General features: G+C 30.9%; 117 protein-coding genes, 1 tRNA gene, 1 other RNA gene and 1 pseudogene (1 of these 120 running past the window's edge). 49 read left to right on the forward strand and 71 right to left on the reverse strand.

Annotation, left to right across the window (positions count from 1 at the left end; translation table 11 throughout):
* From WA340_RS09260 to WA340_RS09270, 3 genes are all read right to left on the reverse strand, one after another.
* Window positions 1-3691, reverse strand: a 3691-nt coding sequence (locus tag WA340_RS09260) for a LamG-like jellyroll fold domain-containing protein (RefSeq protein ID WP_336128653.1), incomplete at its 3' end; no start/stop codon positions are given.
* A gap of 81 nt (window positions 3692-3772) precedes the next feature.
* Window positions 3773-7168 (reverse strand): M14 family zinc carboxypeptidase, encoded by a 3396-nt coding sequence (locus WA340_RS09265; protein ID WP_336128654.1) that lies wholly within the window; start codon window positions 7166-7168, stop codon window positions 3773-3775.
* A 449-nt stretch (window positions 7169-7617) separates the two neighbouring features.
* Window positions 7618-7691, reverse strand: a tRNA-Met gene (locus tag WA340_RS09270).
* A 137-nt stretch (window positions 7692-7828) separates the two neighbouring features.
* On the opposite strand from WA340_RS09270, the gene WA340_RS09275 reads away from it, so the two are divergent.
* Together WA340_RS09275 and WA340_RS09280 are read left to right on the forward strand one after the other, a co-directional pair.
* The gene (locus WA340_RS09275) at window positions 7829-8215 is read left to right on the forward strand and encodes an START-like domain-containing protein (RefSeq protein WP_304145666.1); all 387 of its coding nucleotides are present in this window, start codon (window positions 7829-7831) and stop codon (window positions 8213-8215) included.
* Between the two features lie 52 nt (window positions 8216-8267).
* Window positions 8268-9110, forward strand: coding sequence for an aminotransferase class IV (locus WA340_RS09280; RefSeq protein ID WP_336128655.1), 843 nt, complete (start codon window positions 8268-8270; stop codon window positions 9108-9110).
* On the opposite strand, the gene WA340_RS09285 is transcribed toward WA340_RS09280, so the two are convergent.
* From WA340_RS09285 to WA340_RS09305, 5 genes are all read right to left on the reverse strand, one after another.
* On the reverse strand, window positions 9107-9667 hold the full coding sequence (locus WA340_RS09285; RefSeq protein WP_027878697.1) for a YqgE/AlgH family protein: 561 nt from the start codon (window positions 9665-9667) through the stop codon (window positions 9107-9109). The genes WA340_RS09280 and WA340_RS09285 overlap by 4 nt on opposite strands.
* A 122-nt stretch (window positions 9668-9789) precedes the next feature.
* Window positions 9790-10062, reverse strand: a complete 273-nt coding sequence (locus tag WA340_RS09290; RefSeq protein ID WP_027878698.1) for an HU family DNA-binding protein — start codon at window positions 10060-10062, stop codon at window positions 9790-9792.
* A gap of 195 nt (window positions 10063-10257) precedes the next feature.
* Window positions 10258-11205, reverse strand: coding sequence for a methionyl-tRNA formyltransferase (fmt, locus tag WA340_RS09295; RefSeq protein ID WP_336128657.1), 948 nt, complete (start codon window positions 11203-11205; stop codon window positions 10258-10260).
* 1 nt (window position 11206) lies between these two features.
* On the reverse strand, window positions 11207-13111 hold the full coding sequence (locus tag WA340_RS09300) for a RecQ family ATP-dependent DNA helicase (RefSeq protein WP_336128658.1): 1905 nt from the start codon (window positions 13109-13111) through the stop codon (window positions 11207-11209).
* The gene (locus tag WA340_RS09305) at window positions 13111-13653 is read right to left on the reverse strand and encodes an ATP-binding protein (protein ID WP_336128659.1); all 543 of its coding nucleotides are present in this window, start codon (window positions 13651-13653) and stop codon (window positions 13111-13113) included. Before WA340_RS09305 ends, WA340_RS09300 begins: the two co-directional genes overlap by 1 nt.
* 89 nt (window positions 13654-13742) lie before the next feature.
* Between WA340_RS09305 and WA340_RS09310 the strand changes: the two genes are divergently transcribed.
* The 3 genes from WA340_RS09310 (at window position 13743) to murA (ending at window position 16077) form a co-directional block, all read left to right on the forward strand.
* Window positions 13743-14036: a DUF493 family protein gene (locus WA340_RS09310; protein ID WP_336068898.1), complete on the forward strand. Its 294-nt coding sequence runs from the start codon at window positions 13743-13745 to the stop codon at window positions 14034-14036.
* Between the two features lie 74 nt (window positions 14037-14110).
* Entirely contained in the window at window positions 14111-14752 is a 642-nt protein-coding gene (locus WA340_RS09315) for a DUF4290 domain-containing protein (RefSeq protein ID WP_336128661.1), read from the forward strand.
* 8 nt (window positions 14753-14760) lie between these two features.
* Window positions 14761-16077 (forward strand): UDP-N-acetylglucosamine 1-carboxyvinyltransferase, encoded by a 1317-nt coding sequence (gene murA / locus WA340_RS09320; protein WP_336128663.1) that lies wholly within the window; start codon window positions 14761-14763, stop codon window positions 16075-16077.
* Window positions 16078-16147: 70 nt separating this feature from the next.
* Here the strand turns inward: murA and WA340_RS09325 are convergent, their stop codons facing one another.
* The 22 genes and pseudogenes from WA340_RS09325 to WA340_RS09430 form a co-directional block, all read right to left on the reverse strand.
* Complete coding sequence (locus WA340_RS09325) at window positions 16148-17452, reverse strand: cryptochrome/photolyase family protein (protein ID WP_336128665.1); 1305 nt, start codon at window positions 17450-17452, stop codon at window positions 16148-16150.
* Window positions 17453-17514: 62 nt separating this feature from the next.
* Window positions 17515-17976 (reverse strand): SRPBCC family protein, encoded by a 462-nt coding sequence (locus WA340_RS09330; RefSeq protein WP_336128667.1) that lies wholly within the window; start codon window positions 17974-17976, stop codon window positions 17515-17517.
* A gap of 31 nt (window positions 17977-18007) precedes the next feature.
* Complete coding sequence (locus WA340_RS09335; protein ID WP_106678275.1) at window positions 18008-18469, reverse strand: TspO/MBR family protein; 462 nt, start codon at window positions 18467-18469, stop codon at window positions 18008-18010.
* Window positions 18462-18632, reverse strand: a complete 171-nt coding sequence (locus WA340_RS09340) for a Lacal_2735 family protein (protein WP_036226876.1) — start codon at window positions 18630-18632, stop codon at window positions 18462-18464. Before WA340_RS09340 ends, WA340_RS09335 begins: the two co-directional genes overlap by 8 nt.
* A 5-nt stretch (window positions 18633-18637) precedes the next feature.
* Window positions 18638-19177: a glutathione peroxidase gene (locus WA340_RS09345; protein ID WP_336128671.1), complete on the reverse strand. Its 540-nt coding sequence runs from the start codon at window positions 19175-19177 to the stop codon at window positions 18638-18640.
* Between the two features lie 5 nt (window positions 19178-19182).
* Complete coding sequence (locus tag WA340_RS09350) at window positions 19183-19866, reverse strand: SDR family NAD(P)-dependent oxidoreductase (RefSeq protein ID WP_336128672.1); 684 nt, start codon at window positions 19864-19866, stop codon at window positions 19183-19185.
* Window positions 19867-19868: 2 nt separating this feature from the next.
* On the reverse strand, window positions 19869-20090 hold the full coding sequence (locus WA340_RS09355; RefSeq protein WP_027878710.1) for a hypothetical protein: 222 nt from the start codon (window positions 20088-20090) through the stop codon (window positions 19869-19871).
* 3 nt (window positions 20091-20093) lie between these two features.
* Window positions 20094-20789, reverse strand: a complete 696-nt coding sequence (folE, locus tag WA340_RS09360) for a GTP cyclohydrolase I FolE (RefSeq protein WP_336128674.1) — start codon at window positions 20787-20789, stop codon at window positions 20094-20096.
* Between the two features lie 58 nt (window positions 20790-20847).
* Window positions 20848-21126 (reverse strand): TIGR03643 family protein, encoded by a 279-nt coding sequence (locus tag WA340_RS09365; protein ID WP_106678269.1) that lies wholly within the window; start codon window positions 21124-21126, stop codon window positions 20848-20850.
* Window positions 21119-21553, reverse strand: coding sequence for a hypothetical protein (locus WA340_RS09370; RefSeq protein WP_336128676.1), 435 nt, complete (start codon window positions 21551-21553; stop codon window positions 21119-21121). The genes WA340_RS09365 and WA340_RS09370 overlap by 8 nt, the downstream gene beginning before the upstream one ends.
* A gap of 105 nt (window positions 21554-21658) precedes the next feature.
* On the reverse strand, window positions 21659-23143 hold the full coding sequence (locus WA340_RS09375) for a cryptochrome/deoxyribodipyrimidine photo-lyase family protein (RefSeq protein ID WP_336128677.1): 1485 nt from the start codon (window positions 23141-23143) through the stop codon (window positions 21659-21661).
* A complete protein-coding gene (locus tag WA340_RS09380) occupies window positions 23143-24675 on the reverse strand; it encodes a cryptochrome/photolyase family protein (RefSeq protein WP_336128678.1) in 1533 nt (510 codons plus the stop codon). The genes WA340_RS09375 and WA340_RS09380 overlap by 1 nt, the downstream gene beginning before the upstream one ends.
* A gap of 3 nt (window positions 24676-24678) precedes the next feature.
* Entirely contained in the window at window positions 24679-25989 is a 1311-nt protein-coding gene (locus WA340_RS09385) for a DASH family cryptochrome (RefSeq protein WP_336128679.1), read from the reverse strand.
* Complete coding sequence (locus WA340_RS09390) at window positions 25962-26099, reverse strand: DUF2256 domain-containing protein (protein WP_336129221.1); 138 nt, start codon at window positions 26097-26099, stop codon at window positions 25962-25964. Before WA340_RS09390 ends, WA340_RS09385 begins: the two co-directional genes overlap by 28 nt.
* Window positions 26100-26103: 4 nt before the next feature.
* Window positions 26104-27528, reverse strand: a complete 1425-nt coding sequence (locus WA340_RS09395) for an SDR family oxidoreductase (RefSeq protein WP_336128681.1) — start codon at window positions 27526-27528, stop codon at window positions 26104-26106.
* Window positions 27529-27562: 34 nt separating this feature from the next.
* Window positions 27563-28198 (reverse strand): flavin reductase family protein, encoded by a 636-nt coding sequence (locus tag WA340_RS09400; protein ID WP_336128683.1) that lies wholly within the window; start codon window positions 28196-28198, stop codon window positions 27563-27565.
* A complete protein-coding gene (locus WA340_RS09405) occupies window positions 28198-29511 on the reverse strand; it encodes an ABC1 kinase family protein (RefSeq protein WP_336128685.1) in 1314 nt (437 codons plus the stop codon). Before WA340_RS09405 ends, WA340_RS09400 begins: the two co-directional genes overlap by 1 nt.
* Window positions 29512-29522: 11 nt before the next feature.
* Window positions 29523-30182, reverse strand: a complete 660-nt coding sequence (locus tag WA340_RS09410) for a TetR family transcriptional regulator C-terminal domain-containing protein (protein WP_336128687.1) — start codon at window positions 30180-30182, stop codon at window positions 29523-29525.
* Between the two features lie 96 nt (window positions 30183-30278).
* The gene (arsB, locus tag WA340_RS09415) at window positions 30279-31325 is read right to left on the reverse strand and encodes an ACR3 family arsenite efflux transporter (protein WP_336128689.1); all 1047 of its coding nucleotides are present in this window, start codon (window positions 31323-31325) and stop codon (window positions 30279-30281) included.
* Window positions 31326-31330: 5 nt separating this feature from the next.
* A complete protein-coding gene (locus WA340_RS09420) occupies window positions 31331-31939 on the reverse strand; it encodes an arsenate-mycothiol transferase ArsC (protein WP_336128691.1) in 609 nt (202 codons plus the stop codon).
* A gap of 18 nt (window positions 31940-31957) precedes the next feature.
* A pseudogene (locus WA340_RS09425) lies at window positions 31958-32436 on the reverse strand (DUF6428 family protein).
* Window positions 32437-32448: 12 nt separating this feature from the next.
* Entirely contained in the window at window positions 32449-32778 is a 330-nt protein-coding gene (locus WA340_RS09430; protein WP_223076966.1) for an ArsR/SmtB family transcription factor, read from the reverse strand.
* Between the two features lie 144 nt (window positions 32779-32922).
* Here WA340_RS09430 and WA340_RS09435 point away from each other — a divergent pair, with 144 nt between their 5' ends.
* Window positions 32923-33771: a DUF2911 domain-containing protein gene (locus WA340_RS09435; RefSeq protein ID WP_336128693.1), complete on the forward strand. Its 849-nt coding sequence runs from the start codon at window positions 32923-32925 to the stop codon at window positions 33769-33771.
* A 91-nt stretch (window positions 33772-33862) separates the two neighbouring features.
* On the opposite strand, the gene WA340_RS09440 is transcribed toward WA340_RS09435, so the two are convergent.
* From WA340_RS09440 to WA340_RS09450, 3 genes are all read right to left on the reverse strand, one after another.
* On the reverse strand, window positions 33863-34489 hold the full coding sequence (locus tag WA340_RS09440) for a tRNA (guanine-N1)-methyltransferase (RefSeq protein ID WP_336128695.1): 627 nt from the start codon (window positions 34487-34489) through the stop codon (window positions 33863-33865).
* A gap of 129 nt (window positions 34490-34618) precedes the next feature.
* Window positions 34619-36067 carry a glyceraldehyde-3-phosphate dehydrogenase gene (locus WA340_RS09445; protein WP_336128697.1) on the reverse strand — a complete coding sequence of 483 codons (1449 nt, stop codon included), beginning with the start codon at window positions 36065-36067 and terminating at the stop codon, window positions 34619-34621.
* Window positions 36068-36249: 182 nt separating this feature from the next.
* Window positions 36250-37662, reverse strand: coding sequence for a trypsin-like peptidase domain-containing protein (locus WA340_RS09450; protein WP_336128698.1), 1413 nt, complete (start codon window positions 37660-37662; stop codon window positions 36250-36252).
* Between the two features lie 125 nt (window positions 37663-37787).
* Between WA340_RS09450 and dapF the strand changes: the two genes are divergently transcribed.
* From dapF to WA340_RS09475, 5 genes are all read left to right on the forward strand, one after another.
* Window positions 37788-38567 (forward strand): diaminopimelate epimerase, encoded by a 780-nt coding sequence (dapF, locus tag WA340_RS09455; protein WP_336128700.1) that lies wholly within the window; start codon window positions 37788-37790, stop codon window positions 38565-38567.
* Window positions 38561-39094 (forward strand): GNAT family N-acetyltransferase, encoded by a 534-nt coding sequence (locus WA340_RS09460; RefSeq protein WP_336128702.1) that lies wholly within the window; start codon window positions 38561-38563, stop codon window positions 39092-39094. The genes dapF and WA340_RS09460 overlap by 7 nt, the downstream gene beginning before the upstream one ends.
* Window positions 39084-40127 carry an endolytic transglycosylase MltG gene (gene mltG, locus WA340_RS09465; RefSeq protein WP_336128704.1) on the forward strand — a complete coding sequence of 348 codons (1044 nt, stop codon included), beginning with the start codon at window positions 39084-39086 and terminating at the stop codon, window positions 40125-40127. The genes WA340_RS09460 and mltG overlap by 11 nt, the downstream gene beginning before the upstream one ends.
* A gap of 26 nt (window positions 40128-40153) precedes the next feature.
* Window positions 40154-41032, forward strand: a complete 879-nt coding sequence (locus tag WA340_RS09470) for a DUF2279 domain-containing protein (RefSeq protein WP_336128706.1) — start codon at window positions 40154-40156, stop codon at window positions 41030-41032.
* A 106-nt stretch (window positions 41033-41138) separates the two neighbouring features.
* Window positions 41139-41789, forward strand: coding sequence for a peptidoglycan-binding protein LysM (locus WA340_RS09475; RefSeq protein WP_336128707.1), 651 nt, complete (start codon window positions 41139-41141; stop codon window positions 41787-41789).
* A gap of 5 nt (window positions 41790-41794) precedes the next feature.
* On the opposite strand, the gene WA340_RS09480 is transcribed toward WA340_RS09475, so the two are convergent.
* The 3 genes from WA340_RS09480 to dnaA are packed head-to-tail and all read right to left on the reverse strand — an operon-like array spanning window position 41795 to window position 44422.
* On the reverse strand, window positions 41795-42505 hold the full coding sequence (locus WA340_RS09480; RefSeq protein WP_336128708.1) for an SAM-dependent methyltransferase: 711 nt from the start codon (window positions 42503-42505) through the stop codon (window positions 41795-41797).
* A gap of 18 nt (window positions 42506-42523) precedes the next feature.
* Complete coding sequence (locus tag WA340_RS09485; RefSeq protein ID WP_336128709.1) at window positions 42524-42982, reverse strand: low molecular weight protein-tyrosine-phosphatase; 459 nt, start codon at window positions 42980-42982, stop codon at window positions 42524-42526.
* A 12-nt stretch (window positions 42983-42994) separates the two neighbouring features.
* On the reverse strand, window positions 42995-44422 hold the full coding sequence (gene dnaA, locus WA340_RS09490) for a chromosomal replication initiator protein DnaA (RefSeq protein WP_336128710.1): 1428 nt from the start codon (window positions 44420-44422) through the stop codon (window positions 42995-42997).
* Between the two features lie 186 nt (window positions 44423-44608).
* Here dnaA and WA340_RS09495 point away from each other — a divergent pair, with 186 nt between their 5' ends.
* Window positions 44609-45013 (forward strand): acyl-CoA thioesterase, encoded by a 405-nt coding sequence (locus tag WA340_RS09495; RefSeq protein WP_442920770.1) that lies wholly within the window; start codon window positions 44609-44611, stop codon window positions 45011-45013.
* Here WA340_RS09495 and WA340_RS09500 read toward each other — a convergent pair.
* Genes WA340_RS09500 through WA340_RS09520 form a run of 5 tightly spaced genes read right to left on the reverse strand, consistent with a single transcriptional unit; the run spans window position 45010 to window position 48552 of the window.
* Window positions 45010-45627, reverse strand: coding sequence for an IMPACT family protein (locus WA340_RS09500; protein WP_027878738.1), 618 nt, complete (start codon window positions 45625-45627; stop codon window positions 45010-45012). The genes WA340_RS09495 and WA340_RS09500 overlap by 4 nt on opposite strands.
* Window positions 45628-45630: 3 nt before the next feature.
* A complete protein-coding gene (locus WA340_RS09505) occupies window positions 45631-46494 on the reverse strand; it encodes an EamA family transporter (protein ID WP_336128714.1) in 864 nt (287 codons plus the stop codon).
* A complete protein-coding gene (locus WA340_RS09510) occupies window positions 46494-47105 on the reverse strand; it encodes an HAD-IA family hydrolase (RefSeq protein ID WP_336128716.1) in 612 nt (203 codons plus the stop codon). The genes WA340_RS09505 and WA340_RS09510 overlap by 1 nt, the downstream gene beginning before the upstream one ends.
* Entirely contained in the window at window positions 47106-48095 is a 990-nt protein-coding gene (gene ribD / locus WA340_RS09515) for a bifunctional diaminohydroxyphosphoribosylaminopyrimidine deaminase/5-amino-6-(5-phosphoribosylamino)uracil reductase RibD (RefSeq protein ID WP_336128718.1), read from the reverse strand. It lies immediately after the preceding gene.
* Window position 48096: 1 nt separating this feature from the next.
* Entirely contained in the window at window positions 48097-48552 is a 456-nt protein-coding gene (locus WA340_RS09520; protein ID WP_304144725.1) for a hypothetical protein, read from the reverse strand.
* Between the two features lie 65 nt (window positions 48553-48617).
* On the opposite strand from WA340_RS09520, the gene WA340_RS09525 reads away from it, so the two are divergent.
* The 4 genes from WA340_RS09525 (at window position 48618) to WA340_RS09540 (ending at window position 52987) form a co-directional block, all read left to right on the forward strand.
* Window positions 48618-49109 carry a GNAT family N-acetyltransferase gene (locus WA340_RS09525; RefSeq protein WP_336128720.1) on the forward strand — a complete coding sequence of 164 codons (492 nt, stop codon included), beginning with the start codon at window positions 48618-48620 and terminating at the stop codon, window positions 49107-49109.
* Between the two features lie 7 nt (window positions 49110-49116).
* Complete coding sequence (prmC, locus tag WA340_RS09530) at window positions 49117-50004, forward strand: peptide chain release factor N(5)-glutamine methyltransferase (RefSeq protein ID WP_336128722.1); 888 nt, start codon at window positions 49117-49119, stop codon at window positions 50002-50004.
* Between the two features lie 18 nt (window positions 50005-50022).
* The gene (ligA, locus tag WA340_RS09535) at window positions 50023-52017 is read left to right on the forward strand and encodes an NAD-dependent DNA ligase LigA (RefSeq protein ID WP_336128725.1); all 1995 of its coding nucleotides are present in this window, start codon (window positions 50023-50025) and stop codon (window positions 52015-52017) included.
* Between the two features lie 253 nt (window positions 52018-52270).
* On the forward strand, window positions 52271-52987 hold the full coding sequence (locus tag WA340_RS09540) for a hypothetical protein (protein WP_336128727.1): 717 nt from the start codon (window positions 52271-52273) through the stop codon (window positions 52985-52987).
* Here WA340_RS09540 and WA340_RS09545 read toward each other — a convergent pair.
* Both WA340_RS09545 and WA340_RS09550 read right to left on the reverse strand, forming a co-directional pair.
* On the reverse strand, window positions 52977-53894 hold the full coding sequence (locus WA340_RS09545; protein ID WP_336128729.1) for a bifunctional metallophosphatase/5'-nucleotidase: 918 nt from the start codon (window positions 53892-53894) through the stop codon (window positions 52977-52979). The genes WA340_RS09540 and WA340_RS09545 overlap by 11 nt on opposite strands.
* A 2-nt stretch (window positions 53895-53896) precedes the next feature.
* A complete protein-coding gene (locus WA340_RS09550) occupies window positions 53897-54652 on the reverse strand; it encodes a 5'-nucleotidase (protein WP_336128731.1) in 756 nt (251 codons plus the stop codon).
* A 71-nt stretch (window positions 54653-54723) separates the two neighbouring features.
* Between WA340_RS09550 and WA340_RS09555 the strand changes: the two genes are divergently transcribed.
* The 15 genes from WA340_RS09555 (at window position 54724) to WA340_RS09625 (ending at window position 69490) form a co-directional block, all read left to right on the forward strand.
* Window positions 54724-55239, forward strand: a complete 516-nt coding sequence (locus tag WA340_RS09555; protein ID WP_336128733.1) for a DUF6913 domain-containing protein — start codon at window positions 54724-54726, stop codon at window positions 55237-55239.
* 2 nt (window positions 55240-55241) lie between these two features.
* Window positions 55242-56129 carry a 4-hydroxy-tetrahydrodipicolinate synthase gene (gene dapA, locus WA340_RS09560; RefSeq protein WP_336128734.1) on the forward strand — a complete coding sequence of 296 codons (888 nt, stop codon included), beginning with the start codon at window positions 55242-55244 and terminating at the stop codon, window positions 56127-56129.
* A 108-nt stretch (window positions 56130-56237) separates the two neighbouring features.
* On the forward strand, window positions 56238-57038 hold the full coding sequence (locus tag WA340_RS09565) for an outer membrane protein assembly factor BamD (protein WP_336128735.1): 801 nt from the start codon (window positions 56238-56240) through the stop codon (window positions 57036-57038).
* 4 nt (window positions 57039-57042) lie between these two features.
* The gene (locus tag WA340_RS09570; protein WP_027878752.1) at window positions 57043-57369 is read left to right on the forward strand and encodes a DNA-directed RNA polymerase subunit omega; all 327 of its coding nucleotides are present in this window, start codon (window positions 57043-57045) and stop codon (window positions 57367-57369) included.
* 7 nt (window positions 57370-57376) lie between these two features.
* Window positions 57377-58588, forward strand: a complete 1212-nt coding sequence (coaBC, locus tag WA340_RS09575) for a bifunctional phosphopantothenoylcysteine decarboxylase/phosphopantothenate--cysteine ligase CoaBC (protein WP_336128737.1) — start codon at window positions 57377-57379, stop codon at window positions 58586-58588.
* A complete protein-coding gene (gene porD / locus WA340_RS09580) occupies window positions 58581-59471 on the forward strand; it encodes a type IX secretion system protein PorD (RefSeq protein WP_336128739.1) in 891 nt (296 codons plus the stop codon). The genes coaBC and porD overlap by 8 nt, the downstream gene beginning before the upstream one ends.
* Before the next feature lie 50 nt (window positions 59472-59521).
* A complete protein-coding gene (gene recN / locus WA340_RS09585; RefSeq protein WP_336128741.1) occupies window positions 59522-61174 on the forward strand; it encodes a DNA repair protein RecN in 1653 nt (550 codons plus the stop codon).
* A 4-nt stretch (window positions 61175-61178) separates the two neighbouring features.
* Window positions 61179-61439 (forward strand): hypothetical protein, encoded by a 261-nt coding sequence (locus WA340_RS09590; protein WP_304144668.1) that lies wholly within the window; start codon window positions 61179-61181, stop codon window positions 61437-61439.
* Between the two features lie 97 nt (window positions 61440-61536).
* Window positions 61537-62358: an enoyl-ACP reductase FabI gene (locus WA340_RS09595; protein WP_027878756.1), complete on the forward strand. Its 822-nt coding sequence runs from the start codon at window positions 61537-61539 to the stop codon at window positions 62356-62358.
* Window positions 62359-62561: 203 nt separating this feature from the next.
* The gene (locus WA340_RS09600; protein ID WP_336128744.1) at window positions 62562-64508 is read left to right on the forward strand and encodes a T9SS type A sorting domain-containing protein; all 1947 of its coding nucleotides are present in this window, start codon (window positions 62562-62564) and stop codon (window positions 64506-64508) included.
* 72 nt (window positions 64509-64580) lie between these two features.
* The gene (locus tag WA340_RS09605) at window positions 64581-65585 is read left to right on the forward strand and encodes a glycosyltransferase (protein WP_336128746.1); all 1005 of its coding nucleotides are present in this window, start codon (window positions 64581-64583) and stop codon (window positions 65583-65585) included.
* Entirely contained in the window at window positions 65586-66548 is a 963-nt protein-coding gene (locus WA340_RS09610; RefSeq protein WP_336128748.1) for a YbbR-like domain-containing protein, read from the forward strand. It abuts the gene before it with no gap.
* Window positions 66545-67141 carry a dephospho-CoA kinase gene (gene coaE, locus WA340_RS09615; RefSeq protein WP_336128749.1) on the forward strand — a complete coding sequence of 199 codons (597 nt, stop codon included), beginning with the start codon at window positions 66545-66547 and terminating at the stop codon, window positions 67139-67141. The genes WA340_RS09610 and coaE overlap by 4 nt, the downstream gene beginning before the upstream one ends.
* Before the next feature lie 70 nt (window positions 67142-67211).
* The gene (locus tag WA340_RS09620; protein WP_336128750.1) at window positions 67212-68777 is read left to right on the forward strand and encodes a sensor histidine kinase; all 1566 of its coding nucleotides are present in this window, start codon (window positions 67212-67214) and stop codon (window positions 68775-68777) included.
* Window positions 68778-68782: 5 nt separating this feature from the next.
* The gene (locus tag WA340_RS09625) at window positions 68783-69490 is read left to right on the forward strand and encodes a response regulator transcription factor (protein ID WP_027878762.1); all 708 of its coding nucleotides are present in this window, start codon (window positions 68783-68785) and stop codon (window positions 69488-69490) included.
* A 58-nt stretch (window positions 69491-69548) separates the two neighbouring features.
* Here the strand turns inward: WA340_RS09625 and miaA are convergent, their stop codons facing one another.
* The 7 genes from miaA to WA340_RS09660 all read right to left on the reverse strand — a co-directional run bounded on the left by miaA (window position 69549) and on the right by WA340_RS09660 (window position 76613).
* On the reverse strand, window positions 69549-70457 hold the full coding sequence (gene miaA, locus WA340_RS09630; RefSeq protein WP_442920771.1) for a tRNA (adenosine(37)-N6)-dimethylallyltransferase MiaA: 909 nt from the start codon (window positions 70455-70457) through the stop codon (window positions 69549-69551).
* A gap of 2 nt (window positions 70458-70459) precedes the next feature.
* Window positions 70460-71320 carry an ion transporter gene (locus WA340_RS09635; protein WP_336128751.1) on the reverse strand — a complete coding sequence of 287 codons (861 nt, stop codon included), beginning with the start codon at window positions 71318-71320 and terminating at the stop codon, window positions 70460-70462.
* Between the two features lie 22 nt (window positions 71321-71342).
* Window positions 71343-72704, reverse strand: a complete 1362-nt coding sequence (locus WA340_RS09640; RefSeq protein ID WP_336129224.1) for an exonuclease domain-containing protein — start codon at window positions 72702-72704, stop codon at window positions 71343-71345.
* 13 nt (window positions 72705-72717) lie between these two features.
* Window positions 72718-73389, reverse strand: a complete 672-nt coding sequence (locus WA340_RS09645; protein ID WP_336128752.1) for a YggS family pyridoxal phosphate-dependent enzyme — start codon at window positions 73387-73389, stop codon at window positions 72718-72720.
* Window positions 73390-73402: 13 nt separating this feature from the next.
* Entirely contained in the window at window positions 73403-74641 is a 1239-nt protein-coding gene (locus tag WA340_RS09650; protein WP_336128753.1) for a DUF1015 domain-containing protein, read from the reverse strand.
* Between the two features lie 68 nt (window positions 74642-74709).
* Window positions 74710-75597 (reverse strand): 3-hydroxybutyryl-CoA dehydrogenase, encoded by an 888-nt coding sequence (locus WA340_RS09655; RefSeq protein ID WP_106688939.1) that lies wholly within the window; start codon window positions 75595-75597, stop codon window positions 74710-74712.
* 56 nt (window positions 75598-75653) lie between these two features.
* Window positions 75654-76613, reverse strand: a complete 960-nt coding sequence (locus WA340_RS09660; protein ID WP_027878770.1) for a Gfo/Idh/MocA family protein — start codon at window positions 76611-76613, stop codon at window positions 75654-75656.
* Window positions 76614-76771: 158 nt separating this feature from the next.
* Here WA340_RS09660 and WA340_RS09665 point away from each other — a divergent pair, with 158 nt between their 5' ends.
* Window positions 76772-77413: a protein-L-isoaspartate(D-aspartate) O-methyltransferase gene (locus WA340_RS09665; protein WP_223076930.1), complete on the forward strand. Its 642-nt coding sequence runs from the start codon at window positions 76772-76774 to the stop codon at window positions 77411-77413.
* Window positions 77414-77543: 130 nt separating this feature from the next.
* Here WA340_RS09665 and WA340_RS09670 read toward each other — a convergent pair whose 3' ends face one another.
* From WA340_RS09670 to deoC, 8 genes are all read right to left on the reverse strand, one after another.
* A complete protein-coding gene (locus WA340_RS09670; RefSeq protein ID WP_336128755.1) occupies window positions 77544-77966 on the reverse strand; it encodes a hypothetical protein in 423 nt (140 codons plus the stop codon).
* Complete coding sequence (locus WA340_RS09675; protein WP_336128756.1) at window positions 77959-78438, reverse strand: helix-turn-helix domain-containing protein; 480 nt, start codon at window positions 78436-78438, stop codon at window positions 77959-77961. The genes WA340_RS09670 and WA340_RS09675 overlap by 8 nt, the downstream gene beginning before the upstream one ends.
* 2 nt (window positions 78439-78440) lie before the next feature.
* Window positions 78441-78956 (reverse strand): hypothetical protein, encoded by a 516-nt coding sequence (locus tag WA340_RS09680; protein ID WP_336128758.1) that lies wholly within the window; start codon window positions 78954-78956, stop codon window positions 78441-78443.
* A gap of 238 nt (window positions 78957-79194) precedes the next feature.
* Window positions 79195-81660, reverse strand: a complete 2466-nt coding sequence (locus tag WA340_RS09685; protein WP_336128759.1) for a DUF5686 and carboxypeptidase regulatory-like domain-containing protein — start codon at window positions 81658-81660, stop codon at window positions 79195-79197.
* Between the two features lie 105 nt (window positions 81661-81765).
* Window positions 81766-82224, reverse strand: a complete 459-nt coding sequence (smpB, locus tag WA340_RS09690; RefSeq protein ID WP_027878774.1) for an SsrA-binding protein SmpB — start codon at window positions 82222-82224, stop codon at window positions 81766-81768.
* A gap of 22 nt (window positions 82225-82246) precedes the next feature.
* Window positions 82247-82765 carry a SixA phosphatase family protein gene (locus WA340_RS09695; protein WP_336128761.1) on the reverse strand — a complete coding sequence of 173 codons (519 nt, stop codon included), beginning with the start codon at window positions 82763-82765 and terminating at the stop codon, window positions 82247-82249.
* Window positions 82766-82772: 7 nt separating this feature from the next.
* Window positions 82773-83471 (reverse strand): purine-nucleoside phosphorylase, encoded by a 699-nt coding sequence (gene deoD / locus WA340_RS09700; protein WP_106678180.1) that lies wholly within the window; start codon window positions 83469-83471, stop codon window positions 82773-82775.
* Window positions 83472-83520: 49 nt separating this feature from the next.
* Window positions 83521-84192 carry a deoxyribose-phosphate aldolase gene (gene deoC, locus WA340_RS09705; protein ID WP_336128763.1) on the reverse strand — a complete coding sequence of 224 codons (672 nt, stop codon included), beginning with the start codon at window positions 84190-84192 and terminating at the stop codon, window positions 83521-83523.
* Window positions 84193-84362: 170 nt separating this feature from the next.
* Here deoC and WA340_RS09710 point away from each other — a divergent pair, with 170 nt between their 5' ends.
* Window positions 84363-85016 carry an OmpW/AlkL family protein gene (locus WA340_RS09710; protein WP_336128765.1) on the forward strand — a complete coding sequence of 218 codons (654 nt, stop codon included), beginning with the start codon at window positions 84363-84365 and terminating at the stop codon, window positions 85014-85016.
* A gap of 144 nt (window positions 85017-85160) precedes the next feature.
* Here WA340_RS09710 and WA340_RS09715 read toward each other — a convergent pair whose 3' ends face one another.
* Both WA340_RS09715 and clpB read right to left on the reverse strand, forming a co-directional pair.
* On the reverse strand, window positions 85161-85529 hold the full coding sequence (locus tag WA340_RS09715) for a hypothetical protein (protein WP_336128766.1): 369 nt from the start codon (window positions 85527-85529) through the stop codon (window positions 85161-85163).
* A 194-nt stretch (window positions 85530-85723) separates the two neighbouring features.
* On the reverse strand, window positions 85724-88330 hold the full coding sequence (gene clpB / locus WA340_RS09720) for an ATP-dependent chaperone ClpB (RefSeq protein WP_336128768.1): 2607 nt from the start codon (window positions 88328-88330) through the stop codon (window positions 85724-85726).
* Window positions 88331-88515: 185 nt separating this feature from the next.
* On the opposite strand from clpB, the gene ytxJ reads away from it, so the two are divergent.
* The 3 genes from ytxJ to WA340_RS09735 are packed head-to-tail and all read left to right on the forward strand — an operon-like array spanning window position 88516 to window position 90039.
* The gene (gene ytxJ / locus WA340_RS09725; protein WP_336128770.1) at window positions 88516-88896 is read left to right on the forward strand and encodes a bacillithiol system redox-active protein YtxJ; all 381 of its coding nucleotides are present in this window, start codon (window positions 88516-88518) and stop codon (window positions 88894-88896) included.
* 10 nt (window positions 88897-88906) lie between these two features.
* Complete coding sequence (locus WA340_RS09730) at window positions 88907-89416, forward strand: DUF3124 domain-containing protein (protein ID WP_336128772.1); 510 nt, start codon at window positions 88907-88909, stop codon at window positions 89414-89416.
* Between the two features lie 5 nt (window positions 89417-89421).
* The gene (locus tag WA340_RS09735) at window positions 89422-90039 is read left to right on the forward strand and encodes a hypothetical protein (RefSeq protein WP_336128774.1); all 618 of its coding nucleotides are present in this window, start codon (window positions 89422-89424) and stop codon (window positions 90037-90039) included.
* Between the two features lie 30 nt (window positions 90040-90069).
* Here the strand turns inward: WA340_RS09735 and WA340_RS09740 are convergent, their stop codons facing one another.
* On the reverse strand, window positions 90070-91251 hold the full coding sequence (locus WA340_RS09740; protein WP_336128775.1) for a hypothetical protein: 1182 nt from the start codon (window positions 91249-91251) through the stop codon (window positions 90070-90072).
* Between the two features lie 119 nt (window positions 91252-91370).
* On the reverse strand, window positions 91371-92663 hold the full coding sequence (gene fahA / locus WA340_RS09745; RefSeq protein WP_336128776.1) for a fumarylacetoacetase: 1293 nt from the start codon (window positions 92661-92663) through the stop codon (window positions 91371-91373).
* A gap of 110 nt (window positions 92664-92773) precedes the next feature.
* On the opposite strand from fahA, the gene glyA reads away from it, so the two are divergent.
* Window positions 92774-94045 carry a serine hydroxymethyltransferase gene (glyA, locus tag WA340_RS09750; RefSeq protein WP_336128777.1) on the forward strand — a complete coding sequence of 424 codons (1272 nt, stop codon included), beginning with the start codon at window positions 92774-92776 and terminating at the stop codon, window positions 94043-94045.
* Window positions 94046-94101: 56 nt separating this feature from the next.
* Here glyA and WA340_RS09755 read toward each other — a convergent pair whose 3' ends face one another.
* The 5 genes from WA340_RS09755 to WA340_RS09775 all read right to left on the reverse strand — a co-directional run bounded on the left by WA340_RS09755 (window position 94102) and on the right by WA340_RS09775 (window position 100430).
* Window positions 94102-96192: an AAA family ATPase gene (locus WA340_RS09755; RefSeq protein WP_336128778.1), complete on the reverse strand. Its 2091-nt coding sequence runs from the start codon at window positions 96190-96192 to the stop codon at window positions 94102-94104.
* Between the two features lie 105 nt (window positions 96193-96297).
* Complete coding sequence (locus tag WA340_RS09760) at window positions 96298-97860, reverse strand: hypothetical protein (protein WP_336128780.1); 1563 nt, start codon at window positions 97858-97860, stop codon at window positions 96298-96300.
* Window positions 97861-98158: 298 nt separating this feature from the next.
* Entirely contained in the window at window positions 98159-98539 is a 381-nt protein-coding gene (locus tag WA340_RS09765) for an acyl-CoA thioesterase (RefSeq protein ID WP_336128781.1), read from the reverse strand.
* 10 nt (window positions 98540-98549) lie between these two features.
* Window positions 98550-99293 carry a carboxypeptidase-like regulatory domain-containing protein gene (locus WA340_RS09770; RefSeq protein ID WP_304144603.1) on the reverse strand — a complete coding sequence of 248 codons (744 nt, stop codon included), beginning with the start codon at window positions 99291-99293 and terminating at the stop codon, window positions 98550-98552.
* Between the two features lie 102 nt (window positions 99294-99395).
* On the reverse strand, window positions 99396-100430 hold the full coding sequence (locus tag WA340_RS09775; RefSeq protein WP_336128784.1) for a glutaminyl-peptide cyclotransferase: 1035 nt from the start codon (window positions 100428-100430) through the stop codon (window positions 99396-99398).
* Window positions 100431-100518: 88 nt separating this feature from the next.
* On the opposite strand from WA340_RS09775, the gene ffs reads away from it, so the two are divergent.
* The 3 genes from ffs (at window position 100519) to fsa (ending at window position 102264) form a co-directional block, all read left to right on the forward strand.
* Window positions 100519-100617, forward strand: an RNA gene (ffs, locus tag WA340_RS09780) — signal recognition particle sRNA small type.
* A gap of 87 nt (window positions 100618-100704) precedes the next feature.
* Window positions 100705-101505, forward strand: a complete 801-nt coding sequence (locus WA340_RS09785; RefSeq protein ID WP_336128785.1) for an SDR family oxidoreductase — start codon at window positions 100705-100707, stop codon at window positions 101503-101505.
* A 105-nt stretch (window positions 101506-101610) separates the two neighbouring features.
* Complete coding sequence (fsa, locus tag WA340_RS09790) at window positions 101611-102264, forward strand: fructose-6-phosphate aldolase (protein WP_027878791.1); 654 nt, start codon at window positions 101611-101613, stop codon at window positions 102262-102264.
* A 54-nt stretch (window positions 102265-102318) separates the two neighbouring features.
* On the opposite strand, the gene WA340_RS09795 is transcribed toward fsa, so the two are convergent.
* Complete coding sequence (locus tag WA340_RS09795) at window positions 102319-102732, reverse strand: DUF2452 domain-containing protein (protein ID WP_106678153.1); 414 nt, start codon at window positions 102730-102732, stop codon at window positions 102319-102321.
* Window positions 102733-102763: 31 nt separating this feature from the next.
* A complete protein-coding gene (locus tag WA340_RS09800) occupies window positions 102764-104326 on the reverse strand; it encodes a protein adenylyltransferase SelO (RefSeq protein WP_336128788.1) in 1563 nt (520 codons plus the stop codon).
* A gap of 170 nt (window positions 104327-104496) precedes the next feature.
* Between WA340_RS09800 and WA340_RS09805 the strand changes: the two genes are divergently transcribed.
* From WA340_RS09805 to WA340_RS09835, 7 genes are all read left to right on the forward strand, one after another.
* On the forward strand, window positions 104497-105408 hold the full coding sequence (locus tag WA340_RS09805; protein WP_336128790.1) for a hypothetical protein: 912 nt from the start codon (window positions 104497-104499) through the stop codon (window positions 105406-105408).
* Between the two features lie 25 nt (window positions 105409-105433).
* Complete coding sequence (locus WA340_RS09810; RefSeq protein WP_336128792.1) at window positions 105434-106282, forward strand: helix-turn-helix domain-containing protein; 849 nt, start codon at window positions 105434-105436, stop codon at window positions 106280-106282.
* A 101-nt stretch (window positions 106283-106383) separates the two neighbouring features.
* Window positions 106384-107463, forward strand: coding sequence for a serine hydrolase domain-containing protein (locus WA340_RS09815; protein ID WP_336128794.1), 1080 nt, complete (start codon window positions 106384-106386; stop codon window positions 107461-107463).
* 26 nt (window positions 107464-107489) lie between these two features.
* Window positions 107490-108356 (forward strand): SDR family oxidoreductase, encoded by an 867-nt coding sequence (locus WA340_RS09820; protein WP_336128796.1) that lies wholly within the window; start codon window positions 107490-107492, stop codon window positions 108354-108356.
* On the forward strand, window positions 108353-108970 hold the full coding sequence (locus tag WA340_RS09825; protein ID WP_336128798.1) for a CatB-related O-acetyltransferase: 618 nt from the start codon (window positions 108353-108355) through the stop codon (window positions 108968-108970). Before WA340_RS09820 ends, WA340_RS09825 begins: the two co-directional genes overlap by 4 nt.
* Window positions 108971-109173: 203 nt before the next feature.
* On the forward strand, window positions 109174-109818 hold the full coding sequence (locus WA340_RS09830) for a hypothetical protein (RefSeq protein ID WP_336128799.1): 645 nt from the start codon (window positions 109174-109176) through the stop codon (window positions 109816-109818).
* Between the two features lie 36 nt (window positions 109819-109854).
* Window positions 109855-110979: a serine hydrolase domain-containing protein gene (locus tag WA340_RS09835; protein ID WP_336128800.1), complete on the forward strand. Its 1125-nt coding sequence runs from the start codon at window positions 109855-109857 to the stop codon at window positions 110977-110979.
* A gap of 216 nt (window positions 110980-111195) precedes the next feature.
* Here WA340_RS09835 and WA340_RS09840 read toward each other — a convergent pair whose 3' ends face one another.
* The gene (locus WA340_RS09840; protein ID WP_270005202.1) at window positions 111196-111384 is read right to left on the reverse strand and encodes a hypothetical protein; all 189 of its coding nucleotides are present in this window, start codon (window positions 111382-111384) and stop codon (window positions 111196-111198) included.
* Between the two features lie 210 nt (window positions 111385-111594).
* On the opposite strand from WA340_RS09840, the gene WA340_RS09845 reads away from it, so the two are divergent.
* Together WA340_RS09845 and WA340_RS09850 are read left to right on the forward strand one after the other, a co-directional pair.
* Window positions 111595-112344, forward strand: coding sequence for a hypothetical protein (locus tag WA340_RS09845; protein ID WP_336128804.1), 750 nt, complete (start codon window positions 111595-111597; stop codon window positions 112342-112344).
* Between the two features lie 314 nt (window positions 112345-112658).
* Complete coding sequence (locus WA340_RS09850) at window positions 112659-112991, forward strand: helix-turn-helix domain-containing protein (RefSeq protein WP_336128805.1); 333 nt, start codon at window positions 112659-112661, stop codon at window positions 112989-112991.
* Between the two features lie 539 nt (window positions 112992-113530).
* Here WA340_RS09850 and WA340_RS09855 read toward each other — a convergent pair.
* Window positions 113531-115343: the 3' portion of a helicase-related protein gene (locus WA340_RS09855; RefSeq protein WP_336128806.1), read on the reverse strand. It continues 1571 nt past the right edge of the window; 1813 of the gene's 3384 nt are visible here — the last part of the coding sequence; its start codon lies beyond the right edge, outside the window; its stop codon occupies window positions 113531-113533.

Consider the following 115343-nt stretch of genomic DNA (forward strand, 5'->3'; position numbering starts at 1 on the left):
TATTATGAGACGTTTCTACAATATTCCAATCTACAGTAATGGTAGGATCGACTATAGAAGCAGAACCAGGTATGTATTGCTCAGTACCATTAGTCCAAGAAGAGTTGTTAGTCCAAAGACCATTACTTGTTGTTGTATATGGTAATGGAGCAGCTTGATTATCCATAATATTTTTACCCGTTACTAGGTACTTTATTCTAACCCAGTTTTTGTGTCCAGAACCATCAACAACTGTTGTACCATAAAATTCATTTATGTTATGGTAAGCTTGCATCTCATTCCACGGTAAACTTGTTGCTTCATTAAGCGTGATAGTTTGTGGAAGGTAAGCACCATTAACATTACCGCTAAGGTTTTCTAGTTCTTGATTCATTAGAAATTTGATTTGGTTTTGAGTTAATACTCTATCCCAAATTCTTACTTCATCTATATCTCCATTAAAAGAATTACTAATAGTGTTTTTATCTATATAGTTTACACCAATAGCAAAATAATCTGTAGTGGCAACAGGAATTGCTACTCCGCCAATAGGACTATTACCGTCTTCTACACCATCTATATATAGCCTTAAATTACCACCAGAATAGGTATATGCTATATGATGCCAATTAGTATCAGTTATAGAAGTAGAAGATTGTGCGTAATTTGTACCATTAATATTGGCTCTAACTCTTCCGTTACTCATAATTTCGAAATTATAAGCATTTCCTTTAGAGACATAATCACCTCCGTTTCCTAGATTTCTAACCCATGCAGATACTGTAAAAGAATTATTAAGGTTTACAAAGTTTTCACCTACTAAAAAATCACCAGCAGAAAATTCTACATTATATTTTCCTTCAACTCTTGAAGCAATACCAAAAGTGAAGTATTTAGTGTTTTCAAAATCGTACCAAGTTTCAAAAGTTGATCCATTAACATTCATAGGAATAACGTCAACAATATCATTAGATCCAAAAGATGAAGAGTTAGAAACGACTAAAGCATATTCTTGATCAGCAGCTTTAGTAGGTAGCACAGATGAAGGAATTGATATTTTAACATCTCTAACATCATTTCCATTTTCAACAATTTTCCAACGTCTGTCAAATAAAGTTGTTACAGAAGTTGAAGATGCGCCTAAGTTTACAGATAGAACAGTAGACCCTGATAATGCACCATTGTTGTGTCCCCAAACTAAAAAGTCTCTGTCATTATCAAAGTTATTGGTATTGTTTGAGTTTGTTGTTGATATGTCTCCATGTCCAATAGTTACAACACTAGAGTTATTAACGCTTTTAGATTGTTTTTGTTGGTGGTTAGAAGCATCGTCTCTAAATATTCCTGCAATATCATGGTTGAATCCAGAATTAGCAGATGCATCCCAAACGATATTTCCGTTTGAATCTATATAATCCATAGTAGTACCATTAACACCAAGTGTAATACCGTATTTTAAGGCTAAATAGCTTTCAATTCTTCTTCTTTCTGAAGCACCGTCTAGTTTTCTTGAATTAAAAGTAATTACTTCAGCTATTTTACCATCAAAACTTCCTTCGTAATACTGACTTCTACCTAACCAATACTTTCTATTGTTAATTGGTGCGTAAAGAGAAATATCGTTTAATGTAGTAGAAACAGAATTAGAGTTTAGGTAAATTTCCATATCTGTGTTTGCAGAATTTTGTCTTACGTTTATAATGTTGAATTTATTATAGTTGTTAGTACCAGATGTGTCACCACGACCATATCCAGTATACGGACCGTTACCACTACTAGTACCAATGCAGTAGGTAAAACGCTCACCAGATAATCTTTGTGTATATCCACCAAATCCAACACCTGTTACGTCTTCGGCATAACTTTCTGCTAGCGGGTCAGTACTTGTAAAGGTGTCTAATGGATTCATAGATCCTGTTACTGTAGGATCTGCTACAACCACTAAAAACATATCATTACTATTAAATCCTGAAGAGCCACTTAACTCATCTCTACCGTTAATGTAAGTCATGTCAGGACTTGCAGTATTATGATTGTTTTCAAAATCAATTACAGGGTTGAAGTTTATGTTATCTGTTTCATTATTTCTATAAACAGGCTCTTGCCCAGATACAGTTGTTGTTGCGTCATTACCCTTACCGTTATCAACCCAAGTAGTTACGTTAGTACCATCAGTAGTAACACCATAACCATCAATTTTATCACCTCTTAACCATAAATCTAAATCAGCACTAACTCCGCCAGGACCATCTGTTGGTGTACAAAAAGAAGTACCAGAAATTGTTACTAAATCAATAAATACTTGATCATCATTATCACTAGCATCACATCTAACTCTAAATCTAGATGTAGCTGAAAATGTATAATCTCTAGCTAATATAGAAACGGTTCTTGCATAGAAAATAGGAGAGTTTGTTGATTCAAAATCTGCAGTTTTTTGTGCTACTTGTCCACTTTCAAAAGTTTTTACAGTAGTCCACGATAGACCGCCATTATTACTATATTCTATTAAGAAGTTTTCTGAGTATGTTTTATTGCTACCACTGTATGAAGAATCCATACTGTTAGGTGCAAAGAAAAATTTAAAGTCTACTTTGTCATAAGCTGTAAAATTAAATATAGGAGAGTCAAAAGAAGAATTAGTTCCTGAGTTATCTCTTACTACTAAAGAACTATTCCCAGAGTATGACCAAGTTGCATTAGTTGTTCTATATGCGTCATTTGAAAGTATATTACCTTTAACCCATCCATTAGTTCCAGATTCGAAATCTGCAGTATGCAATACGGTTGTACCACAAGGCGGAGGAACTATACCTGTACCTTGTATATTAAAGTTGAAAGGGTTTTCATCTGTATCATCATTAGCAAACGATACGCTTGCTGTTCTTACTCCCGTAGCACTTGGATCAAATTGGATCGTAAAAGAAGTGTTTCCTCCTGGAGCTATAGGAGTAGTTGGATTGGTTATTAACGTAAAGTCTGCAGCATTAGCACCAGTTATTGTTACATAAGGAGAAGCGCCTGTTAAATTTAAATTAATATTTCCAGAATTTATGATAGAGAAGGTTTGGTTAACAGTTCCTCCTGCGATATCTGCATTACCAAAATCTGTACCATCAACAGTTGAAGGTGTTGTGTCACCATCATCTATATTTGTAGCGTTTCCTGTAACACTAACTTCATTGTATGGGGTAGCTGAAACAATGTTTACTGTATAATCTTCAACTTCTCCGTAAGAAAAAACTTCACAAGAGGTTGGTATATCGTTATACTTCATACTAACTCTCATTGTGGTATTACCAGTTAATGCTGTAGCAGGTACAGTAAAACTTCCAGATACAGGAGAATCGTTGCTTGCACCGTTAGAAAAAACTAACTCATCTGGATCTGTAAAATCGTTATTTTGATTATAGTCAATCCAAACAGCATATCCTTCGCTATAAATAGGACCTGTCCATATTGGTGTTACCGTTATCGTATAGTTAGAGTTTTGAGTAAGATCTGTACTTATTGCTGTAAAATCTGAGTACCCTGTACTTGTTGTACCTACACCAGAGGTGTTATCAATTGCTTGTAATTGAACACGACCTATGTATTCATCATTTGTATTATTACCATTTGATGCACATTGTGAAAAGGCATAATTGCTTAAAAATAAATTAAACAAAATGACAATAGCAAGACATGACTTGTTTAAGTTTTTTGATTTCATAATAGTTTGGTTTAGATTAGTTTGGGGCTAATCTTGTTGTTGAATATTTACTTTTTACACTTAAAAAAGGGTGTTTCCTTTTTATTGTTTTATAAGTTTTTTAGTTATTAATTGTTGGTTTTCTAAGTCTTTTATTTTGATAAAATAAGTACCGTTAGAGATTGATTTTAAATTATCAACATTTATTGCTTTTTGATCAAAAACAGAATTTTCTTGTATTATTAATCTACCTCTCATATCATAGACAGACACTTCTATTTTATGACCTATAAAATTTGAGGATAAGCTTATATTAAAACTGTTATTAAATGGATTTGGATAGATTTTTACATCATTGATGTTAAATTTATCATTACTTAAACTAGGTATATCGGTAATATTTACAGAATAGTCTTCAACTTCTCCATAATCAAACGATCCACAAGAATTTGGAGTAGTATTATATCTCATAGAAACTCTCATTCTTGTACTCCCTAATGTTGAATTTCCAGGTATTGAAAAGTTACCAGCAACAGGTGTTGTTTGAGAAGCTAGACTATTAAAAACAGTTTCACCTGAGTCTTCAAAGTCTCCATCTTTATTAAAGTCAATCCAAACAGTTACAGCTTCATTCCACATAGTTCCAGTCCATATTTTAGAAACACTAATATTATGCGTCAAGTTTTTGTCTAAGTCTGTTGTTATGTAAGTGAAATCAGAATAACCAGTATCTGTAATACCTATTCCAGAATCATTGTTAATAGTGTTTAAAGTTACATTCCCAATATATTCATCAGAAGTACTTTGACCATTTGAGTCACAATAGTTTGCACTCGTTGTGGTGAAATTAATTGTAGATGAATAAGAAGATGTAGCTGTATCACATTTAGATCTAACTTCTACCTCATAATCAGTTGATGCTAGTAAATTTGTAATTGTATAACTACTAGTAGTTATGTCTAATATATCTGTCCATGTAGTAGAACCAGAAACACGGTAACGTAAATCGTAAGTTGCAGATGGTATTGCATCCCAAGAAATAGTAGCTACTGTTGCTTGTATTGATGTTTTATTTATGTTAACAGGAACATCAGTTTGACAAGGTATTTGAATACTAATAATTTTAAAATCATCAATAAAAAAACCATCAGAAGTAGTTGTGTAATTTTCTGATACGTTACTACCATCTGTTCTAAATCTAAATCTGAATTTAACATTATTAGCACCTAATAAGTAAGAATTGTTTGCTGCATCTATAGCAATTTCTTCCATCACCCAATTATCTCTTCTGTCACCATCATAAATTTGTCCCATACTATTAGCTTGGAAGTTAGATGTACCTCCTTTATTATCATGAGAAGTAGTGTTGCTCGTAGCATTTGGTTTTGTATACTTACCACAAAGAGATTGCCAGTTATTACCACCATCAGTTGAACCTAAGATTTCAACAAAATCATAATTTCTTTCAATATCCCATTTAGAATAGTATTGTACGACAACAGATGTAGAATTAGAAAAGTCATAACTATTGGTAGTAGTTAATGTTCTTGTTGTATTATTAGAGTACGGAGCAACACCATTTGTTCTTAAAGTATTTGTTCCTGTATAGGTATCTGCACTAGATAAGGTCCATCCACCAGATTGTGTCCAACCAGTAATGCCATCTACATCAGGATCATGGTCAAAAAGTACTGTTGGTTGGTAATATTTTTCGTAGTTAACATCATATATAACACCATTGTCGTTAGATAATTTTACATTATATTCTATTTTTTCGTTAGCAACAATGCTTGGGTCTAGTTGTATTTGAGCAGATACATTTCTTTGCTCTAAGACATTCATACCAGTTTGTGTGGCAGGAGCATTAATACTAATTATATTAGATGAAATAGGAGTGATAGTTAAGGTGAAATTACTTGCAGTTTGACCAATTCTTTCAATTCCAAAATCTAAGTTAGCAGTTGTATTATCTATGTTGCTTTGCGTTAGGTCATGAAGTTTTGCGTATTTACCACCATAATAGGCGGTACCAAAAGAAATTCTCATCGATCTTTTTGCAATAGGAATAATAGATGTTTGTGGAGGCCAAAAACCTTCACTTCCGTGCTCTGGTGTAGTACCTAAAATAGCTTGACCAGAACCAGTAGATCCATTATTATCAGGTGCTCCTCCTAACATCCAATCGTCAGGAATACCATTAGACTCATAAAAAATCGTAGCTCCATAAAGGTATCTATTGTAGCGAGTCATTTCTTCGTGCCAACTATAAAATTCATCTTCTCTTCCTGAGTTTAAAGAAGGTACACCACCATAAGGATGAGGTACAGAATTAGCGTACGAGTGATTCCAAACAGCAGTTTGAAAGTTTCTACTTAAAATAAAATCTTCCATAATCTGAGTTTCAGGCTCAGAAGAAGGAGCTGGTCCTCTATATGTACCATTTGAAGGTGTCCCAGAAGAACCAATATTATTGTATCCCCAATAATAATCAAAGTTTCTGTTTAAGTCTACACCTCTATTAGGAGTTGTATTACTTGTACTTCCTGTATTAGGTCTTAAGTTTTTACGTTGTAATCCTCCACCATTAGAATTTAGGTGCTCATTCCATCTTAAACCATCAGGGTTTACAACAGGTACGAAATAAAGTTCGTTATTATCAACTAATTCCTTTACAGCATCATTAGTATTATAGTTTTCAATTAAATACCACATAAAGTAAATGTTATTCATTAAAGCACTTACTTCTCTAGAGTGTATCATTGAAGTGAATAGAATTTGTGGTTTAGTGTTTTCTGGTGTTGAAGACTCGTTTCCTGTAATTCTAACGTAATATATAGTTTTTGGGTTCCATCTAGATGTACCCTGACCACTGTATGTTAATCCATTATTAGAGATGTTTCCTGAAGGATTTCCCCAAGTAGTTTGTCCTGTAGGTGAAGCATCTAATTTTTGAGAAACTATATCTAAACCATTAGTAACAGAAAAGTTTCTCATTTCGTCAAGTTCAGTTTTCATTTCGTCTACAGTTAAACATCCACCCATAGAACCAAGATGAAAGTTTTGTGGTGTTACCCAATCAATCTCATCACAGTTTATATATTGTATAATATTGTCTTGTACTGTATTAGAAATAGATGCGCGTTGTGTTGTGTTAGTGTTAGTAGCTGATAAAGATTTTTCAGCATTTAACTGCGCTATTGCTTTAGATTTAGTTTTTACTGCTCTTTTTCTGTAAAATTCTTCTAAATCATCAATAATTACATTAAAAGAAACATTTTTATTAACTAATGCATTAACCTCTTCTTTTGATAAATCTAAAACAAGATCATTATGAGAGTGGCTTGCACCGCAATTTAAATCTATACCAGAAGTAGCAATTTTTAGTAATGTTGATTTAGAAGGGTTAGTTATACTAATTCTTTTATGAGAATCCTGAGCTATAATTAATTGTGATAGCAATAATAAAATAAGAGTAGCTAGTAGGTTAGTTTTTTTCATGATTTTTTAATTCAAATAAGGGTTTAATTAATTAATAATTTGGGTTAAGCAATATTAAAATATCCTAATCCGTAAATACTATTTCAATTATTGGAATCATCAGTTTTCTTTTAAACGCAAATTTATCCGACAAAAGGTATAAGTATTCGCCTACAAATGTATGTTACTTTGTCTAATTCATCTATAAAACGCATTATTTTTCGATGAAATACACTTTTTTCTTTCTGAAGCAGCGAAAATACGTACACTTGAAACATTTGTTATTTTGCAAATTGACTATTCATTTTATAAAAAACGTATGTTTTTATGATAGTTATCTGTTTTTTAACAGGTTAAATCTTAATAAAAAAGTAATCTTAATTAATAATAAGTACGGTAATAGTAGAAGAAAAAACGATTTTATTGCTAAATAAAAAAAGCTAAGACATGCATCTTAGCTTTTTTTCTTGTAGCGAGGACGAGATTTGAACTCGTGACCTCTGGGTTATGAATCCAACGCTCTAACCAACTGAGCTACCTCGCCGTATTTTGGAGGTGCAAATATAATAACATTATTATATCAAGCAAACATTATTTTTAAAATTAAATATTTTTTAAAATGATTTCTAAACTTGTTAATTAATGTATATATTGGCAGTAATAATTTTCAAGTAAAAATAAATGGAAGAAAAAATTAAGTATGAGTTAGAGTTTCCTATCCATGCATCACCGTCATTAATATACCAGTATATTTCAACACCTTCTGGATTGTCAGAATGGTTTGCAGATAATGTTAACTCTAGAGGAGAATTATTTAAGTTTATCTGGGATGGAGCTGAAGAACAAGCAAAGTTGCTAACAAAAAAGTCTGGAGAACGTGTAAAATTTAGATGGTTAGATGATGAAGATGACCCATATTACTTTGAAATTAGAATTCAAGTAGACGAAATAACCAAAGATGTATCTTTAATGATTACAGACTTTGCTGAAGAAGACGAGGTAGAAGAAGCAAAAATGTTATGGACTAATCAAATCTCTGACTTAAAACAAGTCTTAGGTTCTGCTTAAAAATCGCAACAATTAAAGTATATTTGTCCCAAAGAAATTTGGGACTTTTTTTATGATAAATTTTAACGGAAATCTTCAAGATAATAATACAGTTATCACAAACAATAATCGTGCATATGCCTATGGTGATGGACTTTTTGAAACCATAAAAGCAGTACACGGTAAACTTCTTTTTTTTGAAGATCATTACTTTAGATTAATGGCATCTATGCGTATTATGCGTATGGAGATACCTATGAGTTTTACTTTAGAGTTTCTTCAAGATGAAATTTTAAAAACTATAAAAGCTAATCAATTAGATACTGCTACTTGTAGAGTAAAGTTGCAAGTGCATAGAGTAGAAGGTGGATTATACGAACCAGAAAGTAATGATGTAGAGTTTATTGTTTCGGTAAAAGCTTTAGATCAAGATTTTTATTTATTAAATGAGAGCGATTATGAAGTTGATTTATTTAAAGACTTTTATGTGTCTCCTAGTTTAATTTCAACATTAAAATCCAATAATAAAGCCTTAAATGTTGTTGGTAGTATTTATGCAAAAGAAAATAAGCTTGCCAACTGTTTGTTAATTAATACAAATAAAAGTGTAGTTGAGGCTTTAAACGGAAATGTATTTTTAGTTAAAGGGAATACTATTAAAACACCACCATTATCAGACGGATGTTTAAAAGGAATAATTAGAAAACAATTAATAGAAATTATTAATTTAATGGAAGAATATACTTTAGAAGAAGCTTCTATTTCTCCTTTTGAAATACAAAAAGCTGACGAAATGTTTATTACCAATGTAATAACAGGTATACAACCAGTATCAAAATATAGAAAAAAGCAGTTTGCGACAAATGTAGCAAAAGCATTGTTGCAAAAGTTAAATGTAAAAGTTAGACTAAGCTAGTTATAACTTGGATTTTCTGGCGCATTAGACCAAATAGAATAATCACCACCTAATTCTAACATCTTTTCTTTCCAGAAGGTCTCATAATCTTTTTCTATGATATCTTTTTCATAAGTATTTTTTGTAACAACCCATGCGTTAGATTTTAACTCGTCTTCTAGTTGATTTATTTCCCAACCAGAATACCCTAAAAAGAATTTTATATCTTTTTGATCAATTTTCTTTTCGGCAATAAGATTAGCAACTACATTAAAATCTCCTCCCCAAAAAATCCCTAAAGAAATTTCTATGCTATCTGGGATCAAATCAGGTCTTTTATGTATAAAATATAGATTGTCTTGCTCTACAGGTCCACCATTGTAAACTCTAAAAGAGGCATCAAGTTCTGGTATTAAATCTTTAATAGTGTAGTTTAAGGGCTTATTAAGTATAAATCCAATAGAACCTTCTTTGTTATGGTCGGTAAGCAATACTATAGATCTGTTAAAAGAAACATCTCCTATAATAGAAGGTTCTGCAATTAATAAATCACCCTTTTTTGGTTTGGTTGTAGTCATAATTTAAAAGGATTATTACATTAAATGTAACATTAATTTGTTTAAATACCAATTATAATATTCTATTAACATAAAAAAGCCTTCTTAAAAGAAGGCTTTTTGGTAATTATTTTATGCAAATACTAGTTTACAGCGTTTGCTAAATCAGATCCAGCTTTGAACTTAACAACGTTTTTAGCTTTGATTTTGATAGTTTTTCCAGTTTGAGGGTTTCTTCCTTCTCTTGCAGCTCTTCTAGTAACTGACCAAGATCCAAAACCTACTAAAGAAACTCTGTTTCCTTTTTGTAAAGCTCCTTCAATTTCGATTAATGCACACTCTAAAGCTTTTTTAGCTGCTGCTTTAGTAATTCCTGCGTGCTCCGCCATTGCGTCGATTAAATCTGTTTTGTTCATAATTTTAATTTTAATTATTAATAAATAGTTGATTAAACATATTTTTTGTTAAATCCTTCTACAAATTTATACGGATTATGCTACTATGCAAGTAATAGTAAGGGAAATAGGCTGTTTTGTTAATAAGTTGCGCCTTTTGTTAATAAAGAAGCTTGTTTTTTTACTTTTTTTTATAAAATCAGTGATAATAAGGCTTTACAGCATTTTTGCATTTTCACTTAAAGAAAATCCGTTTAAAAGTGATTTTACGTCCATATTTCTCTTACCTGGAAGCTTAATTTCAAGGATTGATATAAATCCACCTTTTGCAGCTACTTTAATTGAGGATTTGTCAAAAATTACTGTTCCTATTGCTAAATTATGATTTTCGGTTTCTTTTTCGGCTTTATAGATTTTTACGTCTAATTCTTCGTCTTTATTTTCTAAAATACACCACGCAGCAGGATATGGACTTAGGCCTCTAATTTGGTTATATATATGGTCTAAATCTGCTTGCCAATTAATTTTACAATTATCTCTATTTAATTTATATGCTGTTTTGCTAATCGCGTCTTCTGGTTGAGGTGTTGTTTTTACATTTCCTTGTTCGATTAGTTTAATGGTGCCTATTACTAGATTGCTTCCAACGTGCATTAGTTTGTCATGTAAGCTACCAGCGTTTTCTTTGGGATCTATTTCTACTTCTTTTTGAAGAATCATTTCTCCTGTATCAATTTTTTCATCTATAAAAAATGTAGATACGCCTGTTTTAGTTTCGCCATTTATTATTGCCCAATTTATTGGTGCTGCACCGCGATAGTTTGGTAATAATGAAGCATGAAGATTAAATGTACCATGTTTTGGCATATCCCAAACTACTTTTGGTAACATCCTAAATGCTACTATAATTTGTAGGTTAGCGTTTAGCGCTTTTAATTCGTCTAAAAAATCTTCGTTTTTAAGGTTTGTTGGTTGTAAAATGTGTAATCCTTTTTCTTTTGCAAAGGTTTTTACAGCGCTTTCGTTTAATTTTCTTCCACGACCGGCTGGTCTATCTGGTGCTGTAATAACACCAACTACATTATAATTATGCTCTAATATGGTTTTTAAGGTTTGCACAGCAAAATCTGGCGTTCCCATAAATACTATTCGTAAATCTTTCATTTTATAAATGTTTTAATTTATAAGTGTTTGTTGCTGTAACTTCTATTATGTTACGCTCTAACATTTGTTTTAATGTATTGTTTATTTGTTCTTCAGAAAAAGGTAATGCTTTAAATAAGTCTTTAGAGCTTAAATGACCAAATTCTAATTGTTTTATGATTTCTTTATTGACATCTGCTGAAGTTGTTTTAACAGGAGCATTTTTCTTTTTAATACAGACAGAGCAAATTCCACATTCCTCTAATTCTTTTTCTCCAAAGTAGGATAGTAGCTGAATGCTTTTACAAACGTCATTATTATTTACATAATCTAAAACAGCTTTAACTTGCTTTTGCTTTAAGTCGTTTTGTTGTTTTATTGTTTTAGCAATACGGTTAATTGTTTTATCATCTTCTCTTGGTTCTATAAAGGTGATTTGAGCATCTGTTTTATGAATGTTAAGTGTAATAACTTCATCTTTTTCTAAATGCTTTAAAGCCACAAAAAGTTGCTGCTCACTTACATTTGCTTTATTAGCAACTAAATTGTTATTTATTTTTGTTTGATGTTCAAAAATACCACCATAGGTTCTTAAAATAGATTTGACGATGGTAGCAAGTTGTTTATTGGTTTCTAAATAAGAAAACAATGCTTTGTTAGGTATAATAAATTGTACTTCTGTACGGTTATTAAATTGTTTACTTAAAGTTATAACACTATTTCTATCTAAAATTTGTAATGTATTGTAAGCGCTTGTTGAGTTAAAGCTATAGGTTTTACAAAAGTGATTAAAATTAAATTCAAAAGTTTGGTAAGCGCCTTCGCCATAAGACACTTGAAAATAGTTACTTAATTTTCTATATACAGTTTTAACAAAATCTACTGTAGGTAATACACTTATAAATTGTTTGTGTAAAAGTGCATCGTCATTTTTATTTTTTAAGATAACTGCGTATGCTTTAGTATTATCTCTTCCTGCACGACCTGCTTCTTGAAAGTAGTTTTCTATACTATCTGGTAAGTTTAAATGTATAACTGTTTTTACATCTGGTTTGTCTATGCCCATTCCAAATGCATTAGTCGCCACCATAACTTGCTTTTGATTAGTTATCCATTGGTTAAGGTGTTGGTCTTTTTCTGTATTATTTAAACCGCCATGATAAAAAGTACTACTAATGTTTTTTTGTTCTAAAAAGTTAGAAATTTCAATGGTCAGTCTTCTGTTTCTAACGTAAATAATAGAGGATTGTTTATTTTTATTTAAAATAGCTTCTAGACGAAAAAATTTATCTTCTTCTTCAAAAACCATATAAGCGATATTTTTTCTGTAAAAAGATTGCTTAAAGATTTTTGGATCTAAAAAATCAAGTTCGGTTACAATATCGTCAATTACATTAGGTGTTGCACTAGCTGTTAGCGCAATAACATTAACGCTTGGTTGTAATTCTCTTAATAAGGTTATGTTTTTATAGGCAGGTCTAAAATCGTTTCCCCATTGGCTTATACAATGTGCTTCGTCTACAGCAATTAAATTAACATTCATTTGTCTAATACGATCTTGTACTAGTTCTTGTTGTAAACGCTCTGGAGATAGATATAAGAATTTGTAATTTCCGTAGATACAATTGTCTAAAAGGGTATCAATTTCAGAAGGTTTTATTCCGCTAGTTAATGCAATTGCTTTGATGCCTTTACTTTGTAAGGCTCTAACTTGGTCTTTCATTAAAGCCACTAAAGGCGAAATAACTATACAAATACCATCTTTAGCTAAAGCTGGGACTTGAAAACAAATACTTTTTCCGCCACCAGTTGGAAGTAGTGCAAAAGTGTCTTCGCCATTTAAAACAGCGTTTATGATTTCTTCTTGTAAAGGTCTAAACGATGTAAATTTCCAATAACGCTCTAATATGTTTATTGGATGTTGCATTATAAGGCTTTTACAACGTTTAAAATATGGTTAGCTCTTTCTTCGATACTACCAAAAGGTACGTCTTGCAAGTGATAGTCGTATTTTTTATAGGTTTCTAGTAAGCTATCATGAATTTGTTTTGCTTGTTCAAAATTTTCATAACGTTCGTTATCACTTCTAAAAATTTCTTGCCAAGGTGCTAAAATAAACACATAATCATAAGTGTTTTCTTGGCATGATGTAATGAAATTTTCAGGATAACTTTCGTTAGCATAATCCATATATGCAACAACATCTGGTATACCTCGATCTAAGAATACAAACTCGTTATCACTATTTTCTGCCTCTACATATTGTTGTTCTCTTCCTTTTAATAATAACTCGCTAAACAATAAAGGTTTGGTTAAAAACAACTGTTCAATACCATCTTTTCTTGCATCTAAAATAACTTGTCTAGAGATTTCTTCGTAGCAAGTATAACCACGTTTTGTAAGCTCGTTAATAATTGAAGATTTACCTGTTCCTGGTCCGCCAGTAATAACTATTTTTTTTGTAATCAAAGCCTGTAAATTAATGTGTAAAAATCGGAATTAAATTCTTTAAAAAAAAATGTAAACAAATTGGTATATTTGCGACTTATAATAACGCTATGGATAATATACCAAATAAAGACGAATTTTACGCTAAATTAAAAAGCCAATTGCAAGATACCGCAATGTGGCCTACAGAGTATTTATATAAATTTATTGTGCAAACCGAAAAATCAAAAATAGAACATGTAGAAATTATTTTTGATAACATGGGCGCAGTGATTAATACAAAAGAATCTAGCAATGGTAAATATACCAGCGTTTCGGTTAGCGTAAAAATGAAAAATCCAGACCACGTTATAGAAAAGTATAAAGAGGTCGGAGAAAAAATTGAAGGCGTAATAAGCCTTTAATTTTTTTTTGTATTTTGCAACTGCATTTAGAAACTTCAAAATGCAAAATATATAAATACTACACTTATTTAATTTTGATAGACAATTTAGAGTATAACACAGAGCGTGAACACTTGATTATTCCTGAGTATGGTAGACATATTCAAAAAATGATTAGTTACGCAAAATCAAGAGAAACTAAAGAAGAACGTAATAAAGTAGCCAAAGCTATAATTGCAGTAATGGGTAATTTACAACCACATTTACGCGATGTTCCAGATTTTCAGCACAAACTTTGGGATCAACTATTTATTATGTCTAATTTTGAGTTGGATGTAGATTCACCATTTGAAAAACCTTCTAAAGAAGAATTATCAGAACGTCCTGTACCATTAAAATATCCGCAAAACTTCCCAAAATATCGTTTTTACGGAAACAATATTAAAACGATGATTGACGTTGCTAGAACATGGGAAGAAGGCGAAATGAAAGAAGCATTAGTGTATACTATTGCAAACCATATGAAAAAATGTTTCTTAAACTGGAATAAAGATACGGTTGAAGACGATGTAATTTATGATCATTTATTTGAATTATCTAATGGTGAATTAAATATCAAAAACTCAGAAGAAGATTTAACAGACTCTAGTAGTCTAATGAAAGCTTCTAGCGGAAAAAAATATTCCAACAACAAAAAAGGACACAAAAAAAATAACAGAAACCGAAAAAGATATTAAACTTATTTATGGGAACATTTAAAATTGAAGGTGGACACCAACTAAAAGGAAGCATTCAACCTCAAGGAGCAAAAAACGAAGCATTACAAATCTTATGTGCAGTATTATTAACTCCAGAAAAAGTCACCATAAATAACATACCCGATATAATAGACGTCAATAAACTAATTACTTTATTAGGAAACTTAGGCGTTAAAGTAGAAAAACTTTCTGAAGGCACTTACAGTTTTCAAGCCGATCAAGTAGATTTAAAATATTTAGAATCTGCAGCTTTTAAAGAAGAAGGTCGTGGTTTACGTGGCTCAATAATGATTGTTGGACCTTTATTAGCACGTTTTGGTAAAGGATATATCCCAAAACCAGGTGGCGATAAAATTGGTCGTCGTCGTTTAGATACGCATTTTGAAGGATTTATAAATCTTGGCGCTAAATTTAGATACAACCGTGAAGATTATTTTTACGGTGTAGAAGCAGATAAATTAGTAGGAACCGATATGCTTTTAGATGAAGCATCTGTAACTGGTACAGCAAACATTGTGATGGCTGCAGTATTGGCAGAAGGTACTACAACAATTTACAACGCCGCTTGCGAGCCTTACTTACAGCAATTATGCAAAATGCTGAATAGAATGGGCGCAAAAATTTCAGGTGTTGGTTCTAACTTATTAACTATTGAAGGTGTTGATAGTCTTGGCGGAACTGAGCATACCATGTTACCAGATATGATTGAAATTGGTAGCTGGATTGGTTTGGCAGCAATGACAAAATCAGAACTTACTATAAAAAATGTAAGTTGGGATGATTTAGGACAAATACCAAACGTCTTTAGAAAATTAGGAATCACTGTTGAAAAACAAGGTGACGACATACACATACCTGCACATACTGATGGTTACGAAATACAAAACTACATAGATGGTTCTATTCTAACCATAGCAGATGCACCTTGGCCAGGTTTTACACCAGATTTATTAAGTATTGTTTTGGTTGTAGCAACGCAGGCTAGAGGAGAAGTACTTGTACATCAAAAGATGTTTGAAAGTCGTTTGTTCTTTGTAGATAAGTTAATCGATATGGGCGCAAAAATTATCCTTTGTGATCCACATAGAGCAACAGTCATTGGTCATGATTTTAAATCACAACTAAAAGCTACAACTATGGTCTCTCCAGATATTAGAGCCGGAATTAGTTTGTTAATTGCTGCGCTTTCTGCAAAAGGTACAAGTACCATTCATAATATTGAACAAATAGATAGAGGTTATCAAAAAATAGTAGAACGTTTGAAAGCTATTGGAGCAAAAATTGAACGTTTAGAAGGCAATTAATTTTAATTAATTCCTGAAAAAATAAAAGCATCTAATTTTAATTTAGATGCTTTTTTGTTTAATGTTTTTTCTAGGATACCGCTTCTTTGTAAACTTTTAAACAGCGTTCTCTAGCTTCTTTATGGTCTACAATTGGCTTAGTATATTTTTGGTCTTGATATTCTGGAACCCATTTTTTTATATACTTATGTTCTTTATCAAACTTATCAATTTGTGTGGTTGGATTAAAGATTCTAAAGTATGGCGCTGCATCTACACCAGATCCTGCAACCCATTGCCAGTTACCAACGTTGCTTGCCATTTCGTAATCGTGTAATTTTTCGGCAAAATAGGCTTCGCCCCAACGCCAATCTATTAATAAATGTTTGCATAAAAAACTACCAACTAACATGCGTACACGATTGTGCATAAAACCAGTTTCGTTTAGCTCGCGCATACCAGCGTCTACTAATGGGTAACCTGTATTTCCTGTTTTCCAAGCTTCAAATTCTTCTTTATTATTACGCCATTTTATGTTATCATATTTAGACTTAAACGCATTGGTTTGTGTTTTTGGATAATGCCATAATATTTGCATAAAAAACTCGCGCCAAATTAACTCTTGCCAAAAGATTTCGTTTTTTTCTGCAATTGCTTTTTTAACCATTTTACGCACGCTAACGGTGCCAAATCGTAGATGCGGACCAAGTTTTGAAGTTGCGTCTTTGGCAGGAAAATTTCTTTTGTCTTCGTATTCTTGGATTAACGTTGGTGTTACTGTGTAATCTGCAATTTTTTGTGAAGACGTTTTAAATCCCATGTCAGAAAGCGTTACGTTTGGCAATCTTGTATTTTTCACCAAATTGTCTAAATACTCGTTAGTGTAATAGATGTTGAGGTCGTGGTTTTTAAATTTTTCTTTCCAAGTACGCATGTATGGAGTGTAAACCACATATGGATCGCCGTCTTGCTTAACAACTTCGTCTTTTTCAAAGATAACTTGGTCTTTAAAGGTTTTAAAATTGATGTCTTTTTCTGCTAAAAAGGTTTCAATTTCTGTATCACGTGTTTTAGCGTATGGCTCATAATCGTGATTGGTGTAAACCGTATCTATTTCATAATCTTCAGCTAACTGTTTAAAAGCTTCTTTTGGAGTACTATAATATATTGCAATACTACTGTCACGTTCATCTTGAAGTGTATTTCGCATGCTTTGCAACGTATTAAAAATGAAAGTTACTCTTGCGTCATCTTCTGGTAGTTCGTTTAAAATTTCTTTATCAAAAATAAAGATCGGTAACACAGGTTTGTCTGCTTTTAAAGCATTGTAAAATCCTATGTTATCGTCTAATCTTAGGTCGCGTCTAAACCAGAATATGTTTAAAGGTTGTATCATTTGTGATTACTTAAAGTGTCTAGAGTTGTAAGTATTTAAAGTTAGTGTTTTTGTCTGTCTGATTAAAATTTACCAAATAGTTCTTCCAGTTTTTTGGTACGGTAATCAAAGATTTCTTTCAGTTTTGGTTTGACTAAAATTGGATGCACTAATTGTCCTAAAAAGCCCATTGGGACTTTGTAATCTATAATGTCTTCCATTTCTACGCCGCCATCAATTTCTTTAATAAAATGCTTATGATGCCAAAGTGAATATGGACCAAAACGTTGTTCGTCTACAAAATATTCGCCATCAATAACATGAGTAATTTCTGTTACCCATTTTGTTTTGATCCCTAAAACTGGTGTTACAATATATTGAATAATTTGACCTGCAAACATCGGTCTATCTGCTCCAGAAAGTATATGAAATCCCATGTAATCTGGCGTGATGACTTTTAAGTTTTTAGGGTCTGACAAAAAATCCCAAGCCTCTTGTTTGGTAATTGGTAAATTTTGTTTTTGATGTAATCTGTATATTTTCATAGCTTAAGTTTTTCCACGAAAGTGAAATCTTTTAATTATTTATTAGAATGTAAGCATTTAAAGATGTAGCAATTAGTAACCAAATCATATAAGGTAATAGGAGTAAACTTTTGGTTTTCATTATGTTTTTAAAGCTGAAAAAGATGTAAAAAACAACAATAGTTAGTAGTATTATCGTAATTAACCCTAATAAAATTAAATGTTGGTTGAAGAAAATGAAATTCCAAATAATGTTTAAAAACACTTGAATACTAAAGGCTATTTTAATGTTTTTAGAGCTTAATTTAGAAAATAAGTATGTTAAATAGATAGAAAAACACACCATAATAGTCGTCCAAGCTACACCAAATAGCCAACCTGGTGGCGTCCATGGAGCTTTATTTAAATTTAAATACCATTCTGATGTTGGTCCGTTATTCATCAATAAACTACCTAAGCCTAAACTACCAATATTTATAAAAAGGAAGAATAAAAATCTTTTAAGATTATTCATTTTTTAAGGATTCAATTTTATTCATAATAGCTTCTGCTTCTGCGTACACTTCATCACTTTTAGATCTATTGGTAGTTGAAAGTTTATGCCACTTTTGCATTAGTTTTTCGTATTTTACTTGTAGTTTTTCTACTTCAGATTTTGATTTAAAAAGTCCAAACATTTTTTTTACTTTAAATATTTTAAAATTTTATTGCTTTTTGGGGATGTAACCGAAAGAAAATAATCTATTAACTGTCCGTCTGGACCCACTAAATATTTTTGGAAATTCCATTTTACTTTAGAGTTTTTTATTCCATTTTTTTCTTTCTGGGTCAACCAAGCATACAAAGGATGTTTGTTTGTGCCTTTTACTTCAATTTTTTCTGTCATTAAAAACGAAACTCCGTAATTAGCTTGGCAAAAAGACATAATTTGGTCTTTATTTCCTGGTTCTTGGTTACCAAATTGGTTACAAGGGACGCCTATTATTATAATTTTATCACCATAAGTATCATGAAGACTTTGTAAGTCTTCATATTGAGGAGTAAATCCACATTTAGATGCAACATTTACAAACAAAATGTGTTTGCCTTTAAATGCTTTAAAGTCTATTGGTTGTCCTTGTAAGCTATTAATGTTTATATCGTAAATAGAAGTTTGCTTTTGCAAATCTGATTTACTTGAAACAGTACATAATGTTAACAAAAAGGCTTTTAAAACATTCATATACTCTAAATTTTAAAGCTTACAATACCACAATCTAAATCAAACACTTGTCCAGAGATAGAAGACGCTTTATCAGAACATAAAAATGTAGCCATATTTGCAACATCTTCTGGTTGTAGGTATTTTTTTAACGGATGACGCTCTCGCATATTTTCTTCTTGCTTCTCGTTACGCAAAAGTTTTGATGCTAAATCTGTGTTAGTCACAGTCGGAGCAACTGCGTTTATTCTAACAGTTGGCGCCAATTCGGCACCAACAGATTTTACTAAACCTTCAACAGCACTTTTTGAAGCAGCAACGCTTGCGTGAAAAGGCATACCTAACTTTGTAGCAACAGTACTAAATAATACAACAGAAGGGTCATTTCCTTTTTTTAAAGGCTCAATGTATTTTTGTAATGCTTTTACGGCACCAATGACGTTGATCTCAAAATCGGCTCTAAAATCGTCTAATTTTAATCGTCCGATAGGTTTTAAATTAATACTTCCTGGACAATAAATTAGATGATCTAAATGGTCTATTTCTGGTAAATCGTCAGTTAAAATATCACAAGAATGATGGGTTAGATTTTCGTGAGAAAAATCAGGTTCATTTCTGCTAATATTTGTGACTTTATGTGTGTCTAAAAAGCTTTTAGTAATGGCTTTGCCGATGCCTTTACTTCCGCCAATAATAACTAAATGATTCATGTTTATATAGTTACAGTTGTTGGTAAACGTTTTTCTACTTTACGTTTTATAGCGGTTAAGCGTTTCATTAAATCCATGATTTTTTCGTCTTTCTTTTTCTTATAAATTTGGTTCAATTCTAAGATTAAAGATTTTGCCTGTCTTGATAATTTTACACGATCGCTAGTTGATAAAGATCTTAAACTAGTTTGCTCAAATTCTAGTGCTTTTTCTATTGTACTCATGGCTTATTGTTTTAAGTAGTTTTGTAATTCTGAAATTTTTTGTGGATTGGTAAATTGTCCACTATAAAAAGTTGTGACAGTAGCAGAAGTATCATCCTTTACGCCTCTTGATGATACACAAAGATGTTTAGCATCTATGATAACAGCTACGTCTTCTGTATTTAAAATTTGTTTTAAGTCTTCGCCAATTTGATTAGTTAAACGTTCTTGTACTTGAGGTCTTTTTGCATAATATTGTACAATTCTGTTAAGTTTAGAAAGACCAATTACTTTTCCTGAAGATATGTAAGCTATGTGGGCTTTACCTATAATTGGGACAAAGTGATGCTCGCAGTTAGAATAAAAGGTTATATCTTTTTCTACTAGCATTTGGTTGTACTGATATTTATTATCAAACAAAGCTATTTTGGGCTTATTGGCAGGGTTAAGTCCAGAAAAGATTTCTTCAACATACATTTTTGCTACACGTTTTGGTGTACCTTTTAATGAATCGTCGGTTAGGTCTAAACCAAGCACATCCATAATTTCTTCAAAAAGAATAGAAATACGTTCTTTTTTTTCTTCATCAGAAATTTTAAACGCATCTTTTTTCATTGGTGTTTCTAAACTGGTAAATAAATGATCATCACCGATGTCTTCAATAGAAAATCCGTTTAATTTGTGTCCGTTGGTTGGAGTTACTAATTTTTCTTTATTCATAGCATCTTTTTTAATTGCTGTTTTCAATAATTGAAACAAAGCAGATTGGTTGTTTTATCTAACGTTTAGATATTTTATTGTGTGTAATTTGTTTTTGTCTACTGCATTTAAATCTTCCATTTTCAAAAGATCTAAGTTTTTGATGTTTAGTAGCTCTTCCTTGTACACGTTTGCGCCAAAGTCTAAAACTACTAGGTTTCATCTCTCTACGCATAAGATTTATGACTTCTTGTTCTTTTAATCCAAACTGAAAGGCAATAGCATCAAAGGTAGTTCGATCTTCCCAAGCCATTTCAATAATTCTATCAATCTCTCTTATCGTAAAATTCTTATTCATTATATGGTATTGTTGAAAATTGACTATCAAAATTTATTTTTTGATCTAATAGCTTTTTAAAAAATTGCTTATTTTCTTTAAAGGTTTTATTTTTTCTAAAATGAATAAATTTTCCATCTGCATGTATACTTGCGCCATTTGTTTTATAAATTACTAGTTTATAATATGGAATAACCCAAGCAAAACGTTGTAAACCTTTACCAATATGAATTAAAATACCTTTTGGTCTTAACTCAATGCTTCCATAATTTATATCATTTACCAAATTAATTACGGTATGTAGGTTTGGGCTGACCTCGTCAATAATCATGCGTTTAGAACCAATACCTTTTAATTTTATCGCTTGTAAAAACGAAAAAGGCTTACCTAACAAGTTGTTGATTTGTTTAGTGATTTCTTTATCGGTATAAGAAGTATTAAAAAGCAATATTTTGTTATTTGATTCTAATCAAAACTACAAAATGTTTAATATTTTAAAAAATAAGTTAAACAATATTTAACATATTATTTTCTGATATTTGATAATTAAAATCTATCGGTTGCGAAGCATTCTACTACGATCGCTTAAAGTGTGTCGTTTTAAGATGCGTAAACTTTCTTTTTTTACAAGAGTATTTTCTTTCATCTGCCATAAAATATCACTTGCTTGTTTGCGTGTTTTCTTTTCATTGATAATAGGAAAAGGATAGTCTTTACCCAATTCAAAACCGGTGATTTGTTGGTCAAAATAGGTCATTTCACTTGGGTTATGAATAAATGGCGCTTCTAAATTTTCTAATTCTGGAACCCATTGTTTTATAAATTTGCTATCTGGATCATGTTCTAAACTATTTTTTAACGGATTATAAATACGAAGCGTATTAATTCCCGTTTCTCCCGCTTGCATTTGTATTTGTGGATAATGTATACCAGGTTCAAAATCTAAAAATAAACTCGCTAAGTGTTCGCTTAAATCTTGCCAAGGTTGCCAAAGATTATGTGTAAAAAATGAAACCACTAAGGCACGCATTCTAAAATTTAAATAGCCCGTAGTATTTAAGCAGCGCATGCAAGCATCGACTAACGGAAAACCTGTTTTGCCTTCTTTCCAAGCATTTTGGAACTCGATATTTACTGGTTTTTTAAGTTGATGAAAGCCTTTATTTACACTTTTAAATTCCATTGTATGTTCCATTTCAAACTTCTGGATAAAGTGTGCTTGCCAGCGTAAACGTGATACAAATGCGTTTAAATGCCGCTTGTTTTTACCTTTTTCTCTTTCAATTCCAGCTGCGTTTATGACTTGTTTTATGGATAAATTTCCCCAAGCAATGTAAGGCGATAATCGACTACAACCTGTTCTGGCTTCTAAAGGTTTCGAGATATGAAACATGTAGTTTTTATAGCGATTATTGAAAAAAGACTGCATGTATTTTATTCCTGTTGTTGTACCGCCTTTTTGAAAGTTTTTATTGTAAATAGTTTCTGTTGAAACAGTTTTAAACTGAAGTTCTAAAGTTTCAATTGAAGTTATACTTAATAACTGATTTTGTTTTGGTTGAAACTGAAACTCTGGTTGCATCATAAAACGGTCCCAATCTTCAAACCAAGTATTACGGTTTTTTAGTCCGCGTTGTACACCATTATTACTATTTTCTATCCAATTTATATGTTGAGTTCGGCAAAATTCCGCGAAAGCGATATCTCTTTTAAAAGTTGAAAGTATACCTGTTTCCATATGAGAAAACACATGCGTAATATTAAATTGTTTTTGAAGTTGCTCAACGGTATTTTCAATAGAATTATTGACGATTAAAACTTTGGAATTATATGGTTTTAGTTGCTTATTTAAATCCTCTAAAGACTGTTTTACAAAATCCCAATGACGTTGGCTGTAATGTTTATCTTGAAGTAAAAAATCCTCAAAAGTGTAGAGGAGAAGCACGTTTTGGTTGGTGTTTATGGCATTGGTAATGGCTTCGTTATCCTGTAAACGAAGGTCGCGTTTTAACCAAACTATGCTAAGGTTGTTTTTCATTAAAAGTTATCAGGATTTTCAATGATACTTTGCGCACGTTTTTTGATATTTGCCAGTTGGTCTTTATCCATTTTGTCTAGTAAACTGTACATCATGCCCATACGACGGTTATTGCCTAAAATACTGCGTTTGTCATCTAAAAAATTCCAGTATAAGCTGTTAAACGGACACGCTTTTTCGCCTAATTTTTCTTTTTTATTGTAATGGCAATCGTCACAATAATTACTCATTTTATTGATGTAACTTCCGCTAGAAACGTACGGTTTTGTGGCAATTTTTCCGCCATCTGCAAATTGGCTCATACCACGTGTATTTGGTAATTGTACCCATTCTAAAGCATCAACATAAATACCCAAATACCAAGCATCAACATCGTCTGGATTAATTTGCGCTAGTAACGCAAAATTACCAGTAACCATTAAACGCTGTATGTGATGCGCGTAACCATTGTCAAGACTGTTGGTTATGGCATTTTTTAGGCAGTTCATTTTAGTATTTCCAGTCCAATAAAATTCAGGAATTTTATTGGTGTTTTCTAAGTGGTTTTCGGTTTTGTAATCTGGCATTAAACCCCAATACATACCGCGCATATACTCACGCCAACCAATAATTTGACGAATAAAACCTTCAACTTGAGAAATATCAATATTGTCACCATGTTTTCGCCAATAATTTAAAACAGTATCTACAATATTTTTTGCTGAAACAAGCTTGATATTCATCGCAAAAGACAGTCGCGAATGGAATAAATACACTTCGTCCGTATGCATGGCATCTTGATAATCCCCAAAATGAATGAGCAATTCCTCACAAAAATATTTAAGTTGATCAAGCGCTTGTGCTCTGGTAATTGGGTAACTAAACGTTTTAGTATCAAACTTGCCAATGGTTTTTATGTCGCTGTTTTCAATTAATTCAACAATATCAGAAACATCATTTTTAAAATATTTGTAAGTCGGAATTTGGTGTTCGCCTTTCCATTTGTTGCGATTACTTTTGTCGTAGTTCCATTTACCGCCTTCAGGTTGTTTTCCAGCCATTAAAATGTCGTGTTTTTTACGCATATCGCGGTAAAAATTCTCCATTAAATATTGCTTTTTTCCTTTAAAAAAGGCTTTTAAATCCTCGCGTTCTGTATAAAAATGTTCTGTTGAAAACGCTTCAGATTCAATAACTAAAGACTTGCAAAAGTCTGATAATTGTTGATCTAAACGATACTCGTCTGGTAATTGGTATTCAAACTTTTCAATATTGTGTGTTTTGATGAGTTGTTTTAAATTTTCTACTAAATCTTGCGTATTGTCTTTATCGTCTAGTTTGTAATAGACAACTTTAAAATTGTTTGTTTTAAGGTGATTTGAAAACGCACGCATCGCAGCAAAAAAGCCAATTATTTTTTGAATATGATGTGTAACATAATCGGTTTCTTGGCGCATTTCAAATAGACAATACACTATATTTTTATCGTTGGTTTTATACCAACTGTGTTTGCTGTTTAATTGATCGCCAAGTATAAGTCTAAGTGTTTTCATGTTCTAAAATAAAGTGTCTTGCAACCACAAACGCTGGTATTTACCCTTGCTATCGTAGCGATCTGCTTGAAGTTTGACGTTAAATTTTCGGTCTCTCGGGTCGTTACCAACGCCAGCAACATACATCCAATTACCATAATTGCTATGCACATCGTAATCAAGAAGTAAACTCTCAAAATAGGCTGCACCAATACGCCAATCTAGTTCCATGGACTTTGCGAAGTAACTCGCTACATTTTGTCGACCACGATTACTCATCCAACCTGTTTTTTTAAGTTCGATCATGTTAGCATTTACAAAAGGTTCAGGTGTTTTGCCGTTTATCCAGTCGTTAATTTTTTGCTGATTTTTAGACCAGTCATAATCCTTGTTTAAAATTCCGCCGATTTTAAAGATTTGATTGCCAGATTTTAGTGACACATATTTAAAATAGTCGCGCCAAATAAGCTCAAAAATAAGCCAATAGGTAGAATCGTTTTTAAAATGTGCTTTCTCAAACTGCTTGACTTGGTAGTAAATATGTTTAGCAGAAATGCTTCCATTGGCTAACCAAGGTGAAAATTTGGAACCAAAATCTTTACCAATCAATCCGTTACGAGTCTTTTTATATACGCCTAATTTTTTAGTGTTAAAAAAATAATCTTCCAAACGTTGCAAAGCTTCAGTTTCTCCTCCTTTAAAAGGAAACGCTGAATTTGGATGCACTTCAAAATCTATAAAACCTAAATCAGAAAGTGATGGAATTGAAGTTAGGTTTTCTATTCTTTCTTTATTTACTTTTTCTGTTGATGAAGAAGTTTCTTGTCTAATTTTACTTCTTTTTTCACAAGCTTTTCTAAACTCGGTGAAGACTTTAGGTAGTTGTTTTATATTGAAAGGAATATCCTCTGGATGGTATAAAAACTGATTGTAACTTGTTGAAATTTTTATATGTTCAGGCAACTTTTCTTTCACATTATTGAACACATCAACTTCTTCTTGCGTCCATTCTTCTTGTAAAAAAATATGGTTTATTTGATAGTTTTCTACTAAATAAGGAATACAATTTTCTGGTTTTATGGTGTAAACGAATAATGGAATATTAAGTTGAGCTAGATTATTCTTTAAATCGGTTACGGTTTCTATTAAAAATTTAGCTCTGTATTTTTCGGTTTTTTTAAAGCCAAATTGATCTACTTCAAATTGTCTTGGATCAAAACAATATAAAGCGATAACACGGTTATTAACGTCAATAGCATTTTCTAATGACGCGTTATCGTGAATTCTTAAATCGTTTCTAAACCAAACTAGGCTTGTGTCTTGTTTCTTCGGCATTTTTCGCTACAATATTTTACGTTATCCCAATTTTTCTCCCATTTTTTTCGCCATGTAAATGGTAGTTGACAAACGGGACAAATTTTTGTTGATAGATGTTGTTTAGCTATTCCTCTAGGCATTGGCTAGTTTATTTATCATTCCGTTAAAAATAAATCCATGAAACGGTAAAACACTATACCAATAGAGTCTTCCCCATAGACCGCGTGGTCTAAAGGTAGCGCGTTGGTAAACTTTACCTTTTGCGACTTGAAACTCTAACCAAGCTTCGCCAGGTAATTTCATTTCGGCAAAAAGGATAAGGCGTTTTTGTTCTTTATCTGCTAATAATACACGCCAAAAATCTAAGGCATCACCAGTTTTGATGTCGGTTTGGTTGGTACGACCACGACGTAAACCAATACCACCTACTAGTTTGTCTAAATAACCTCTAATTTTCCAAAGTGTAGTGCCGTAATACCAACCATTTTCACCACCAATTGCCCAAATTTTTTCAAGCGTTCGGTTTTCATCTTTTACTCGTCGTTCTTTGATATCTTTAAAGCATCCAAATTTTGGAACTTTAAGGTATTTGGTTGATACTCTTTTTTTGTTTCGGCTACTTATAAAAGCGTCTTTCCAGCTGGAGATAATTTCATTTCCTTCAATTTTTACAAAAGCGACTTCTACCGCTTGTTTGTATGTCATTGGTTTTATTTCTAGAAATTGATTGATATTACTTTTTTCTCCTATAATTTCTATACCCATACTATTTACTAAAGAAGAGGCTAATTTGTAAGATGTTGATGTTACAAAATATAGCCAGTAGCTTGACAGTTTTGGCGTCATTACCGGAACTGTAATAATGTATCTTTTTAGTTTTCTTATGCTGGCAAACTGCAATAGCATTTGCTTGTAGGTCATAATTTCTGGACCAAAAATATCATGAGATGTGTTGTACAATTCTTGTTTATCAAGTCCTTTGGTTAAAAACGCTAAAACGTCTCTAATACCAATAGGTTGCGTTTTGGTATTTAGCCATTTTGGCGCAATCATTACGGGAAGTTTTTCGACTAAATCTCTAATAATTTCGAAACTTGCGCTACCAGAACCAACAATAATTCCTGCTTTAAAAACGGTTAATGCGTAGTCATTAGATTTTAAAGTGTCTTCTACGTTTTTTCTGGATAATAAATGTTTTGAGAGTTTGGTGTCGTTGGTAATTCCGCTAAGGTAGATAACTTGTTTGACGATAGTAGTTTCGATATAATTTTTGAAGTTTAACGCACATTCTTCTTCTAACTTATGAAACTTGTCTACAGAATTTGACATAGAATGTATCAAATAATACGCAGCATCTATGTCTTTAGGAATGTTTTGTAAGGTATCTGGTTTTAAAAAATCGGCTTCTACAACATGAAGATTTTCTTCATCTGAATATGCTTTTTCCGTACGTAATTTTCCGCGTACAGCGCAAACTACCGTATGACCTTGATCTAAAAGTAACGGAATAATACGCTTACCAATGTAACCTGTTGCGCCTGTTACTAATATTCTCATAGGTTTTGGTTTTTTTATCTACAGATAATTACATTTATTGATTGTTAGCTAAAGATGGTTTAGGTCTTTGGTATTCTAAGCGTTTTTCTAGAGTAGGTATGGCGTAAGTGTCTAATCCGTTAATAGTTGCAATTTCTGCTTTAGATAGGTTAACAAAGCCATCACTTTCTAATAAATTATCATTGATGAAAAGATTTTCAATTTCACCTAAAACAAGAATAGTATCGTTTTCTTTGATGAAATACTCTTGAACAAATTTCATTTGAAGCTGAACTGGCGCATCTTTTACAAAAGGCGCAAGACATTCATTTTTATATTCTGAATTGAGATTAGTAACTTCAAATTCTGAAATATTAGCATCGTATTTAGCAGATGTATGATGCGCATCTTCTATTATTGATTTATGAATGTGATTAATCGTGTAAACACCAGTTGCTTTTATGTTTTCGTAAGTGTTGCGTAAAACGGTTGTTGGTCTACAAAAAAAGCCTAAAAGCGGCGGATTGCTACCAACGTGCGTTACCGAACTAAATACTGCAACATTCTCGATATTATCCTTAGATTTTGTGCCAATTAGATTAGCGCTTTTAAATCCAGAGACACTATTTATAAGATTAATGCGGTATAAATGATGCATTTCTTCGATATGTTTTTTACTGAAATGCTTCATTATTTTAAATTTTGAAAGTTATTGATTTTGATGTCTTTTGCCTTTAAATCGAACATTAAATTGTAAAGCCCAAAAAACGTACGGTTAATGTAAATAAAATGCTTAGATCCGCGATTACCATTCATTTTTCTTAGTTCTGTACTCTTACTATAACGTTGTCCCATTTCTGAAATAGCATTAAAAAATTCAGGATCAGAAAAATCAAAAGTATCCACATGAAAAGGTTTGGTGAATAGGCTTAACAATTCATGAAACATTGCAGAGAAGAAGTCTAATTCTTCTTTGCTATCATCTTCTCTTAATATTTCTAATTCGAACATTTTTTTAGTGAAAATATCTTTGTTTTCTAGACTTTCTTTTTTTGCCAATTCAAAATATGGTGTGTAAAAATCTTCAGGCACTATTTTCATACAACCAAAGTCTAACGCGATAAGTTCGCCATTTTTAGACACTAAAAAGTTTCCAGGATGCGGATCTGCGTGTACTTTTTTAAGTACATGCATTTGGTACATATAAAAGTCCCATATTGCTTGACCAATTTTATTTGCTACTTCTTGATTGGTATTGTGTGCAGTAAATTCAGAAAGATGTTCGCCTTCCATCCAATCCATAGTAATGATACGCTCTGAAGACAAATCTTCGTAATACTCAGGAAATTTAAGGTTAGGAATGTGTTTACATGCATTTACAATTTCTTTACTTTGCTTAACTTCTAGTATGTAGTTTGTTTCTTCTACTAATTTATTTTCGACTTCTTTAAAGTATTTATCACTATCTTTTCCTTTAATATTGAACATTTTGATAGCGATAGGTTTAACCAAAGCCAAATCGCTAGAAATGCTTTCTGCGACACCAGGATATTGAATTTTCACAGCAAGTTTTTTCCCATCCTTTTCTGCTAAATGCACTTGTCCAATACTAGCTGCATTAACCGAATTAAGATTGAAGGTGTCAAAGATTTGACTTGGTAATTGACCGAAATATTTTTTAAAAGTCTTCTTCACTAAAGGAGCCGATAGTGGCGGCACAGAAAATTGTGCTAACGAAAATTTTTCTACATAGGCTTGTGGTAAAATGCTTTTTTCCATACTAAGCATTTGAGCTACTTTTAAAGCACTTCCTTTAAGTTGTTTTAAACTGTCGTAAATATCGTCTGCGTTGTTTTTATTTAAACGTTCTTTAGCTTCAAGCTCTGATTTTGTAAGCTTATCACCATAATATTTTAGGTAATTAACACCAACTTTAGCACCTGTAGATACTAATTTGGTTGCACGAGATATTTTTGAAACAGGTATTTTGTCTATAGTTTTCAATAGAATGAGAATTAAGAGTTCATTTGAAATTTTTCTTTATAAATAAACTTTCCAAAATCTATTAGGCTTTTTATTGGAGCAATGTCTAATACATCAAAACTTGTATTGACAGATTTTTCTATGAAAATGTCTGTCTTTTCGAAAGATGGAGACGTATCATCCATCCAAAATTTGATGGTTAATAATAATTGCATCCAAGCAGATTCTTTTAAACTTTTTTGTTGAAGTTTATCAATTTGCTCTTGTTTAGTTTCGATAAGCTCTATACCTAATTCTGAAATGTAGTGCGTAAAATGCGATTTTAAATCTTTTAAAACCACATAGTTTTTTAGCTTGTTTTTATGCTGATTAAGTGCATAAACCACATAGCTTCTGTTAGCTGTTAGGTTTTCGAAAAAAGTAAAGTAAAAACTTAATAGTTTATTTCGAGGTTCGAAATTTTGGTAATCTTCGCTAGCATGTAATGCAGTAATTGTATTATCATAAAAGGCTTTAAAAATACCTTTTTCTATAGCTTCAAAATTACCGAAATGCTCGTAGAATTTAGCTTCTTCAAAATTGTTTTCTTTCGAAAAAGCATAAACAGATTTAGGTTGTTGGTTATGTTCTAGTACATAATCCATGTAAAATGAGATGATGTTACTAGCTGTTATATTTTTCTTTTTTGCCATTACTGTGAAATTTAATAGCGTAAAGATACAAAATGTTTAACTTATTTTTTAAATAGTTAAACAAAATTTAACAACCTAAATCTGTTTGGTTTAGCTTTATTTAGACAGATAATATTTTTTTCTTAGCCAAAATGCCACTTTAACTAATAAAATAAGCGCAGGAACTTCTACTAAAGGTCCTATAACACCAGTAAATGCTTGTCCAGAGTTTAATCCAAATACCGCAATAGCGACCGCTATAGCAAGTTCAAAATTATTACCAGCAGCTGTAAATGCAATAGCAGCATTTTTATCGTATGTTGCGCCCATAGCTTTACTTACAAAGAAACCTATGATGAACATTACAATAAAATAGATAAGTAAAGGAAGCGCTATAATTAAAACGTCTTTTGGAATTTGTACAATTAATTCGCCTTTTAAAGAGAACATTACAATTATAGTAAACAGTAATGCTATTAATGTAATAGGAGAAATGTTAGGGATAAACTTGGTCTTATACCAATCTTCTCCTTTTAATTTGACTAAAATAGTTCTACTTAGTATACCAAGTAAAAAAGGAATTCCTAAATATATCGCAACACTTTCTGCAATTGTTAAAATAGAAATATCTACAATTGCACCTTCAAAGCCAAAATAAGGCGGTAAAACAGTAATAAATAAGTAGGCATAAAAACTATACCCTAATACTTGAAATACACTGTTTAAGGCTACTAATCCTGCTCCGTATTCGCTACTACCTTCTGCTAAGTCATTCCAAACTAATACCATAGCAATACATCTAGCAAGTCCTATTAAGATTAGTCCAACCATATATTCTGGATAGTCTTGTAAGAATATTAGAGCCAAAATAAACATTAAAACAGGACCGATAATCCAGTTTAAGACTAAAGAAATGGATAAAATTTTTACATCTCTAAAGACCTTAGGTAATAAAGCATAATTAACTTTTGCTAAAGGTGGATACATCATTAAAATTAACCCAATTGCAATAGGAATATTAGTTGTACCACTACTGTAATTATCTATTTGTTTAGGAAAAGATGGAAAAAAGTATCCAATACTTACACCTAATAACATTGCAATAAATATCCACAAGGTTAAATAACGGTCTAAAAAGTTAAGTCTTTTTTTTGAGGTTGACATTTAACTTATTTAATAGTTGAGAAAATATATTTCATTTCGGTTGCAATTTGGGCAGAACGTTCTAAGTACTTAATATCTTGAAGGTCTGTATTGTCAAACGCTTTTGGATCGTCGTAAGTTATAGGTATGCGTTTTTCTGCTCCAGCGATAAAAGGGCAGCCACCATCTGCTTGAGAGCAAGTCATAATTGCTGCAAAATTAGATTTTGGATTAAAATTGTCTCCGTAAGTTTTAGAAAAACCTATTATAGGATGTGAGTTTTGATCATATTTAATGGTGTAAATAGGATTGTTTCCTTCTGAAATTTTCTCGATATCAAATCCAGTGTTTTGCAAAGTTTCTGCAACTTTTGGGTACATTGCTGTAGCTTCAGTACCACCAGAAAAACAAGTTACATTTTCAATATTATAAAAGTTTGCAATTGTTTGTGCCCAAATTTGGGATAGATGGCTACGTCTAGAGTTGTGTGTGCAAATAAAATTAATTGTAATTGGTAATTTTTTAGATGCTTTATCTTGTATATAAGTTACAAGTGGTTGTAAAGTCTCTTTTCTGTCATTAGATATTGTATCAATATCTAATGCGTTAATATAATCTTCGATTTGAGTATTCATAATTATAGTAGAAAATTATTAGCAGCAGTTTCCGTCTGGAGAGCAACAAGGCTCGTTATTTAAATCTGCAAGTTTAACTTTTGGTTTTGGTAATTGTTTTTCAGGAATACCACATTTATCCTTAGCAAGACAGTTTGTTTGTGTAGAGGTAAGTATAAACTGACCATTTTGGTAATCTAAACCAAATTTTTGGATGCTTTGCTCACCTTGATATTCAACTTCAATGTCAAGATCTTTTAGGTTGAAAATATCTTCTGATAATTCGATAATATGAATTAATTTTTCAGGATGTAGTCTGTGATCGTAATCATTGGCATTCCACAGTTGAAAATTCACCTTTTTTCTTGTCTTACGGTTCCGCCACAATCAATAAAATGTTTTGTGGTTTTACCAACTTCTGTTACATGAAAATGATTAGGTACTAAACTACCATCGGGTAAAACAAACGCAATGGTGTTTAGGTTTTTTAAATGTTTTTTAATTTCTGATAATGTCATAATATTTAATTTTTAACAACAAGTATTAGTATTGTTTTCTGTATCTAAAAAAGCGGTTAAAGTGTTTTTCATTTTTGTCCAATTATCTTGATTTATACAGTAGCAAACACTTGTCCCTTCAATAGTTCCTTGAATTAGTCCTAATTTTTTTAATTCTTTTAAATGCTGAGAAATTGTAGGTTGAGCTAGTCCAATAACATCTACCAAATCACCACAAACACAAGTGTTGATTTTAAACAAATGCTGGATAATTGCTACCCGTGCAGGATGACCAAATGCTTTAAAGTATAAGGCTAATTGGTTTTGTTCTTCTGTAAACATTTCCGCTTTAATTAACCCCATAATTATATTTGTATATTTGTTTATAGCAATATTACGATTAATAAAATTTTGAGACAAGATTTTTTATCTTTTTAAGTTTTTGTTAACAATTATAGGGTAATCAATATGTAATTTTATGCATCTAAAATTTAAAACTAAAACCAAATGAAAAAGTTAATTACACTTTTAATGGTATTTGCAGTTACTTTTACTGTAAATGCGCAGATTGAAACACCACAACCTAGTCCTTCACAAAAAATGGAACAAAAGGTTGGTTTAACAGATGTTACTGTAGAATATTCTAGACCATCAATGAGAGGTCGTACTGTTTTTGGAAATTTAGTGCCTTACGGAAAATTATGGCGTACAGGAGCTAACCAAAACACAATGGTAACTTTTAGTACCGACGTAATGATAGGAGGAAAGACTGTAAAAGCAGGATCTTACGCTATTTTTACTACACCTAACAAAGATAACTGGGAAGTTGTTTTTTACAGCGATACTAATAACTGGGGAACACCACAAAATTGGGATGAAAGTAAAGTTGCAGCAACAGTAACTGCAGAAGTTTATGATATACCAATGGATATTGAAACGTTTACAATTTCTTTTGACGATTTAACTAACGATTCTGCTGTTTTAGGAATCATGTGGGAAAAAACTTATGTAGCTGTAAAGTTTGAAGTACCTACAGATAAAGCTGTAACAGCTGCTATTAATAAAGTAATGAATGGTCCATCTGCAGATGATTATTATGCAGCTGCACGTTACTATTTAGAATCAGGTAAAGACATTAACAAAGCTGTTGTTTGGATGGATAAAGCTATTGAAATGACTAAAGAGAATCCAAGATTTTGGTGGTTACGTCAACAATCATTAATTAAAGCAAAAGCTGGTGATAAAAAAGGAGCAATTAAAGCTGCAAAAGCAAGTTTAGAAGGTGCTGAAAAAGCTGGTAATGCAGATTATATCAAAATGAATAAAGACTCTTTAAAAGAATGGGGAGCAATGTAAATTAGATCTTTAGACTGTTAGATGTCTAGATTAATTAGATATAAAAAAGCGCAATCTTTCGATTGTGCTTTTTTATTTTTATGTAGTAGAATTAACTATTTCTATTCTTGTTAATTTCATCTTGAAGTTGACGTCTCACTTTTTGCTCGCGCTCTAGCGCATTGCGTCTGTGCTCTTCAAATTCTTCTTCAACTTCTGTTAATTTTAATTTTGCATCTTTAGTAATACTATTACTGTTTTTAAACTTGTAAATAAAGAAAAGTAAAAAGGCTAAAAGAACAGCAATAATGCTCCACATTAATCCATTGTATCCGCTTTTGCTCATTTGTATGCCAAATAAAGACATACTATCTTTTTCTTCTTTAGTAGATTTTAAGTTTGTTTTAGTAGAGGATAAGCTACTTTTTAAACGTTCTATTTCTTCATTTTGATTTTTAACGGTGTTTTGCGTTGTTACTAACTCTTTTTTTACAGCTTTTAACGAGTCTAAAGCATGAGATTTAAGCTTAGACAGCCAGTTGCTTTTAATGACTTCATAGTTTTGACCTCTTTCATCTCTCCAACTATTAGATTTTTGAATAACGTATTCAAATTGACTATCTAAGGTACCAGAATCTAATGATAACTCATCTTCGTTATTTTCTGTTTGAGAAAATGAAGAAAAAGTGACTAAAAAAAGTAATAAGAATAAAGTAGGGAAACTTTTGATTTTTAACATCTTAAGATTTGTTTTTTAAGTTTTATGTTTTTTTAAAAATATAAAATGCACTCTTTGCGGTTTAAAGATAGCAAAAAGCCCCACAATTGTGAGGCTTTATATATACGTTTTTAAAAAGTGTTTTGGATTTTAATAGTAAGTAAAACGTCTTACTTTAGCTATATATTTAGCTAATCTTATTACTTGATGGCTATATCCATATTCGTTATCATACCATACATATAACACTGCATTTTTACCATCTTTTCTTACTATTGTTGCTTTACTGTCGTAAATTGAAGGCGCAGAGCTACCTACAATATCGCTAGAAACAAGCTCGTCACTCATTTCATATTTAATTTGCTCTACTAAATCTCCTTCTAAAGCATATTTTTTTAGTGTTGCGTTAATACCTTCTACTGATGTTTCAGTTTCTAGTTCTAAGTTTAGTATAGCTAAAGACCCGTTTGGTACAGGTACACGAATGGCATTAGATGTTAATTTACCATCAAAACTTGGTAAAGCTTTAGATACAGCTTGTCCTGCACCAGTTTCTGTAATTACCATATTTAATGCAGCAGCACGACCACGACGATATTTTTTATGGAAATTATCTACTAAGTTTTGATCGTTAGTGTAAGCGTGAATAGTTTCTAAATGTCCGCTTTTTACACCATAAGTATCTTCCATTGCTTTTAAAACTGGTGTAATAGCATTTGTTGTACAAGAAGCAGCAGAGAAAATATCAAGTTTATCAGGGTTATTTTCTAAATGATTAACACCATAAACAATATTTGGTATTCCTTTACCAGGAGCTGTTAATAAGACTTTGTCTGCTCCTTTAGAGTTTTTCAATCTGGTTAAAGCTTCTTTATCTCTAAATGCACCAGTATTATCAATAATTAATGCGTTATCAATACCATATTTAGTATAATCTATATCTTCTGGTTGATTAGCAGTAATAATTTTTACAGTTGTGCCATTAATAATTAATGCTTCATTTTTAAGATCTGTATTTACAGTTCCAGGAAAATCACCATGAACAGAATCGTTACGTAATAAAGAAGCACGTTTTTCTAAAACAGTTTGATCTAATTTACCACGTGTTACAATAGCACGAAGACGTAATTGACTTCCTTTACCAGTTCTAGTCATTAACTCTCTGGCTAATAAACGACCGATACGACCAAAACCATATAATACAACGTCTTTAGGAGTTACATTTTCTTTCTTTTTGGCATCTTTTAATTTTTCTGCCACAAAAGACATAGCGTTGCTATATTTTTTTTCTTCTAAGTGATACTCGTAAGTTAATTTACCAATATCTAATTTAGATGCTGGTATGTCAAGAGTTTTAATAGCTTGTGCAATTTCTACAGAATCAAAAATTGAAATTGGTTTTTGAACAAATTCGCCAGCATATTCATGAAGGTTTAAAATTTCAGAAACATTTCTGTCGATTAATTGGTTTCTAAATAATACCAATTCTATCGATTTATCATACCATAAATCGCTTACAATTTTAATAAATTCTACAGTTGCTCTTCGCCTGTCTGCCTGAAACGCTAATTCGTTTTCGTAAGTTTCGTTAATAGACATTTTGTGTTTTAGTTTGTTGTGTTGTTAATTTTTAAATTGGCTACTATATAGTGTAGCCTTCTATAATTTTTGGCAAAAGTATAGATTTCAAACGTTTTCGTAAAACAAAAAATGATAAAAAAATAAAAGCACTTCATTTTTATGTTGAAGTGCTTTTAAAACAGGATAAAATCGAATTTAATTTACCTTAATCCATAGCGTGTTTTTTCTCCTTTAGAGTTTATAATCTCAATACTTAAAGGTTTGTATGGATCTCTGTTTTCTATTACAGATTTTACATCGTCTACAGAGTTAACATTTTGATTATTTATTGCTGTTATAATGTTTCCTTCTTTAATACCTTCACTTCTTAAATAGTCTTTGTAACTACCGTAAACTTTTGTGATTTTTACACCATTTTTAACTTTAAATTTCTTTAAGTCGTTAGGTTTTGCATCTTTAATTTCTCCGATAAAAGGTAAGTTATATCTATTATTCTTTAAAAGCGTCACCTTTTTTTCTAAAATATTGCCATCTCTTAAAATTTTAACATAAACAACATCATTAGGCCTTTTAGAGTTCAAGAAACCTCTTAAGTCACTAAATTTTCTGATTTTAATTCCATCAATTTCTTTAATAATATCACCACTTTTAAGTCCTGCAGCTTCTGCGCCAGTATCTTCTTCTACGTCATCGATATAAAAACCTTGAGTTTCGTCAAGACCTAACTTTTCCGCGTAAGCGCTGTTTAAGGATCCACCAATAACACCCAAAATTCCGTTTTGTACATTACCAAATTCCATAATATCTTGTACTACTTTTTTAGCAATATTACTTGGTACTGCAAAAGAATAACCTATGTAAGAGCCTGTTTGAGAGCTAATAGCGGTGTTTATACCAATTAAATCTCCATTTGTATTTACTAAAGCGCCTCCAGAATTCCCAGGGTTAACAGCAGCATCGGTTTGTATAAAAGATTGCGTACTTTTACCGCTTAAATCTCTAGATTTTGCACTAATTATTCCAGCAGTTACTGTGGATGTTAAGTTAAATGGATTACCGATTGCTAATACCCATTCGCCAATTTTAGCAGTATCACTATCTCCAAAAGTAACGTAAGGTAAATCTTCTTCTGTTTCAACTTTTAATAGAGCAATATCTGTGTTTGGATCGCTACCAACAATGGTAGCTTCTAGTGTTTGATTATCGTTTAAAGTAACGCTTAACTGTTCAGAATCTTCAATAACATGGTTATTAGTAATAATGTATCCGTCTGGAGATATGATTACACCACTACCAGTCCCTAACTGTCTACGTTGTGGGACACGACCATAAAATAAGTCTTGTAACGTTGGTTGTGCAGTTGTAATAGCTACATTTTTAACGTGTACAACTGCATGCACAGTTTTTTCGGCAGCAGTTGTAAAATCAATATTTTCGGCAGCAGCAAGTGCTGTCTTTGTGGTGTTTAAATTGGTTGGTAAAAAACTTGGCTGTTCTATAGTAGCCTGTTGTGCAATTTGTGGTTTTTCTTTTTCAAGAAAGGTTTTATAAGTTCCTAGAGTAATTGCGCCTCCTAATACAGAAACAAAAACCAAAGTAATCAACTTCTTCATGTTCTTTTAGTTTAGGTTTATTAGAATAACGATTAAAATTAATTAAATATTGAGCGCCTATTTCAACTTTAACGAGTATTTAACAGCACAATTGTGCTATATTTGTGTCTCAATTTTTTACGTTAATGACTTTAACATTTTACAAATATCAAGGCACAGGTAACGACTTTGTTATCATTGATAATAGACAAGAATTATTTAACAAAAATGATACCAAACATGTTAAATTTTTATGTGACAGACGTTTTGGCATTGGTGCAGATGGATTGATTTTATTAGAAAATCATCCAGATGCAGATTTTAAAATGGTGTATTATAATGCAGATGGTAATGAAAGCACCATGTGCGGTAATGGAGGACGCTGTATTGTCGCTTTCGCTGAATTTTTAGGCATTTTTAAAAACACAACAACGTTTTATGCAATAGATGGATTGCATCATGCAAAGATTGAAGAAAATTTAATTCATCTTCAAATGAAAGATGTTGATACTATTGAAACTTTTACTACACATCATTTTTTAGATACAGGATCTCCACATCATGTTCAGTTTGTTGATAATTTAAAGACGTTTAATGTGAAAGCAGAAGGTGAAAAGATTCGTTATGGCGCACCATACAATCAAGCTGGAAGTAATGTTAATTTTGTAGAAAAAATTAACCCAAACACTTTTGCAGTTCGTACTTACGAAAGAGGAGTAGAGGACGAAACTTTATCTTGTGGTACTGGTGTAACAGCAGTTGCAATAGTAATGTATGATTCAGGAGAAAGTGCATCAAATATCATTAATCTTAATGTAGAAGGTGGACAATTAAAAGTGTCTTTTGATAAAGTAGAAGATACTTATAAAAATGTGATGTTAATTGGTCCAGCAACTCAAGTTTTTAAAGGCGAAATAGAATGTTAACATTAAAAGGAGAACATATTTATTTACGTGCTTTAGAGCCAGAAGATTTAGAGTTTATTCATCAAATAGAAAATGATGAAACCATTTGGGAAATAAGTAACACCATTACACCTTATTCTAAATATTTAATCAAGCAATATCTAGAAAATGCTCATAAAGATATTTATGAAGTTAAGCAATTACGACTAGTAATTTGTAATGATGCAGACACTGCTATCGGAATGATAGACTTATTTGATTTTGATATAAAAAATAAACGCGCAGGAATTGGTATATTGGTAAAATCTGAAACCGATAGACAAAAAGGATATGGTAAAGAAGCTTTAAAACTATTGATAAAATATAGTTTTAAACACTTAGATTTGCATCAATTATATTGTAATATTTCTGAAGATAATGAAGCAAGTTTAAACCTATTTAAAAATCAAGGTTTTAAAGAAATTGGTTTAAAAAAAGACTGGAATTATCTTAACGGAAGCTATAAAAACGAATACTTACTTCAACTAATAAATACTAATGTACATTAAAAAAATACTCTTAGCAATAGCCTTAATTGGATTAATTATAGCTGGCTACTTTGCCTATTTTGTATACAATGCAATGCTAAAGCCAAATACGGCATTTAATAATGAAACGGCTTATATTTATATACCTACCAATGCAACCTATGCAGAAGTTAGAGAGCAATTAGAACCATTATTAAAAGATATTGATAGTTTTGATGCGTTAGCGATTCAAAAAAAATATACAACTAATATTAAAGCTGGACGATTTCCTGTAAAAAAAGGAATGAGTAATAATGACATTATTAATTCTATAAGAAGTAATAACTTACCAATAAAGCTTAGTTTTAATAATCAAGAACGAATAGAAGATTTAGCAGGTCGTATCGCACAACAAATAGAACCTGATAGTTTGTCGTTATTAAAAGCAATGACAGATTCTACATTTTTAAAAGAAAAAAACTTTACTAAGCAAACCGTGATTAATATGTATGTTCCTAATACTTACGAGTTTTTTTGGAACACATCACCAGAGTTATTTAGAGATAAAATGTTAGGTGAATATTATCGTTTTTGGAACGATTCACGACAAGCAAAACGAAAAGCATTAAAATTATCTGTTAACGAAGTAATGACTATTGCATCTATCGTTCAAAAAGAAACAGCTAAAGTAGATGAAAGACCACGAGTTGCTGGTGTATATTTAAATAGAATAAGAAAAGGTTGGCCTTTAGAAGCAGACCCAACAGTAATTTATGCTAAAAAACTTAAAGAAAACAATTTTGATCAAGTAATAAAACGTGTGCTTTACAAAGATTTAGAAATAGACTCTAAATACAATACGTATAAATATCCGGGTATTCCTCCAGGACCAATCACAATGCCAGACGTTTCTGCAATAGATGCTGTATTAAATCCAGAAAAACATAATTATATGTTTTTTGTAGCAGACGTTAAAAATTTTGGCTACCATAAATTTGCAAAGACATTAGCGCAACATAATGCTAATAAGAGATTGTATACACAATGGATTAGTAGTCAAGGTATAAATAGATAGACTTGTTTAGATATTTAATTTTTACTGTGTTTTTTATTAATTCTGTTTTTAGTCAAACAGAACAAAACTCTTTTTTTACACCTAGCGATACATTAAATTTTAAAAGACGAAATGCTGTTGTTCTTACGGAAACTACTTTAGGCGGCATCACTCTTCTTGGGTTAAATCAATTATGGTACGCAGACTATGAGCGTTCTAAATTTCATACCATAAATGATAATTCAGAATGGTATCAAATGGATAAATTAGGACATACATTTACAGCTTATCATTTAGGAAGATTTGGTGCTCAAACATTAAACTGGGCAGGAGTAAGCAAGACAAATCAATTAATTTATGGCGGCTCACTAGGTTTTATGTTTTTAACTGGTGTTGAAGTTTTAGATGGATTTTCTGAAGAATGGGGATTTTCTTGGGGAGATTTTGCAGCAAATGCAGCAGGTTCTGGATTGTTTATTGGACAAGAATTACTCTGGGAAGAACAGCGCATTAGTTTAAAATACTCTTTTAACAGAACACGTTTTGCATCTCAAAACCCAAATAAGTTGGGTAATGGTATTTTAGAAGAATTACTGAAAGATTATAACGGACAAACGTATTGGTTAAGTGCTAATTTACATTCGTTTTTTAAAAAAAGTAAATTACCAAAATGGTTAAATGTTGCTGTTGGTTATGGTGTTGATGGATTGTTGTATGGCGAATCTAATTTACAACAGCTCAATTTTCCTAATCAAAAAAGAAGGAGACAATTTTATTTAAGTCTTGATGTAGATTTAACTAAAATTGAAACTAAATCAGAATTTTTAAAGCAAGTTTTTAATGTCTTTAATGTAGTTAAGATACCATTTCCTACTTTAGAAATTAATGGTAACGGTAAGCTAGTTGGGCACTTTGTTTACTTTTAACAATTCTTAACATGTTGATTTTCAGTATTAAATAATTTGTTGTATATTTGCACGCTGAAATTTTAACCCTATCTATATTTTAAGATTTGGTTATAAATCAAAAACAATGAAAAAAAATATTGGAAAGTTATTATCGCTAGTACTTACAATATCAATTTTATTAGCAGTTGTATTTTACAACAATAATAAAGAAGCTATCATCATAAATGATGAAGAGCAAACAACAAAAAGCACAGAAATATCTAGCGATATTGCTTTTTATGATGTAAAAGAGCAATATACTCCGCACTTAGGAAAATCTTTTGCTGGATTTAAAGAGGCATTAGGTTTTAAAGAATCTCAAAACAACTACTTTAGAGTCAATAAGTTTGGATATTTAGGGAAATACCAATTTGGAAAAAGTACTTTAAAATTAATTGGTATTTATGACTCTAACATGTTTCTAAAAACACCAGAGTTACAAGAAAAAGCATTTATAGCAAATGCACAACGTAACAAATGGGTTTTGCGTAGAGATATCAAAAGATTTGTAGGTAAAAAAATTAATGGTGTAGAAATTACAGAATCAGGTATACTAGCTGCTGCACATTTAGCAGGACCAGGAAGTGTAAAAAAATACTTAAGAAGCTATGGTAAAAATGGATTTTCTGATGCGTTTGGAACTTCTGTAAGATATTACATGAAAAAGTTTTCTGGGTACGATACTTCTTCTATCAAACCGTTAAAAAAAGTTAAAGTTAAGCATAGTAGAGCTTAACAATATTATTCCTTATGAATTATAAATAGTGTTGGTCTTTTATGTAGGTCAGCACTATTTTTTTTCCATTGATTAGCAGTTTGTGTTTTGATAAATTCTGTATCCAAAGTAATATCACAAGCAACACAGATCAAACAATCATTACTTAACGTGTTGCAAAGATCTTCTAACATTTTATTATTTCTGTAAGGTGTTTCTATAAAAGATTGAGATTGATTGTAATCTTTGCTAATGCGTTCTAATCTTTTTATTTCAGATTTTCTTTCATTTTTATCTATAGGCAGATAACCATTAAAGGCGAAAGATTGTCCATTCATACCAGAAGCCATCATAGCGAGTAGAATAGAAGATGGACCAACTAAAGGAACAACTTTTATATTATTTTGATGCGCTAATTTTACAATATCTGCACCTGGATCTGCAATACCTGGACAACCAGCATCCGATAATAAACCAATAGTTTTTCCTTCTAAACAAGGTTTTATAAAGTTAGGTAAATCTTCAGGTTGTGTATGTTTATTTAATTCGAAAAGCGTTAAACTAGGTTGCGATTTTTCTGGAGAAATACTTTTTATAAATTTTCTAGCTGCTTTAGAGTTTTCTACAATAAAAGTATCTATACTATCAATTATTGTTTTTACTTGTGCTGGTAATACATCAAAAGGGTTGTTTTCTCCTAATGTATTCGGAATTAAATAGATTTGTCCTTTATTCATAACTCTAAAAGTAACAAATTATGATGATGTATTTATTCGTTTTGCAATAATTTCACAAGCATTATCTAGCATATTATAAACATTTTCAAAACCTTTTTCACCACCATAATAAGGGTCTGGTACATCTAAGTTTTTATCAGGAAAACTTTCATTTAAAATCAATTTAACTTTATCTTTTTGTTGATCATTTTCTGCTAGCGCAATTATATTTTGATAATTTGAGTTATCCATTGCATAAATGATATCAAAGTTTTCAAAATCTTCCTTGTTAAATTTTCTTGCGCGTTGGTTAGTGATATTTAATCCATTTTGTCTTGCAACAGCAATAGACCTTGGATCTGGTTTATTACCAACATGATAAGCTGCTGTACCAGCAGATTCTACAATAAAATTAGAATCTAATTTTGATTTTAGGATACCTTCAGCTAGAGGAGAACGACAAATGTTTCCTAAGCAAACCATTAAAATTTTAGTCATGGTAATTGTAAATTATACCGAAAGCTTTTTAGTTAAATCCTCTACGTATTTTCTAAATTGCTTGTCTGTAGATGATAAGTTGTCTACTGTTTTACAAGCGTGTAATACTGTAGCATGATCGCGCTTTCCTATTTGAGAACCAATACTTGCTAAAGAGGCTTTAGTAAACTTTTTTGCAAAGAACATAGCCAATTGTCTAGCTTGTACAATATGGCGTTTTCTTGTTTTAGATTGTAAAGTGTCTACATCCATTTGGAAGTAATCTGATACTATTTTTTGTATGTAATCTATTGATACTTCGCGTTTTGTGTTCTTTACAAACTTTTCTACAACTTGTTTAGCTAAATCGATATTTACTTCCTTTTTGTTGAAAGAAGATTGAGCAATTAAAGAGATTATAGCTCCTTCAAGTTCTCTAATATTGGTTTTTATATTTTTTGCAATATATTCTACAATATCGTCAGGCATTTCAACACCATCTCTGTACAATTTATTCTTTAAGATTGAAACTCTAGTTTCAAAATCAGGTGTTTGTAACTCAGCAGATAATCCCCATTTAAAACGAGATAATAAACGTTGTTCAATATCTTGCATATCTACAGGCGCTTTGTCACTTGTTAAAATAACTTGCTTTCCGTTTTGATGTAAATGATTAAATATATGGAAGAATACATCTTGCGTCCCCGATTTTCCTGATAAGAATTGTACATCATCAATAATTAACACGTCTACCAATTGGTAAAAATGTATAAAATCATTTCTGTTATTTTTCTTTACAGAATCTATGTATTGTTGTGTGAATTTTTCAGCTGAAATATATAAAACAGTTTTTTCCGGATACTTGTCTTTAATATCAACACCAATAGCGTGAGCAAGGTGAGTTTTACCTAACCCAACACCTCCAAAAATTAAAAGAGGATTAAAAGATGTACCTCCTGGTTTTGCAGATACAGCTAATCCTGCACTTCTTGCTAAACGATTAGAGTCACCTTCTAAAAAGTTATCAAAATTGTAATTAGGATTAAGCTGAGATTCTATCTTAACGTTTCTAATACCAGGAATTACAAATGGGTTTTTTAACTCTGGATTTTTATTGTTTAACGGTACATCAACATCTTGAGATTTTACAGCACTTCTATTTGTACTAGGTATTTTTTCTGTAAAAGGTTGTTTGTTACCGTAGGTGTTTTCCATTTTTATAATGTAAACCAACTTAGCTGTTTCTCCTAGTTCTTTGGTAAGCGCTACTTTTAGTAACTTAACATAATGCTCCTCAAGCCACTCGTAGAAAAATTTACTAGGTACCTGAATACTTAAAGCATTATCAGTTAGTTTAACTGCGACTATAGGTTCAAACCAAGTTTTGTATGCTTGAGGTTGGATATTATCTTTTATAAATTGTAGACAGTTATTCCATAACGATTGCGCAGTTACACTCATAATACTATTAAACGTTGTTTTTGTTAGTTAAAAAAAGACCTTAAGAGTTAGAGAAAAGCCTTTAGATTTACAGCTGGACAAATATGTGAACAAAATTCTAAAAAAAAAAATGAAACAGTATTGAATTTCTAGTTTTTTTTTCTCATGTTAAACCAGATTTCTAAACTACAAAAAAATATTGATTAAATGGCTATAAAACCAGATGAAATTGAAATAAGAGTAAGATATGCAGAAACCGATCAAATGGGAGTTGTGCATCACGCTAATTACGCGTTATATCTAGAGATGGCAAGGATTGAATGGTTGCGTAAATTAGGGATTTCTTACAAAAGCATGGAAGAAAATGGTATAGGTTTACCTGTTGTTTCTTTATCCATAAATTTTAAAAAATCAGCATTTTATGATGATGTAATTAAAGTCAAAACTCAGCTTAAAAAACAACCAACAGCTTTAGTTAATTTTGACTATATATTAACCAATCAAAATGACGAATTATTATGTACTGCAGAAGTTGTTTTGGCATTTATGGATATGAAAACTAAAAGACCTACGCGTCCGCCTAAATATTTTTTAGAAGCATTAAAAAATTAGTTGTCTAATTCTTTAATTTCTACTTCATAAATATTTTCAAAAATAGATGCTATCGTACTAGCATCTTTTTTTCTTACTGAAATAGTAATTTGGCAATCTAATTCTAATTTCTGGTTGGTAATATTTAGATTTTTCTCTTTAATAACACGCATCACCTTATTCATGTTTTTATAATCAAATGTGATTACAAAATCTACATTTATGGTTTTAGTCACTATTTTACAAGTCTCTAATGCCATTTGTGCTGTGGTTTTATAAGCGTTTATTAACCCGCCAACACCTAATTTTACACCACCAAAATATCTAACAACTACAATTAGTACATTGGTAACTTCAAAAGATTGGATTTGACCATAAATTGGCATTCCTGCACTATTATTTGGTTCTCCATCATCATTAGCGCGATATATTAAATTAGGCTCTTCAAATCCAATCTGGTAGGCATAGCACCAATGTCTGGCGCTATGATGTTGCTTTTTTAGATTTTCGATGTGTGCTTTAACTTCATCTTCATTTTTTACAGGAAATGCATACCCAAAAAATTTAGAGTTTTTGTCTTTAAAAAGTACTTCGTCATTTGGTTTCACAATGGTTTTGTAAGTATCGTTTTCCATAAATTAAGCTAAAGTCACTAATATAATAGATATAATTGCAATAGCAATTCCTGACCAGTTTTTTGTAGATAATTTCTCTTTAAAAAATAGCAATCCAACTAAGGTTGAAAGCATTACAATAGCTACATTATTAACAGTGAAAATAGTCGAACTTTCAAAATTTTCGGCATCTAAAGCCTTTAATAACATGTAAATAGAGTAGTAGTTTACTATACCTAAAATAAATCCAGAAAGTATTGCTTTTTTGTCAAAAGTAAATTGTTTTTGTATCGCTTTCGCGGAAATAAAGCCAACACCAATTAATCCAGCCATCATAAATATACATGCCGAAAATATTGGAATATCGCCATCTGGAATAAAATTAGTTTCGATATATTTTATGGATGTATCAATAACGCCAGAACCAAAAAATAACAATAACGGAAGCCAAAGTCCTTTTAATGAAAAACCAGTTTCGGTACGTTTTTTAACCGACGCTAAATACACAGCAACTAAAGCTAATAATATACCAATAGCTTTTTGTAAACCTAAACTTTCATTATAAGCAAAAAGTCCAAATATTATGGGAATGATCACACTCATTTTACTAGCAACAGACGCAACCGAAATCCCGTTACGTTGCGCAGTTAATGCCATAACGTTAAAAATTGAAATAAATAAAACACCTAAACCAATTGCACCATAAAACCATTTGGATTGGATAATGTCTTGAGTATGTATTGGCTGACTGTAACTAATCACACCTAAGCTAAATGCAGTAAAGTAATTAAATACAATAGTTTGCAGCGTATTTATTTTATACTTACCAACTAAAGTAAAAATGATAAATATTAATGTTGAAGCTAGTATGCTAAGCAGTAAATACATTAAAACAACTCATTTTTAATTGTAAAAATATCAACAATATCTTCGGTAGCAGGATTGTTGTTCCAAACATTAATTCCTAATTGTTGTGCAGTTTGTGTGTTTTCTAAAGTGTCGTCAATAAAAAGACATTCTTCTGCATTCAGTTTATTTTCAGTTAATACAAAATTGAAAATATCCGCATTGGGTTTTCTTAAATTAATTTCGTGAGACAGATAAAATTGGTCAAAGCAATTTTTAAAGTCTTCATAAAAAGACACATTCTTTTTAATGTAATCTATATGAAGCTCGTTAGTATTGCTTAATAATATTAATTGATGATTGTTATCCTTTGCTAATTGTTTGATAAACTGTAATCTATGTTCTGGAAAATCTTTAATAATGTAATTCCAAATAGATTTTAATTCTTCTTTATTCAATTTAGGAAAGTTATCAGCGTAAAAGTCTAAAAACTCGTCTGTAGAAATTAAACCTTGCTCATACAAAGCGTTTATAGATTGAAGTTCTTCGTCTAATTCTGTAATTTCAAATTTTTCTAAAGCTAATTTTAAAGCACCTTCTTTATCTAAATTGATAAATACGTCTCCAAAATCAAATATGATGGTTTTAATCATTTATTTATTGTTTTCGTTTTTGTAAATAGACAACGTGTCTTCTAAAATGTGAGACATTTCCATAAGTTGACCATTAAATTTTGGTGCTTTTACACCAGATTTAAATGTTGTTTTTCCTTTAAAAATTCGTGCTTCGTCCCAAAGGTTTTCATCAATAAACAGTTGTAATGTTTTTGCGCCACCTTCAATAATTACTGAATTTATTTCAGCTTTAAATAACTGTTCGCAAATAGCTTTAGCAGTTGTGTCTTTAAAGGTTAAAGTTTCAGCTTCAGCATTAAAAACTGAAAAAGTTTGATCTATACTATCGTTTTTATCTAATACAATTCGTGTTGGATTTTTGCCAGTCCAATCTCTTACCGTTAATGTAGGATTGTCTTGTAAAACTGTGTTTGTGCCAACCAAAATAGCTTGTTCTTCGGCGCGCCATTTGTGCACTAATTGCCTAGAAAATGTATTGGTAATCCAAACTGGTGCTTGTTTGTCCCTTTGATTTGGTGCGATAAAACCATCTTCGGTTTCTGCCCATTTTAAAATAATATAAGGTCGTTTTTTATTATGAAATGTAAAAAAACGTTTGTGATGCGCTTTGCAATCTTCTTCACAAATACCAACTTTAACTTTGCAACCAGCTTCCATTAATTTTTTAATGCCTTTTCCTGCAACCTCTGGATTATCATCTACGCAACCAATAACAACATTTGGGATTTTATGATGAATAATTAAATCGCTACAAGGTGGCGTTTTTCCGTAATGACTGCAAGGTTCTAAGGTTACATAAAGTGTTGCTTTTTGTAGTAAATTTTTATCGGCTACTTTATTAATAGCATTTACTTCGGCGTGATTACCGCCGTAAGTGCTAGTAAAACCTTCGGCAATTATTTTGTCGTCAACCACAATAACACAGCCAACCATTGGGTTTGGGCGTGTTGTTCCTAACCCGTTTTTGGCAACTTGTAATGCGCGTTGTATGTAAAATTGATCGTTCAAATTATAGTTTGATTTTTACGTTATCAATAACATCTACGTGGTATTTGTGCGAAAATCCCATGATTTTATAATCAATATCACCAACGTACTGTACTTTCATGTTTTTGGTTAGTAAGCTACCAAAAAGACTACTTAAGTTTTTATCACTAAATAAACTATCTGTTGGAATTTTTGCGCGTAACGGAATGGTAAATTTATCTTTAGCAGGCACGTCAAAACTTTCGGTAGTTACAGACGAGATTTCGTTGTTATTAATAATTACTTTAAGATCATCGGTTTTTAAAGTGCCGCCAATATCGTTAGGATTTAAAAATTCTGCTTCCGCTTTAAGCGTAATAAACTTAGAATTAGAATCTTCAACCTCAATAGTGTTTACGCCAATAAATTCTGGTGTTTCGTTAACTGTACAGTTAAAAAAACAAGCTAATATTGTTAATAAGAATAACGCTTTCTTCATTGTTCTGTGATTAGGTTTGTTGTATCTTCAACCTCTAAAAATTTGTGTAAAAATAGCATTTTAAAGTGAGTAATTCGACTATTGAAATAAGAGAAATCCAACCAGAAGACAATAAGCAAATGGAAGCTGTAATTCGCGAAGTTTTTATAGAGTACAACTTGCCTTTAGTTGGTACGGCTTACGCAGATGCAGAAACACCAAAAATGTTTGAATCTTACGCAGGTGATAAAGAAGTGTACTTTGTGGTAACTGTAGATGGAAAAGTTGAAGGTGGCGGCGGACTTAAACCACTTAACAACGCACAAAACGAGGTTTGCGAAATCCAAAAAATGTATTTTTCTAATCGCTTACGCGGAAAAGGTTACGGTAAAAAACTATTTTTAAAATGCCTAGAAACCGCTAAATCTTATGGTTTTAAAAACGCGTATTTAGAAACTATTCCAGAGCTTAAAGAAGCCATACATATTTATGAAACCAATGGTTTTAAGTTTTTAGATGTACCTTTAGGTGATACCGGTCATTTTAATTGCGGAGTTTGGATGTTGAAAGATTTATAATAGTTTGATGAAATTAAAAGATTTAAAACACAAATTTCATGAGCATTTAGATGCCATTTACGGTAAAGAAGAAGTACAAACTTTTTTCTTTATGCTTACAGAATATTACAATGCTATTAAACGTATTGATTTAGCTTTAAACACAGAGTTGACTATTGAAGATGACTGTGTTTTAAAATATGAAAGTGCTTTAGAAGCCTTAAAAAATCATGAGCCAATACAATATATTATTGGACAAACTGAATTTTATGGTTTGCCATTTTATGTTAATGAAAACACATTAATCCCAAGACCAGAAACTGAAGAATTGGTTGAATTAATTTTATCTAATATAACTACTAACGGTCAACTTGAGCTTGTTAAAGGTGATCATCAATTTAATATTTTAGATATTGGTACAGGAACAGGTTGTATCGCTATTAGCTTAGCAAAACAATTGCCAAATGCTAATGTTTCTGCGATAGATGTTTCTGCGAAAGCGTTAGAAATGGCAAATAAAAATGCACAACTAAACCAAGTAGATATTAATTTTATTGAAAATGATATATTAAAAATCTGTAATTCTGAACTTGATTCAGCAACCAAATTTGATATCATCGTTTCCAATCCGCCATACGTTAGACAATTAGAAAAACAGCAAATGCAAGATAATGTGCTTAACCACGAGCCACATTTAGCTTTGTTTGTTGAAGATGAAAATCCGCTAATATTTTATAGAGCCATTACACAGTTTGCGACCAAAAATTTAAAACCAAATGGCGAATTGTATTTTGAAATAAATGAATATCTTGGAAAAGAAATGATGGCGCTTTTAGAAGAATTTGGCTTTAAAAACATTCAGTTAAAGCAAGATCTTTTTGGAAAGGATAGAATGATTTGTGGTGTACTAAAATAAAGAACAAGTGACAAACCAATGAATATAGAACAGCAAATAACCCAACTACGTGACGAGCTTCGTCAGCATAACTATAATTACTACGTGCTTGATAATCCAACGATTAGCGATTACGATTTTGATATTAAACTTAAAGAATTACAAGCGTTAGAAGCAGCGCATCCAGAGTTTTACGATGCAAACTCACCAACCTTGCGTGTTGGTGGCGAAGTGACTAAAAACTTTAAAACTGTTGTACATGCACACAGAATGTATAGTTTGGATAATTCGTATTCTTTAGAAGATTTAAAAGATTGGGAAACTAGAATTAAAAAGTTGGTAGATGGTGATGTGCAATACACTTGCGAGCTTAAATACGATGGTGCTTCTATAAACTTAACTTATAAAAATGGTGCGTTAGTACAAGCTGTTACACGTGGCGATGGTGTGCAAGGTGATGATGTGACAGCAAATGTAAAAACCATAAATTCAGTACCATTACAATTAAAACCACCATTTCCTGAGCAATTTGAAATTAGAGGTGAAATCGTGCTTCCGTTTGAAGGATTTAACAAAATGAATGAAGAACGCATTGCAAATGGAGAAGAACCATATAGAAATCCGCGAAACACAGCATCTGGAAGTTTAAAACTACAAGATAGTGCCGAAGTTGCAAAGCGACCGTTAGATTGTTTATTATATGGTTTGGTTGGAAGTAATTTCAATTTTACAACGCAATTTGAAAGTTTAGAACGCGCCAGACAAATGGGTTTTAAAGTGCCAAAAGAATCTAAATTATGCAATACAATAGATGAAGTTTTTGAATTTATAAACCATTGGGATCACGCCAGACACGATTTGCCTTATGAGACTGATGGTGTAGTCGTAAAAGTCAATAGTTTATACCAACAAGAAGAGTTAGGTTTTACTGCAAAAGCGCCACGTTGGGCGATGGCGTATAAGTTTAAAGCCGAGCAAGTAAGTACTGTTTTAAATGAAATTACTTATCAAGTTGGTCGTACTGGCGCCATTACGCCTGTAGCAAATTTAGAGCCAGTTGAATTAGCAGGAACCATTGTAAAACGCGCGTCTTTACATAACGCAGATCAAATTGAAAAACTAGATATTAGAGTAGGAGATACAGTTTATGTAGAAAAAGGAGGCGAAATTATACCTAAAATTATAGCGGTTAATTTAGAAGAACGACCAGCAGATTCTAAACCAACAGAATACATTACTAATTGTCCAGAATGTAATACACCTTTACAGCGTATAGAAGGCGAAGCTAAACATTACTGTCCAAATTATAATGGCTGTAAACCACAGATTATTGGTAGAATTCAGCATTTTATTTCAAGAAAAGCAATGGATATTGAAGGTTTAGGCGGAGAAACCGTTGCGCTTTTTGTTAATGCAGGATTGATCAATAACTTTGCAGATTTATATGAATTAACTAAAGAAGACATTCTTCCGTTAGAGCGAATGGCAGAAAAAAGTGCCGATAATTTAATTGCAGGTATTGAGGCTTCAAAGCAAATTCCGTTTGAGCGTGTATTGTTTGCAATCGGTATTAGATTTGTAGGTGAAACTGTTGCTAAAAAACTAGCAAAACATTACAAATCTATTGACGCTTTACAAAATGCAAGTGTTGAAGAATTGGTAAATGTAGATGAAATTGGAACCAAAATAGCAGAAAGTGTCGTCGATTTCTTTTCAAATGAAGAAAATCAGAAAATCATTAGTCGATTAAAATCTTATGGAGTTCAGTTAGAAATTTCAGCAGAAAAATTAGCCAATCAATCCAATAAGTTGGAAGGGAATATCTTTGTCGTTTCAGGTGTGTTTTATCAAGTGTCAAGAACAGAACTTAAAAAGCTTATTGAAGATAATGGAGGTAAAGTATCTTCATCAATTTCATCTAAAACAAATTATGTAGTTGCAGGCGATAAAATGGGACCAAGTAAAAAGGAAAAAGCCGAAAAAATAGGTGTAGAGATTATTAGTGAGGAAGACTTTTTATTAATGATTAAATAATAGGAATTTTCCTCAGGAAAATACAATTGTGGTAAAAACCGTAAAATTATTATATTCTTATATTTTTTTGTTTTTATTCATTTTTATTTAGTTTTTTTGTTTTTTTGGTCTTTATTTTTAGTTTTTTGTTGCTAAAATATGATTATTATTAATAAAATTTAATCGCATTAACGTTCGTGTATTTCGATAAAACGCACAATTGTTTGGTTAAAGTGTTTGTTAATGATATATTTGTTTTTCAAATGTGTAATTAATGAAGTTAAACAAATACAAAACAGTAACTTTTGTGTTAGTTATTTTGGTTGTAATATCATTATTTGGTAGTTTATTCCAGAATAATATTCTGTCAGAAATTGCTTGGGTATTAATATTGCCTACGCTTATCTTTTTTTATACTTCATTTAAAGGTAAAAAAAGCATTTTATTTATTGTTTTTTTATCAGGTTTTGCAATTTCAGAAATATTAAAACTTTGGTTTATAACTTCAGAAGTAATTTATTATTACACATCTTACGTTTTTGTTATGTTAGCTTACTCCAGTTTAATAATTTTATTTATTAAGGGTATTAAATTTAAAAAGCTAGTAAAGTATTTTAAGTTTCATTTAATTATTCTTGTAGCATTTAATTTGTATATTTTATATACATTAAATGAAATGATTCTTCAAGATGAAACATTAGAGGTTAATACATTTATTTTCTATGTAGAAGTTATGTATAATGTGCTTATTTTATTGATGTTGTCAACATCTTTAATGTATTACCTTCATAATTTAAATAAACAATCTTTATTATTGTTTTTGGCTTGTGTTTGTATTGTTTTTTCAGAAATGATTCAAGTAGCTTATGTATTTATTACAGCAGAAATTTTCCTAAAAATGATATATTTAATACTTATGGCTATTGGTTTTGGGCTTATTTATTATTATACATTAATTGACGTAAAAAGAAGACAGTTAATTAAACAATAATAGATGTGCCGTTAGCAGATTTACTCTTGCCTGCATCAAAATAAAAGTCTATTTTGCCTAAGTTAATGCCGTAACAACCTACCTGGTTTACAAGTACATTTTTGCCTTCTAAATTTTTTGCAACAGTTGGTTTTGGTAAAAACGTGTGTGTATGACCACCAATAATTAAGTCTATGTTTTTAGTTGATTTTGCTAGGTTTAAATCGCTAATTTTTTCTGGAGATTTGCTATAATGGTAACCTAAATGCGATAAGCAGATAATAAGATCGCATTGTTCTTGGTCTTTAAGTATTCTAGTCATTTCTTGAGACGTTTCAATAGGGTCTAAGTACACTGTTTCTTTGTACATTTTTTTATCTACTAAACCGTCCAATTTAATACCAATACCAAAAACACCAATTTTAATACCGTCTTTAATAAACACTTGGTATGGTTTAACATGAGTATCCATTACAGTGTTTGAAAAGTCATAATTAGCACTTAAAAACTGAAAATTTGCATGTGGTAGTTGCGCATAAAGTCCGTCAATACCATTATCAAAATCATGATTACCAATAGTTGCAGCATCATATTTAAGTTTGCTCATTAGTTTAAATTCTAATTCGCCTCCATAATAATTAAAGTAAGGTGTTCCTTGAAAAATATCTCCTGCATCAAGAAGTAAAGTATTTGGGTTTTCTTTCCTAATACTTTCAATTAGTGTGGCACGTCTAGCAACACCACCTTGGTTTGCGTTACGACTATCATCAGGTCCAAAAGGATCTATATGACTATGCACATCATTAGTATGTAATACTGTAATTTTTTTAGTAGAAGAACCTGCTGCAAACGAAGAAAATCCATATCCTCCAATAGTTGCAAGTGCTGTCGCTGCTGTTGCTTGTTGTATAAAATCTCTACGTTTCATGCTTATTGTATTTGGGTAAATCTATCGTCTAATTTTGGATTAATAGTGTCTACTTTTTTAAAGTAGTCAATCATTGCGTTTCTTATTTTATAGTCTAAAGTGTAGACAGTGTCATTGGTTTTAAAAAACTTCATATTATCACCACCATTGTATAAATAATCATTAGTGGCTACATAATAAGTTTTATTACTATCTATTTTTTCTTTATTAATTAAAGCTTCAACTATATTATAATTTTTATCTATGGTTAATTTTAAGCCTTCAATAGGATGCGCTTTTTTTGCTGTGCTTAGATAGTAAACTAAGCTGTCAATTTGTTTTCCTTTTAAAGCTACCACAACTATACTGTTTTCAAAAGGCATGACCTGATAAGCTGTTTCTGTAGTAATATTTCCTTTATTAATAGCAGCTCTAATTCCGCCATGATTTAGTAAAACCATGTCAATGTTTTTTCCTGTTCTTTTATTAAAAATAGTATTACCTTCTTCTAAAACAATATGCGCCATCAAATTACCAATTGCAGTATTGAAATTTCCATCTTTTTTGTGGTAAGTTTTTGGTGCGTAAGACAACACTTTGCTCATGTCTTTTTCAAGGTTGTCTCTAAAAGGTTTTATAAAATCATCAATTTCTGTATCTAAAGCAATACTGTCTGACACAGGGATTTGTTTACCTTCAATTTTACTTAAATTATTTTCTTGTTTACAAGAAAATAAAAGACATATAATTGCTAATATTAGAAAGGAATTTTTTTGCATAATAATGTTGAAAAATTTCAAGTTAAATTCATGATACAATTACTACATTTGCATCAAAGCAATAAAGATAAATGATTTTAAAAGGTTTAAAAGAAAAATCTAATAAAAACCATATTGATAAATGTGTTAAAAATCGAGTAATGGTTTCTAACAGTAATATTATCAAAACAGTAGGGTTTATAGTAGACGATTCTGAATTTTTAGACCTTGATTGGATTAATAAATTATCAGAAGTTTTAAAAGTAAAAAAAGAAAACTTCGAAATATTAGCTCTAACAAATCCAAAATCTAAAACAGAAAGTATTTATCCAAATACATTTTCTAGAAAAGATTTAGGTTGGAAAGGAAACGTAAAAACCGAAACTTTAAAATCATTTCTAAATAAAAAAAATGACTTGTTAATTAGTTATTATACTTCAGATAAACTTCCTTTAATTTTTGCTACAGCAACAAGTGAAGCAAAGTTTAAAGTAGGTCTTGTAGAAGAAACAAATGTTAATGATTTAGTCATAAAAACAGATATAAAAGACACGTCAACTTTTGAAAACGAGTTGGTAAAATATTTACGCATTTTAAATAAACTATAGTTATGAATAACCCTTTTTTAGGAACAGGAATTGCAATTGTGACACCATATAACCAAGATGGTTCGGTAGACCATGAAGCATTAAAAAAGATTGTAAATTTTAACGTAGAAAACGGTACAAATTACATAGTAATTAGTGGTACAACAGGAGAAAGTGTTACAATTACCAAACAAGAAAAAAAGGAGATTATAAAAACTGTAAAAGAAGCTAATGCTAACAGATTACCACTAGTTTTAGGTATTGGAGGTAACAACACAGCAGCAGTTATTGAAGAGATAAACGCAACAGATTTGTCAGATTTTGCTGGTATTTTATCAGTCTCTCCATATTACTCAAAGCCAACACAAGAAGGCATGTATCAGCATTTTAAAGCAATTGCAGAAGCTTGTCCAGTACCAATTATATTATACAATGTACCTGGTCGTACCTCAAAAAATATGGATCCAGCAACAGTTTTAAGATTAGCTAATGATTTTGAAAATATAGTAGCAGTAAAAGAAGCTGGTAATAACCTACAGCAGTATTATGAATTATTAAGAGATAAACCAGAAGATTTCTCTATAATTTCAGGCGATGACGATTTAGCTTTAGGTGTTGTTTTAGCAGGTGGAGCAGGAGTGATTTCGGTTATTGGTCAAGCATTTCCAAAGGAATTTTCAAAAATGATACAATTAGGATTAGAAGGTAAAGCAAAAGATGCTTATAATATTCACTATAAATTAATGGAAATTGTTGGTTTAATTTTCTCTGAAAACAATCCAGCAGGTATCAAAGCAGTTTTAAAAACTCTAGACTTATGCTCTGATAAAGTAAGGTTGCCTTTAGTAGAAGCATCTTCAGAATTAAAAAACAATATAGAAAGTTTTGTTTCAGCTTTTTATAAAAGTTAAATAATGCTTAAACCTATTTTAAACTATAATCTAACGATTACTTTAGCGTTTAAATTATATTTTTAAAATCCATTTAAATAGCGTATTTTTGCGCTTCGTTAAAATTTTATGAAGCATTTATTTTACATTTTAGTCGCATCTGTTTTATTAAGTTCTTGTGGTGAATTTCAAAAGGTTTTAAAATCTGAAGATACAGCTGCAAAGTTTCAGTTAGGAGAACAATTGTATAACGAAGGTAAGTATAACAAAGCCAACCGTTTATTTACTCAAATTGTGCCTTCTTACAGAGGTAAACCTCAGGCAGAAAAGTTAATGTATCTATATGCAAATACTTTTTATGAAACAGGAGAGCATTATTTAGCAGGTTATCAATTTGAAAGATTTGTAACCGCATATCCAAGAAGCGAAAAGTTAGAAGAAGCCTATTATAAAAGTGCAATTAGTTATGCAGCATTGTCACCTGTATATTCTAAAGATCAACACGAAACAAAACACGCATTAGAAAAATTGCAATTATTTGCTAATTTATACCCAAACTCTAGCTATATGCCAGAGATTAATCAAACTGTAAAAGATTTACAATACAAATTAGAGTTAAAAGCCTATAGTACTGCAAAGCAATATAATCATATAACAGATTACAAAGCTTCGATAAAATCTTTTGATAACTTTATAGTAGATTTTCCTGGGTCAAGCTTACGCGAAAAAGCATTGTTTTATAGGTTTGATTCTGCTTATCAATTAGCAATAAAAAGTATTGAAGATAAAAAACAAGAACGTTTAGAAAAAGCATTAACTTATTATAATGCTTTCAAAATATTATACGCACAGTCTGAGTTTATTGAAGATGCAGATAAAATGAACGAAGACATTATTAAACAATTAGAACAATATAGTACAAATAGCTAATATTATGGATTTAAAAAAAATCGATGCTCCCGCATCTACAGTAACGTACAACAGAAATGAAGTAGATGCTCAAACAAATAACATCTACGAAGCGATTTCTATTATATCAAGAAGAGCTGAGCAAATTAATTCTGAAATCAAAAAAGAATTAATAGAGAAGTTAGAAGAGTTTGCTACTTACAATGATAGCTTAGAAGAAATCTTTGAAAACAAAGAGCAAATTGAAGTTTCTAAATTCTACGAAAAATTACCAAAGCCACATGCTTTAGCGGTAAAAGAGTGGTTAGACGAAAAAATCTACTACCGTAATACAGAAGAAGACAACAAATAATAAACTAATGTCAATTTTAAGCGGCAAAAATATACTATTAGGCGTTAGTGCTGGTATTGCTGCATATAAAACAGCTACATTAGTTAGACAATTTATAAAAGCAGGTGCCAATGTACAAGTAGTCATGACACCTGCTTCTAAGGATTTTGTAACACCATTAACATTATCCACACTTTCTAAAAATCCAGTTTACTCTACATTTACAGACGAAGAAGACGAAAACGCTACATGGAATAATCACGTAGAGCTAGGTCTTTGGGCAGATTATTTTGTGATCGCACCAGCAACAGCAAATACATTGTCAAAAATGGCAAATGGGACTTGCGATAATTTGTTATTAGCAACCTATTTATCGGCTAAATGTAAAGTCTATTTTGCACCAGCAATGGATTTGGATATGTACAAACATCCATCTACTTTAAACTCTTTTAACCAACTACAATCCTTCGGAAATGTTATGATTCCTGCAACTTCAGGCGAATTAGCTAGCGGATTGGTAGGACAAGGTAGAATGGCAGAACCAGAAGATATTGTTTCGTTTATAGAGAAAGATATTTTAAATGGACTTCCGTTAAACGGAAAAAAAGTAATGATTACAGCAGGTCCAACTTACGAAGCTATAGATCCTGTTAGATTTATAGGTAATCATTCCTCAGGAAAAATGGGTTTCGAGATTGCTAAAGCAGCAGCAAATTTAGGCGCAGAAGTAATTTTAATTTCTGGTCCAACACATCAAAAGGTAACTCATAACTTAATTACCGTTGTACCTGTTGTAAGTGCACAGGATATGTATGAAGCGGCGCACAACTATTTTAAATCTGTTGATGTTGCTATTGCAGCAGCAGCAGTTGCAGATTACAAGCCAAAAGAAGTAGCAACTCAAAAAATAAAAAAGGAAGAATCTACGTTATCCTTAGAATTAGAAAAAACAAAAGATGTTTTAGCCTCTTTAGGGCAAATTAAAGAACAACAATTTTTAGTTGGTTTTGCTTTAGAAACCAACAATGAACTGGAGAATGCAAAAAGCAAGCTTAAAAGAAAGAATTTAGATTTAATTGTTTTAAATTCGTTACAAGACAAAGGTGCAGGTTTTAAATCAGATACCAATAAAGTAACGTTAATAGATAAAAACGAAACAATTAATACTTTTGAATTAAAATCTAAAACCGAAGTTGCTAAAGACATTTTAAACACTATAATATCAGCTTTAGATGCGTAATATTTTTATTCTTTTATTCTTAATTACTTGCAATGTTTCATTGTTTGCACAAGAGTTTAATGCCAATGTTGTTGTAAATGCACAACTAACAGGTAATGAAAATTTACAGCAATTTAAAACTCTAGAAAATCAGTTAAAAGAGTTTATCTCTAACACAAAGTGGACTAATAAAACATTTTTACCACAAGAGAGAATTAACTGTAATTTGGTTATAAATATTAACGAATATTCTGGTAATAATTACAGTGCAACATTACAAATACAGTCGTCTAGACCAGTATTTGGTTCGACTTATACAACACCTACATATAACATAAACGATAAAAATTTTTCTTTTGAGTATGTCGAGTTTCAAAACCTGATTTACAACCCAAATCAATACGTGTCTAATTTAATTTCTGTGCTATCTTTTCATGTTTACATGATTTTGGGGATGGATGCAGATTCTTTTAAGAAAAATGGAGGCGACATCTATTTTAAACAAGCTCAAAATATTAGTAACTTTTCACAACAAACAGGTTATTCTGGTTGGAAGTTAGAAGATGGATTACAAAGTAGATTTGCTTTAATAGATAATTTAATGTCTCCAACTTATAAGGAGTTTAGAGACGTAATGTACAATTACCACAGAAGAGGATTAGACCAAATGAGTACTAATTTAAAGGATGCAAAAAACGAAATAGTTTTAGCACTTTTAAATTTTAAAGAGATGAATAGAAGACGACCAAACTCTTATTTATCAAGGATATTTTTTGATGCAAAAGCAGAAGAAATTGAGCAAGTATTTTCAAGTGGTCCAAGTGTAGATATTGTAGATTTGGTAGATACACTAAATAAAGTAGCGCCAATACATTCGTCTAAATGGCGAAACATTAAGTTTTAAAGCTTACGGCTTAGATTTAGTTTTCAACTTTATTATTTTCAAATTAAAATATGCTAACTGGATTATCCATAAAAAACTACGCATTAATAGATCAATTACAGGTCAATTTTAATGACGGATTTACTATTATTACTGGTGAAACTGGTGCAGGTAAATCTATTCTTTTAGGCGGTTTATCTTTAATTTTGGGAAAACGTGCAGATCTATCTAGTTTAAGAGATACTGAAAAAAAATGCATCATAGAAGCTACTTTTGATATTTCAAACTATAATTTGAAATCTCTTTTTATAGCTGAAGATTTAGATTACGAAGCGCAAACTATAATAAGAAGAGAAATTTTACCATCAGGAAAATCTAGAGCTTTTGTTAACGATTCTCCAGTAAAATTAAATAGTCTTCAACTGTTAGGAGAAAGGTTGATAGATATACATTCTCAACACGAAACATTACAATTAACAGATGATAATTTTCAGTTTCAAGTAATTGATGCTTTAGCAGAAACTTCAGAAAACTTAGTGACTTATAAGGAGTATTTAAAAACTTATAAATCACTTCAAAAGGAGTTGAAACAACTACAACAATTTCAAGCAGAAGCTATAAAAGAACACGACTATAATTCATTTTTATTAAACGAATTAGTGTCGGCAAACCTAAAACCAGATGAGTTAACAGAACTTGAAGAAGAATTTGAAGTGTTAAGTAACGTAGAGTCTATTCAAGAAAAATTAGAATCGGTAAACCAATTATTAAGTGAAGAGCAAATTGGCGTATTGACTAATTTAAGAGAAGTAAAAAACACGATGCAAAAATTAGCATTAATCTCTGCTAATTACAAAGATTTATCAGAACGTGTTAATAGTGCTTTAATAGAATTAGATGATGTAGCAACCGAAGTTGAAGGCTTTCAAACGGAATTAGACGTTAACCCAAAACGTCTTGAAGAAGTCGAGGGAAAACTATCTGCTATCAACAATCTAATGCAAAAGCATATTGTGCAGACTATACCAGAGTTAATTGAAATTAGAGAACAATTAGCACAAAAGGTAGAAGCTACAGAAAATGTTGATAAAGACATTTTAAATAAAGAAAAAGAGATAAAAGCAGTGGTCAAGCAATTAGATAGTGAAGCTGCAATAATCACAAAAAAACGTAATGAAGCTATACCAAAATTAATTATTCAATTAGAAGAGATTTTATCACAATTAGGTATGCCAAATGCCCAGTTTAAAATTACTTTAAACAAAAGCGAAATCTTTTTATTTAATGGTAAAGACGAATTAGATTTCTTATTTTCAGCAAATAAAGGCGGACAATTTAATACGCTTAAAAAAGCAGCTTCTGGTGGTGAATTGTCAAGAATTATGTTAGCGATTAAATCAATACTTTCAAAATATATAAAACTACCAAGTATAATTTTTGATGAAATTGATACAGGTGTATCTGGAGAAATCTCTAATAAAATGGCAGATATTATGTCACAAATGAGTCAGAAAATGCAGGTGTTTAGCATAACACACCTACCTCAGATTGCTGCAAAAGGGAATACACACTTTAAGGTGTATAAAGAAGATGTAAATAATGTAACCACATCTAATTTAATACAATTAGATTATGATGAGCGTGTAGTAGAGCTTGCGCAAATGCTTGGAGGTGCTACGTTATCAGATTCGGCAATAGCACACGCTAAACAATTATTAAATTAAGTTTATGAAACAAAGTATTATCTATATAATCTTTTGTAGTTTTATTTTAATTGTATTGAGTAGTTGCAGTGATGATCCTTGTGATGTAGCGCATACAATTATAGATGGAGAGTGTATACCAGATTATATTTTTCCGGATAATCAGAATCTTAAGTCAGGCGACCAATTTTACCACAACCAATATGGAGTTATTACCTATAAAGAAGGTCTTTGGTTTGACAATAAAGGAATTCTTATTGCAGAATTGAACATTAAAAAGCAGTAATACATTTAAAGTTTTATTAATTTTGGACCTAATATTGATAAAACCAAAAAGGTAATCAAATACGAACTAGATTATAAATATTCAAAAAAGTAGTAATATGTCATTCAATTTATTAAAAGGAAAAAAAGGAATCATATTTGGAGCATTGGATCCAAATTCAATAGCTTGGAAAACAGCAGAAAGAGTACATGAAGAAGGCGGAGAGTTTGTTCTAACAAATGCGCCAATAGCAATGCGTATGGGACAAATAGATGAGTTAGCAAGTAAAACAGGTTCTCATATTATACCTGCAGACGCAACATCTTTAGAAGATTTAGAAAACTTAGTAGAAAAATCTATGGAACTTTTAGGAGGAAAAATAGATTTTGTACTTCACTCTATAGGAATGTCTGTTAACGTACGTAAAGGACGTGCTTACACAGATCAAAATTATGATTGGACACAAAAAGGAACAGATGTATCTGCAATGTCTTTTCATAAAACAATGCAAACATTATATAAGAAGGATGCAATGAACGAATGGGGAAGTATTGTAGCTTTAACTTATATGGCTGCACAACGCGTATTTCCAGATTATAATGATATGGCAGATAATAAAGCCTATTTAGAGAGTATAGCACGTAGCTTTGGTTATTTCTTTGGTAGAGATAAAAAAGTAAGAGTAAATACAATATCTCAATCACCAACACCAACAACAGCAGGTCAAGGTGTAAAAGGATTTGATGGATTTATTTCTTATGCAGAAAAAATGTCTCCTTTAGGTAATGCAACAGCTATAGATTGTGCTAACTATACAATTACGTTGTTTAGTGACTTAACAAAAAGAGTAACCTTACAAAACTTATATAACGATGGAGGATTTAGTAATATGGGAGTAAGTGATGCGGTAATGGAAGCTTTTGTAGATAAAGAGCAATAAAAACCTTAAAATAATATAAATACTTTAAACGTCTTACTTCGGTAAGACGTTTTTTTTGAATGAATATGCTGAAAATTTAAACAATTATCATTTCACCCTTTTTATATGTTTTTTAACGATTTGTTTACGTAGTGTTAAAATCATTAACAATAAATTAATACTTTTAGAAAGTAAATTAAAATTTAACTAAACTTATAATTAATATGAAAAAAATTACTTTATTGTTTTTCGCTGTAATTGCATTCGCATTTAGTTTTCAAACTCATGCACAATGTAATTACACTTTAGAAATGAATGATTCCTACGGAGATGGTTGGAATGGAAATACCATGGATGTTCTAGTAAATGGAACAGCTGTATTGTCAGGAGTAACCTTATCAGGTGGAGCTCAAGGAACAATGACTTTTACAGTAAATGACGGTGACGATGTTACTACCAACTGGATTGGTGGAGGTTCTTATGCTTATGAGACGTCTTACAGAATTTTAGATTTCTCCGGTACTGAGGTTGGAACAGGAGCTCAAACTAGTATTACAACTGGTACTATTACTGCTTCATGTCCTACATGTACACCAACAGTGGTAGATAGTTCAACCGTAGTGGACGACTGTGGTAACAGTCAGTTCTCGGTAGATGTGGTTGTTTCTACAGTTGGAGATGGAACGAACATAACTGATGGTTTGGGAGGTTCTTTCCCTGTTGTGGCAGGAACAGTAACAGCTGGGCCTTATACAAATGGTGATACAGTAACATTAACTGTAGAACATTCAGATCCAGCTTGTAATTTTTCTTTAGGAGATTTTGAAACAGGTTGTACACTTCCTGGAGAAGTTTGCGAGAACTCAATTGTTGTTGGATCACTTCCTTACTCAACAACAGATGATACTTCTAATTACGGTGATGACTATAGTTCTGCAGACGATGCTTGTTCTTCATCCTCTTATCTTAATGGAGATGATGTAGTGTATAGTTTTACTCCAGCAACAGATATGTCAGTAAATATGACAACATCTGGGACAGGTACATGGGTTGGTTTATTTGTATATGAACAATGCCCATTTGTAACTTGTGTTGATTCAGATACTCAAAGTGGTGGAAACCCAAGCCTTCCTGAGGTTAGCTTAGTTGCAGGAACAACTTATTATATTGTAATTTCTACTTGGCCAGCACCTCAAAACACAGCATATACTTTAGATATTACAGAAAATACTTGTACAGCTGTTACAGCAGATTTTTATCCGGTTAACGATTGCGACACAAGTGGTGGTTTTTATGTAGAAGTAGATGTTACAGATATGGGAAGTGCTACTGCTTTAACAGTATCTGACGATCAAGGAAATCCGTCTCAACCACTTCCAGCTATTGGTACTTTACAATTTGGCCCTTACGTTAATGGAACAGATGTGGTAATTACTATCGACGATGATAATGATGATGATTCTTGTACAGTTACCAGTTCAGCAATTACTCAATCCGTTTGTCCTCCTGCAAATGATGAATGTCTAGGAGCTATTGAGTTAACAGTTGAAGGAGAAATAGCAGATTTACCTTCTGCAACTCAAATTCCAGGAACAATTGCAGGAGCAACAGATTCAGGTGTTACAGCTTCTGTAGGTACGGCTAATGATGATGTATGGTATAGCTTTACAGCAACAGCAACAGATATAAATATTGATGTGACTGATGATTTTGATGGTGTTGTACAATTGTTTTCAGGTGCTTGTGGAACTCTTACATCTATAGAGAGTGATGACTATGATGGACCTAGTTCTAACCCTTCGATTAGTCGCACTGATTTTGTTGTAGGAGAAACTTATTATGTAAGAGTATATTACTATTTCTCAGGTACTCCAACTTCATCAGATTTTACTATAGCTTTATGGACGCCTGCAACTTTATCAATTCAAGATTTTGATAAAGAAGCAGCATTTACTTACTATCCAAACCCAGTAAACAATAACTTAACATTATCTGCTCAAAAAGAGATAAACAATGTTTCTGTTTACAATATGGTTGGACAAGAAGTGTACAGAAGTACTCCAAACACAATGACAGATGTTGTTGATATGTCTAGTTTACAAGCAGGAGCTTACTTTGTTAAAGTAACTGTTGGAAATGCAACTAAGACAGTAAAAGTTATTAAAAACTAACTTTTAGATTTTATATTAAAAGAGCCACCTTTTTAGGTGGCTTTTTTTATGGGTTTAACTTACTTTTGTTATATGAAATTAGAGTTTTCATTTATAATTCCAGTTTATAATCGTCCAAATGAAATAGAAGAACTGCTACAAAGTTTTTCTAAATTAAAAGGAGATATTCCTTTTGAGGTTGTTATTATTGAAGATGGTTCTACTTTAACCTCAAAAGAGGTAATTAGTAAGTATCAGTCAATTTTAGATATTTCATATTTTTTTAAACCAAATTCTGGTCCTGGAGATTCTAGAAATTACGGGATGAAAAAAGCAAAAGGTAATTACTTTATTATATTAGATAGCGATTGCCTTTTACCATCAAATTACTTAATTGAAGTAAAAAATAGTTTAGATAACGATTATGTAGATTGTTTTGGTGGTCCAGATGCAGCACATAAAAGTTTTACATCACTTCAAAAAGCAATAGATTTTAGTATGACTTCTGTAATTACTACAGGAGGAATTAGAGGAAATAAAAATGCTGTAGACAAGTTTCAACCAAGAAGTTTTAATATGGGATTATCAAAAAGAGCTTTTTTAGATACTAATGGTTTTGGAAACATTCATCCTGGTGAAGATCCTGATTTATCCATTAGATTATGGAACTTGGGTTATAAAACCAAACTTATACCAGAAGCATTTGTCTATCATAAGCGTCGTATATCTTGGTCTAAATTTTATAAACAAGTATATAAGTTTGGGTCGGTAAGACCAATTTTAAATTTATGGCATCCTTCAACAAAAAAAATCACCTATTGGTTTCCTAGTGTGTTTATTATAGGTTTATTATTTTCAATAGTGTTAGCTATATTAAACGTTTATTTACCAATATTAGCTTATGTTTTATATTTTAGTGTTGCTTTTATTTTAGCTATTTTAAAGACAAAAAACTTAATGGTTGCTATTAAAAGTGTATTAGCAATTATAATTCAGTTTTTTGGTTATGGATATGGTTTTTTAAAGTCAACTATAATATTATCTTTAAGTAGTAAAAAGCCAGAAGATCTATTTCCTAGTTTATTTTTTAAACCATAAATGAGTCCAATAAAAAATAAAATATCACAATTATTTAAAAGTAAAAAACTTAATGTTTTTGTGCTTTTTTTTATTGTTTCTTTGACCATTTTAATATTATCAAAATTATCACAAAATTATCAAGGTACTTTAGTTTTAAAAGTAAAGCCTACCAATGTTAAAGAAACTCAAGTTATTTTAAACGATACATCTAATCAATTAAAAGTTACTTTAGATACTTATGGATTTAAATGGTTAAGGTATGCGATTAATAAACCAACAGTTGAAGTAGATTTAGAATCTGATGTAATTTTAAAAGATTCAACTTTAATTTGGACAGAAAAAAAAGGATTTTCAAATATTAGCAAGCAATTTGGTAAAAATGTCAAGGTTGTAAACGTAAATCCAGATAGTTTAATATTTAGATACGGTGTTAACCAAATAAAAAAGATTCCTGTAAAAACAGATTTTAATATAACTTATGCGCAAGGTTTTAACACTTTAGATAACGTTAAAGTTTATCCAGATTCTATTAAAATAATTGGTCCAGCTAGTTTGTTAAAAGATATAAACTACGTAAAAACTAAACATAAAGATTTTAAAGATTTAAAATCAAATGTCAATACAATAGTAGATTTGGTTATAGATAGTATTAGTGATGATGTTAAAATAGAAGCTAATAAAGTTCAGTTTAAAATAGAGGTTTCAAAGTTTACAGAAGGTGTTGTTACATTACCTATATCAATAATTAATGTTCCAGATCATATAAAAATCAATTACTTTCCTAAACAATTAACAGTTAAATACGCTACAACAATCGATAATTTTAATTCAATTTCTGAAGAAGATTTTAAAATAGAATGTGATTACAAAAACTCAAAAAATAAATCATATTTAATACCCAAAATTGTTACTAAACCAAATAACATAAAAAATGTTAGGCTACAAGAGCAACAAATAGAATTTATCATAACCCAACAATGAAAACTTTAGTAGGATTAACTGGCGGAATAGGAAGTGGTAAAACCACAATAGCTAATTTTTTTAAAGAGTTAGGTGTGCCAATTTATATTGCAGATACAGAAGCAAAAGCGCTTATGAATCGGTCTAAAGTAATTAAAAGAAAATTAATAGCTCTGTTTGGTGATAATGCTTATCAAAACGGAAAATTAAATCGTGACTTTTTATCAAAACAAATCTTTAACAATAAAGATTTATTACAAAAAATGAATGCTATTGTCCATCCAAAAGTAGCTAGTCACTTTAAAAGATGGGTAAAAAAACAAGAAGCGCCTTATGTAATTAGTGAAGCAGCAATCCTTTTTGAAAACGGTAGCTATAAAAAATATGACTACATAATAACGGTTACAGCACCAGAAGAAGTTAGACTAAAAAGAGTCATGTCTAGAGATAGTGCGTCAAAAGAAAAAGTAAAATCTGTGATGAATAACCAATGGAAAGATGAAGAAAAAATTAAGCTTTCAGATTATGTAATTCAAAATATAAATCTAGAAGAAGCTAAAGCCCAAGTACTACAAATACATCAAAATCTGTTAGAAAAACTACAAAAAGACTAAATTTTAACATTTTTGTTAATGTAAGGTTAAAAGCAAGGAAGGGTAAATGTTAAAATCTTAATTTTGGGTGATGAACAAAAGAGTTTTTCTTGCTTTAGTTGTCTTAATGAGCCTGTCCTTGATAGGGATAATATTAGTACAGGCTTACTATATCAACAATTCTCTTAGAAACACAGAAGAGCAATTTAATTTTAATGTAAAAAAAGCTTTAAGTTATGTTTCTAAAACAATAGAAGATCAAGAGTACAATAAACATCTTTTTTGGGTTACAAAATCTATACAAGAAAGCGGAACAAAAGCAGATACAACTGCAATTTTAAACTTTTATGTAGAGCAAAAAAATAGAGATAATAACGAAACCCTAATTTACAGAAACGGTATTTTAGAAGAAAATTTTAAACTATCGTCTGCGCTCTTTGACATAGGTTTAGATAGTATAAACGTAAAAAGAATACTAAGCGAAAAAGAAACTAAAGTAGTAGATAATAATTTAGTTGAAGGTGGTACAAGCCTAACAGCTCTTTTATCAGAAATTAGTACAAAAGAATATGCAGAAGTCTTCTCTAAAAACTCTTACGAAGAGTTTGCATATAGAAGACCAATACACAAGCGTGTTACAGTAGACGAAATTAATAGACTTCTTAGTTTAAAACTATTAGAAGACGATATAGATATAGATTACGAATTTGCAATTTACAGTAACGAATTAGCAACAAAAGTAAAAACAGAAGATTTTGAAAAAAATGAAGGCGCTACCTTTAGTGTACCAATATTTGTAAACAAAAATGATAAAAACAACTATAGACTACTAGTTAATTTCCCTGATCGTAAAGAGTTTATTCTTTCTTCAATTATGACTATGCTAATATTATCAATAGTATTTACATCGGTAATTATCTTAGCATACTCAAGTGCACTTTATCAATTAATTAAACAACGTCAAATCTCACAAATAAAAACAGACTTTATTAATAACATGACGCACGAATTTAAAACGCCAATAGCAACAATTAATTTGGCATTAGATTCTATAAAAAACCCTAAAATATTAGAAGATAAAGATAAAGTGTTACGTTATTTAGGAATGATACGTGAAGAAAATAAACGTATGCACGCACAAGTAGAAAACGTTTTAAGAATATCTAAACTTGAAAAAAATGAACTAAACATAAGTAAAGAGCGAGTAGATCTGCATGAATTAGTCGAAGAAGCAATAATGCACGTAGAGCTAATAATTGAAGATAGAGGCGGAGAGATAACCGTTAATCTAAATGCAGACAAAACCTCTGTTTTAGCAAACGACTCTCACTTTACAAATGTATTAGTAAATATTCTGGATAATGCCATTAAGTATTCTCCAGAAGCACCAAAAATAATAGTAACAACAGAAGTTGTAGGTAATAATATTTTAGTGCACGTAAAAGACCACGGAAGTGGTATGAGCAAATCAGCACAAAAACGTGTGTTCGAAAAATTTTATAGAGAACACACCGGAGATATACATAATGTAAAAGGACATGGGTTAGGTTTAGCCTATGTAAAAAGAATAATAGAAGACCATCAAGGTCATATATCGGTAGAAAGTGAAAAAGACAAAGGAAGTACGTTTACAATCAAACTTCCGTTAATATCATAAAAACTATGGAAGAAGTACAAAAAAGAATACTATTAGTAGAAGACGATCCAAATTTTGGAACTGTCCTTAAAGATTATTTAACTATGAATGATTACGAAGTAACACATGCCAAAAACGGTATGGAAGGCTTCGAAAAATTTAAAAGAGGTGATTTTGATTTATGTATCTTAGATGTCATGATGCCTTATAAGGATGGTTTTACTTTAGCTAAAGAAATTAGAGAAAAAAACGAAGATATTCCAATTGTTTTCCTTACAGCAAAAGCAATGAAAGAAGACGTGCTTAAAGGATATAAAGTAGGAGCAGACGATTACTTAAATAAACCTTTTGATAGCGAAGTACTTTTAATGAAAATTAAAGCTATCATGCAACGTAAAGCAACAGACTCTTTAGCAGATAGTAAACAATTTGAATTTACGATTGGAGATTTTCATTTAAACTCTAAATTAAGATTTCTTACGTTTAAAGAAGACGAGCCAATTAAGCTATCGCCAAAAGAAAACGAATTACTACGTTTATTAGCATTACATGAGAATGATTTAATGCCTCGTGAACTTGCTTTAACAAAAATTTGGAGAGATGATAACTATTTTACATCTAGAAGTATGGATGTTTATATAGCAAAACTTAGAAAATATTTAAAAGTAGATCCTAATGTTGAAATTTTAAATATTCACGGAGAAGGATTTAGATTAGTAGTTAATAAAGACTAGTTTTAGTTTAATTTACAATAAAAAAGGTCAGCTAATTATTAGCTGACCTTTTTTTTTACTACATAGTATTTTTTATGGACGTTATAATTTTTTCTAAAGGAGCTAAATAGTCAAACCAAAGTGTGTCGTTGTTTCTTTTAAACCAGGTTAATTGTCGTTTAGCAAATCTTCGGCTATTTTTTTTAATTTCAGAAATGGCAAAATCTAAAGTCCATTTTTCATCTAAATAATTAAAAATTTCTTTGTAACCAACCGTATTTAATGCATTTAAATGTTTATGTTCAACTAAAGATTTAACTTCATCAATTAAACCATTTTCAACCATAATATCTACACGCTTATTAATACGATTGTAAATAATCTCTCTATCTGCTGTTAGACCAATTGTAATTGTTTTAAATGGTCTTTTGTTTTTTTCTTTATTTAAAAACGAAGAATATGGTTTGTTTGTTCCTATACAAATTTCTAAAGCACGAATAACACGATGTGGATTATCAATAGCAATTGTATTATAAGCAACTATATCTAAATTTTTAAGCTGAAGCTGAAGCGCTTCCAAACCTTCCTTTTTAAGTGTATAATTAAGTTGTTCTCTAATTTTTGGATCTACATCAGGAAAATAGTCTAACCCTTTTGTCACAGCATCTACATACAAACCTGAGCCGCCAACCATAATTACTATATCATGCTTTTGATGTAGCTCTTCAATTTTTTTTAGCGCTTCTTTTTCAAAAGCACCAACATTGTAATCTTCTGTAATGGATTTATGATGAATAAAATGATGCGGAGCAGCAGCTAATTCTTCTTCTGTTGGAGCAGCAGTACCAATACTCATTTCTTTAAAAAACTGTCTAGAATCTGCCGAAATAATTTCAGTCTTAAAATAATTTGCCAGTTTTATACTAAGCGCTGTTTTGCCAATTGCTGTAGGACCAACAACAGAAATTAAATATTTTTTATTGTTCAAAATTAATGAAGGTTATTACCGCAGGTTTTACAAAAATTAGCATCGTTATCATGGTCTGTTTCAAGACAATTACTGCAAATTTGTGTGTTTGTTCTTATTTGTTTTACTGTTGGTTTTTTTATGGTTTGCGTGTTCTCTTTATAATTTTTAGAATATTCTACAGATACAATTCCTGTAGGAATAGCGATAACACCATAACCAATAATCATTATTATTGAAGAAATTAATTGACCTAATGCTGTAGCAGGAGCAATATCGCCATAACCTACAGTTGTAAGTGTAACTATTGCCCAGTATACGCTTCTTGGTATGCTTGTAAAGCCGCTATCTTGACCACTTTCTACTATGTACATTACAGCGCCTAGAATAACACAAACTATAAGCACAAAAAATACAAATACAGCTATTTTTGCACGACTTGCTCTAAGCGCTTTAATAAGGTTATTAGACTCACCAACATATCGTGCTAATTTTAAAATTCTAAATACGCGCATTAATCGTAATGCTCTAAAGGCTATTAAAGAGTGCGATCCGAGTATAAAAAAGGATAAATATTTAGGAATTGTAGATAATAAATCTATGACTCCGTAAAAACTAAAAATGTATTTTTTAGGCTGAGTTACTACAGCTATACGTGCAATATATTCTATAGTAAAAAGTATGGTTATGACCCATTCTGCTGCATTTAAAAAATCGATATATTTTGCAGCAAACTCTTCTACACTTTCAAGCATAACTAAAATTATACTTGTAATTATTAGAAGTAGTAAAATAATGTCAAACAATTTTCCGGCAGGTGTATCTGCTTCATAAATAATTTCATGAAGTTTCTCTTTCCAGTTATTTTGTTTGTTGGCTTTCATATAATTAAAAGTACAATTAAAATTATAATTGAATGATTTTTAGACGCTTATTACGTCTTAAATAGCTTTGTATGATATGTTGTTGATCTCTATTATTTTCCATTGGTGTGATAATAGATTCCAAAATTTCTAAATTATTAATTTGATAATTTAGACTGTAAAAACCAAACCCTTTAAAAATGCCATTTTTAATTAAAATAGCACTACGCTCGTCAACATCACGACCTCGATCTATAATCACCATATTTTGTTGGTCGTAACTATGTTTTTTTAATAATTGATTAACGCGATTATTGTAGTCTTCTGCTGATTCTTGTTGTATACAAGCACCTTCACATTTTTTTAATTCGTAGTTAAAACAGCTTGTATTAGTTTTATAAATACCTGTAAGTTTTTGGCAAAGATTATAATCTTCTATAGCTTTTTCTAAAAAGTGTTTACCGCTTTGTCTGTTGCTAAACGTTGTAATATTAGCTTTGTCTTTATAGGCTTTATCAATGGTTAGATTTATATAACCTTTATGGTCTGTAAAACTGTAAAGTGCATGTGTAAAAATATTACGTCTTAACGCTCTATTAAAAGCAGGTTTTGTTTTTTTAATTTCTTCACTTTCTTTTAAAAGCGCAACTAATTCGCTTCCTGTTTTTTCAAAAGTAACTGCAGCGACTAAACTTTGAATTTTTTTTGACTTTGGATTTGTACCAGTAAAATGTTGATTAACGCGGTTTTTGATGTTTTTACTTTTACCAATGTAAATAATTTCTCCGTCCGATTTATGAATGTAATACACGCCAGTTTCACTAGGTAAATCTTGTACTATATCTATTAACCTTGGTTCCATTTGAAATTTAGGCTCTTTTCTAACGGACTCTTGTATAATGTTTTTATTAGTGTCTTTATCTAATAATAGCTGAAATAATTTAACCGTCGCTTTTGCATCTCCTGCTGCACGATGCCTATCGCTTACAGGTATTCCTAAAGCGCGAACAAGTTTACCTAAACTATAGCTTTTTTGGTCTGGAATTAAATCTTTAGAAAGCTCTACAGTGCATAAGGTTTCACGTTCGTAATCAAAACCTAATCGTTTAAATTCTGTACGAAGTATGCGATAATCAAATTTCGCATTGTGAGCTACTAATATGGTATTTTCGGTAATTTCTACGATACGTTTAGCAACTTCATAAAACTTAGGTGCATTTTTAAGCATATTACTATTAATCCCTGTAAGATTAACCACAAAAGGTTGAATCTCTCTTTCGGGATTGACTAAACTTATAAATTGATCTACAACTTTATGCCCATCAAATTTATAAATAGCAATTTCGGTAATACCTTCTTCATTGTATTTACCGCCTGTAGTTTCTATGTCGACTATCGTATAAATAGAAATATATCTTTTAATTATTATAATTTCTTTCGCCAAAAATACTACTTCCAACGCGAACCATTGTACTACCGCATTCTATAGCTAATTTATAATCGCCACTCATGCCCATGCTAATAGTTTGCAAGTTGCAATTTGAAGTTTGTATTGTTTTTAAATCTTCAAAAGCAGATTTTAAGCGTAAAAACTCTTCTTTTATTTGGTCTTTATTATCTGTAAATGTTGCCATTCCCATAAGACCAACGATGTTTATGTTTTTTAATTCTGAAACGGTTTCAGAAAGCAATAATTCTTCAGCATCTTTAATGCGCATCCCAAACTTACTATCTTCTTCAGCAATTTTAATTTGAAGCAAACAGTTAATTATCCTATCGTGTTTTAAGGCTTGTTTGTTTATTTCTTTTAGTAGTTTAAGACTATCTACACCATGAATTAAATCTACAAACTCTGCCATATATTTTACCTTATTACGCTGTACATGACCAATCATATGCCATTTGATATCTTTTGGCATTTCCTGATACTTATCTGCCATTTCTTGAATTTTGTTTTCTCCAAAAATGCGTTGTCCAGTGTTGTAAGCTTCCATTAGATCGCTTACAGGTTTTGTTTTAGATACAGCTACAAGTGTAACATGATCTGGTAATGTTTGTTTTATAGTATCTAAGTTTTGTTTTATGCTCATAGATTAAATTGAATTAAAACTCATAAATAGTAACGCCACTTCTTAATTTAGGTTCTATATATGTGCTTTTTGGTGGCATTGTTAGATTTTGGTCTGCGATAAGTTTCATTTGCTCAATGGTTGCAGGAATCATACCAAATCCAACTTTAAAAGTGTTACTATCTACCATACTTTTTAAATTAACAATGTCTTTTTTACCGCTTAAATACATAATGCGATTATCGTTTCTTAAATCTGTAATGCCTAAAATTGGTTCTAAGATAGTTTTGTATAGTATTTGCGCATCTAATTGATCTAAAGCGGTATTAAAAATATAATTAGATTTTCTTAAATACAACGAATAAAACTCGCCATCTAAATACATACTAAAATGATGTTGTTTAGAAGGTTGATAAGGCATAATACCTCTGTTTTCTATTCTAAACATCGTATCTAGTTGAATTAAAAATTCTTCTTTAGATAATCCGTTTAAATCTTTAACCAAGCGATTAAATTGATTAATTTTTAATTCTTCTTCACAGATTAAATAACTCATAAAATAATTATAAGTTTCGTTTCCTGTATGTTGTAGATTGTTAGATTTTAAATCTTCACAAAGTAACTTTGAAGACGAAGATCTATGATGTCCATCTGCAATATATAATGTTTTTATTTTGCTAAACGCATCGCTAATAGCGTTTATATCTTCGGGATTATCAATTAACCAAAGGTAATGCGTATCGCGGTAAGTTGTAGTAAACTCAAACTCTGCACGTTCCTTTTGTTTTTCCTTAATAATCGCACTAATAGTATTATTTTTAGGATAGGTAAGTAGTACAGGCTCTGCATTAAACCCTACTGTTTTTAAATAATCTTTAAAAATAACTTCTCTAGACGCAATGGTATCTTCGTGTTTTTTTATAACGTTGTTGTTATAATCTTCAACACTTGCAGCTGCAACAATACCATTAAACTCTTGATTATCTCTATCTACAATTTTGTAAATGTAATAACAAGGTGATTGATCTTGAATAAAAATACCATCTTCTTTAAACTCTAAATACCTGTTTTTTACAAGATTGTATCTAGCTTCTCCAGAAATTTCTTTATCATATTTATAACCAGGATTAACAATATGTAAAAAAGAAAACGGATTATAATCTAGTCTTGCTTCACGTTCGGCTTGCGTATAGCTTTGGTACGATCTTGAAGCAACTAGACTTACTTTGTCTCTTGTTGGTCTTACAGCTTTAAATGGTAAAATTTTACTCATAAACAAAAACAAAATAAGGTAAATATCAACTTTAGTTGATTTTACCTTATTGTCTGATTATTATTTAATTAACTAAATTGTTTTGAAACGTTTTCAGCTTTTCTACTTTCTGAATAATCGTAAAAACCTTCACCAGATTTCACACCTAATTTACCTGCACGAACCATATTTACTAATAATGGGCAAGGTGCATATTTAGGATTTTTAAATCCGTTGTACATCACTTCTAAAATAGATAAACATACATCAAGACCTATAAAATCTGCTAATTGTAATGGTCCCATTGGATGTGCCATACCTAACTTCATTACGGTATCAATTTCGGTAACACCAGCAACACCATTGTATAACGTTTCGATAGACTCGTTAATCATTGGCATTAAAATACGGTTGGCAACAAAACCAGGATAATCATTAACTTCTACAGGAACTTTACCTAAAGTTTTAGATAATTCCATAATGGTATTTGTAACCTCATCTGTCGTGTTGTAACCTCTAATAATTTCTACTAATTTCATGATTGGTACAGGATTCATAAAATGCATACCAATCACTTTGTCTGGTCTGTTGGTTACAGCAGCAATTTGTGTGATAGAAATAGAAGATGTGTTTGTTGCTAAGATGGTATCTTCTGGACAAACATCACTTAATTGCTTAAAGATTTTAAGTTTTAAATCTACATTTTCGGTAGCTGCTTCTACAACTAAACCAACATTTTTAACGCCATCTTCTGTTGTCGTAAACGTGGTGATATTTGCTAAAGTTTCAGCTTTATCAGCTTCTGTAATTTTTTCTTTAGCGACCATGCGATCTAAATTTTTTGCAATGGTATCCATACCTCTTTTTAAAGAAGCATCGCTAATGTCTATTAAATTAACTTTAAATCCTGATTGGGCAAAGGTATGGGCAATACCGTTACCCATTGTTCCTGCGCCAATAACTGCTACATGTTTCATGTTTGTATGTTGAATTTTATTTCCGCGAAAGCGAAATTTTTAAATTATAAATTAGTTTAAAATTGATCGATAATCATTGTGGCTACACGTAAAGCTTCTGTACCATCGTGTAACGTTACAACTGGTGTTGTATTAGTGTTTATGGCGTTGGCAAAACTTTCCAGCTCGTCTAAAATGGCGTTGTTAGCCGAAATTTCTGGATTGTCAAAATAGATTTGCTTTTTAATACCTTCGGCATTTTGTAAAATCATATCAAAATCGCCAGGTTGTTCTGGTGCGTCTTTCATTTTTACGACTTCACATTTCTTTTCTAAAAAGTCTACCGAAATGTATGCATCACGCTGGAAAAAACGTGTTTTACGCATGTTTTTAAGTGAAATTCTGCTAGCTGTAATATTTGCAACGCAACCGTTAACAAACTCGATACGCGCATTTGCAATATCTGGCGTGTCACTAATTACCGAAACGCCACTTGCAGACACGTTTTTAACTTTAGATTTTACAACGCTTAAAATAACGTCTATATCGTGAATCATTAAGTCTAAAACTACAGGTACGTCTGTACCACGCGGATTAAATTCGGCCAATCGATGTGCCTCAATAAACATTGGGCTATCTAATTGGTCTTTTACTGCTGTAAATGCAGGATTAAAACGCTCTACATGACCAACTTGACCTTTTACACCGTGTTCTGCCACCAAAGTTCTAATAGCTTCGGCTTCTTGTACAGTGTTAGTAATTGGTTTTTCAATAAAGATATGTTTGCCTTTTTTTATGGCTTGTCTAGCGCAGTCAAAGTGAGATAATGTTGGTGTAACAATATCTACAACATCTACAGCGTCTATTAATTGTTCTATAGTTTCAAAATATTTGTAGCCAAATTCAGCTTCTACTTTTTTACCGTTTTCTTGGTCTGCATCGTAAAAACCTACTAATTCAAATTTTTCTGATTGTTTAAGTAGTCTTAAATGAATTTTTCCAAGGTGACCAGCACCTAATACACCAGCTTTAAGCATAGATTATTCTGTTTTTAACAAAAATAAGTTTTTTAAACAGTTTTTTAAATGAATTTGATAATTAAATCTTTGATTTAAGAAGAATTTATAAATTGAAAATTTTTATTTTGAGCTTTAAAATTTTAAAGTAATTTTAGCCTTCTAAACTAGCCCATATTTTGAAAGATACGTTTAAACATAAAGGATTAAGACAGAAACTAGTAGCAGTTTTAAAAGCAAAAGGTATTACTAATAACGATGTTTTAAATGCTATTGGTAAAATACCTAGACACTTATTTATGGATTCTAGTTTTTTGGATCATGCGTATCAAGATAAGGCGTTTCCTATTGCGGCAGATCAAACCATATCGCAGCCTTATACGGTAGCATTTCAAACCGAATTAATGCAAGTAAAACGTGGCGATAAAGTCTTAGAAATTGGTACAGGTAGCGGTTATCAAACTGCTGTGTTATGCGAGCTTGGCGCTAAAGTGTATAGTATAGAAAGACAACACGAATTATTTAAACTAACCAGTCGTTTTTTACCAAAAATAGGCTATCGTGCTAAAAAACTAATTTTTGGTGATGGCTACAAAGGATTGGTAGAAGAAGCACCTTTTGATAGTATTATTGTTACTGCTGGCGCGCCATTTGTGCCAAAACCCTTATTAGCACAACTTAAAATTGATGGTCGTTTAGTGATTCCTGTTGGAGATAACGTACAAACCATGACACTTTTTGTTAGAAAAGGGCAAACCGATTTTGAAAAAACTGAGTTTGGCGAGTTTAGATTTGTACCGCTATTGGAGGATAAGAATTAGTGGTTTGGAAGGTTAGTTTAACGTGTTGGAATCTTAAAAGTAACGAACCAAACTATAGTTATATTACATAAATTTTCGGTTTTACTAATCTAATAAAAAAGCACAAATCTTTTGATTTGCGCTTAGACTTTTATTTTTTAAATACACCGTCTTCCGTAATCATTTCTGTTATGTTTAAAGTTGGTAATATAAATTCATTAAACTTAGTGTTTTCTGTCTTTGAGTGTAAAATTCCTCTTGTTGTGCCAACAGTTATCATTGCTAAGTGTGCCATAAATCCTTTTGGGATTCGCACTTTATCTTTATTGTCAAATTCTTTCCAAAACTCTGATGATATATCAAACTCGCACGAAACTTCGATAATTAAAAAAGGGTTCTGATCCTGCTCAAATTCTATCTTAACTAAAGATATGATAGCAGCATTTTTTGAATCTATCCCAAAGCCGAGATTTGTTTCAATGGTGAAATCATCTTTTTCACTACTATATGAGTCATCAATAATAGCAAATTGCTGAGTATTAATTTTATTAAGTTTAAAACCTATCTTATCCATTAACTACGTTACTATATTCGTTAGATTGGTAATGATTTTTAGTTGTTCTAAAATTGCAATTTATTACGTTGTCAAATTTCTTATAATCCCTTGTAGAAGATTGATTTTTATTAAATATAGATTCGCTTTGAGCAACAATTTCTATCTTAGTTTTATTAAGTCCTAAATCAATAATTTTGATATTAAGAGCTTTTTGAATTTTAGAGATAGTTTCAATATTTAATTTTTCAGTACCCTTTAGTAATTTACTTACATATTGTGGTGAGCAATCTAATACTTCTGCTAATTCTTTTTGATTTTTAGGAAATATTTCTTTTTTCTTATTAGTTCTCAAAACTGAAAGAATTTTTATTGCTATAGAAAATGAAATATCTAACCAATCTTGATTTTCTTGGCGATACTTAGCTTTTTCTAACCAACCAGATTTTTCTTCTGAAATTAGAGTTTTAAATATGTCTAAGTTGTTTTTCATAATTAAAAGAATATTTCTTGAAAACTGTCTGCATCATAAACACCTTGTTCTTTAAGGTAATCTCTGCATTTGTTTATTTTAATCAATTCTTTGTTTGTGTGAGGTTTATGTTGCATTAAGTGCTGATTATCAAATTTGATAGCTCCACCAGTAATTACATAGTTGTTTTCATCAATTTTGATTGCATATAGACGAAGCCACCTATTTCTTGCCTTTTGTTGAGAAAGTTCTTTTGCGGTAAATTCATTATTGTTCAGGTTTTTAAAAAGCTCATTTAATTGATTTGGATTAGAATTTGCTAATTCCAGTAATTTTTCTCTTAAAAAAACGGCTTCACTTTTTACTTTTTCAATTGCTTCTTCTATAGTAATCGAAATCTCATTTTCATTTTCTTCAAAAAAATCACTCAAAAATACTGGGTCTTCCCATTCATCAAATACTCTTTCTAACTCATCTGGTAAGTCGTCATTATATTTGAATGCAAATAAGCATGGTACAAATGTATCAATTATTTTCATTAAATCAACCTGTAGATTTACTTTTTTGTCAAATTTAACTAGTTTTTAGGAAATAGTATTGAGTTTATATTTAAAATAAACAACAAGATATTAACAATTCTACATTTTATTTTCATATGTATTTATCCTATTAAAAAAAGTATAGATAATGCAAGTTTTCAACTCGCCTTATCATTATCAAACGAAGTTAATTGATTTTTTATTCAAAATCAAATCTAGATTTACAGCGCAAGTTCATTTAAAAACTAAACCCAAACAAAAAGGTATCATTAACCAATCCGCTTCCAGAATAAGCGCGCACATAATCTACACGTAAAAATCTAACTTTTCCCCAACCTAAGTTACTTAAACCTATTGAGAACTCGTTGTAAGGCTTGTTTTCTTTAGTTAATGCAGCATTGTAGCCTAATACCAAATTGTAGTTTAATTTATTTATTAAAGGGATTTTATTTAAAATATAGCCTTTAAAGTTGTGCTCTGCATGGATTTCGGCATAGTTGTTATTGGTACTTAAATCGTAATACGGTAAGATTTTAAAACTGTTTATATAATTACCATCCATAACAATATTGGTTTGGTTACCGTTAAAGTGATGATAATCCATAAAAGCAATATTATCTGCATTATTAAATACGCCAGCTTTTAAATAGTAAGTTAAATCTCCTTTGTTACTTAAGTTGACATTTTGATATAATTGCGCTTTAAACAAATCAAAATTGTAGTTGCTAATGCTGCTACCAAATCCTTTTTCGTAACCTAAAAATAAGGTTGGAATTTTACTATTTGGGATGTTATATTTTCCGTTAGGATAACTCAAATAGTTTTGACCAAAATTAATACGTGTGTTTAAATTTAATTTATAAATATGATGATTTGCAAAAGAAGGAATACCGTATGCTGTAGGATCTACTGGATTGTTACTGGTATATACTCTGTCTGCTTTTGGGTACCAAGCTTGATCTGTAGTATTAAAAAGCGATTTTCGGTTATTGTAACTTAAATTAGAGTAGAAGTGAAGCCCATTGACTAACTCTTGACTATAATTTGCTTGTACGTAACTACGGTCGTAAAGCTTTAAATAATTTTTTTCAACCCATAAAGAATACGATGTATTTAATAAAGGCAAACTAGTTAAACTTGGATTAAATTGCTCTACTTTACTACCACCAGAAAGCGATACGAATGCACGATTTTTATTGTTGAATCTATAATTTATAGTTCCCGTGCCTCGTAATCTATCGTCTGCAAAACCATAATTGACATCAGATTTTATGTTGAAATATTTTTCGCTGTCTTTATAACGTTTTGTATAATCTGCGGTTATTGTCCCGTTCCAACCTTGCACAGTATTAAATTGAATTGCTGAAATTGGAGATGAAATTGAAAAACGTTTCTTTTTAAACGAATTTTTATACGTGTAACCGCCTAAAATATCACCAAGTTTAAATTTGTTTTCTGCTTGATCTACCGAATCTAAGTAAGGCTGAGATTCTCTAACCAATTGTATGCTATCTTTTTTAATGTAGTCTTTAACCTCTGCATCTGTAAGTGGTACAGGTCGTTTTTCTTGCCAATATAAGCTGTCTTTTTTGTTGGCGTTATCTTTAAATGAAAGAATCTCACGCGAGAAATTGTTCTTATCTAAGTTAGGATTAAAATCATAGTCGCTGTAAACTGCAGTAAAACGTCCGCTACCATTAAAGCCCATAAAACCAAAGGTAAAATCGAATATTTGAGAAATTTTTCCCCAAACTTTTTCGTCTTCAAAATAAGAAAAGGACTGATTTATTGTAAATAAATCTACAGGTGCAATTTGCGCTTGTTGTCCAGTAATGTTAAGTTCTAAACCAAATAAACTCCATTGGTCTTCTACAATATAAATAAAACCGTCAAAGGTTTTGTCGTTTTTACGCTTTGGTAAAACTTCAATTTTATTGACTAAATGACCAGAATCATCATAAAACGTACCGACTAACTTGTAGTTGTAATAATTAAAGGCGAAGTTTGCAATTGGAGAGACGATTTCGGTTTCAAGACTTATGGTGTTTTCGTAAAAATTAAAGTCGACATCTGTCGCATTATTAAAACTAAAACCATTGCTGTTACCACTAACTTTAGATGCTGTAATGGTTTCTTTTAGAGGTTTTGGCGATAATTTTTCTAGTTTAGAAATGGTTTCAGAAAGATAGATAATACCACTTCTGGTCGAGTCTAAGCTACCTTCAAGATCGCCAATTTCTTGACCAAAAATCTTTTCTGGTGCATCTTTTAGTTGTAATAATCCTCTGGAATAAAAGTCAGCAGTATACGTATTGTATTTTTCTAGATTTTCTTTTCTTTTGGCGATTGTGTTTCTAATAATTTGTATTGCAGGATCTTCTTTTGCATCAAGCAAAACTTCGTCTAAACTAATATCTTCGTCTTCTAAAACAGCGTCTAACGTAAAAGGAAAACTGTTGATAATCACAGTCTTTTTTAATGTTTTAAATCCTAAATATTGAAACACTACAGTGTAATTTCCTGTGTTTTTAATATCTAATTGGTAATAACCGTCGTTGTTTGTGGTTGTGCCTTTACGTGTGTTTTCAACAAAAATATTGACTACCGCAAGTGGTTGGTTTTCTTTAGACGTTACAGTTCCTACAACTTGTGCAGAAAGTTTAATACAAAATAATAGGAGTAAAAGAAGTAAAGATTTTTTCATTATGTTGGTTTTATAGTATAGACGCAATTTTTACCTTAATGGTTGCCTATATAAAAACCAAACTTAATTTTTTTTGAGAAACAATTTAAAAATCAGTGTCTTAAATTAATTATAAATTTTCTTGATACGATCTAGATTACGCTTGTTATCACGGTCTTTTATAGTTTCTCTTTTATCGTAAAGCTTTTTACCTTTAGCTAAGGCTATATCTAGCTTTGCAAGACCTCTTTCGTTGATAAATAAACGTAGTGGAATGATAGTTAAACCAGACGTATTAACTTCTTTTTCTAACTTTTTAAGCTCACGTCTGTTAAGTAATAATTTACGCTCTGCTTTAGGTTTGTGGTTATAATAATTACCAAAAACATACTCTTGTATGGTCATATTGATTACAAATAATTCGCCACGGTCATTAAACTCGCAAAAGCTTTCGGCAATAGAAGCTTTGCTGTCTCTAATGGATTTAATTTCGGTACCAGTTAGGACAATTCCAGCAGTGTATTTGTCTAAAATTTCATATTGAAATTTAGCTTTTTTATTAAGTATGTTTATTTTCTTTTGCATTAGGGCAAAGTTACTAATTATATTATTGAATGCTTAACAAATAATCTGTTTTAGATTGATTTTTTATGGTAACTATATAAAGGTTTCCATTAACAGAGTCGTTTATATTTTGATATTTTTCTTCATTTAAAACTTTATTGACAAACGAAAGAGTTGTATTGCTGTGTCCAACCACTAAAACGGTTTTTCCTTTAGTATTATTAATAAACTCTTTACTGTACAACTCATTAGGCTTGTAAAACTGAATGGGAATATTTTGTTTATTGGCAGTTGGCTGAGCTGTTTGTATAGTTCTGTTATAATTAGTTGAATATATTTTGTCTAATGTAATGTGCTTAAAAACGTTACTCCATTTTTTAGCTCTTTTGTGACCTTCAATAGTTAAATTAGGGTTTTTATTTGAAGGATTAGAGCGATCTTTTTCTGCGTGTCTTATAAAATAATAAGAAGTGGTTTTAACTGTATTCTTTTCTTTTGATTCTGATGTTTGTTGACAAGAAAAAAAAGTTAAGGTTATTAATAGGAATAAAAAATGTCTCATGTTTTATTTAGGCTAGTTCTAAAGCAATTTCAATCATTTCAGAAAACGTAGTTTCGCGTTCTTCGCTAGTTGTTCTTTCTCCTGTAACTAAAGAATCAGAAATGGTTAAGATTGTAAGCGCATTAACTTTATGTTTTGCTGCTACAGTATATAAGCCTGCAGTTTCCATTTCTACACAAAGTAACCCGAATTTTGACCATTTTTTATACGATTCAAAATCGTCTGCATAAAATTCGTCACTAGTAAAAATATTTCCTGCTTTAATAGGAATATTTTTGGCTCTAGCTACGTTAACAGCTTTTTCAAATAATTCAAAATTAGCTGTAGGTGCATAATCTGCGCCACCAAAACGTAGCTCGTTTAATCCAGAATTAGAAGATGCCGCCATAGCAATAACAATGTCTCTAATTTTTACATGTTCTTGATAGGATCCAGCGCTACCAACTCTTATTAGGTTTTTAACGCCGTATTCTGTAATAAGCTCGTGTGCATAAATAGAAATACTAGGTACGCCCATACCTGTTCCCATAACAGATATTTTATTGCCTTTATAAGTGCCAGTGTAGCCAAACATGTTTCTTACACGGTTAAAGCAAACTGGGTTTTCAAGAAAAGTTTCTGCAATCCATTTAGCACGTAAAGGATCACCAGGAAGTAATATGGTTTCTGCTATTTCGCCTTTTTTGGCTTCTATATGTACGCTCATTTTTTTTAGTTAAAAGTATTTAAAGTGTCTAAAATATTTAGAGTTGTGATTAATAATTACCTTCTTCGGCTTTTTGACCTGTAACAATTGCAATGCCGTTAGATGTTCCGATACGCTCTGCACCAGCTTCTATGTAGGCTTTTGCGGTTTCGGTATCTCTAATTCCGCCAGAAGCTTTAATTTTTACATTGCATTTTTGGGCAACACTTTTCATTATTTCAACGTCATGTATTGTTGCGCCACCAGTACCAAAACCAGTAGATGTTTTGATAAAATCTGCTCCAGAGTTAATGGCTAACTCACTAGCCTTTATAATTTCAATTTCTTCTAAATAACAAGTTTCTAAAATGACTTTTAGTATGTTATTTGGCATAACTTGTTTTACAGCTTCTATGTCTTGCCAAACGGCATCAAATTTTTTACTTTTTAAGAAACCAACGTTAATTACCATATCAATTTCATCTGCACCATCTTTTAGGGCTTGTTTGGTTTCTTCAACTTTTGCTTTTGTACTCATAGCGCCTAACGGAAAGCCTATGACGCTACATACTTTAACATCTGAGTTGTTTAATTGAGTTTTAGCTAAACTAACATAGCAACTATTAACACAAACGGAGAAAAATTTGTGCTTTTTTGCTTCGTCGCATAGGTTAATAATATCTTGCTCTGTAGCTGTAGCTTTTAGAAGTGTGTGGTCTATATATGTGTTTAAAGAATTCATGTAAATTAATATTATGATATAAAGTTATATAAATTTTACACAGAATAATAATCTAATGGATGTTCATTTTTAAGATGTAGTAAAAACTTTTGAAAAGCATGATAAAAGTCAGTTTTTAAGCTCTAAGACTGCTATAAATTTGTGTCAGTAACTAAAACAAATATTACGACATGAAAAAAATATTATTACCATTTGTATTAATTTTATTAATATCTTTTAATCTAAAAGCGCAAGAAAAATTAGAAACTAATGACAGTTATACTAAATTTCAAGTAAGACTTAGAGCTATAGCAGTGGTACCTAATGAATCTGCATCTATTGACGTTATAGGAGGTGACGCAACCATTACTAATGATTATGTACCAGAATTAGACTTAACTTATTTTTTTACTGAAAATATTGCAGCAGAGTTAATTTTAGGAACTACACAACATGACGTTAAAGCTGTTTCTACAGTTGTTGGAGATATTCCTTTGGGAGATGTAAGATTACTACCACCTACATTAACATTACAATATCATTTTTTAGGAGAACAAATAAAACCTTATGTTGGAGCAGGTATTAATTATACCTTATTTTACGACGAAAATTCGGGACCTATTGCAGATAAAGTTACTTATGATAATGCTTTAGGTTTTGCTTTTCAGTTAGGTTTTGATTTTAAAATTACAGATAAGTGGTTTTTTAATGTGGATGCAAAATACTTATTATTAAATACTGATGTAACTGTTGATGCGACATCAGCTTTAGGAGCTACAGTAGATGCAGATGTTGATATTAATCCTTTTATAGCAGGAGTTGGTATTGGATATAAATTATTTTAATTATAAAAAAAGTAAATTTTGGTATTAAATTATTATTTTAAGAGTTAGTTAGTTTAACCAAAATTTTCGAAAAGCCACTTTGAAAAAAGTGGCTTTTTTTGATACTATAATATCACTACAAATGCTAAATACTAGTAATTATTTTTAAACAATTTTTTCTACCCAATTAATAGCATCTGTTAGATTATTAAAAATTTCAAAAGGCTTATTAAAAAATTGTTTTTCAAACTCAGCGCTTTGTCTCATTTTTAAATCATTTGGTATAACAGCGATAGCAACTAAATTAGACATTTTTTCAACTTCTTTGTAAACTAAAGGGTTAACAGAATAAGATGTTACTCTGTTAGAAATGTATACCATTTTCTTGTTTTTAAAATGTTCTTCTAGAATTAATTTTAATTCTTCCGTTTCCTCTAAATCAATCTTTACACCTTCTTTTACTTGTTTAATTAAAAAATCATCAAAAACAAAAACTTCGGCGTGACTGATATTGTAATAGTTGATAATGCCCATATTGTTTTGATTTGTAATAAGTTACTTGCTTATTAAGGTACAAAATAATATGTTACTATTGTGTTAAAAAAAAAGCAACGCGCCACTTGTAAGAAAAGTATTGCGTTGCTTTTTCAACTAACCAACCAATTATGAAAACGGTCTAAACTTTATAATATTATATGTCTTTTTAGTATTAACAGAACTTTATGAAATTATAATTCGTCTTCAACTAAATCGCCTTGATTTCTAAATACAAGTTCACCGTCAAACGCATCTAGTAAAATGATACTATCTGTATTTATTTTTCCAGCTAAAATCTCTTTACTTAATTGATTTAATACTTCTTTTTGTATTACTCGTTTTACTGGTCTTGCTCCATATTCCGGATTATAACCTTTTTCTGCTAAGTATTCTATCGCTTCTGGTGTAGCGTCAAAAGTTATTCCTTGATTAGCAATCATTTTAGTTACACTTTTTAATTGTAATCCTACAATTTGTGTAATGTTGTCTTGTGTTAAAGGTGTAAACATTATTGTATCGTCTATACGGTTTAAAAACTCTGGACGTACCGTTTGTTTTAGTAATCCTAACACATCTACTTTTGCAGCTTCCATAGCAGATTCTACATCTTTGGTAGCTTCAAAACGTTCTTGTATAATGTGACTTCCCATGTTTGAAGTCATGATTATAATGGTGTTTTTAAAGTCAGCCATCCTACCTTTATTGTCAGTTAAATGACCTTCGTCTAAAACTTGTAATAGAATATTGAACGTATCCGGATGTGCTTTTTCAATTTCGTCTAACAATACCACTGAATAAGGTTTACGTCTTACTGCTTCGGTTAATTGTCCTCCTTCGTCATAGCCAACATATCCTGGAGGCGCACCAACTAATCTACTAACGGCATGACGTTCTTGATACTCGCTCATATCTATTCTTGTCATTGCGTTTTCGTCATCAAAAAGATACTCGGCTAATGCTTTTGCCAATTCGGTTTTACCAACACCTGTTGTTCCTAAAAATAGGAATGTACCAATTGGTTTTTGTTGGTTTTGTAAACCTGCTCGACTACGTCTAACCGCATCACTTACTGCTTCTATAGCTTCGTCTTGACCAACAACACGTTTATGAAGCTCGTCTTCAAGTTTTAAAAGCTTTTCGCGTTCGCTTTGAAGCATTTTTGTAACAGGAATACCTGTCCATTTTGCAACAACTTCCGCAATATCATCATAATTAACTTCTTCTTTAATTAAGCTATGTTCTGATTGCGATTGTAAGTCTTTTTGAAGGCTTTCCAGTTTTTCTTGAGCTTCTTTTATTTTACCATATCTAAGCTCGGCTACTTTACCATAGTTACCTTCTCGTTCTGCACGTTCGGCTTCAAGTTTAAAGTTTTCAATATCTTGTTTTGTGTTTTGGATATTGTCTACAACTTCTTTTTCGCTTTTCCATTTGGCGTTAATCTCGTTACGTTCTTCTTTAAGATTAGCAAGATCACTTCTTAAAGATTTCAGTTTTACTTCATCTTTTTCGCGCTTAATGGCTTCAATCTCAATTTCTAACTGCATTATTTTTCTGTCTAAAACATCAAGTTCTTCTGGTTTAGAATTGATCTCCATACGTAGTTTTGAAGCTGCTTCGTCCATTAAATCGATAGCTTTATCTGGTAAAAATCTGTTGGTAATATAACGTTGTGATAACTCTACAGCGCCAATAATAGCTTCGTCTTTAATACGTACTTTATGATGCGTTTCGTATTTTTCTTTAATACCTCTAAGTATAGAAATGGCGCTTTCTGTATCTGGCTCGTCTACCATTACTTTTTGAAAACGACGTTCTAAAGCTTTGTCTTTTTCGAAGTATTTTTGATACTCGTCAAGTGTTGTTGCACCAATAGATCTTAACTCACCACGTGCTAATGCAGGTTTTAGGATGTTTGCTGCATCCATTGCACCTTGCCCGCCACCAGCACCAACAAGCGTATGGATTTCGTCTATGAAAAGTACAATATCACCTTCGCTAGTGGTTACTTCTTTGATTACTGCTTTAAGACGCTCTTCAAATTCACCTTTAAATTTAGCACCTGCAATAAGTGCACCCATGTCTAGAGCAAAAATTTGCTTTTCTTTTAAGTTTTCTGGTACATCGCCATCTACAATACGATGTGCTAAACCTTCGGCAATAGCGGTTTTACCAGTGCCAGGTTCACCTACCAAAATAGGGTTGTTTTTGGTACGACGCGATAAAATTTGTAAAATACGTCTTATCTCTTCGTCACGACCAATTACTGGATCAAGCTTACCATCTTTAGCTAATTGATTTAGGTTTTTTGCGTACTTGTTTAAAGAATTATAAGTATCTTCTTGACTTTGAGACGTTACACGATCACCTTTTCTAAGCTCTTCTATAGCAGCTTTTAGACCTTTTTCTGTCACGCTTTGGTCTTTAAGCATTTGAGCAATCTTGCTATTAGATTTTAAGATAGCTAAGATTAAATGCTCTACAGACACAAAGTCGTCTTTCATGTTTTTTGCAATGATAGACGCTTCGTTTAGTGTTTTTCCAGCTTCGCGAGATAACATTAGATCTGCGCCAGAGACTTTTGCAAAACTTTCTAGTTGTTTGTCCAAAGCTTGTTTTAGTACAGTTGTGTTAACATTTAGTTTTTTTAATAAGAATGGTAACACGTTTTCATCAACTTCTAAGATACCTTTAAAAAGGTGTTCGTTTTCTATTTGTTGATGACCATAACTTTGCGCAATTTGTTGCGATTGTTGTATGGCTTCTTGCGATTTTATTGTATAATTGTTTAAGTTCATTTTTTTAAAATTTAGCAATGTTTGATTGCTTTATTTCAATTATCTTACCAATAGTATTTTAACGACAAAATGTCTGTTATCTACTGGTTTTTAGTGACTTTTAGTCAGTTTGTAAGTTTTAAAAATGAAGTCGACTTACTATCTAAATTTAACTTTCGCTTTAGCGGAAAAACAAAGTATACAATATGTTTGGAAAACTTTTTGGAAGTAATAAAACGCCTAAGGAAGAGAAAGTGCTTCCTTGGCAAAACTTAACAAGTATAGAGCAATTAGATGAAATAGAATTATCATCTAAAGGAAAAACGCAGCTGATATTTAAACATTCTACAAGATGTGGAATTAGTAGAATGGTATTAAATCAATTTACTGAAGCTTTTGATTTAGATTTAAATGCAGATTTATATTATTTAGATTTGTTAAATTATAGAGATGTATCTAATGAGGTTGGTTACAAATTTCAAGTAATACACCAATCACCACAATTACTAATTATTAAAAATGGAGTAGTGGTTGCTCATGCTAGTCACGGTGCAATAAATGATTTAGATTTAAGTACCTTTATATAAAATTAATTTTATGAAAAAAGTAGCGCTTTTAATTACTGTTGTTAGTTTTTTGTTTAGTTGTGAAACTAAACAGAATAATGAGCCTAAACCTTCTAGTCATTTGGAGGCTATGAAATGGACAGGAAAAGTTAACGACTCTTTAATAGAAGGTAGTTCTTATTTATCGGTATATTCTCAAATTTACAGTACTACAGAGCATAAAACACAAGATTTGACCGCTACCGTTAGCATAAGAAACACAAATAGAACTGATACAATTTATATTAATAGCGCAGACTATTTTAATACAAAAGGCGACTTAATAAGACATTATATAAAACAACCAATTTTTATAAAGCCTATGCAAACCATAGAAATTGTTATAGATGAAAATGATATTGAAGGTGGTACAGGAGCTAATTTTATTTTTGATTGGTCTGTAAAAAAGCTTACAAATGTACCATATTTTGAAGCTATTATGATATCTACTTCAGGACAACAAGGTTTATCGTTTACTACAAAAGGAGTTGATTTAAATTAAAAAAAATGAAAAAAAGTAAACAAGGTGTTTTTTTATTAGTTTTAATTTTATCAATGATGAATTGTAAAAGTAGTAAAATTGAATCAATTTATTTTAAAAACAGAACTCCTCAAAATATTAAGAATAAATTAAAAACAAATGGATTTTATTATCTTTCTACTAAAGAAAATGTTCGTTTGTCGTCTTACTTAGATTATGGAATTGAGGGGTTAAAATATGGTAAAAAGTACACTGTAAATGGTATTAAAGCGTTATCTTTTTATGAAGATGGAATAATATTTATGAGTGATGGAGTTTTAGATGGAATAACTAAAAATTCATTTAAGGATAAATGCAATGTAAAATATGATAATTCAACAGATACAGCTTTAAGGTTTTTTAATTGTTTTATTAATAAAAAAGGAAATAATTTAAAGATTAAAAATAAAAAAGTAGGTTATTGGATATATGGAGATTCAATAAAAATTCAATATGAATTTTACAATAACATGAAGTTTTATTTGGCTGAAAAAAAGGGTTTTATAATAAATGATACTCTATTTAAGTTTGTAAGTTATATTGATAACAAAACTCATAAAAGAGAAGTAATAAATGAAATATATAAATTTAAAAAAAGAAATTAAAAAAACTCCCAATTAAGGGAGTTTTTCAGTTTATGAGAATGTCATTTGTTTTATAATACTTTTTAATTTCTGCTTTAAGTCTTCATTTGTATCATAAACCATCTGTTCATTTGTTGGAAATGGTACAGCTCTATTACCTAGCAACCTTTTATCATCATCACTTAAAGCACGTCTATCTCCTCTAAATCTTCCATAGAAGTTTTCAAAAATAAATTCTGAATCTATAGGAAAACTCTCTAACACCTGATTCTGTTTTAAGTCAGTAAATACAACTTGACCTATAACTTGAGTCGATTTTACTTGCTGTACTTCAGATAATCTAGCTAATACTCTAACTATTTTATCTTGTTTTATATCATTTCCAGAACTATCTTTAGCAACATTTCCGTTTTCATCTAAAACATATTCCCAACCATCTACAATTTCTGCTTCTCTAACATATTCTTTTTCATAAACATGTTCTGGAGAGATATTTATACGTTTAAGCTGCAATTGCATCGCATAATCATAATTAATTTCTGCAGACGCATTAGCATGATATAAAGTCCAAAAATTATCATTTAAGCCATAAGTATCAAAGTCTAATAATTCTTCTTCTAATCTAGTAGGTACAATTTGGTTTGTTTCGTTTATAACAGAAACTATTACAAAGTCTGTCCCTATAAAATGAGCTTGATCCATTAAAGATCTAACATCTTTAAAATTAGGATTGATGCGCTCTATATCTTCTAGTAGTCCGTAAGCTTCTCTTGCATTGTATTTATCTGAACTGCTTAATAATTGTCTTGCTTGACTATATTTATAGTCAGAAACTTTAGATTTATAATCTATAATATCAGACGTATAATTATTAAATTTAAATTTAATTGTTTTGCCATTTATTTGAAGCGGTAATATATTTTTTATAGAGTTTTGTCTACTATCTAAACGTGTGTAAAGATTGTAAATAGTCTCATAATACTCTGGATTACCATCTTGTTTTAGTTGGTTAATTCTGTAATGATTATCCTCTACAACTTTATAATAAGCGTCTCTTAACATAAGCACATAATCTTGTTTACGCTTAGCATTCTTATTAGTTTCAAGCTTTTTTAATGCATTATTAATTGCTTGATCGTAGTTACCAGTGTTTAGCTGTTTTTCGATTTGTTTTCTTCCCACACAAGATGATAGTGCCAGAAAAAGTACTGTAATAATTGTAAAGTTTTTCATCTTCTTTGGGTTTTAAGGGTTATTAGGTTAAGTATTTTCAAGATGCGTGCCAAAACTAAAAATAAAACCCTTTAGATAGTCTAAAGGGTTTAATTTTATAAAAAAAAGATGTTGTTTATCTATTTATTTTTTTTAGGTTCAAAAACAGGTAATAGTTTTGTTTTTACTTCACCAAAACCAATGCGTGTTCCGTCTTTTTCGCAATAACCACGCATAATTACAGTATCATTGTCATTTATAAACTTACGCTCGGTACCATCTGCCATTTTTAAAGGCTTTTCTCCGCGCCATGATAATTCTAGCATTGATCCGTAACTGTCTGGAGTAGAACCAGAAATTGTACCACTTCCCATCATGTCTCCAGAATTAACAGGACATCCATTTACGGTGTGATGCGCTAATTGTTGAGACATGCTCCAATACATATATTTAAAGTTAGATTTACTAACTACTTTTTCTTTAGCTTTTTCTGGTTGGATTGCAACCTCTAAGTTAATATCATAACTTTTTTGTCCTTTTTGTTGTAAGTATGGAAGTTGCTTTTTTAAAGGTTTAGGTCCGTCTGTTTTAAATGGTTGTAATGCATCTAATGTCACTATCCAAGGAGAAATTGAAGAGGCAAAGTTTTTTGCTAAGAAAGGACCTAATGGTACATATTCCCATTTTTGAATATCACGTGCAGACCAATCATTAAATAAGACTAATCCAAAGATGTATTCTTCAGCTTCATCTACAGGAATTGGTTCTCCTAAATCGTTAGCATCAGTAGTGATAAACGCCATTTCTAATTCAAAATCTACTAATTTACTTGGACCAAAAACAGGCTCTTCAGCACCAGCAGGTAAAGTTTGTCCTTGTGGTCTGTGTACTGGTATTCCTGAAGGAATGATAGAACTGCTTCTACCATGATAACCAACAGGTATGTGTAACCAGTTTGGTAACAAAGCGTTATCTGGATCTCTAAACATAGTACCAACATTTGTAGCATGTTCTATGCTAGAATAAAAGTCTGTATAATCACCAACTTGAACAGGTAATTGCATTTCAATTTCATCTAATCTAAATAATACAATTTCCTTGTGTTTTACATTGTTTTTTAATGTGTTGTTTTCAGCATCAAAAATTTCAGCAATTCTATTTCTTACAGCGCGCCATGTGTTGCGTCCATCTGCAATAAAATCGTTTAAAGTGTCTTGTAAGAAAATATCGTCAGTTAATGGGATACCGTCAAAATAACCTAATTGATGTAAAGCGCCTAAATCTATTGCAGTATCACCAATACGTGTTCCGATGGTAATTATATCATCTCTGGTTAAAAAAACGCCAAAAGGTATGTTCTGTATAGGGAAATCTGAATTTTTATCGACGTGTAACCACGATTTTCTATCCGGATTGTTAGCTGTTAAAGGCATAAATATTTGTTGATTTGTTGTTTATAAATTCTAAGTAAATATATGTTTTTTGAATTATTTACAAGACATATTTCTTATTTTTGATAAATTTTTAACGAGTAACAAAAATTATGCAACGCGACGAACAAATATTTGAATTAATTGAAGCAGAAAAAGACAGACAGTTACACGGTATAGAGCTTATTGCTTCCGAAAACTTTGTAAGCGACCAAGTTATGGAAGCTGCTGGATCTGTACTAACTAATAAATACGCCGAAGGTTATCCCGGTAAACGTTATTATGGTGGATGTGAAGTAGTAGATGAGGTAGAACAAATTGCAATAGACCGTGCTAAAGCATTGTTTGGTGCAGACTATGCTAACGTACAACCACATTCTGGTAGCCAAGCTAATACAGCAGTTTACCATGCGTGTTTAAAACCAGGTGATAAAATTTTAGGTTTTGATTTATCTCATGGAGGACATTTAACACACGGATCTCCAGTAAATTTTTCTGGTAAATTATACAATCCTGTATTTTATGGAGTAGAAGAGGAGACAGGTATTTTAAATTACGATAATATACAAGAGATTGCTACCAAAGAAAAACCTCAATTAATCATTGCTGGTGCTTCTGCTTACTCTAGGGATATAGATTTTAAGCGTTTTCGTGAAATAGCAGATAGCGTAGGCGCTATTTTATTAGCAGATATTTCTCACCCATCTGGATTAATTGCTAAAGGTATTTTAAACGATCCAATGCCACATTGCCATATCGTAACTACAACGACACATAAAACATTACGTGGTCCAAGAGGCGGAATGATTTTAATGGGTAAAGATTTTGAAAATCCGTTTGGTATAACACTTAAAAACGGAAAACCACGTATGATGTCTTCTTTATTAGACTCTGGTGTGTTCCCAGGTAATCAAGGTGGACCATTAGAGCATATTATTGCAGCTAAAGCAATTGCTTTTGGTGAAGCGTTAAGTGATGACTTTTTACACTACATGTTACAGGTAAAGAAAAACGCAGCAGCTATGGCAAAAGCGTTTGTAGACCGTGGATATAACATTATTTCTGGAGGAACAGATAACCACATGATGTTAATAGATTTACGTAACAAAAATATTACAGGTAAAGATGCAGAACAAGCGTTGGTAAAAGCAGATATTACCGTAAACAAAAACATGGTGCCTTTTGACGATAAAAGTCCGTTTGTAACCTCAGGAATTAGAGTTGGTACACCAGCTATAACCACAAGAGGCTTAAAAGAAGGCGATATGGAAGCGATAGTAAATCTTATAGACGAAGTGATTACAAATTACGAAGACGAAGATAAACTAGATGCTATTGCTGTAAAAGTAAATGCAATGATGAGTGATTTACCATTATTTGCATAAATAGATAATTTCGCTTTCGCGGAAAGAAAAAGCTCACTGAAAAAGTGAGCTTTTTTTTATGACTTATATTTTAGAATAAAATTATATATCGAAATAGTTATTTTTCTTGCATAGTAACTTTCTGAAATCATATCCCAAGTAATTTCTCCTGAATCTACTTTAGAAGCAAAATATGTAGCAAATTTCAATTTATATCTACTATTTAAAGTTTTATTATTATCTGATATTTTAGGAAGATTAATGTTTTTTCTTTTACTAATTCTTTGATTTAAAAATTTCCCTAAACCAATATCTTTATAATCTTTTGTATGGATATTATTTACTTTTTCAACGACATCTTTATCTTGTTTTAAAATATCAATTAATATTTTTTTCAAAATTTTAAACGAAATTAAATTTTCAATTTCTAAAACCTTTGTAGTTTGATATTCCATATTATCATATTTTTTAGCAATAGATCTCAAATGATTATGTTTTTTTCTTTTGTTCTCTCCATCTTTGTCTGCTAACAAGAAAATTCTATTTGAAAGCGCAAATGCGGAAATTTGATTTTCGATGTCATTAGAATTTGTAGCTTCTGTTTCATCAGAAAATAAGTAATGAGATAAATTACTGCCAGCATATTCAAAAAAAGAGTAATCAACATCTTCTTTAAAAAGTAAAGGTTTTTTTAATGATTTTAAATATGCTTTTAGGAAAGAAGATATATATAATCGATCTGTTATTCCTTCTATCCAAATACTACAATTGGCCATAAATACAGAAGAGTTATTTACGCCTAGTTCCATTAATAATTGGCTATCTTTTGGCTTGACATTTCTAATTAAGAACTTATGTTCTTTTGCTTTATTACCTATAATTTTAGAGAAAGAATAAATAGACACATCATTTTTTGGAATTGTTAAATCTAAAAAGTGATTTGAATGTGTGGTAATGAAAAATTTAAGATCCTTCTTTTTAATTTCTGGATTTGTTAATATTTGTTGTAAAAACAATCTTTGCATACCAGGGTGTAAGTTTAATTCAGGTTCATCTATAAAAATCCAAGATTTTTCTTGAGCAGTAAATATTGGAAACATCAAAAGGATTATAGCTTGTATTCCGTCACCTAAATTATGTATTTCTAAGTCTTCATCATCGATATAAAAACTTAGATGATTGTCTTCTTCTAAAGCAACAATATCAATTTCTTTATCATTAAAAAAATTTTTCTTTAAAAACAACTCAAATTTTTCGAATGACTTTCTGATTTCTCTCTTAGAGTTTCTTACATTTTTTACTTTACTGTACATATCCAAACCAGTAAAGATTTGAATTTTTTTATGTTGATTTTCAAAATCTGTAACACTATCTAAATCAAAATATGTAGAAATAATTGTTTCTTGAAATATTGTTGATCTTGGTCCTGGATTTTGTATCAATGATATTAAAGATTTGACACTTCTTCTGGTTGGGATAAAAATTTTTTCAGGATTTATCTCAATTATTGGGTTATTAATTATATTTTCAAATGAAAGTATAATCTCATTTATGGTTTTTAAGAAAACAACCTCTTCTATGCTTGAAAAATTACTAATTGATATAGTAAGACCTAAAAAATTAAATGATGAATTTCGATTTTTGAATCCTTTAGATATAAACCTTTCTACTATTAAAAACACTCCTGTTATTTCTTTTATTCTATCATAAAAATTTTTTTGGTTATCTTTTTTTATTTCTATGTTGAATGTTGATAGAAATAGAATAATTTCTTCTATGAATTTTTTATTAAAAGTCTGTATTTTTTGATTGTTATTGTTTTTATCAAATCCAGCGTGTAAATATTGTAATTCTTTTTCAAGTTGATTAAGTTTGATATTTGGGTGATGTGAAAATGAGAGATAAGAATAATCGTTAATAGACTCATTAATTTTTTCTAAATTATTAAAAATACTCACTATTTCTTTTTCAAATACACTTGATAGGAGTTGCTCTCTTTTTTTTAGTAAGGCTCTCATAAACCTACTTTTACCAGAATTATTAGCACCAATAAAAACATTAACAGTAGATGTGTCTTTTAAGTAATTTAGTTTTTTTTCATTCCAGTTAGAGATATAATTAGTGTTAAGTAGTTCTTTAGGTAAATCTTGAGATAAAAGTATATTCATATTTTGTAATTGAAATTTTATTCAAATTACAAAAGAGCTATTAAAAATTATAAAAAAAGGGATTAAAGGTATTAACTTTTAGATGTAATACTTTTTAACTTTAAATTACTCAAAAACAACATGCTGATAAGCACCTAAATCTGGACTTGCTGTACGATTAACACCTAAAATGTCATTTGGTACTTGCGTAGCAAACGTAGCATTACCTTGACCATTTGCTACAGGGTTTTCGCCAATAATTAAATCGTTTTCAAAAGGTGCTCTAAAATTAGGATCTTCATTAAAAATGATGTTTTCGTAATGGTTGATGTTGTTGAAATCGTAATTATCACCATCAAAATTTCCACTAGAATTATCAAATCGTAATAAACAGTTGGTTAATTTAAAATTAAAAACTACGCTTGCGTCTTCAATTTCATCTACAATTAATTCTGGATTATCATTACCGTAAATAATACAGTTGTTAAAATTGGCTTCGGTTAAATCTGCAATTGTTGCAGAGTTATCTGCGTTAATTACAAAGTTGTTAATTAGTAACGCAGGAAATTGTCTAAAACTGCTATCCCAATAATTAGCAATGGTACTGTGTGTAACGTTATATTTTCCACCTAAAGTGGCGCCAAAACTAGCTTGACCAGAATTGTTGATAACTAAATTTTCGGCGTTTATTGATGTGTTTCTACCTAAAATACCAAAGGTACTAGAGTTATAAATCTGCGAATTGGTAATGGTTAATTTATTAATTGGCGTGTCTGTATTTGGGTTAGCATCTGATAAAATACCAACGGTACCATTTTTTATAGTCGCGTAATTTATAATATTATTTTGGCTGTCTTCAAATAACCAAATAGTTCCCCATTGTCCTGGTACATCACTATAAATTGGCTCTAAACGGTCGCCTTCAAAAATAACTTCGTTTTCTAAAAGATCTTCGTCATTACTTAACGCACCATTTACATTTAAAGAGGCATTTTCTTGAACAATCAACCCAGAATTGGCGTGAAAATGGACACGTGCACCAGCTTCTACAGTTAAGGTTTCGCCAGCTGGTACCGCTGCGTAACCGTAAATAACGTAGGGTTTTTGGTTGGTAAAGGTTAATTCTTCAGGCAACAACTCGCGACCTTGCAAATCGGTCTCAACTGGTTGCCCATCAACAGTTAGAGTTAAGGTTTCTATAATTTGAGTGGTTTCATCTCTATCAGGATAAATAAAAACAGCGTCTTTGATTAAGGTGACTAAATCTACGTCTTGCTGCAAATTGCCTGCGTCAAAAAGGATTTTGTCGGTGTATAAAAATTCAAAATCTGTTGCCATATGATTTTGAATATCTTCGGTAATTTCTATAAAAACAAACATGCTGTCTTTTGCTAAAATTTCGACATTATCAAAGTTTTTTCCAGCCATTCCGTCTACGTTTAATCGGTAACCAGATGTTTCTCCATTTTCTAGTCTAATATTTGGAACGTAAATGTCTTCATCTGAATTGTTATACACTTTTAAAGTGTAAGTGCTTGAGCCAATGTTAGTAAAAACAGTGTCTAAATACACAGTGTCCTTAGAGAAACCTAAAGTACCATTGCTTGGTTGAAAGTCAAAATCTTTACGACAAGAACTCCATGTTAAAATGAAAATAAAAAGTGCAGTAAAATAGAGTAGGCGCTTCATATAATTAGCAGTTATCCTTTTAATAGTTGACTAAAATATAACTTTTTTAAAGGCTATTTAGTATGTGTGTTTAAAATTATTAAAATCTATTATAGAATTTCTTGAAAACCGTCAATTCGAGTTGTTTTTACGATTGAAAATGAAAAAAAGCTGTATAGAGAACAGAATCTTCTAATTCAAATAAGTTCTCGATACAGTTTTTCGTACCTCAAAACCACTCGAACTGACGCTTAATTATTATTTTGAAATCAAAATGAACAACAGGTTTAAACTGACAAAAATTAATTCATGCTTTAAATTAAAATAGGTCGATAATTTCTTGTGGAATTCGGTTTGGTTTTAAAGTTTTACTATTCATAAAACACCATTTGGTTTCAGAATAGGCGCAAAGTTTTTTATCCACTAAAATTTCGACAATACGTATAGAAAATAAACCTTCACAAGATTTTACATAGGTTTTTAGTGTTGCTGTTTCTCCTAAAAGAATTTGATGTTTATACTCAATGTTGTGAGATAACATAACCCAAAAATACTGGTCTAAAACAGTTGTTGATACTTCGGTTTCCCAATGCGAAATAGCAATATCATTAACCCATTTTACATATCTAATGTTATTAACGTGGTTATTTTGGTCTAAATCCTCTTTTGTAACTAGTATTTGTTTTTGATGAATTTTCATAACGCTAAAATTAGTCTTTCTCTTTATAAGCTTTAACTATAGCGTTAAATTCTTTTGCAGATTGCACTAAATATTCGATTAAATACACTTCTTTTTCTGGTTGTAATAGCTTACTATCTATATAGGAAGCTTCTATGTATTGAATAAATAAATCCTGTTGATGATTTTGTATTTTTAATGTGTTTTTGAAGAAGAATTGATCTAGTGTTTTAGAGTTTTCAAAGTTTGAAATTAACTCTTCGTAAGTAGCATATTGTATAGGTTGTTGTTTGTTTTTATTTTTAAAAAGTTTGCCAATCATACTAAAGACTTGTATAAAATCTATACCACCATCATTTAATTTTCCGTATAAATGCGGATTGTTTTTAATATCTTCTAATATTTGATTATGTAAATTAGTTTCTACTTCTTCTATAGTTGCTAATTTAGGCAAGTGTTTTTCTTTTAAAACAACTTCTTCTAATTCGTTATTAATTTTTTTTAATTCGATTACAAATGTATCATTTGTATGCGAAGCATTAATAATTAAAGTTTGTTCGTGATAAAAGATAGAACTAAAATGTAATGTGTCATTAACTTTTGCTGGAATAGTAAATTGTCCTTTTTTATTAGAAACCGTAAACTTCTTTGTATTGAGGTTTACAATCTTAATATTTTCTATTGCAGCAATAGAGTCGTAAACTATTCCATTTACTTTTTGAGCATTAGCAAAAAAACAAGTAAAGAGCGTTAGTATGAAAGCAAAATACCTCAATAGACTTTAGGTTAGTTAGTCCAACAAAAATAGAATTATTGCTTAGTCAATTTTAAAAATTATAAAACTTTAACGCTTTGTTTTTAAATGTTTAACAGTGTTTTATTGAATGATTTTTACTTCAAATAATTTGTCCCAACGCTTACCAGTTAAGAAAAAAGTTTTGGTTTCTGGGTTGTAGGCTATACCGTTAAGCGTATTTTCGTCTATAGAAAAATTGTCTATTTGATCTGTTAATATTTTGCAGTCTATTACAGCATCTACAGCACCGTTTTTAGGATTAATTACAGCAATACCTTTACGTTGCCAAATGTTTGCATAGATTTTATTATTAGCCCATTCTATTTCATTTAAACGACCAATTTTTCCTTTAGCTGTACATACTTGGATATGGTCAGTTTCTACCAAAGTTTCAGGGTTTATAGTCCAAATCAAACTAGTACCATCGCTTTTGTAAAGCTGTTTACCGTCATTACAAAATCCCCAACCTTCTTTACTTTTTCCGTAATTAAAACTTCCCGTTTTTTCTAAAGTTTCTGCATTGTAGGTAAATCCTTTTTTTGCCATCCATGTTAAATGGTAAACTTTGTTGTCTAAAACAGTTAGACCTTCCCCAAAAAAAGCATCAGGAATACTTATTTCTTGTAAAACATCACCAGTTTTATAGTCAATTTTTCTAATTTTAGACTCACCACGTTGTCCTGTACTTTCATATAAAACGCCATTATTAAACTCTAATCCTTGAGTAAAAGATGTTTTATCATGTGGATAGGTGTTTAATATTTCAACTTTATAAAATTTAGGGTTTTTATCATTTAATATTGAAATAACTTCGGTTACCTCAACAGTTTTATCATCAAATTTTACAGAAGCTGTAATGGTATGTTCACCTAATTTAAAATCGGATAGTGGTTGATTTTTAGAAATTGATTTACCGTCTAAAGAAAATTCTACCGAAGAAATTTCAATATTTTTCGGATTAATAAGAGCGACTTCTAGCGTTTTATCAATGCTAATTGTGCTGTTTTCTGTATTAGTTTTTATAGATAAACTCTTTTTTAGGGTTTTTACGTCTTCACCACAAGCCGTTAATAAAACGGTTAAAATTATGATTGTAAGCTGTTTAAGTGTATTCATTTTAAAAAGAAATTATTCAGCAAGTTATTTATTAAAATTCATTATAAAAAATCATTGTGAAAAAATTAAAAGTGTGTATCTTTGCAGCCGGCAAGTCCTACACAACCAGCTCCTGCTGAATCCTCCAGGTCGGGAACGAAGCAAAGGTACGCGGTCGTAGCGGTGTGATGTAGGTAGCTTGCCTTTTTTTGTACCCAAAACTTAACGTTTTAGAGTTAAGATTTTTTAAATTCGCTTTACTTTTATTTCAAAATTCAAAACTTATTTTTCTACAATGTCTAAAGTTATATTAATTACAGGAGGATCTTCAGGAATTGGTAAATCTATAGGTGATTTTTTAACCCAAAAAGGGTACATTGTTTATGGTACCAGTCGTAACCCTAAAAATTATACTAATAGTAATTTTAATTTGGTTGCTTTAGATGTTAATAATACAGCAACTATTAAAAAAGCTGTACAAACCGTTATTGACGCCGAAGGTAGGTTGGATGTTTTAGTTAATAATGCAGGAGTAGGTATTACTGGAGCTATTGAAGAAATACCTGCAGAACAAATACAGCATAACTTTAATACTAACTTTTTTGGACCAATTAATGTAATAAAAGCGGTATTGCCACAAATGCGAAAGCAGCAATCTGGTTTGGTTATTAATATTACATCTATTGCTGGCTATATGGGATTACCTTACAGAGGAATTTACAGTGCAAGTAAAGGTGCTTTAGAGATTTTAACCGAAGCATTTAGAATGGAAACTAAAGACTTTGGAATCAAATTTACAAACATTGCTCCAGGAGATTTTGCAACTAATATTGCTGCAGGACGTTATCATGCACCAGTATTAAAAGACTCGCCATATACAAAATACCCAAATGTATTAAAAGACATAGATGAAGATGTAAGTAGTAGTGGATCACCAATTGCAGTTGCCAAAAAAGTACATGAAGTAATTAATACTAAAAATCCCAAAATACATTATAAAGTTGGTGCTTTTATGCAGAAGTTTTCTATTGTATTAAAGTTTTTACTTCCAGATAAAATGTACGAAAAATTGCTTTTAAACCACTACAAGCTTTAAGAAGATAAAATGTTAATATTATTTAATATTAAATTTTAATCAACATGTATTAAAATTGTACTTTCGTAAGCACAAATTATACACAACTAATAAATACTATTTAAAATGAAATTTTTTATTGATACTGCCAATTTAGACCAAATTAGAGAAGCGCAAGATATGGGTATTCTTGATGGTGTTACTACAAACCCATCTTTAATGGCTAAAGAAGGTATTACAGGTCATGATAATATCTTAAAACACTATGTAGATATTTGTAATATTGTAGATGGAGATGTAAGTGCAGAAGTGATATCTACAGACTTTGAAGGTATGGTAAAAGAAGGTGAAGCTTTAGCCGAATTACATGACCAAATTGTTATCAAATTACCAATGATTAAAGATGGTGTAAAAGCTTGTAAATATTTTAGTGATAAAGGAATTAAAACTAATGTAACATTAGTTTTCTCTCCAGGTCAAGCTTTATTAGCAGCAAAAGCAGGAGCGACTTATGTAAGTCCGTTTATTGGTCGTTTAGATGATATTTCTACAGATGGATTAAACCTAATTGCAGAAATTAGACACATCTTTGATAACTACAATTTTGATACTGAAATTTTAGCAGCTTCTGTACGTCACACAATGCACGTTATAGATTGTGCTAAGATTGGTGCAGATGTAATGACAGGGCCATTAAGTTCTATTGAAGGTTTACTAAAACATCCTTTAACAGATAGTGGTTTAGCTAAGTTTTTAGAAGATTATAAAAAAGGAAACTAGTTGTATTACTAAAACAGAATAAAAAAGTCCTAAGCGTTTTACTTAGGACTTTTTTTATTGATCATTTTCTACTTTTTTCCACATGTGTTCAGAATTAAGATAAAAACTACCTACAAAATCAAAATTACATTCCGAAGGAGCTATGATAGATAAAAACGGTAAGTTGTTTTTATCTCTGTACAAGTGATAAACTTCACCTAAAATAGGCTCGAAATTAAATTTAGCATTATACACAAGGTTATTATACTCAAGCTCTTCCATCATTCTATCATATTCTGCTTTAAGCTCTAAATATTTAGCCTTTATTTGTTTATTGGCTTTATGTATGTTTTTATTCTTCCAAGTAATATTTTCTTTTACAACAATAGCTGGCGCGCCAACATTGGTTGCATAAGGTTTTAATGCAGCATCATAAGAATTTGTGTCAGTATTAAACACTACATTATCAGGTTTTTTCTCTGTAGACATTGCTAATTTCTTTTATGCAAAGATACTAATTTTAAGAGCTACAAGATAGCATAGAACAACCTACTTTATGTCTTGCCCATTCAGGTCGTTTTGCAAACCATTTTTCATGTTCTGGCTGCTCTGTATAAGGTTGTTTTAGAAGATTGAATAACTCGTGGATTAAGTTATAATCACCTTTATTAGCATCATCAATTGCTAGTTGTGCCATATAATTTCTTAAAACGTATTTTGGGTTAATACTGTTCATGTATTCTTTTCTCGCTTTCGCGGAAATTGTCTCACGCTTTAATCGTTCAGCATAGGATAAAAACCATAAGTTCCATCGTGTTTTAATGTCTTCTGTAATTGTTTTTGGTGTATAAAATGCTTCAGAAATTAATAGAAATCCTTCCGAATGTTTTTCATTTTCAAAATCTGCTAATAACCTAAAAAAGATGGTAAAATCAGTTTCAGTAAGTTGTAAACAATCTTCTAACTCTTGTATCAAAAAGGAGTCTTTTTCATCTTTCAATTGTAATCCTAGTTTAGAACGCATCATAGCTTTATAACGTACTATTTTTTGTTCTCCGAAGTTGCCTAAAATAGCCTCAAACCCTTCAGCTTCATTTACTAAAGGATATAAAGCATTAGCAAGTTGAAATAAATTCCAATGTACAACATCTACTTGTGCGCCATAACGGTAACGTTTGTGTTGTGCATCTGTGGTATTTGGTGTCCAACCAGGCTCGTAACCTTCTAGCCAACCGTAAGGACCATAATCTATAGTTTGACCTAAAATGGACATGTTATCGGTGTTCATTACACCATGAACAAAACCAACGCGCTGCCAATGGATGACCATATCAAGACTTCGATTTGCCACTTCATTAAAAAACTTTAAATAAACGTCTTTACTCGGTTTTCCTAAGAAAGAATAATGTGTATTAATGGTATAATCTACAAGCATTTTTAAGGTTTTAAAGTCTTGTCTTGCTGAGAATATTTCAAAATTTCCAAAACGTAAAAAGCTTTGAGAAACACGACAAACAATTGCACCTTTTTCATATTCTGGATTGCCGTCATATAATTTATCACGCAACACTTGGTCGCCAGTAAGCGCTAAACTTAAAGCGCGGGTTGTTGGTATGCCTAAATGGTGCATTGCTTCACTACATAGATACTCGCGGATAGAGCTTCTTAGAACAGCCAATCCATCAGCACTTCTAGAATAAGGTGTTTCTCCAGCACCTTTTAGTTGTAATTTCCAGTTAGTGTTATTGTGTTCAACTTCAAATAAATTTATTGCTCTACCATCGCCTAATTGTCCTGCCCAATGTCCAAATTGGTGTCCACCATAACACATGGCGTAAGGTTTGGTATTTTCAAGAATTTTATTTCCTGTAAAAATGTTTAGAAACTCTTCAGTATTTGCGTCTTCGGCAGTTAAACCTAAGATTTCTAATACTTCTGGAGATACATGAATTAGCTTTGGATGAGATGTTTTTTTAGGTGAAACAAAGCTATAACACGCTTCATTTACTTGTCTGCGACTGTTTTCTGTTTTAGAATCTGCAGGAAGTTGATTTATAAAGCTATTTTTTATGTTGAATTTCATTAAACCTTTTCTTTTTCAATACAAAGATAAGGATAGTTTATTTGCTTCTTTAATTAACTAACCACATTAAATTGTTTTAAATTTTATGATAAACTAACATATTAAAGCCTTAATTTATTAATATTGTTTATTGATTTTTTATTTAAAATAATTAGAGTTCATTACAAATAATGATAGATAATAAGTCTATAGCTGTTCTACCTTTTGTCAATATGAGTAATGATATTGATAACGATTACTTTTGTGACGGAATTACAGAAGAAATTATTAATGCTTTAACCAAAATTAAGGGACTAAAAGTAATTGCTAGAACTTCTTCTTTTGCTTTTAAAAACAAAAGCATTGATGTTAGACATATTGGTAGTCAATTAAGTGTAGCAACCATCTTAGAAGGTAGTATTAGAATATTTAAAGATAGAATACGCATTAATACCCAGTTAATACGAACAGATGATGGATTTCAAATTTGGTCACAAAATTTTGATAGAAAATTAGATCATATTTTTGAACTTCAAGATGAAATAAGTTTAATTATAGCAGAACAGATTAGGGAAAACTTTGGACACTTACATATACATAATCATATATCTATAATTGGAACTAAAAATATTTATGCTTATAAATTATATTTAAAAGGTAGAGCTTATCAACTTAATTGGGTTTTAGAAGATTATCTTAAAGCAATAGATTATTATAAAAAAAGTATAGCAGTTGATACAAATTTTTATGATGCTTACTTTGCATTAAGTAGATCTTATGGTATTTTATCTAGTTGGGGATTTATAGATAAAACAGAAGGAGAAAGATTAGCTAAAAATTATTTAAATAAAGGCTTAAAAATTAATTCATCATCTTATTTAGCATATTTTTCTCAATCTTCATTAAATTTTTGGAACCAATGGAATTACACTAATGGCATAAATTTATTAAAAGAAACATTACATAAAAACCCAAACTATGCTATAGCTTATGAGGGTATTGCCGAAATATATATGGCTACTAATCAGTTAGAAAAAGCTTTACTAAATATTAATAAGGCTATAGAAATTAGTCCATTATCACCTAATCATCCATTTTACTAAAGGAAATATTTATTTTCTAAAAAAAATGTATAACGAATCTATTTTACATTTAAATGAATGTTTAAGAATAGATCCAAATTTTAGTTTAGCAATTGAAACTAAATTAGCATGTTATATATTTTTAAACGACGTTTCAAAATTTGAAAATTTTATAGCTGTAAAGCCACAACTAAATTATCCTGAAATTTGCAAAGCGTTATTTAGTTTGATTAATAAAAAACAATTAAAAAGACCTATTGACATTGCCACTATTGATATAGATGAAAGTTTTAAATATATATATCCTTGGCATTTTTATTTACTGATACATTATGGTAATACAGAAAAAGCACTAGATGTTTTTGAAGATAAAATGAAATTAAAAGTAGGTCAATTAGTTAATTTTCAATTAGATCCTTTTTTAGATTCTTTGAGAGAAAACAAGCGCTTTCAATTAATAACAAAACAAATTATTTCTTCAGAATCATTCTCAGAACACAAAGAAGTTATAAATAAAATTGAAAGAGAAATTTCAAAACCTTTTAACGATTCTGAGATTAAGGAATATAAGTTGATTTTAGAGAATTTTATTAAAAAAAGTAAGCCATTTTTAAATCCAAATCTTTCATTAAAAGAACTAGGTGAAAGTATTGATTTACATCCTAATAAATTGTCTTGGTTACTTAATACTGAATTCAATAAGAATTTTAATGATTTTATAAACTACTTTCGTCTCAATCATTTCAAAACTATAGCCTTAGATCCTAAAAATTCTCATCTTACTATTCTTGGGTTGGCTTTTGATAGTGGTTTTAATTCTAAAAGCGTATTTAATACATACTTCAAAAGAGCCGAAGGTATTACACCTAGAGTTTGGATGAAGCAAAACTTGTAGTAAATTGTAATAAGTTCGTTTCAGATTATAATTTAGCACGATTCATAACTGTTTATACTTCAATTTTGCAGTATCAAACAATCAATTAAAAACGAACAGTTATGACAATTTTACACAAACTTTTAATGGCATTTATAATAGCTATTTTAACGCTTTTTACATCATGTTCAACAGATGATGACAACAACACAGCTTTTATTAATTACACAACCGCTGAAAATTTATTAACCGGCATAAACTTTCAAGGTTATGCTATTATCACAAAAAATGGAAACGATCTGGTACGACAAGGTTTTGGCTTAGCCAATGAAAACACAGCACTTCCTCAAGATTATGAATTAGCATATCGCATTGGTTCGGTATCCAAAACATTAACTGCAGCTGCAGTTATTCAGTTAAAACGCGATGGTTATATTTCGAACTATAATCAAACTTTAGATGAATTTGATCCTGAGTTTCCAAACGGAAATCAAATTAGTATAGCACAACTGTTATCGCACCAATCTGGTATTCCAGACTATCAGTTTGTTGTTGAAGATGCTGCAGCACAAGGAAACTTTTTTGATGAAGAAGACATCTATGAAGTTATTTCGGAACTAATTACAGAAAACGGACTCAATTTTACACCAGGCACAGGAAAACAATACAGTAACTCTAACTACCTTATTGCAGCTTTGTTGGTTGAAGAACTTACTAATATGGCTTACCACGAGTACATTCAGCAAAATATTCTCAATCTTTTGCAAATGACAAACACGTACAGAGGCACAGACAATATTAATCCAAACACACATGCTGAAGGCTATAACAATGGTAATGCAAACAGTGTTTACCCAATGAATTTAGCTTTTGGCGCTGGCGATTTTAGCAGCACACCAAAAGATATGGAAACGTGGACGAATGCTGTAAAAACAAACTGGTTTTCAGCTACAGAAAAAGAAGACATATTCGCTCAAGATGTACCAAGTGGCTATGTAGATTTTGGTTTGGGTTGGTTTACAACACAAGAAGGTAACACCACACTGTACTGGCATGGTGGCGATATAGACGGTTATTGGAGCATGATTGGTTTTGTGCCAGAATACAACGCAACTATTGTATTATTAAGCAATCAACAAGACGATTCTGGTGAACAACGCAATACCATAATTCAGCAACTGTTAACCAACGAGTTTAACTAAGATTCAAACTTAAATCAAACAAAAAAATGCAACATACCAATATATTATTAGCTGGTGCTACTGGTTATCTTGGTAGACATTTATTAAAGGTTTTAATAGAAAAACAAAACCAGGTGGTTGCTATTGTCCGTAAGTCAAATCAGATTGATAATCCTAATGAAAACTATCTGGAAATTAAGCACGCTGAAGTCACCAAACCCGAAACTTTACGAGACATTTGTAAGGGCATAGATACGGTTATTTCTACCGTTGGTATTACGAGGCAAAAGGATGGTTTAACTTATATGGATGTCGATTATCAAGCAAATATGAATTTACTTGAAGAAGCTAAAAAGTCTAGTGTAAGCCACTTTGTTTATGTGTCTGCTATTAATGGCGATAAACATCGACATTTGAAAATTTTTGAAGCCAAAGAAAAGTTTGTTGATGCTTTAAAAACATCAGGATTGAACTATACCATTGTAAGACCTAACGGATTTTTTTCTGATATGAAAGATTTTCTGCAAATGGCAAAATCAGGTCGTGTGTATTTATTTGGATCAGGAAATCAAAGATTCAACCCAATTCATGGAGAGGATTTAGCAAAAGCTATTGTCGATAACTTAGAAGATTACAATAACGAATTAACCGTTGGAGGTCCTGATATATTAAGCTTAAATGATATTAGTAAACTCGCACTGACTTCATTAAACAAGCCAATAAAAATAACGCATTTACCAGATTGGATAAGACGATTCACCATTTGGACTTTAAGAACATTTACCAGCGTTAAAACCTATGGTCCTATTGAATTTTTCTTAACCTTAATGGCTGAGGATAATATTGCACCTACCTATGGTAATTATCATTTAAAAGACTATTTTAGAGAAGAAGCTAATACACTAGAGATATGAATATTCCGGATCCAAATACCGTTTTTCCTTTAGCAAATTACGATAAGTTATGTTTTTTAAAAAACTACATCAACAATCCTAATATTGAGGTTGGTGATTACACCTATTACGACGATTTTGAAGATGTTTCTAACTTTGAAAAAAACGTAAAATATCATTTCGATTTTATAGGCGATAAACTCTTCATTAGTAAGTTTTGCATGATTGCTTCTAGTGCAACTTTTATTATGAATGGCGGAAATCATTTAACTGAAGCAACATCAGCCTATCCGTTTGCCATATTTGGTGGTGCATGGCAACATGCTATGGATGGTAAAAGTTATCCAACTAAAGGTGATACCGTTATTGGTAATGACGTGTGGATTGGTCACGATGCTACCATTATGCCTGGTTTAACAATTGGTGATGGCGCTATTATAGCCACAAAAGCAGTAGTAACGAAAGATGTTGCTCCTTACACTATTGCTGGTGGCAATCCCGCAAAATTAATTAAAAAGCGTTTTTCTGACGATATCATTTCTAAATTATTGGAACTTAAATGGTGGGATTGGGAGATTGAAAAAATCACTAAACATGTAGATAAACTCACGTCGCATCCTGAAACGTTGTTTTAAAATAAAAATTTAAAAATAAATATAAGGTTTAGCACTAATTGTGTTAAGCCTTTTTTTTATTCAAATACTTCAAATTGAATAATAAGTACTGAATTTCAAAAAGGTTTGAAATCATAATTCAGGACGATTAACATTCGCTTCTGTCTCATCTTTGTCACATCAAATAATCAATCAAAAAACGAACAATTTAAACATCAATCACAATGAAAAAATTACTAATTATTTGTTTAGCATTATTCACAATTCACGGTTTTGCTCAACAGATTTCAAAACAAGAAAAAAACCATGACACAGATTTAAAATACAGAGTTAGTTTTCCGGCAATTATTTTAGGAAATATTGGAAAAGGAGGAGAAAGAACCAACACACAACACATTGAATTACACGTTAAACGTGAGCTTGACGCCAAAAACATCGTTGGTTTTAAAGTTGCTACATGGAGATTATTTCAACCTATGGGCATTCAATGGTGGGACGGACTTACAGATAAAATAGATTCTGAAACCGAATTTTATCCTGGTTATTTACGCGAAACAGGTATTGGTATCTCTTATCAACGTATGCTTTGGAAAGGGTTATTTGCTTCGGTTGAAGTGTTGCCATTATACAAAACCTATTTAGATCTTGATGACAAGAAAATAGCTAACGGATTTAAGCTCTACAATTCGTATCATATTGGTTATCATTTTGCTTTTGGCAAAAAGAAACAGTTTTTTATAGAACCACAATTTCATTGTAATGTTTGGCATTTTGACACTAATACGCCAGAATCATTTAAGCAACTCGACAATAAATGGGATTCTTATTTTCTATTTGAACCTAATCTTTATATTGGTATAAAAATTTAATTTCTAAAACTATCTTAAATTTCTAAAACTAACATTATGAAATATCTATTTCTAGGTTTAATATTTTTAGTTGGATTATCAGCTATTGCTCAGAAAACAACAGAATCTATGATTAAACAATGCTTTAAAACCGAATTAGAAAAGGAAAATATTAAAAGTGGAATACTACACGTGTATTCTGAATCTCGAGGTATTAACATTAAGATAGCGGAAAGTAAAGAAGATGCTATTTCGATAAATCATCCATTTTATACAGCTAGTGTTACCAAGATTTTTACCGCAACAGCAATTGGTATTTTAAAGGATCAGAATAAATTAAATTTTGAAGATAAGATTGCTGGATATTTACCAGATTCATTGATTACTAATCTTCATGTTTTAGGAGGTAAAAACTATTCTGAAGAATTAACCATAGCAAATCTATTACAACATACCTCTGGTTTACCTGATTATTTCACCGATGAAACAAATGACGGAAGTCCGAATATCATCAATCAACTATTAATGAAACCCAATAAATTGTGGTCTACTGGAGAACTGATACAATTTTCTAAAGAAAAAATGACACCTCATTTTGTTCCTAGTAAAGGTTATCATTATACCGATACTGAATATGTGCTTTTAGCTTTGATAATTGAAAATGTAAGTGGTTTATCGTTAGATGAGTTTTTCAAGCAACATATTTTTCAACCTTTAAACATGCATAGTTCATATGTTAACTTAAAATCGTCTTCTATAAAAAACAAACTTCCAATCGTTAAGTTTTATGCGAGTCAATATGAATTATCGTCTCTTAAAAGCTTAAGTGCAGATTGGGGAGGCGGCGGTTTAGTCTCAACCACTCACGATTTAATTGCATTTTTAAAAGCCTTTAATACCGATAAAATTGTAAAGAAAGAAACACGTTTAGCCATGCAAAATTGGGTAACTGAAACAAAAGGTATGGAATACGGTTTTGGAATAAGACAAGTGTCTTTAGGTGAATTAACTAACACAGAAAGCGACTTGCAGCTTATTGGTCATTCTGGTTCTACAGCTTCCTTTTTATGGCACTGCCCACAATTAGATACTTATATTTCGGGGACTTTTAATCAATTAGAAGTTTCGAAAAGCGCTTTAATACTAGTATATAAAATATTAACAATGATAGAAAAACAATAGGCTTATTCTTTTTTAGCTAGAATACATAAATTAACAACCATATTTATACCTAAAAGTAAAAACCCTTGTAAAATAAATATTTTACAAGGGTTTTAGCGGAGAAAGAGGTAAGTGAACCTATCTCTTAATGCCTTTATTTATTACTGTTTCAGTCCTGTACCATTATGAGGTCACCTAATAGGTCACCTTTAAAACCTTGTGTTAAAGATACGAAATTTACTTGATTAATCCTCGTACTTTACTGATTTCAAAGCCCATAAAGTCGCAAAATTCATCAATAGTAACTAATTGGTGTGACTCTTTGTTAAGGTGCTCTTTAATCTTGCTGATTATAGTTCTACCATAACGCTCACTTTTACCTGTTACTACTTGCACGTCTTTAGGGTAAATACAGATTCTGCTCATTGGCTCAAAATTTAAAATTAATACTCTAACTATACTTTAGCTATACCGTAGCTGTAAAGCTCTTATATACAATATACGACAATTTTCACAATGAAAAAACTATCTATTTCGGAAGTTTTGGCAAGTTATAAACACTTCGGAAGCTCTTATAACCAGTGTGTTAGATATGTTCGTATATTTAAATATTCATCATCAAAAAAAATAATTGTTATGGCAAGATTAAAAGGTATTATTAAACTCGAAGGTACGTTAGATAATTTGACGTTTTACAAGGGTAAAGAAGGCTATTTGGTAAAGACTAAAAGCGGTGTTTCAAAAGAGCGTATTCAAAATGATCCAGCGTTTGAGCGTACGCGAGAAAATGGTTCTGAATTTGGTCGTTCTGCATCTTCTGGTAAATTATTAAGAACTTCTGCAAGAAACTTAATGATTAAAGCAAAAGATAATCGAGTTTCAAGTCGTGTTACGCAAGTAATGACGAAAATTAAAAACTTTGATACATCCTCTATAAGAGGTGAAAGAAATGTGGCAACAGGATTGGCAACACCAGAAGGTAAAGCGGCTTTAAAAGGCTTTGATTTTAATAATAGAGCTGTTTTAAGTGCGGTTTTATTTGCTCCTTTTAGCGTTGATGGTTCTACAGGTGAAATTTCAATCCCAAATTTAACACCTACAAACGATATTGCTTATCCAAGTGGCGCAACTCACGTTAGTTTTACTTCTGCTTTCTTAAAAGTTGATTTTGATACTACAGAAAATGCGATTGAGTACAGTCCGACTGTAAATATTCCGATTGATTCGACTTCTGCATCGCAAACATTAACTCCAGCAGGTGTGCCAACAGGTACAGGAAACGATGTGTTTCTTTTATTAGTAGAGTTCTTTCAAGAGATTAACGGTGTTCAGTATCCGCTTAAAAATGGCGCATATAACGTTTTAAACATCGTAGAAGTGGCATAAGTTTCATTCTGACCTTTGAAGCTGAAAGAGTCCTATGGTTTTGTATCATAGGGCTTTTTCTTTTTACCATTAATTTTTTAAAGAAAACAAAAAAAGAAAGCTGATACTTTGGTAGCGTGGATGATGCTGTCAAGGTTTTTGAATAAAAGTTTTTTGTGTTAATATGTTTAATGAAATAGAAGAGTTTTTTTTGAAAAAGTTTTATTCAAAACCCTTTAGGGCTTGACCTTTATAGCATATAGCGTTGGCATTAGGAAGCTACCTATATTTGCTATCTTTTTTATTTTTACTCTTAATTTTAACAATATAATATTATGGAAAACCCTTTTGAAATTATTAATAACCGATTAGAGCGTATTGAAAGGTTACTTGAAAATATTAGCAATAATAGCATAAGAAATGAAGCTAATATAAATTTACCTAAGATTATGACTTTAAAACAACTTACAAGTTATTTAGATGTCTCCAAATCATATCTATATAAATTAACAAGTACCAATAGCATACCTCACTCTAAAAGAGGTAAAAGGATTTATTTTGATATTGAAGTTATCAATAATTGGGTGTTAGAAAATAAAATATGGACACAAAAAGATATTGAAGAACAGGTGAATAATTATTTAATGAAGAATCATAGAAAGTTTTAAGTTATTATATAGATATAGTTAGCGAAATGAAGCAAACAAAGACTTGAGGTAAGGAATACTTGGACTTAACGATGGTTTTGTGCAGATGAATGAGATAACTAATATTTTAACTTACCTCATCTTACTACTGTTTCAATATAGCTCTAAATTTGATTTTAAGTTCTAAAGTGAGCGTTGGCTATAGCGGATATTTAGCTCGTTTCAATTTTATTTTATATTAATGTACTCGTGAATAGCCATTATTTAATTGTAGTTATGATTTGTGCGGCTGGTACGTGGCTATTTTACATAATGACCGTTATAACGCTACAGTTGTTATAACTACGCATTATGTAACATAGCTTGGGTGAGTTTAGGGTTTTTATGAAAAATAATACTTTATAGCTTATTGCAGTTTGGTTTGATTTTATGAAAAACCAAAGCTGTAATATGCTATTACCTTAAAGACAAAAAAACGCTAAACTTGTATGGCGCGCGGAACAACACAAAAGACAGAGGATTTTGAGGTACGAAAAAACTGGGTTTTGGGTTGTGTGGACTTATATCTCGGACTTATAATTACTAACTGCTATAATCACATCATTTTCAATTTTACCTGCTCTTTTTAAAATGATTTTTAGATAATCGTCACCAAGTCTTCGGCGTACCTGTTTTATATTTTCAATAAGTTCACTATAAGCATCTTTTTTCTCTGATAGTTTTAATTGACGTAAGGTATATTTTGGTAGTGTCTTATATTTATTAATATCAATCAATAGGGTGTCTATAAAGGATACTAACTCTTGGTCTAAGTCATCACTTTTTTGTTTCAATAATGATTTTAGTGCTATTTTCGCCTTGTTTTCTAATGCTACTTCAGTACGACCTGTCTTATGTCTTGGTTTGAATGTTTTTATTTCTTCATAAGAATCCCAAAAGGCACTATTTAAAGGTAATCTCTTTTCATCTAAATTACATTTAACAACCTCTACCAATTCTTCAAATGTTTTTTCATTGGGTTTGTCATTTGGTTTCTCGTTTTCATATTGATGAACAATAGAAAATAATGCCATACCTTTTTTTCTTAAAACAACTACATTATTTTCAGAGTAGGCTTTAGCTGTTTTAACACGATTAGGCAAATCTTTAATTTTCTTAATAATGTCTGGATGGTTATTTAAAATTTCATTGTAGTCATTACGGATGATGGTACTTGTGCTTAACTCGTCTCCATCCTCTGGATTGGTAGAAATTTTACTAAATAAACCACTTGGTGTTGGTTCTTCGTCTGCATCAAATATTTTAGCATCTTCGCCTAATGCACTATGGATTAAAAACATTTTTTGTTGTGCTATTTCTCTACTTTTCACAATATCCGATCCTTGGTCTGTTGGAAAGAAATTATAAATATATAGTTCATCAAACACTTTAGCACTCATTCTGTTAATACGACCAACACGCTGTATAACTCGTGTAGGATTCCAAGGAATATCGTAATTAATGATTAGACCTGCTCTATTAAGGTTAAACCCTTCTGATAGTTTATCACTGGTTACTAAAACATCATAATCGTCTTCAGGATTTTTGTCTTTTGCATTAAAATTGGCGTTTAATATTTTAGTGAATTTTTTAGTTACAGCGCCATCACAAAATAATGCTCTACCCAATAATTCCTTTTCAAAATAACTTTTAAGATGTCTAACCGTATCGGTGTATTCTGTAAATAAAATAACCTTGCGTTTAGTAGTTGCTTTTTGATTTAGCACCTGTTTTATGGTTTCAAGTACAGAAATCCTTTTAGGGTCATTTTTAACAATATTCAGGTCTTTAATTTCTTGCTCTATGGCTTCAAATAATTTGATGTCGCTTTTGATGTCTTCTAAAAACTTATCCTTTAAATGAAATTTATCAATCTCATATATCTTGGTGTGTTTTGGTGCTGTTTTATTGACTGCATTTCTCTCAAATTCTTCTAATGCTTCTTTTATAGCCTCATAAGTAAAATCATCTGCCTCATCAGTATCGTCATAAATATTCTCAATTACTTTACGGTCTAATACATATTTACCAGAATGCTCAATAAATGACAATACCATTCTATTGGTCTTTAAAAAACGTTGTATACTTTTATGGAATGCACCAAATGAACTTTCAAAACGCTTTACCAATAAACGCCTCATAAAGTCGTATAAGTTACGTTGTTGTTGGAACGCTCTATTATCGTCTTCGTTTAACTTGTCTTCGTCTTTAGGTGGGTTTTCATATTCAAATGGCTTGTATATAGCACCGTGAAAGTTTCCGTTCTCACTAAAATAATCTTGAATAATCCTATTGTAAAACTCTGATTGCTCGTGAGAGAGTTCGTAAAATTGC

The sequence above is a fragment of the Mesoflavibacter sp. CH_XMU1422-2 genome (assembly GCF_037029245.1).
GTDB classification, from domain to species: domain Bacteria; phylum Bacteroidota; class Bacteroidia; order Flavobacteriales; family Flavobacteriaceae; genus Mesoflavibacter; species Mesoflavibacter zeaxanthinifaciens.

Excerpts from the sequence above, each read along its gene's own strand:
- ligA (WP_336128725.1), top strand. The coding sequence starts at position 50,023 with ATGAATATAGAACAGCAAATAACCCAACTACGTGACGAGCTTCGTCAG.
- WA340_RS09655 (WP_106688939.1), bottom strand. The coding sequence starts at position 75,597 with ATGAAACATGTAGCAGTTATTGGCGCAGGAACAATGGGTAACGGTATT.
- WA340_RS09345 (WP_336128671.1), bottom strand. The coding sequence starts at position 19,177 with ATGAATGTTTTAAAAGCCTTTTTGTTAACATTATGTACTGTTTCAAGT.
- WA340_RS09840 (WP_270005202.1), bottom strand. The coding sequence starts at position 111,384 with ATGAGCAGAATCTGTATTTACCCTAAAGACGTGCAAGTAGTAACAGGT.
- WA340_RS09785 (WP_336128785.1), top strand. The coding sequence starts at position 100,705 with ATGTCTAAAGTTATATTAATTACAGGAGGATCTTCAGGAATTGGTAAA.
- WA340_RS09385 (WP_336128679.1), bottom strand. The coding sequence starts at position 25,989 with ATGCCGAAGAAACAAGACACAAGCCTAGTTTGGTTTAGAAACGATTTA.
- WA340_RS09505 (WP_336128714.1), bottom strand. The coding sequence starts at position 46,494 with ATGTATTTACTGCTTAGCATACTAGCTTCAACATTAATATTTATCATT.
- WA340_RS09380 (WP_336128678.1), bottom strand. The coding sequence starts at position 24,675 with ATGAAAACACTTAGACTTATACTTGGCGATCAATTAAACAGCAAACAC.
- WA340_RS09335 (WP_106678275.1), bottom strand. The coding sequence starts at position 18,469 with ATGAATAATCTTAAAAGATTTTTATTCTTCCTTTTTATAAATATTGGT.
- folE (WP_336128674.1), bottom strand. The coding sequence starts at position 20,789 with ATGAATAAAGAAAAATTAGTAACTCCAACCAACGGACACAAATTAAAC.
- WA340_RS09710 (WP_336128765.1), top strand. The coding sequence starts at position 84,363 with ATGAAAAAAATATTATTACCATTTGTATTAATTTTATTAATATCTTTT.
- WA340_RS09810 (WP_336128792.1), top strand. The coding sequence starts at position 105,434 with ATGTATAACGAATCTATTTTACATTTAAATGAATGTTTAAGAATAGAT.
- WA340_RS09650 (WP_336128753.1), bottom strand. The coding sequence starts at position 74,641 with ATGAGTAAAATTTTACCATTTAAAGCTGTAAGACCAACAAGAGACAAA.
- WA340_RS09375 (WP_336128677.1), bottom strand. The coding sequence starts at position 23,143 with ATGAAAAACAACCTTAGCATAGTTTGGTTAAAACGCGACCTTCGTTTA.
- WA340_RS09730 (WP_336128772.1), top strand. The coding sequence starts at position 88,907 with ATGAAAAAAGTAGCGCTTTTAATTACTGTTGTTAGTTTTTTGTTTAGT.
- WA340_RS09485 (WP_336128709.1), bottom strand. The coding sequence starts at position 42,982 with ATGACTAAAATTTTAATGGTTTGCTTAGGAAACATTTGTCGTTCTCCT.
- deoD (WP_106678180.1), bottom strand. The coding sequence starts at position 83,471 with ATGAGCGTACATATAGAAGCCAAAAAAGGCGAAATAGCAGAAACCATA.
- WA340_RS09645 (WP_336128752.1), bottom strand. The coding sequence starts at position 73,389 with ATGAGCATAAAACAAAACTTAGATACTATAAAACAAACATTACCAGAT.
- fahA (WP_336128776.1), bottom strand. The coding sequence starts at position 92,663 with ATGCCTTTAACAGCTAACAATCCGGATAGAAAATCGTGGTTACACGTC.
- WA340_RS09450 (WP_336128698.1), bottom strand. The coding sequence starts at position 37,662 with ATGAAGAAGTTGATTACTTTGGTTTTTGTTTCTGTATTAGGAGGCGCA.
- WA340_RS09760 (WP_336128780.1), bottom strand. The coding sequence starts at position 97,860 with ATGAAGCGCCTACTCTATTTTACTGCACTTTTTATTTTCATTTTAACA.
- WA340_RS09825 (WP_336128798.1), top strand. The coding sequence starts at position 108,353 with ATGAATATTCCGGATCCAAATACCGTTTTTCCTTTAGCAAATTACGAT.
- smpB (WP_027878774.1), bottom strand. The coding sequence starts at position 82,224 with ATGCAAAAGAAAATAAACATACTTAATAAAAAAGCTAAATTTCAATAT.
- WA340_RS09795 (WP_106678153.1), bottom strand. The coding sequence starts at position 102,732 with ATGTCTACAGAGAAAAAACCTGATAATGTAGTGTTTAATACTGACACA.
- WA340_RS09300 (WP_336128658.1), bottom strand. The coding sequence starts at position 13,111 with ATGCAACATCCAATAAACATATTAGAGCGTTATTGGAAATTTACATCG.
- WA340_RS09550 (WP_336128731.1), bottom strand. The coding sequence starts at position 54,652 with ATGCAAAAAAATTCCTTTCTAATATTAGCAATTATATGTCTTTTATTT.
- WA340_RS09280 (WP_336128655.1), top strand. The coding sequence starts at position 8,268 with ATGATAAATTTTAACGGAAATCTTCAAGATAATAATACAGTTATCACA.
- WA340_RS09765 (WP_336128781.1), bottom strand. The coding sequence starts at position 98,539 with ATGAAAATTCATCAAAAACAAATACTAGTTACAAAAGAGGATTTAGAC.
- porD (WP_336128739.1), top strand. The coding sequence starts at position 58,581 with ATGCGTAATATTTTTATTCTTTTATTCTTAATTACTTGCAATGTTTCA.
- WA340_RS09310 (WP_336068898.1), top strand. The coding sequence starts at position 13,743 with ATGGATAATATACCAAATAAAGACGAATTTTACGCTAAATTAAAAAGC.
- WA340_RS09285 (WP_027878697.1), bottom strand. The coding sequence starts at position 9,667 with ATGACTACAACCAAACCAAAAAAGGGTGATTTATTAATTGCAGAACCT.
- WA340_RS09660 (WP_027878770.1), bottom strand. The coding sequence starts at position 76,613 with ATGCTTAAAGCTGGTGTATTAGGTGCTGGTCACCTTGGAAAAATTCAT.
- WA340_RS09620 (WP_336128750.1), top strand. The coding sequence starts at position 67,212 with ATGAACAAAAGAGTTTTTCTTGCTTTAGTTGTCTTAATGAGCCTGTCC.
- WA340_RS09820 (WP_336128796.1), top strand. The coding sequence starts at position 107,490 with ATGCAACATACCAATATATTATTAGCTGGTGCTACTGGTTATCTTGGT.
- dapA (WP_336128734.1), top strand. The coding sequence starts at position 55,242 with ATGAATAACCCTTTTTTAGGAACAGGAATTGCAATTGTGACACCATAT.
- WA340_RS09600 (WP_336128744.1), top strand. The coding sequence starts at position 62,562 with ATGAAAAAAATTACTTTATTGTTTTTCGCTGTAATTGCATTCGCATTT.
- WA340_RS09500 (WP_027878738.1), bottom strand. The coding sequence starts at position 45,627 with ATGGAAAACGATACTTACAAAACCATTGTGAAACCAAATGACGAAGTA.
- WA340_RS09675 (WP_336128756.1), bottom strand. The coding sequence starts at position 78,438 with ATGAAAAACAACTTAGACATATTTAAAACTCTAATTTCAGAAGAAAAA.
- WA340_RS09355 (WP_027878710.1), bottom strand. The coding sequence starts at position 20,090 with ATGAGTACAATAGAAAAAGCACTAGAATTTGAGCAAACTAGTTTAAGA.
- WA340_RS09595 (WP_027878756.1), top strand. The coding sequence starts at position 61,537 with ATGTCATTCAATTTATTAAAAGGAAAAAAAGGAATCATATTTGGAGCA.
- ytxJ (WP_336128770.1), top strand. The coding sequence starts at position 88,516 with ATGTTTGGAAAACTTTTTGGAAGTAATAAAACGCCTAAGGAAGAGAAA.
- WA340_RS09395 (WP_336128681.1), bottom strand. The coding sequence starts at position 27,528 with ATGAGAATATTAGTAACAGGCGCAACAGGTTACATTGGTAAGCGTATT.
- clpB (WP_336128768.1), bottom strand. The coding sequence starts at position 88,330 with ATGAACTTAAACAATTATACAATAAAATCGCAAGAAGCCATACAACAA.
- WA340_RS09740 (WP_336128775.1), bottom strand. The coding sequence starts at position 91,251 with ATGAAAAACTTTACAATTATTACAGTACTTTTTCTGGCACTATCATCT.
- WA340_RS09510 (WP_336128716.1), bottom strand. The coding sequence starts at position 47,105 with ATGATTAAAACCATCATATTTGATTTTGGAGACGTATTTATCAATTTA.
- fsa (WP_027878791.1), top strand. The coding sequence starts at position 101,611 with ATGAAATTTTTTATTGATACTGCCAATTTAGACCAAATTAGAGAAGCG.
- WA340_RS09445 (WP_336128697.1), bottom strand. The coding sequence starts at position 36,067 with ATGTCTATTAACGAAACTTACGAAAACGAATTAGCGTTTCAGGCAGAC.
- dapF (WP_336128700.1), top strand. The coding sequence starts at position 37,788 with ATGACTTTAACATTTTACAAATATCAAGGCACAGGTAACGACTTTGTT.
- WA340_RS09830 (WP_336128799.1), top strand. The coding sequence starts at position 109,174 with ATGAAAAAATTACTAATTATTTGTTTAGCATTATTCACAATTCACGGT.
- WA340_RS09590 (WP_304144668.1), top strand. The coding sequence starts at position 61,179 with ATGAAACAAAGTATTATCTATATAATCTTTTGTAGTTTTATTTTAATT.
- WA340_RS09325 (WP_336128665.1), bottom strand. The coding sequence starts at position 17,452 with ATGATACAACCTTTAAACATATTCTGGTTTAGACGCGACCTAAGATTA.
- WA340_RS09625 (WP_027878762.1), top strand. The coding sequence starts at position 68,783 with ATGGAAGAAGTACAAAAAAGAATACTATTAGTAGAAGACGATCCAAAT.
- dnaA (WP_336128710.1), bottom strand. The coding sequence starts at position 44,422 with ATGAGTGTAACTGCGCAATCGTTATGGAATAACTGTCTACAATTTATA.
- WA340_RS09265 (WP_336128654.1), bottom strand. The coding sequence starts at position 7,168 with ATGAAAAAAACTAACCTACTAGCTACTCTTATTTTATTATTGCTATCA.
- WA340_RS09800 (WP_336128788.1), bottom strand. The coding sequence starts at position 104,326 with ATGAAATTCAACATAAAAAATAGCTTTATAAATCAACTTCCTGCAGAT.
- WA340_RS09495 (WP_442920770.1), top strand. The coding sequence starts at position 44,609 with ATGGCTATAAAACCAGATGAAATTGAAATAAGAGTAAGATATGCAGAA.
- coaBC (WP_336128737.1), top strand. The coding sequence starts at position 57,377 with ATGTCAATTTTAAGCGGCAAAAATATACTATTAGGCGTTAGTGCTGGT.
- arsB (WP_336128689.1), bottom strand. The coding sequence starts at position 31,325 with ATGTCAACCTCAAAAAAAAGACTTAACTTTTTAGACCGTTATTTAACC.
- WA340_RS09475 (WP_336128707.1), top strand. The coding sequence starts at position 41,139 with ATGAAAAAAAATATTGGAAAGTTATTATCGCTAGTACTTACAATATCA.
- WA340_RS09440 (WP_336128695.1), bottom strand. The coding sequence starts at position 34,489 with ATGTTAAAAATCAAAAGTTTCCCTACTTTATTCTTATTACTTTTTTTA.
- WA340_RS09555 (WP_336128733.1), top strand. The coding sequence starts at position 54,724 with ATGATTTTAAAAGGTTTAAAAGAAAAATCTAATAAAAACCATATTGAT.
- WA340_RS09835 (WP_336128800.1), top strand. The coding sequence starts at position 109,855 with ATGAAATATCTATTTCTAGGTTTAATATTTTTAGTTGGATTATCAGCT.
- deoC (WP_336128763.1), bottom strand. The coding sequence starts at position 84,192 with ATGAATTCTTTAAACACATATATAGACCACACACTTCTAAAAGCTACA.
- WA340_RS09850 (WP_336128805.1), top strand. The coding sequence starts at position 112,659 with ATGGAAAACCCTTTTGAAATTATTAATAACCGATTAGAGCGTATTGAA.
- WA340_RS09815 (WP_336128794.1), top strand. The coding sequence starts at position 106,384 with ATGACAATTTTACACAAACTTTTAATGGCATTTATAATAGCTATTTTA.
- WA340_RS09290 (WP_027878698.1), bottom strand. The coding sequence starts at position 10,062 with ATGAACAAAACAGATTTAATCGACGCAATGGCGGAGCACGCAGGAATT.
- WA340_RS09340 (WP_036226876.1), bottom strand. The coding sequence starts at position 18,632 with ATGTTTGGACTTTTTAAATCAAAATCTGAAGTAGAAAAACTACAAGTA.
- WA340_RS09845 (WP_336128804.1), top strand. The coding sequence starts at position 111,595 with ATGGCAAGATTAAAAGGTATTATTAAACTCGAAGGTACGTTAGATAAT.
- glyA (WP_336128777.1), top strand. The coding sequence starts at position 92,774 with ATGCAACGCGACGAACAAATATTTGAATTAATTGAAGCAGAAAAAGAC.
- WA340_RS09565 (WP_336128735.1), top strand. The coding sequence starts at position 56,238 with ATGAAGCATTTATTTTACATTTTAGTCGCATCTGTTTTATTAAGTTCT.
- WA340_RS09365 (WP_106678269.1), bottom strand. The coding sequence starts at position 21,126 with ATGAATAAGAATTTTACGATAAGAGAGATTGATAGAATTATTGAAATG.
- WA340_RS09755 (WP_336128778.1), bottom strand. The coding sequence starts at position 96,192 with ATGAATATACTTTTATCTCAAGATTTACCTAAAGAACTACTTAACACT.
- WA340_RS09775 (WP_336128784.1), bottom strand. The coding sequence starts at position 100,430 with ATGAATACACTTAAACAGCTTACAATCATAATTTTAACCGTTTTATTA.
- WA340_RS09540 (WP_336128727.1), top strand. The coding sequence starts at position 52,271 with ATGAAGTTAAACAAATACAAAACAGTAACTTTTGTGTTAGTTATTTTG.
- mltG (WP_336128704.1), top strand. The coding sequence starts at position 39,084 with ATGTACATTAAAAAAATACTCTTAGCAATAGCCTTAATTGGATTAATT.
- coaE (WP_336128749.1), top strand. The coding sequence starts at position 66,545 with ATGAAAACTTTAGTAGGATTAACTGGCGGAATAGGAAGTGGTAAAACC.
- fmt (WP_336128657.1), bottom strand. The coding sequence starts at position 11,205 with ATGAAAGATTTACGAATAGTATTTATGGGAACGCCAGATTTTGCTGTG.
- WA340_RS09570 (WP_027878752.1), top strand. The coding sequence starts at position 57,043 with ATGGATTTAAAAAAAATCGATGCTCCCGCATCTACAGTAACGTACAAC.
- WA340_RS09420 (WP_336128691.1), bottom strand. The coding sequence starts at position 31,939 with ATGAATACTCAAATCGAAGATTATATTAACGCATTAGATATTGATACA.
- WA340_RS09695 (WP_336128761.1), bottom strand. The coding sequence starts at position 82,765 with ATGAGACATTTTTTATTCCTATTAATAACCTTAACTTTTTTTTCTTGT.
- WA340_RS09275 (WP_304145666.1), top strand. The coding sequence starts at position 7,829 with ATGGAAGAAAAAATTAAGTATGAGTTAGAGTTTCCTATCCATGCATCA.
- WA340_RS09520 (WP_304144725.1), bottom strand. The coding sequence starts at position 48,552 with ATGAAGAAAGCGTTATTCTTATTAACAATATTAGCTTGTTTTTTTAAC.
- WA340_RS09430 (WP_223076966.1), bottom strand. The coding sequence starts at position 32,778 with ATGGGGTTAATTAAAGCGGAAATGTTTACAGAAGAACAAAACCAATTA.
- WA340_RS09545 (WP_336128729.1), bottom strand. The coding sequence starts at position 53,894 with ATGAAACGTAGAGATTTTATACAACAAGCAACAGCAGCGACAGCACTT.
- prmC (WP_336128722.1), top strand. The coding sequence starts at position 49,117 with ATGAAATTAAAAGATTTAAAACACAAATTTCATGAGCATTTAGATGCC.
- WA340_RS09480 (WP_336128708.1), bottom strand. The coding sequence starts at position 42,505 with ATGAATAAAGGACAAATCTATTTAATTCCGAATACATTAGGAGAAAAC.
- WA340_RS09735 (WP_336128774.1), top strand. The coding sequence starts at position 89,422 with ATGAAAAAAAGTAAACAAGGTGTTTTTTTATTAGTTTTAATTTTATCA.
- WA340_RS09460 (WP_336128702.1), top strand. The coding sequence starts at position 38,561 with ATGTTAACATTAAAAGGAGAACATATTTATTTACGTGCTTTAGAGCCA.
- WA340_RS09685 (WP_336128759.1), bottom strand. The coding sequence starts at position 81,660 with ATGAAAAAATCTTTACTTCTTTTACTCCTATTATTTTGTATTAAACTT.
- murA (WP_336128663.1), top strand. The coding sequence starts at position 14,761 with ATGGGAACATTTAAAATTGAAGGTGGACACCAACTAAAAGGAAGCATT.
- WA340_RS09715 (WP_336128766.1), bottom strand. The coding sequence starts at position 85,529 with ATGGGCATTATCAACTATTACAATATCAGTCACGCCGAAGTTTTTGTT.
- WA340_RS09330 (WP_336128667.1), bottom strand. The coding sequence starts at position 17,976 with ATGAAAATATACAGATTACATCAAAAACAAAATTTACCAATTACCAAA.
- WA340_RS09635 (WP_336128751.1), bottom strand. The coding sequence starts at position 71,320 with ATGAAAGCCAACAAACAAAATAACTGGAAAGAGAAACTTCATGAAATT.
- WA340_RS09400 (WP_336128683.1), bottom strand. The coding sequence starts at position 28,198 with ATGAAGCATTTCAGTAAAAAACATATCGAAGAAATGCATCATTTATAC.
- WA340_RS09350 (WP_336128672.1), bottom strand. The coding sequence starts at position 19,866 with ATGAATCATTTAGTTATTATTGGCGGAAGTAAAGGCATCGGCAAAGCC.
- WA340_RS09680 (WP_336128758.1), bottom strand. The coding sequence starts at position 78,956 with ATGAAAATAATTGATACATTTGTACCATGCTTATTTGCATTCAAATAT.
- WA340_RS09805 (WP_336128790.1), top strand. The coding sequence starts at position 104,497 with ATGATAGATAATAAGTCTATAGCTGTTCTACCTTTTGTCAATATGAGT.
- WA340_RS09610 (WP_336128748.1), top strand. The coding sequence starts at position 65,586 with ATGAGTCCAATAAAAAATAAAATATCACAATTATTTAAAAGTAAAAAA.
- WA340_RS09670 (WP_336128755.1), bottom strand. The coding sequence starts at position 77,966 with ATGGATAAGATAGGTTTTAAACTTAATAAAATTAATACTCAGCAATTT.
- WA340_RS09410 (WP_336128687.1), bottom strand. The coding sequence starts at position 30,182 with ATGGCAAAAAAGAAAAATATAACAGCTAGTAACATCATCTCATTTTAC.
- WA340_RS09605 (WP_336128746.1), top strand. The coding sequence starts at position 64,581 with ATGAAATTAGAGTTTTCATTTATAATTCCAGTTTATAATCGTCCAAAT.
- recN (WP_336128741.1), top strand. The coding sequence starts at position 59,522 with ATGCTAACTGGATTATCCATAAAAAACTACGCATTAATAGATCAATTA.
- WA340_RS09435 (WP_336128693.1), top strand. The coding sequence starts at position 32,923 with ATGAAAAAGTTAATTACACTTTTAATGGTATTTGCAGTTACTTTTACT.